Here is a 113,168-nt window from a genome sequence, read left to right as displayed (position 1 = left end):
GCGTGCTGCGGGGGTGCGTCGAAGCGCCCGCCAGCCACGCCGCTCCGGATGCCGTGACCTGGGCGGCCCGGTGATCGGCCCGGTTGTCGGCGCTGTCCCGCAGCAGGGCGAAGATGTCGACACCGTGGTGCGGGGCGGTGCCGATCCGCAGAGTCGTTTCGTCGTTCAGCCATGCGCTCATGGCGTCATGTCTACCGGCCGTGACGCTCCTGTTCCGCAGAGTTGCCGAAAGCCGCACAGCGTGCGGGCCGAGGGAGTATCTTGCCCCGACGGCATATGCCACGGGTGTACCCGCGGTGACGGACGGTCGTGCCGGCACCGCCTCCGTGGGGCGGCCGGACACCTGCCCCCGGCGCGCCCGGATCAGGACGCGGGGTCGTCGAGCAGGGACCGGCCGAACTCGATCATCTTCTTGGCGTAGTCCTCGGTCCACTCCGCACGATCGGCTATCTCCGCGACCGTGAGCCGGTCGAAACGGCGCGGATCCGCGAGCTGAGCGGCGGCCAGGGCCTGGAACTCCACGGCCCGGTCGGTCGCGGCCCTGAAGGCGAGCGTCAGCTCCGTCGCGCGCCTCAGCAGCTCCTCCGGATCCTCCATCGACTCCAGGTCGAAGAAGTGCTCCGGATCGGATGCCGCCGCCGACGGCTCGAAGAGCAGCGGCGCCGGACGCAGCCTCTGCCGCTCGTTCCGCTCGGGTTGTGCCATGTGGGGTTCCCTCCTCGCGCGGCCGGACGGCCACCTTCCATTGTCCAGCCCGGCACAAGAGCGCTGCCCAGGATCAGGGCGCCCAATGCACGCGATGCTCGGCGAGGTGGGCCAGAACCGCGTGGTTCGCCTCCCAGCCGTCGGGGAACTTGACCGTCACGCCCAGCTGGACCGGCTCCGTCGACGGGTGCTCGTCCAGCAGGTCCGCGACCCCCGCACGACACACCACGACGCACGCGTGCCGGTGCCGTGAGGCCAGGACGCACAGGCGACCCGTCTCCAGATGGAACGCCGTGGCGTCCGGGCGGCCCGACAGCGGGTGCAGGACCACCGTCACGTCGAACTCACGGCCCTGGAGCCGGTTCGCCGTATCCACCGCGACACCCGTCACCCCCAGCTCCGCGAGCGCCGCCCGCACCGCGGCGGCCTGGTCGCGGTGGGCCGTGCCGACCGCGACCCGCTCCGCCGTCACCGGGACCGGGTCCGGGCCGCGCTCGCTCGTCGCGGCGCCGCCCCGGTCCAGCAGCCTGCGGACCACCAGGGCCACCGCCCGGACCGCCTCGGGATCGGTGCGCGGGGTGTGCCGGGCCGGGAGCTCCAGCAGCCCCCAGCCGGACTCAGCCGCCTCGTCCAGCACCCGGTCCGGGCCCGAACCGTCCGAGGGCACGCCGAACGACAGCCGCCGGTCACCGTGGTCCGTGCCGCTGCGGAACGGCGTGTACGGGTAGAACGCCCGCGAGACCAGAGGCGCCGCCGAGGCGGGCAGCCGCCACGACACCGGCAGCCGGTGCTGCGGCAGCTCCGGATTGTGCGCGAGGAGGGTCGAGACGGCGCTCGCCGACGGGTCGTAGGAGAGCCCCGCCCACTGGTCGGCGCCCACGATCGAGAACGGGTCCAGCTGGCCCGGATCCCCGACGAACAGCGCCCGCTCGAACAGCCCGGCCACGGCCAGCAGGGCGTCCGACCGCATCTGGTAGGCCTCGTCGACGATCGCGTGGCCCCACGGCTCCACGTTCTTCACGTGGGCCCACTTGGCGGCCGTGGAGATGACGATGTCCAGGCCCGCCAGATCCGCGGCCTTCGCCGACTTCCGTACGTTGTCCAGGCCGTCCAGGGCCTTGTCGTACGGATCCGAGTCGCTGCTGTGCAGCCGGCCCACCGGCAGCCCCGGAGCCTTCTCGGCCAGTCGTACCACCAGGTCGTCCACCTGGGCGTTGGTCTGCGCGACCACCATCAGCGGGCGGCCCGCCGCGGCCAGCTCCAGCGCGGCACGCACCACCAGCGTCGACTTGCCCGCGCCCGGCGGCGAGTCCACGACGATGCCGCGCGCCGTGCCGCGCAGGGTGTCGGCGAGGATCCCGTCGGTGGCCCGCGCCGCGGCGGCACCCGGGTCGAGAACGGCTGTCACAGGATGTCCTCCGAGGTCACGGGATCGGGCCGCTCGGCAGGTCCGCCGACGCCGGCGCCCGGCGGGCCGCCGTGGGTCCACGGGGTGTCCTCCGGATCGGGCAGCTTCGGGCCACCCCGCTGGTCGTGCTCGAACAGCGTCCACGCGATCCGGTCACCGGCCTCGGGCACCGACCCGGGCGCGGGCTCCTTGCTCCGCCCCATCCGGTCCGTGATCCGCAGGACCAGGTGGACGGTCTCGCCGGCCTCCGCGTCCTCGCCCTCCCCGGCCGCGTACCGCACGAACTCGGCGGTCTGCGGCCTGCCGTCCAGGGAGCGGTACACCTTGGTCCGCTCACCGAGATGCGGGCGCTCGTCCGTCCGCACCGTGACCAGCGGGCGTGGTGAAGGCCGCTTCGACTCGCTGTACGCCATCTCCACCTCCGTCACCTCCCCGACGAACGCCTCGCCCGCCAGCCTGCGGCCCGCCAGCACCAGCGGATCGTCGAGCGCCTCCTGTGCCTCCAGCTGCGCCTGGGCGGCCTCCCGCGAGGCCAGCTTCCGCGCGGCCGTCACCGCGTCGTCCCGGCGCGGCTGCGGGGGCTCGCCCGCCCGCACCCGGTCCCTGTGCCCGGTGAACGACCAGCGGTCCCTGGTCCAGCGGTCCTCGGCCCTGGCCCCTTCCGGGAGCTCCCGCAGCAGGTCGAGCGCCCGCCACACGGCGTCCCAGGTGGGCAGCATGACCCCCGCGAGCAGCGACCTGATGTCCCGCTCGGCACCGCTCAGCCTGCCGAGCCGGGTGTCGGCGTCGACGCCGTCCTCCGCCGCGGCCAGCGCCGTGCGCGCCCCGTCGTACCGCTCGATCGCGGGAGCCAGCAGCCTGTTGTCGAACGCCGGATCCGTCGCCGGTCCGGCCGGAGGGCAGATCAGCTGACCCGCACGGTCCCGCTCCAGCTCCGCGCGGAGCGCGGCCACCGCACCGGACTCGCCGTCCGGCGGGTCGATCCAGGCGAGCAGCGCGCCGAGGTGCTGGTCCTCCAGGCTGCTCTGCCCCGTCGCCCAGTGGCGGTTGACCAGGTCCGTCGCGGCGAGCAGCAGCGAGGACCCCGGCACCCTGGCCCGCTCCCCGTAGTGCGTCAGCCAGCGGCCGAGCAGCGGAACACGGGCCGGAGCCGGATAGGGGGTGTCCGGATCGTCCTCGGTGGTACGCCGGAAGCGCATGGACCGCCCGAGCAGCCGTACGAAGTCGATGCCGGCCCTTCCCGGCACGATCAGCTGGGCCGCGTCCGCGCACAGCTCGACCTCGGCCTTGACCTTCTTGCCGGTCTCGGGATCGACCTGGCTGCTCTCGGCGGGCTCGACGACGTCGGCGTACGACTCGATGTGCGGCAGTACGGCCTCGGCCAGCTCGGCGAGGAACGCGAACCGCAGGTCGCGGTCGCGCGGCTGGGCCACCGCCAGCAGCCTGGGCGCCGCGCGGTCCGTGCCCACGAGTGCGCCGAGCGGGGCGCCGGCCTCACCGGCGGTCGTCAGCGGCACCAGCACGAGCGGACTGCCGGTCAGATGGCGGTGGCGCACGGTGGCCAGGGGCTGGGCCCGCCCGCTGTCGACCGCCTCCAACCGGGCCAGGGTGCTGATCAGTGACATGGGACGCCACCGCTCACACCGGCCAGGGCCTCGGCCCGCAGAGCCGCCGCCCTGCGCAGGGCGGCCACCGTCGGGTCGGCGGGGTCGCCCTCCTTGCCGGCCGCCGCGGCCAGCACCCCGGCGACCGTCGTCAGGCCTCCGAGCTCGCCCCGCACGCTGCGGCCCAGCGATTCCACCGCGCCCTCGGCGCGGGACTTCGCCCGGCAGTGGAAGGCCAGCTCGCAGGCGGCCAGACACTCCGGGGCGTACGCCGCGGGGACCGCCTCGACCGCGGTGCCGAGCTCCTCGGGGGAGCAGTCCGGGTCGAAGGTCGTGCCCTCGGGCAGGGCGGCCGCGATGTCCTCGACGCGGGTCAGCCTGGTCAGCTGGCGGGCGGTGACGGCGCGCTGTTTGCGGACGTCCACGGCCGATGCGGTCGGCAGGTTGGAGAAGTCCTTCGGGCAGACGAGCAGGACCCGGTGGCCGACCTCCGCACCCTCGGTCACCGCCGCGATCCGCTCCAGCGCCAGGACGTAGACGGCGGACTGGCGGGCCGCCGCACCGACCTTCGAGGCGTCCGCGGAACCGTCGACCATGGGGAAGGACTTGATCTCGACGACGGTCCAGGTGCCGTCGGGGTGCACCACCACGGCGTCCGGTTCCAGGTAGGCGGGTGAGCCCGCGACCTCCAGGACCAGCATCGGATGGTCGAGCAGCGCCCACTCGCCCGCCGCCGTGGCCTCGCGCAGCGCCAGCGCCGTGCGCGCGGTACGGCCCTCCGGACCTGCCGCCGTCAGATCGGGCACCACGGCCGCGGCCGGTGGCTCGGTGCCGCCGCCGAGCCGCTCGACGAGGAGGCGCAGCAGCTCCGTGCCGCCGTCGGCCTTGACCTTCGCCTCGAAGGCGTTGCCCCGGATGAACGCGAACTGGGACTGGCCGAAAGCCGCGGGGGAGCCGAGCGCGGTGGCCAGCTCCGCCTTGTCCACGCCCGCGCCGTCGAGCAGGGCACGTCTCTTGCATCCAGGGTTGGCGGCGAGCGCGGCCAGCGCGCGTGCGTCGAGCGGATGCGGCGCGACCGACGGGCCGCGCAGCTCAGCGAGCCGGTGCCGGAGCGTCGTCGTCGGCTTCGGCGGCGGAACGGGTGCGCGTGTCGCTGGAATCTGCGGAGGCGGTCCGCTGGCCGGGTATTCGCTCACCCGCGGAAGTCTTGCATCCGTCACTGACAATCGTGGATCCCATGGGGGTGGCGGATGCGGGAACCCGCGTGAACACCGCCCGTGCCCGGTCCTTGACCCGGTCCGCGAACCGCATGAACGGCCTGGTCAGCAGGGCGCCCACGGCCATGACGGCGGCTCCGGCGACGGCGTCGAGGAAATAGTGGTTCGCCGTGCCCATCACGACGAGCACGGTGATCAGCGGGTAGGCGACGCCCGCCGCCCGGACGAGCGGGTGGCGGCCGTGGCGCCACAGCAGGACGCCGCACCACACGGCCCAGCCGACGTGCAGGCTCGGCATCGCCGCGTACTGGTTGGTCATTCCGCTCAGGCCCCGCGGGGCGCTGGCGCCCGCACCCCACCAGCCGTACGCGCTGTACTGCGCCATCGTGTCGACGAAGCCGTGGTGGGCGTCGAGCAGCCGCGGCGGGCAGGTGGGCATCAGCGTGAAGCCGGCCAGCCCGAGGAGCGTGGAGGTCATCAGCCAGGTACGGGCCGCCCTGTAGGCGGCGCTGCGGCGCCGGAAGATCCAGACGAGGACGGCCGGGGTGACCAGGTAGTGCAGGGAGGCGTAGGCGAAGTCGGCGGGTATGCCGAGCGTGGGGTGGGCCGTCAGCAGCCGGTTGAGCGGGTGCTCGGCGTTGAGGTGCAGCGCCTTCTCCAGGCGGAGTATCGCGAGACCGTTGTCGACGGCCGCCGGTATGTTCTCGTGGACCAGCAGCCGGCCCATCGAGTACAGGCCGTACACCACCGCGACCAGCGGGAGCTCCGTCCACCAGCGGGGCCGATGACCGGATGACGGTGTCGCGGCGGTGGCGTGCGGCATCCGGCAGCTCTCCCCAGTGTTCATGCGGTCGACGGCGGGCGTTCAACCGTACGGCGGTCGTATGCCCTGGTTCCCCGTGGGGGCCTTCCCACGCGGACGCCCCCCGGCCATGCGTGGAGAGGGACGCGGGCAACGCCCCGCAGGTTGCCCGTGAAGCAGGTGGGAGATGATGGAACGGGGTGTCCGCCCGCGCCGGCCTCCTGGCCGCTCGCCCGCGTTCGCCGTCCCGTCGCCGTCCCGGACACCGCTGTCCCGGACCCACCAGATCCTAGGGTCCCCGGATCTTCGGATCTCCGTATTTTCAGGGAGAGCCGTCATGGCACCGCGAATCCTGCTCGCCCGGCACGGCCAGACACAGTGGTCGGTCCAGGGCAATCACACCGGCAGGACCGACATCCCCCTTCTCGACGCCGGCCGTGAGGGCGCCAAACTGCTCGGCGAGCGACTGCACCGGGAGCCCTGGGGCGGCCTGCCCGGCGTCGAGGTGCGGACCAGCCCGCTCGTCCGGGCCTCCGAGACCTGCGCACTCGCCGGTTTCGGTGAGCGGGCCCGGCCGTGGGACGCGCTGATGGAGTTCGACTACGGGGACTACGAGGGCCTGACCCCCGCGCAGATCAAGGCGGACCGGCCGGACTGGCTCATCTGGCGTGACGGGGTCCCCGGCGGGGAGACCCTCGCGGAACTCACCGCCCGGGCGGACGAGGTCGTCGCATGGGCGCGCTCCGCCGACCGCGACGTGCTGGTCTTCGCCCACGGGCACATTCTGCGGGCGCTGGGGGCCCGGTGGCTGGGCGAGGACGTGTCGTTCGCCGCGCGGATCCGCCTGGAGCCGACGTCGCTGTCGGTGCTGGGCTGGGCCTACGGCCTTCCCGCCCTGGAACGCTGGAACGACACGGGTCACCTGGACCGGTAGGTCCCGGCTGCCCGGGGAGCGCATCCGGCACGCGCCGGAGGGTGCGAGCGGGACCGTGTCGCAGCGGGCATGACAGGGGCCCGCCCCAGCCGGAGTCCGGACGGGCCCGATCATGCCGCCCGGTGGAAGCGCGGGACCGGGCCCGGTCACGGACAGCGCGAACGGCCGGCCGCTCTCACGCCCCCGGCGGCAGCTCCTCGTAGCGGCTCAGGAGGGCAGCCACCTCCGGACCTCCATGCGGCCGGAGCACCCGCACGGCACTCGCCAGCATCCCGCGGATCCGGGCGGACTGGACCCGGTCCAGCAGGTCCAGCACCTGGTGGCCCACCGAGGCGGCCTCGTCGGCCGCGCCCGCCTGCGCCAGGTCACCGGCGAGCTGCGCGCGGTAGAGCGCGAGGTTCCGGGTGAAGTGCGGATCCTGCAGCCGGGTCGCCCGCCGGGCATGCAGCGCCGCACGCGGCCAGTCACCCAGTGCCGACCAGCACTGCGCCTCCAGTAGTTCCACTTCCGCCTCCCGGAAGAAGGACATCCACTCCGGGTCCGCATCGGCCGGCCCGTGCCCGAACGCCGTGTGCGCCCGCCCGATGGCCTGCTCGCAGCCCGCGCGGTCTCCGAGCCACGCCCTGGCGCCCGCCTCCCGCAGTGCCAGGAGTGCCAGCAGCCGCGGTGAGCCGAGCGGCCGGGCCGCCCGCTGGCCGGCCTCCGCGGCTCGGACCGCCTCACGGGCCCGCCCCGTGTCGCGGGCCAGGAACGACGCGTTGCAGAAGGCGTGCGCCTCCAGCGCCGCGTCCCCGGCCAGCCGCGCCGTCGCGAGCGCCTCCGCGTAATGGGAGCGCGCGTCGTCGAACCGTCCCGAGTCGTGGGCCAGCCATCCCACCGAGATCGCCAGCTCACCGGCGCCCGCGTGCAGCCGGTCCGAGGTGCTGCGCCTCGTCGTGGCGCCGGAATCGAGCAGGGCGTACGCGGCCCGGAGCGGCTGGGAGGCCTGCCGGTAGAGGCCGTCCGCGCCGTGCCGGTCGTCCAGCAGCCGGATCTGGCGCACCGCCTTCTCCACGGCGCTCACCTCGGCCTCGCCGACCCGGCGCTGCGCGGGGACGGCGAGCGGGCCGGCGGCTGCGGAACGGCCGCCCAGGCCCAGGGACGCGGCCGCCACGGTGGCGGTACCGCCGGTCATGAACACGCGACGCAGCACGTCGCTCTCCTCGTGGATGTCGCTGTGGAGCGTGGGGGGTGTGATGGGCGGGGGCAGAGCTGTGCGGGCCCCCCGGCCGCGCACGCTCTCGCGGGCCGAGAAGCCCAGGTCCGCGAGGCTCGCCCCGGGGAACATGAACAGGAACACTCGTTCGTACGCGTAGTTGGGACAGCGGATCTCGCCGGACTCCACGCGGCCGATGTACCGGGCGTCGCACGCGACCTGTTCACCGATCTCGCGCGCGGCCCTGCGGACGGCGGCCGCGAACTCTCCCGCGGAGCGCTGTCCGCGCAGCCGACGGAAGACGAGGTTGGGAACTGCCCGTGTCGACACCATGGCGGGGCCCTCTCTGCTGCAGCCGGGCTCCTGCTTCCGGTGTCCCGGCGGAGCAAGAACGTACCTGCTGTGACGGGGTGCACACACAGCGTTTATCCATAAACCGGACATCTCGGCCGCGATCCGCCATGAACTGCCACCCTTTGCGGCGGCGTGCCGCCGTAGCCCTTGACGCCGTCGGCGCGTTGGTCCATGAGGAGACGGGGCGTGGCCCCGCCCCGTCGAGACGACAGGAGGGGTCCCCTTGCCTCACATGGGCCCGGAAGCCACACCGTGCGACCTGGTGACCGTCCCGGCGCGTCAGGGTCTGGAGGCCGTGGACATCCTGCGCAGGGCGGCGGAGAACGAACCCGTGGGCCCGGTCATGCACGACGGGACCTGCGCCGTCCTCGGCTTCCTGGTGCCGTCCGGCACGGCCGAGGCGTGGGACGTGCCCGGCAGCGCCTGTACACGGACGGACGGCCGCGGGCTGCGCATCCCCGCGGAGCCGCCCGTCACCGGGGGAGGGTGGCTCCTGCCGCCCGTCGCGGAGGCCCCGGTCACCGACCCGGCCGTTCTCCGGGCCGCCCTCGACCAGGCGGCCAGGCTCATCGAAGCGGCCGACAACTGTCGCTGAGGCCATAATGGCCGGGTGGCGGATGTCCCGTCCCAGCCGGTCCTCCCAGGTGGCCGGCCCGAACCGGTGAGCGAGGACGAGCGCACGTGGCACGTCGAGAAGCGGCCCGAGGCGCGAGCGACCGCAGGAGGTCCGAGCGCCGGCAGGATCCCGTCTCCGGGACGGTGGACGGCGGCCTCGCCGAGCTCGTGCCCGACCGCGAACGCCCGCGGGCCTGGACGCTGCTGCTGGACGGAGCCCCGCAGTCGCACGTCGACCTGGACGACCCGTCCTACCTCTCCTTCGCCTACCAGCGCAGGCTCGGCCACGTCATCGATCTCGCCGCGCCGCCCGGACGCCCCCTCCAGGCGGTCCACCTGGGCGGCGGAGCCTTCACGCTCGCCCGGTACATCGCCGCGAGCCGCCCCCGCTCCACCCAGCAGATCGTGGAGATCGACGCGCCCCTCGTCCAGCTGGTGCGGCGCGAGCTGCCCCTCGACCCGCAGGCCCGGATACGGGTCCGCTCGGTGGACGCACGCGCCGGTCTCGCCAGGATCCAGGACGGCTGGGCCGACCTCGTCATCGCGGACGTCTTCGGCGGCGCCCGCACCCCCGCGCACCTCACCTCCGCCGAATTCCTCACCGAGGTGCGCCGGGTGCTGAAGCCCGGCGGCCAGTACGCGGCCAACCTCGCGGACGGCCCGCCGCTCGCGCACCTGCGCGGCCAGGTCGCCACGGCCGCATCCCTCTTCCCCGAGCTGGCCCTGGCAGCGGATCCGGCCGTCTGGCGAGGCCGCCGCTTCGGCAACGCCGTCCTGGTCGCCTCCGACCTGCCGGTCGCGGTCGCCGAACTGACCCGGCGCGTCGCGGGCGACCCGCACCCCGGCCGTGTCGAACACGGCCGCGCACTCGCCGACTTCACGGGTGGCGCCGCCGTCGTCACCGACGCGAGCGCCAAGGCGTCCCCGGCCCCGCCGCCCGGCACCTTCTCGTAGGGCCTCCTGTACGGGTGGTGCCGGGACCCGCACCGTCGCGTGGACGGTTGCCGACGCGCCGTGGCGCGGACGGCCACCGACGTGCCGGCGCGTGGGCGGTCACCGGTCCACCGGCGCGTGGACCGTCACTGATCCACCGTCTCCACCATCGGCGGATGCCCGTTCCAGGTGCAGAAGACCGAGACCGTCGCCCCCGCGCCGTCGCTGAAGTCCACCCGGATCCAACCCGGATTCGTCCACACCCGCATCGACCAGTTCGTCTCCGGCGTCGCCGAGACCAGCTTGGCCGAGTCGTCCGCCAGCTCCAGGACGACCCTGCCGCCACGCGTCGGGTAGCTCTTCACCTCGCCCGTCGCGGCCGGCGTCCTCGAGGGCCCCGCCGGGCTCTTGGCGGGCGGCCGGGAGGACCGCGGGCGCGAGGTCCCGGCGGAGGGCGTGGGGACGGCGCGGGATGCGGTGGACTCCGGTGAGGCCGAGGGCAGGGCCCGGTGCGTCGAGGACGAAACCGGTTCGTCCGTCACCTGCCCGCCCCGCGCCCCCACCGATATCGGCACGGCGCGCGGAGGGTCGTAGGCCGTCCCCGACAGGACCGTGTGCACGCCCCACCACGACAGGGTGACTGCCGCACCCGTGGCGAGCGACCACGCGATCGCGTGTACGAGACCTCGTTGCATCGGGCACATCCTGCACCACCCGCACGGGTGCTGTCCTGGAGGGGACCCGGTTCCTCCGTATGGGCTACGGTGCGGCGCATGCCTAGTGTGCTCGTGGTCGAGGACGACCAGTTCGTGCGTTCCGCCCTCATCCGGCACCTGACCGAGGCCTCGCACACGGTGCGGAGCGTGGGCACCGCGCTCGAAGCGCTGCGCGAGGTCGCGCACTTCCGTTTCGACGTCGTCGTCCTCGATCTCGGGCTGCCCGACCTCGACGGCGCCGAGGCGCTGAAGATGCTGCGCTCCATCACCGACGTACCCGTGATCATCGCCACCGCGCGGGACGACGAGGCCGAGATCGTCAGGCTGCTCAACGACGGTGCCGACGACTACCTGACCAAGCCCTTCTCGGTGGAACACCTCTCGGCCCGCATGGCGGCCGTACTGCGCCGCACCCGTGGAGCCGACGCCCGGGTCCCGCCCCCGCGTGTCCTCCAGGTCGGAGGGCTGGTCATCGACCCGCTGCGTCGGCAGGCCGATCTGGACGGCACGGCACTGGACCTGACCCGCCGTGAATTCGACCTGCTGACCTTCCTCGCGGGCCGCCCCGGCGTCGTCGTCCCCCGCCGTGAGCTGCTGGCGGAGGTCTGGAAGCAGTCCTACGGGGACGACCAGACCATCGACGTCCATCTCTCCTGGCTCCGCCGCAAGCTGGGCGAGACGGCGGCCAGGCCGCGCTATCTGCACACTCTGCGCGGAGTCGGGGTCAAGCTCGAACCACCGGCCGCCGCCCCGGGACAGCCCGCATGAGATGGGCCCTGGTCAAGGTCTGCCTGGCCGTCACCGCCATGGTCGTGATCGCGTTCGCCGTGCCACTCGGGCTCGTCGTCAAGGAGATGGCCCGCGACCGCGCCTTCTCCGACGCCGAGAGGCAGGCGGCCGCCATCGGCCCCACGCTCACCATCACCGTCGACCGCGAGGAACTGACCCGGGCCGTCCTGTCCACCGAACCCGGGGGCCAAGGGCGCCTCGCCGTCCATGTCCCCGCGGCCGGACAGGGCGGCGGCCCCCTGGAGATCGGCACCCGGCGCGCCACCCGCGAGGACGTGGAGACCGTCGGCACGTCGGGGCGCGCCTCCATCACCGAGGTGCCCGGCGGCTCCGCGCTGCTCCAGCCCACCGCGCTCGGCTCCGGAGGCATCGCGGTCGTCGAGGTGTTCGTGCCCGAGGACGAGGTCACCCACGGCGTCGGCACGGCCTGGCTGGTGCTCGCCGGCGTCGGCCTGGCGCTGATCGTCGGCTCGGTGGCCGTGGCGGACCGGCTCGGGGTACGGATGGTGGAGCCCGCCCAGCGGCTGGCGGGCGCGGCCCAGAACCTGGGAGAGGGGCGGCTGGGGACCAGGGTCCCCGAGGAGGGGCCCACCGAACTGCGCTCCGCGGCGGTCGCGTTCAACTCCATGGCCGACCAGGTGGTCCAGCTCCTGGCCAACGAACGCGAGCTGGCCGCCGATCTCTCGCACCGGCTCCGCACCCCGCTGACCGTGCTGCGGCTCAACGCCGCCTCGCTGGGCGAGGGGCCGGCCGCCGAGCAGACCAGGGCCGCCGTCGAACAGCTGGAGCATGAGGTCGACACGATCATCCGTACGGCGCGGGAGCAGCGCCCGCAGACCCAGGGCGGGCAGACGGGCCCGGGTGCCGGATGCGACGTGTCCGAGGTCGTCAAGGAACGCATGGGGTTCTGGTCGGCGCTGGCCGAGGACGAGGGGCGCACGGTGCGGCTGGCGGGCGTGGACCGCACGGTACGGATCCCCGTCGCCAGACCCGAACTCGCGGCCGCCGTGGACGCGTTGCTCGGCAACGTGTTCCGGCACACCCCGGAGGGCACCGCCTTCGCCGTCGACGTGCACCACAGCGGTGACGCGGTGCTCGTGCTGGTCTCGGACGCCGGGCCCGGCATACCCGATCCTGAATCCGCCCTCGCCCGGGGCGCGAGCGGACGGAAAGGAGCGCGGGACGCGGTGGGATCGACCGGACTCGGTCTCGACATCGTGCGCAGGGTCGCGGAGTCCACCGGCGGCGACCTGCGGATCGGGCGTTCCGTGCTCGGCGGCACCGAGGTGCGCATCTGGATCGGGCTCGACGGAGTCCCGGCCGGCCGTGCCCGCCGGGGGCACCGTGTGGGGCGGCGGGGCGGCAGACGGGGGCCACGGGGAGTGAGGGGCCGGAACGCAGAGTTCCGCGGCGCACCGGATCTTTAACCGGCGCCGATGTCCTCCTTAAGTAAACCCTAAGAACGCCAACCCGGTTCTCATGAGCACCATTTGCCCGGTTCGCGGCGGCTAGCGTGCAGACGCAATCACCCCCCGGCTGGACAGAGGCAGGCACGCGATGGGCATCAGTACGCACCGCCGTACGACGAGCACCCGCACGAAGGCGGTCGGCGCCCTCGTCGCCGCGGCGGTCGTGGGCGGCACGGTCGTCGCACTCACCGGCACGGCGCAGGCGGCGGCCGTCGGAGCCACGTACACGAGGGCCGGCGGGTGGACCGGTGGCTACACCGGGCAGTACGTCGTCTCGAACGACACCGGAAAGGTCCAGTCGGGCTGGACGCTCGAATTCGACCTGCCCGCCGGCACGAAGATCGACTCCCTCTGGAACGGCGAGCACACCGTCCGCGGCAACCACGTCACCGTGAGGCCCGCGAGCTGGAACAAGGACATCGCTCCGGGCGCGTCCGTGACGGTCGGCTTCGTCACCGCCTCCGACGGCGCCGCCGCCGATCCGCGGGGCTGCCTCATCAACGACGCCGCGTGCTCCGCGGACGGCGGCGCAACGCCCGAACCGGGTGGACGCCCGACCGGCAGCCCGACGCCCACCTCGCCCCCCGCGCCGACGCCGACCTCCACGAAGACCGCGACGCCCACGGAGACCGCGACGGCCGAGCCGTCCGAGACGCCCGGCGGCACGGCCGGCACGGCCGGCTTCGCCCCGTACGTCGACACGTCCCTCTACCCCGCGTACGACCTGCTGGGCACCGCGTCGAAGACGGGTGTCAAGGAGTTCAACCTGGCGTTCATCACCTCGGGCGGCAGCTGTGCCCCGCTGTGGGGCGGGGTCACCGGGCTCGCCGACGACAAGGTGGCCGCCCAGATCGGCGCGCTGCGGGCCGAGGGCGGCGACGTGCGGGTCTCCTTCGGCGGGGCGGCCGGCGCCGAACTCGCGCTGCACTGCTCGTCGGCGGCAGAGCTCGCCGCGGCGTACGGCAAGGTCATCGACGCGTACGACCTGACCAAGGTCGACTTCGACATCGAGGGAGGCGCGCTGCCCGACGCCGCCGCCAACACCCGGCGCTCGCAGGCCATCGCCCGGCTCCAGGAGGCGCACCCCGGGCTCGACGTCTCCTTCACGCTGCCCGTGATGCCCGAGGGGCTGACCCAGCCGGGCATCGACCTCATCGCGGATGCGAAGGGGAACGGCGTCGCGATCGACGCGGTCAACATCATGGCGATGGACTACGGGCCCTCGTACAGCGAGGACATGGGTGACTACGCCACCCAGGCCGCCACCGCCACGCAGGCGCAGATCAAGGGCGTGCTCGGCCTCTCGGACGAGGCGGCCTGGAAGGCGGTCGCGGTCACCCCGATGATCGGCGTGAACGACGTCGTCACCGAGATCTTCACCGTCGAGGACGCCACGCAGCTGGTCGAGTTCGCCCAGGAGAAGGGCGTCGGCCGGCTGGCGATGTGGTCGGGCACGCGGGACGTGCAGTGCGCGGGCGGTGCGCAGCCGACCGCGGACGCGACCTGCAGCTCGATCCTCCAGGAACCGCTGGCCTTCACCAAGGCGTTCGGCACCTTCGGGTAGCCCGGCGCCCCGTCGACCATCTCCTCCGCGCGTGTGCCCCGGCCGGCCCCCCACACCCCCCACACCCGGCCGGGGCACGCGCCCCCTTCGTTCCCTCTCGGCGCCCTTCAGGGTGCGCGGAGGAGGGGCGACGTGTCCGTGCTTGTCCCACCCGCACGGAGAGAGCGGAATCTCCGCGCCGCGCAGTGGAGTTCGGGGAAAGAACACGGAAACGCCCCATGGCCCCCCTGCGCCCCCCTGTGAAGCCCTGTCCCCTTCATCTTCCGGCGGTCGCCTCCGGGCGGCAGGGGTCGGCGACACCCATTCCGGCGTGGCGCGGGAATCTGCGCCGATGACCGGCGCCAGTCGGTGCGGCGCGAGTGAAAAGCCGACCAACACCGCACTGACCTGCGGGAATTGAAGATTTCGCATCCTGTGCATGCAGGCGGCGAAAGTAAAGGCAAGCCCTCGGTCGGACACGTTCCCGTGACTTGCAGGACACACTCGGGCAACGGAAGCGTCTTCAACTCTTGACACCCACCCCCTTGAGGCAGCAATCTTCCGGCATCAGCGCATGGGAGCGCTCCCATATCGAACGAGGTTTTTCGCTCGTACGGGGACGGCACCGCCCATGTCCTCTCCGTACGACCGGCACCCGTGCCCACCAGCGCGTATGTCGCAGATCGAACGCAAGTCCCACCCTGGAACAAGGAGTAGTGGAATGCGCATCACCCGCACCGTCGCAGGTCGAAGCCGCAGAACAGCCGTCCTGGCTACCACGGGCCTCACGGCCGCCGCCCTGCTGCTGACCGGCTGCGGCGATTCCGGCTCGGATTCCGACGAGGCCGACGCGGACGGGAACATCACCCTGACCATCGCCGACTTCGGACAGTTCGGGTACAAGGAGGCGAAGCTCTTCGAGAAGTACCACGAGCTCCACCCGAACATCACGGTCAAGGCGAACACCGCCGCCGAAGAGCCGGTCTACTACACCAAGTTCCTCCAGCAGCTCAACACGGGCAGCGGCCTGGCCGACGTGCAGGGCATCGAGGTCGGCCGCGCCAAGGAGCTCGTCGACACCAAGGCGGACGCCTTCGCCGACCTCTCCAAGGTCATCGACACCAGCCAGTGGGTGAACTGGAAGGCACTGCAGGCGACCACCGAGGACGGCAAGGTCATCGGCGCCGGTACCGACATCGGCCCGATGTCCATCTGCTACCGCCGCGACCTGTTCGAGCAGGCCGGACTGCCCACCGACCGTGAGGAAGTCGCCGCGAAGCTCGCCGGCGGCTGGGAGGACTACCTCAAGCTCGGTGAGGAGTACAAGAAGAAGGCCCCTGGGGGAACCTTCTTCATGGACTCCGCCAGCGCCATGTACAACGGCGTGGTGAGCTCCGGCTCGGAGCAGTACTACGCGAAGAACGGCGACCCGATCTACAAGGACAGCGCCGGTGTCAAGGAGGGCTGGAGGCTCGCCTCCCAGGCGGTCGACAAGAAGCTGACCCAGGGCCTGGCCCAGTTCCAGGACCCGTGGAAGGCGGCCCTGCGTCAGGGCACCATGGCCACCGTGGCCTGTCCCGCGTGGATGGCCGCGCAGATAGCCACGTACTCCGGCGACAAGTACAAGGGCAAGTGGGACATCGCCCGCACCCCGGGTGAGACCGCGGCCAACTGGGGCGGCTCCTTCCTCTCCGTGCCCGCGAAGGGCAAGCACGTCAAGGAGGCCGGTGAGCTCGTCAAGTGGCTGACCGCGCCCGAGCAGCAGGCCGCCGTGTTCAAGGCCGCGGGTCTCTTCCCGTCGAACAAGGGCGCCTACGAGCTCCCCGACGTGAAGACCGCCAAGCTCGAGTACTTCAACAACGCTCCCATCGGTGAGATCTACGCCGAAGAGGCTCAGATCATCCCGGCCGCGGTGCTCGGCCCGAAGGACGGCGTGATCAAGGACACCTTCTCCAAGCAGATCAACAACATGGAGCAGCGGGGCACCAAGCCGGACGCCGCCTGGGACGCCGCCATCAAGGACATCGACAAGGTGGTCGGCTGACCATCGCCGTCGCGGGCGGCCGGGACGACTTCCACATGTCCCGGCCGCCCGCACCGGTGCCGGCTTCTCCACCGGCACCGCGCACCTTCTCCGACACCTCCGCCGGACCCACCAGAGGCCCGGCCTGCCCCTGCGGTGTCGGCACACCCCAGGGAAGGACTCCCACCTGTGGCAACCACGACCCCCACGCGGGGCACGCAAGGCTCCCCGCCGAGCCGCCGCCGTGCTCCGAAGCCCATGACTCCCGGCCGCCAGGCATGGCGCAGCCGGCTGTGGCGCTTCGACGACAAGGCGTCGCCGTACGCCTACATCGCGCCGTTCTTCCTCGTCTTCGGCGCCTTCGGGCTGTATCCGCTCGTCTACACCGGCTGGATCGCCCTGCACAAGGTGGAGATGACCGGCCTCGACCAGATGGAATGGGTCGGCTGGGAGAACTTCAGCACCATCCTCCAGGACTCCGAGTTCTGGACCGCGGTCACCAACACGTTCGTCATCGGCGTCATCTCGACCGTCCCGCAGTTGATGGTGGCGCTCGGCCTCGCCCACCTGCTGAACTACAAACTGCGGGCCAGCACCTTCTGGCGCACGGTGATCCTCACCCCGTACGCCACCTCGGTGGCCTCGGCGGCCCTCGTCTTCGCCCTGGTGTTCCGTGCCGACGGCGGCCTGTTGAACTGGGTGCTCGGCTTCTTCGGTTTCGGTGAGACGAACTGGGTCAACGGCCACTGGACGTCCAACATAGCCATCGCCGTCATCGTGATCTGGCGCTGGACGGGTTACAACACCCTGATCTACCTCGCCGCGATGCAGGCCGTGCCGTCCGATCTGTACGAGGCCGCCTCGCTCGACGGTGCCTCGCGGTGGCAGCAGTTCCGCAACGTGACGATCCCCGCGCTGCGACCGACGATCCTCTTCACGATCGTCATCTCGACCATCGGCTCCATGCAGCTGTTCGGAGAGCCCCTCCTGCTCGAAGGAGGCACCAACGGTGCGCAGGGCGGCACCGAGCACCAGTACGAGACGCTCAGCATCTACCTCTACAACTACGGCTGGAACCTCGGACACCTCGGTACGGCCGCCGCAGTCGCCTGGGCCATGCTCGTCCTGCTGCTGCTCATTGCCGCGATCAACTGGCTCATCGGGCGCCTCGGGCGCAAGACCGCGGCCTGACGGGAGCGATATCCATGACGACCACAAGCCCCATCACCACGTCGGACCAACGGCGCGTCTCCAAGGCCGCCGTCCGCGACGACCCCCCGCGCCGCCGTTTCAAGCCCGGCGCCGGCCGTCAGCACCACGCGGGCCCCTTCGCCTACTTCGCCCTCGCCGTCGTCGGCGTCGGCTCGCTGTTCCCGCTGTACTGGACGCTCGTGGCCGCGTCCCGTACCCAGGACGAGATCCTGGACACCACGCCGCCGCTCATCCCGGGCGGCAACCTGTTCCACAACCTCGAGGCGGCCTGGGAGCAGGCACACCTCGGCAAGGCCATCGTCAACACGGTGATCGTGTCCGCGAGCATCACGCTGGCGACTCTCTTCTTCTGCACCCTGGCCGGTTATGCCTTCGCCAAGATGCGCTTCAGGGGACGTGGCGCACTGATGACGGCGGTCATCGCCACGCTGACGATCCCCCCACAGCTCAGCGTCGTACCGCTGTTCATGATGATGTCGGACATCGGCTGGGGCGGTCAGCTCGAGTCGGTGATCTTCCCGACCCTGGTGAGCGCGTTCGGAGTGTTCTTCATGCGCCAGTACCTCCTGGAGGCGCTGCCCTACGAGCTCATCGAGGCGGGCCGGGTGGACGGGGCGAACAACCTCCGCATCGTGTGGAGCATCGTGCTCCCGGTGGCCCGACCGGCCATGATGGTGCTCGGCATGCTCACCTTCGTCCAGGCGTGGAACGACTTCTTCTGGCCCTACCTCGCCCTGAACCAGGAAAACCCGACCTTGCAGGTGGCTCTCGGCCAGCTGAGCGCGTCCTACGTGCCCGACCAGAGCATCGTCATGGCCGGCGCGCTGATCAGCACCCTGCCGCTGCTCGTCGTCTTCGTGATCTTCGGTAAGCAGATCGTCGGGGGAATCATGTCCGGCGCCGTCAAGGGCTGATCGCCGCACCCCTGTCCGTCCCGGTCCGATCCCGGCACCGCTGCTCCGTCCCCGGTCCGGCCCCCGGCCGTTCCGTACGGCCTGTACCTGACCACAGGCCGTACGGAGCCGGGGTCCCCGCACTTCCCGTCCTTGCCCCTCCACCCATGGGAGCGCTCCCGTATGACTGCCGTACGACCCGACACCACCCCGAAGCAGGCGCCCGCGACGCAGTTCCCCACGGGCTTCATCTGGGGCGCGGCGACCGCCTCCTACCAGGTCGAGGGCGCCGCCGCCGAGGACGGCCGTACGCCGTCCATCTGGGACACCTTCAGCCGCACCCCCGGCAAGGTCCGCAACGGCGACACCGGCGACATCGCCGCCGACCACTACCACCGCTACCGCGACGACGTCGCGCTCATGAAGAGGCTCGGCCTCAAGGCGTACCGCTTCTCCGTCTCCTGGTCCCGGGTCCAGCCCACCGGCCGGGGCCCCGGCGTCGAGCGTGGCCTGGACTTCTACCGCAAGCTCGTCGACGAACTGCTCGACGCCGGGATCATGCCCGTCGCCACGCTCTACCACTGGGACCTGCCCCAGGAGCTGGAGGACGCCGGCGGCTGGCCCGAGCGCGTCACCGCCGACCGCTTCGCCGACTACGCCGCCATCGTCTCCGGCGCCCTCGGCGACCGCGTCGGCATGTGGACCACCCTCAACGAGCCGTGGTGCTCGGCCTATCTCGGCTACGGCTCGGGCGTGCACGCCCCCGGCCGCACCGAGCCCGCAGCGGCGCTGCAGGCGGCCCATCACCTCAACCTCGCCCATGGCCGGGCGATCGAGGTTCTGCGCGCCCAACTCCCCGCTGCTGCGCAGACCTCGGTCACCCTCAACCTCCACCAGGTCCGCCCGCTCACCGGCAGCGAGGCCGACGCGGACGCCGCCCGCCGCATCGACGCGGTCGGCAACCGCGTCTTCACCGGTCCGATGCTGCGCGGGGAGTACCCCGAGGACCTGATCGCCGACACCTCGCACCTGGTGGACTGGTCGAAGCTGGTCAGGGACGGCGACCTCGCCACCATCTCCCGTCCGGTCGACGCCCTCGGCATCAACTACTACACGCCGACGCTGGTCTCCACCCCGGTGGAAGGGGCCGCCTACGCCCGCAGCGACGCACACGGCGCCAGCAACCACTCCCCGTGGCCGGGATCCGAGCACGTGGCCTTCCACCTCCCCGAGGGGAAGGAGCGCACCGCGATGGACTGGTCGATCGACCCCGACGGGCTCTACAACCTCCTCATGGACACCCACCGGGACCACCCCGGCCTCCCGCTCATGGTCACCGAGAACGGTGCCGCCTTCGACGACTACGTCTCGCCCGAGGGCAAGGTCGAGGACCCCGAACGCGTCGCCTACCTTCACGGGCACCTGGACGCCGTGCAGCGGGCCGTCGCCGACGGTGCGGACGTCCGCGGCTACTTCCTCTGGTCGCTGATGGACAACTTCGAGTGGGCGTACGGCTATTCGAAGCGCTTCGGCGCGGTGTACGTCGACTACGCCTCCCAGCGCCGCATCCCCAAGTCGAGCGCCTACTGGTACTCCGACGTGATCCGCCGCCACGCGCTGCCGCCGGGCGGCACCGTCTGACCCGATCGGTACCGACACAGCGGGGCCCGGCACAGTGCCGGGTCCCGCTGTTCTGTGCCCGCCCCCGACGGCCCGCCCGACGCGTCCGTCTTCCGGACCCCGTACGCTTGGGAGCGCTCCCAAGAGTTGTGGCGCTGCGAGGTCCGGTGGGTCCGGACGAGTGTCAAGGGATCGGACAGCGGGACTTGGTTTGGCCAGGGCGCTGTGAGAAATTGACCGCGAACGGGAGGCAGCCATGGCGGCAGCGCGAGTACGGAGTGGCGGGCGGCCCACGCTCGAAGAGGTAGCGGCCAGGGCCGGAGTGGGGCGGGGCACGGCCTCACGCGTCATCAACGGCTCGCCACGGGTCAGCGCGCAGACCAGGGAGGCCGTCGAGGCTGCCGTCGCCGAACTGGGATACGTACCCAACCGCGCGGCCCGCGCGCTCGCGGGCAACCGCACGGACGCCGTCGCCCTCGTCGTGCCCGAGTCCGAGACCCGTTTCTTCGCCGAGCCGTACTTCTCCGACATCGTGCGGGGTGTCGGGGCCGCCCTCGCCGACACCGAGATGCAGCTGCTGCTGACCCTCGCGGGCAACGACCGCGAGCGGCGCAGGCTCGCCCAGTACCTGACCGCGCACCGGGTCGACGGAGTGCTCCTGGTCTCCGTCCACGCGGACGACCCGCTGCCGGACCTCCTCGAACAGCTCGGCATGCCCTCCGTGATCAGCGGCCGCAGGCACGCGGCGGAGACACTGCCCTCCGTCGACTCCGACAACTTCGAGGGGGCCCGAGCGGCCGTCGGTCACTTCATAGAGCGCGGCCGCCGCTCCATCGCGACGATCACCGGCCGCCTGGACGTCTACGGCGCCCAGCGCCGCCTCGACGGCTACCGCAAGGCCGTCGCCGCGGCCGGCCTCGACCCCGACGAGCGGCTGATCGCGCCCGCCGACTTCAGCGAGGAGGGCGGAGCCCGCGCGATGCGGGAGCTGCTGGCGCGCCGCCCCGACGTGGACGCCGTCTTCGCCGCCTCCGACGTGATGGCGGCGGGCGCCCGGCAGGTGCTGCGCGAGTCCGGCCGCCGCATCCCGGACGACGTGGCCCTGATCGGCTTCGACGACTCCGCGGTGGCCCGCCACATGGACCCGCCCCTCACGAGCGTGCGGCAGCCGATCGAGGAGATGGGCCGCACGATGACCCGCGTCCTGCTGGAGGAGATCGCGAACCGCTCGTCGGGCGACGGCACCCGGGAACGCCCGAGGATCGTGCTGCCGACGGAGCTGGTGGTCCGCGAGTCGTCCTGAGGTCTGCCGTCGTCGGGCCGGGGTCCGCCGTCGTCGTGCGTGGGCGCCCGAACGCACTTGTGAGCGAATGTTTCACAATCCCTCCATGAGGCCCCCACCCGGGCGATAAAGTTCGCGGAGTCCGGCGAATGTGTGACGCACCACACGACGTCACGCAAGGATCTGCCGCGCGTGCGCTCTGGTCCGGCAGCGCCTCTGGGAGCACGCATGCAGAAGATGGTCAAAGGCGCCAACGTCGGGCTGGCCACGCTCAGTGACAACATCGGCTCCGTGACGATGGGCCTGGGGTGGAGCGGCGCGACGAACGAGGGGGACGCGGACGTCTCCCTGTGGCTGCTCGCCGGCAACGGCAAAGTACGCAGTGACGCCGACTTCTGCTTCCACAACAACCCGGTCGCCGGCAACGGCAGTGTCCAGCTGCTCGGGAAGGCTCCCACGGCTGACGGCTACGAGGACCGCATCGGTTTCGACCTCGACGCGGTACCGCCCGAGGTCGAGCAGATCGTGGTGGTCGCGAGCCGTTACGGAGGATCCCATTTCGGGGATCTGAACAACCTCTACGTGACGCTCTCGGACAGCTCCGGCGACCCTCTGGTCCGGTTCTCCACAGAGGACGCGGGCGCCGTGCGCGCCTTCATCTTCGGAGAGCTCTACCGGCGCACCGGCGAGTGGAAGTTCCGTGCGGTCGGGCAGGGATACGCGTCCGGTCTGGACGGGCTGACGACGGACTTCGGTGTCGACACCGACGAGGGCGCCGGGGGAGAGGGCGAGTTCCAGGGCCCGGACGAGGAGGCCGCGACCCGTTCCGGCCCGCCGGCCGCGTCACCGGCGGCGGTCCCCTCCCCCCGGGCACCGGAGCCCGGGTCCGCGGCGGGTGCCGGGGAGCCGAGAGGGCAGGAGGACCCCGCCGGGCCACCCGTGACCGATGCCCCGACCGACGCCGTCGACGCAGGTGACGACGCCGACCGGGAGGCTGTCGAGCGGGAGCGCGCCGAGCTGCGGGAGTTCATCAAGGGGCTCAGCCCTGACGACATCAAGTCGGGCGGCTGGTTCACCAAGCTCAGCGCCCAGGCCATGAGTTCCTACACCGACAAGGTCGACTGGAAGTACTTCCAGGAGCGGTACGAGGGCGTACCCCCGGATGCCGTCGTCGAGCAGCGGATGAAGATGGCGGCCCGGTACGCCGCGCTCGAAGGCGGGCTGTCCGCCGGTGCCTACACGGCGGCCGTCGTCGCCACGCTCGGGAGCCTCGGTGGCGCCTCGGCGGCGACCGTCCCGGCCGCCGTGGCGACCATGATGGTCGATGTCGCGTTCGTGACCCGGCTCCAGCTCCGCCTGGCCTACGACGTCGCAGTCCTCTACCGGATCCCGCTCGACCTGTCCGACCCCGAGGACATGTGGAAGCTCATCCGGGTGGCCTTCACGATCAAGAGCGGGGAAGCGGTCCGGGAAGGCGTGGTCAAGGCGGTCCCGGCTCTGGTGCGGCCGGTGATCAAGCGCTTCTACACAGGAGGGGTACTGACCGCCGCGAAGGGGCTCCCCGTCGTCGGGAAGTACCTCCTGCAGCGCAACGTCATCAAGATCGGTATCCCCCTGGTCGGCGTTCCCCTCGCAGTGGTGCTGAACCGCTACACGACGCTGCTCGCGGGGCGGCACGCGCAAGCCGTCTTCCGGAACGAGGCGCGGGTGATCGAACTCGCCGAGGCTCTGACCAAGCGGAGTCAGCACCCGCAACTGATGCTCTGGGTCGCGTGGCTCGTCGTCATGGCGGACGAGAAGATCGCGGATGACGAGACGCTGTTGATGCGGCACCTGGTGAGACTGGCCCGGGATCGGCATCAGGTGGTCGATGAACAGCTCGCTCACCTTGTCGACCTCGACCCCGCCGAGGTGTGGCGACGCCTGGACGCCGAGCCAGGGGATCTGAGTGAACTCCTCGACGTGGCAGCCCGCGTGGCCGCTGTGGACGGTGACGTCAACGCGCGCGAGAAGGCCGTCATCGCCGAGCTCCAGGATCGCTGCCGCCGGGTGTGACGCCGTCACCCCTGTCTCCGACGACGATCGTCCCTGCCTCCGACGACGACCTGAAGGCGGTCTCGCGGCTTGAGCCGGGGGCCTGCTGCGGGCCCGTGCCCGCGTGAAAGGAGGGCCGGCTGTGGTCAGCCGGCCCTCCAGTGGTGCGGTGCGTTCCGCGGCCCGGTCAGATCCGGCCGCCGGTGAGACGGGTGATCGGCCCGGCATGGGCCTTGGCCGTCTGGCGCCCCAGGGCGAACGCGCCACCCACGAGGCCACCGACGCCCGCCGCGGTGCCCACGGCTATGGCCTTGCGGTGCTTGACGACGGTCCATGCGGTGCCCACGGTCGAGGTGACCTTGCCTGCGGTGTCCACGACGGCCTGCCGGCCCGTGCCCCAGCCGGCGGCCGCGGTTCGCTTCGTCGCCAGACCGGCCGACCGCACACCGGCGCCGGCCGACCCGGCCGCGTTCCGCGCCGACGACTTGGCCTCCTCGGCCGAGGACTTGGCCTCCTTCGCCGAGGACTTGGCCTTCGAGGAGGCGGCCGACGCACCGGACTTGGCGGCGGCCGTCCTCGCGGCCGTACCGGCCTTCGCCGCGGAACCGTTCACGTTCTTGGTCTCTTCGTTCGCAGTCATGGTGTTCGTGTTACCTCTCTGTGCGGCTCGAAACAGGGCGACGGAATTCGGGCTCAGTTGCGCGGAAGCAGTGAACCCAGCGGGCCCAGATCCAAGTTGAGGTCCTCCATGGTGAGGTCGTAGCGCTCGCAGAGCTCGGACATCCGGTCCTGGAGGATCATCAGCGTCATCCCGATGCGTTCCTCCTGGTCCTCACGGAGGTCACCGACGTCGACCCGGTGCAGGGCGGTGCGTTCCATGAGCTGACGCAGGAGTTCGACGATCGTCAGGACCAGCTTGATGAGATCGCGTTCCACCGTGTCCGGGTCGGTCTCCAGCCGCTGGGCGAGTCCGCTGCGTGTGCTCTGTGTGCTCTGTGTGCTCTGCTCCTCGGGCCCGGCGGGCACGAGGTCGAAGGCCCGGGCCGCGGCCCGGGCGACCTCCTCGAGGTTCGCCGCCTGCGCACGCGATTCCGTTCCCCGTACTTCCTCGGCCATGGACTGCTCCTCGTTCATCAGCGGCTGCTGTGCCGGGACATGCGTACGGTCCTCACCACGGCGACGGTTCGTCCGACGTGATCGACCGGATCACCGCCCTCAGATTGATGTGCACCAGGTCGACCTCGGCGATGGAGAGAACCAGATCGCCCGTGAGTACCGCTCCGCCGTTCAGCAGACGGTCCAGCAGGTCGACGAGCGCCACCTGGCGCCCGGCCAGGGACTCGATGGAGTCGTCGGGCGAAGGGCCGTGCCCGGCGCGGGGCTCCGCGAAGCCCGCGCCGGGCATGGCCGTGCTCAGTTCGTCGTTCATCGCGGTACCCCGCCGCCCGCCTCGGGGGGCGTCGCGAAGGAGTACGGGGCCCAGGGGCCGGTGATCTCGACGCGTACGCCCGGCACGTCGTCGCCGAGCCCCGCGAGAGCCCCGCGGAACGCGTCGGCCTGGGTGCCATGGACCAGGTAGGCGTCGTTGACGATGTTCTCGCCCGGCGCCTGGGCGAGTTCCCCCTGCTGCGGGCGGTGAGTGACCTGCGCCTTGGCGATGCCGGCCACTCGGCCGGACACCCCGGCGGCCACCTCACCCGCCGCCCGGTAGGTCGCACGGTGGTTCTGCTGCTGGGCACGGCGCCTCTGCAGATAGGCCCGACCCGGACGGTCCGCCGTGTCCGCCTCCGCGCTGCGGCTGCTCACCGCGACGGCCTCACGCGGGTCCGCGTAGACCTTGACGCCGAGTTCGACATGACCTTCGAGGCGGGCGAGCAGAGCGGAGAACTCAGGTTCGCGTTCCCCGAGCATCTCCCGCACCCGTCCGTCGCCGAGGTAGACCGTCGCCAGGCGCATGGGCAGCACGGTGGCGTGCTCGTAAGCCGCCTCGACGACCGCGTGGTGGGTACGGGCCAGCACTTCGAGCCGGCCCAGATCCTCCATCTGCGCCTGCACGCCCTCGCTCCCGTACGAGGCGGAGGGAACCGACGAGACCAGGGCGACGAGGTCCCCGGCACGGACCGTCCGCAGAGGAGCGCTCTCCAGCCCCTGCCGTCCCGCGAGCGCCGTCTCGAGGGGCGTTCCCGCGCGGCCGACGGCGTAGACGTAGGACATCGCACGGTCCGTCGACGGGTCCATTTCCGCTGTCACTTCGATTCCTCACCTTCCGCGTTCTCCACCTCGGGCCGGCCGGACGGCGATTCCTGGCCGGATCCGGCGGCCGGCAACCCGACGGCGGCCCTCAGCTCGGCTATCTCCGCCCGCAGACGGGCGTTCTCCGCCTCGATCTGACTGCCCGCCGCGTCGTCGCGGGAGGCGCCGCGTACCTCCGGCCGCTCGGTGCGGGCCCGCGAGGAGAGCGAAGGGTCGTGCTCCCACCAGTCGATGCCCATCTCCTTGGCCTTGTCCACGGAAGCGACGAGCAACCGCAGCTTGATCGTCAGGAGTTCGATGTCGAGCAGGTTGATCTGGATGTCACCCGCGATGACGACGCCCTTGTCCAGCACGCGTTCGAGGATGTCGGCCAGATTCGCGGAGGACTGCTGCTGCCCGTAGGGGGACGCCGCCGAAGAGGCACCCATACGGCCGGCCAGTGAATCGGACACTTCGGATCAGTCCCATCCGTGCTGTAGGCGGAGCATCTCAGCGACGTGCGGAGGCGGTACGACGCCGGGCACGCGGAGCAGGCTCCTCCTCCTCTTCCTCGTCCTCAAGGGGCTCCTCCTCCTCTTCCTCGTCGTCGTCCTCGTGGTCGTCCTCGGCGCGGGGCTCGTCGGCGGGAGCCTCGTCCTCCTCGTCCTCGTCGACCTCTTCCTCCGGGTGGAGTTCCTCGTCGTCGTCCTCGTACTCCTCGGCGGGCTCCTCGTCCTCCTCGTCGACGAGTTCGTCCTCCTCGGCGTCCTCGGAGTCCACCTCGGCGTCGCCGGACTCCGGCTCCTCGGCCTCGGAGCCGTTCTCCTCCTCGGCGCGGGCCTCCTCCTTCTCGACGGCCTCGTCGTGCTCCATGACGACCTCGCCGTCGCGGATCTCACCACGCCAGCCGTCGGTCGCCTCACCGCGCATCATGATGAACTTGCGGTAGAGCTTCAGATCGAGCCGTGCCCTGCGGCCCTGGGCACGCCAGATGTTGCCGGTCTTCTCGAAGAGCCCCTTGGGGAAGTACTCGAGAACGAGCAGGACCCTCGTCAGGTCGTCGGTGATGGCATGGAACGTCACCACTCCCTTGACCGTGCCCTTGGCGCCCTCGGTGGTCCAGGTGATGCGCTCGTCCGGGACCTGCTCGGTGACGTTCGCCTTCCAGCTGCGTGTGGACTTGGCGACCTTCACCTTCCAGTTGCTGCTGGTGTCGTCGGACTTCTCGACGCTCACGACACCCTTGGCGAAGGTGCTGAACTCCTGGAACTGCGTCCACTGGTCGTACGCCTCACGCAGCGGCACGCCGACGTCGATGTCCTCGGAGATCGTGACGCTCTTCGACTTGCCGCCGCCGCCCTTGCGCCCCTTGCCGAACAATCCCTTGACCTTGTCCTTGACAGTCTCCTTGAGATGGGAGGCACCGGCGCTGACGGCGGCCTGGGCGGGCGACTTGCCCTCACTGAGTGCCTTGCCGCCCTTGGCGAGACTCTTCAGGGCCCCGCCGGGTGCCTCCTTGCCGTCGGCGAGCCTGCCGACCCCCTCACCGAGCTTGTGGCCGAGGTTGGTGACCGCGTGCTGCGCCCGTGCCGTGAGGTAGTTCTGCAGCTCCTCCTTGAGACGGTCGGTGGCGGGATTCTTCGCCACGTCGTCCTTGAGCCTGCCGAAAGCCGTGTCAGGCATTGCTGCCACCTCCGCTCCTGCGTGCGCCCGACTTCGAAGAAGTCGTCTTGCGGGCTCCGGAGGCTGCCTTACGGGTGGCCGGAGCGGCCTTCTTCCGGGCGCCGCCGGCGGCGCCTCCCGTGGACTTTGCCGTCCTCTTGGCCGCTGTCGTGCGGCGACGGGCCGGCTTCTCCTCCGCCCCCTCGTCGTCCTCGGCGCCCTGCTCGTCCCGGGCGTCGCGGTCCTCGTCCTCCGCGTCCTCGTCGTCGCGCGCGTCCTGCGACTGTGCGCCGGACGGGTCGTCGAGTTCGAGGGTGCGCTTGTGCAGGGAGTCGGCGAGGCCGGTGGCCCGCTGCGTGAGGGCGTTGGTGGCGGCCGTCTTCGTCGCGCCCACCAGCTCCTTGCGGACCTGGTCGTTGAGGGTGCCGAGGACCGGTGAGTCGGCCAGCATCCTGCCCAGCTGCTTCGGGTCCAGGTTCAGCTTCTTGCCCGCCAGGAACATGCCGAAGCCGATCGCCAGCTTGGCCTTCTTCGTGCGTCCCAGCAGGTATCCGCCCACCAGGGCCGCGCCTATCTTGGCATTGCCGGTCATCTGTAAAGCACCTCGATCTCCCGGTATCAGGAATTGTCGTTCAGGCGTTTCTGGTATTCCTCGCACTCGGCGAGCCAATCCAGCAGTTCGTCCTCGCGCCGGTCAAATTCTTCTTCGTCGATCTTCCCGCTCAGCAGTTCACGCTCCAGCTCGGCCAGTCGCGTGCGCGCGGCTCCCGGGTCGTAGTGCTCGCGTTCGGCGGCCAGCACCACCTGGTCGAGAACCCACACCGAGCCGCGAACCGGGGCCAGCGGGAGGGTGAGCAGTTGCGAAATGAGGCCCATGGCCGGGCATCTCCCCTCTGCGAGGGCTGTGCGTCAGACGAAGCTGTAGGGCGGGAGGGGGCCGTTGAGAGCGAACCCGTATTCGTCCCCCCTGCGCTCGGCCTCTTCGTGGACCGCCTGTGAGAAAGCGGACGCCTCGTCCCGCTGCACGAGGTAGGACACGTTCAGGAAATGGGTCTTCGTGGGCTCTCCCTCGGAGACCCGTTCCGCGGCGGACGCCAGTGCGTTCGCCACTTCCCTTCCCAACGCTTCCTGCCTGGCCTGCACTTCGCGCGAAACAAGTTCGCCGAGGGCCATTTTCTGGTCCTGTGCCGAAGGATTCTGGCGGGTGTACTCACTGAGCCGCCGGGCCTCCGGCGATTCCGTGAGAATCTCCCGCAGCAGGCTCTCCTCGTCGCGTGAGACCTTCACGTTGTATTCGAGCCGGCCGTCCAGCTCCGAGAGGCGGGCCGTGTAGCTGTCCTTGCCCTGCTCCAGCGCCGCACGTACCTGGTCGTCGTCCGGCCCCACCAGACCGAAGCGCATGGGGAGGGCCGCGCCGTCGGCCATCAGCCTCTCCAGCACGCTCTGGTGAGCGACGAGATCACGTCGCTTGGCCCGCAGTTCGGGCGGTGTGTCGCTGACCACCGCGGCGAGCCCCGCCGACGTCAGGGTGCGCAGCTCCGACGGCGACTCCCCGACACCGGACAGGCCGTCCAGCCGTAGCGGGTGGTCAGCCGCGGTGATGGCGTAGATGTAGGTCGACATGGTTTATTCCTCCCCCCGCCGGCTCGTCCGGCGGCTGCTGCTCGAAGCGGAGCTCTTGCGCGCCGGCCGCTTCTCCTTCTCCTCGTCGTCGGAGTCGTCACGGCCGCTCTGGAAGGAGTCCGTGAAGGCTTCGACCGCGCCGGTCAGGGCGCCCTTCGACTTGCCCTTGGCGCCGCTCTCCATCGTGTCCCCGACTATGTCGGTGAGCTGCGCGGGAGCCTTGCGGCCGGACTCCAGGTCCAGCCGGTTGCACGCCTCGGCGAAGCGCAGATACGTATCCACGCTGGCCACGACGACACGTACGTCGATCTTGAGGATTTCGATTCCGACGAGTGAGACACGAACGAAGGCATCGATGACGAGCCCCCTGTCGAGAATGAGCTCAAGAACGTCGTAGAGATTTCCGGAGCCGCCTCCGCTGCCGGAGGCGTTGCTCTGCTGTACGAGACTCATGGTCGGTCTTCCTTCCAATGAGTGGTCCGAGATGGGTACGGCTACACGGGGCAGACCGGCTCAGCGGTCGACCTGTCCCCGTGAGTACCGTCGAATTCGTTCGTAACCAACGAGTTGGCCCTGGCCGTCGAGGCTCACGCGATAGGAGGCCATCACGCTCATGGTGTCGGGGATCTTCTCGATCTCGACGACTTCCACATACGCCGTCCAGCCGTCGTCCGTCGCATTCAGCGATGACACCGAATCCGGTGCGCGCTGGAGGAGTTGGGCAAGTTGTTCGGCTGCGTTCCGCATTGCTGTGGAGACATTGACCCGGCCGTTGCTGTCGCTTCCGCCGGAATCGCTCTTGGTGTTTTCGCTCGTCGCCATGTGTTTCACCTGCCGCGCGTCATGGTGGCTTCCTGTCGGCTCGTTCGCTCAGCCATTCGTTCGGGGCTGCACTGCGCGTGCCCATGAGACCCGAACGTATGCATGAACTCTCATCACGCCGTCCACACAGGTGCGGGTTTTCGGTTACACAACCGCCCCGGGCCGCAGGTGCGCGGGCCGACGGCCCGCGCACCGGGAGCGCGCGCTCCGTGTTCCCCGGTGATCGTCGAGCGGGCACGAGAACGGCCACGCCGCGTCGGGGTGCGGCTCGGCAGGGCCCGTCGGGCGATGCCCGGGACGAGGTGCGGGACCCGGTGTGGTGGGCGTCACCGAACCGACCGGCCAGGGTGCGGGCGGGAGCGTGGCCCGCCCACCGGCCCCGCCACGGGTACCCGTACCCGTGGCGCCGGGTACGGAGGGGTGTGCGGTGCCACGGGGGTGACGGGCAGCACATGCGCCGAACGCAAAAGACTCAGCCCCTGACCCGTTGTCCCAGGTCAGGGGCTGATCATTCAGGGTGAGTAACGGGACTTGAACCCGCGACATCCTGGACCACAACCAGGTGCTCTGCCAGCTGAGCTATACCCACCATGTCGTCCGGTCCTTTTCCGACCGGCCGAGAAAAAGTGTACAGGGTCCGAGCGGGTGCTCGCGCCCGAGTTCTTCGGGGCGGGTGCACGGGCCCCGGAGGGCCCGTGACCAGGGGCGTACGCCTACTGTCCGGTGGCCGGCGTGTGCCGTGCCGCGATCTCCTTGGCGCGGGCCGAGTCCGGGCCGGGCTGCGGCACGAAGACCGCTTCCCGGTAGTAGCGCAGCTCGGTGATGGAGTCGCGGATGTCGGCCAGTGCCCGGTGGTTGCCGTTCTTCTCCGGACTGTTGAAGTACGCCCTCGGGTACCAGCGGCGCGCCAGCTCCTTGACCGAGGACACATCGACGATCCGGTAGTGGAGGTAGCCCTCCAGCGACTGCATGTCCCGAGCGAGGAAGCCCCGGTCGGTGCCGACCGTGTTCCCGCACAGCGGGGCCTTGCCCGGCTCCTTCACGTGTTCGCGGACGTACGCCAGGACGCGCTCCTCGGCGTCGGCCAGGGTCGTGCCCCCGGCCAGCTCGTCGAGGAGGCCCGAGGCGGTGTGCATCTGCCGCACCACCTCGGGCATGGTCTCCAGGGCCGCGTCCGGCGGGCGGATCACGATGTCCACCCCTTCGCCGAGCACGTTCAGTTCCGAGTCGGTGACCAGTGCGGCCACCTCGATGAGTGCGTCGTCCGTCAGCGAGAGCCCGGTCATCTCGCAGTCGATCCACACCATACGGTCGTTCATGGAACCCACCCTACGGGGCGCTGCGCTGCCCCGGCAGGGTCGGGCGTCCAGGAACGTACACCTCGGGAACCGGTCCGAAGCGCTCCGCGGGGCCGCCGGGAGCAGCCGTCGCGGTGACGGGGGACGGCCCGGCCGAGGTCGCCGCGACGGCCCGCCGGCTCGACGCCGTGCCCTGGATGGGTACGGACGCCTCCAGCACCGTGGCGACCTCCAGCGCCCCGCCCTGCGGACGGCGGGCCCGGTAGGCGGCCCTGTACGCGGCGGGGGAGGAGCCCAGCTGGCGGCGGAAGTGCCCGCGCAGCGCGACCGGCGAACGGAAGCCGCAGCGGCCCGCCACCTCGTCCACCGAGTAGTCGGAGGTCTCCAGCAGCCGCTGCGCCTGCAGTACGCGCTGGGTGATGAGCCACTGGAGCGGTGCGCTGCCCGTGAGTGAACGGAACCTGCGGTCGAAGGTCCGTCGGCTCATGTAGGCGCGCGCGGCCAGCGTCTCCACGTCGAACTGCTCGTGGAGGTGCTCCAAGGCCCAGGCCACGACCTCGGCGAGCGGGTCGCTGCCGATCTCTTCCGGTAAAGACCTGTCGAGGTAGCGCTCCTGACCGCCACTGCGCCGCGGCGGTACGACGAGCCGGCGAGCCAGCGCCCCGGCCGCCTCGGTGCCGTGGTCGGTACGGACTATGTGGAGGCACAGATCGATTCCGGCCGCCGTCCCGGCCGAAGTGAGCACGTCGCCGTCGTCGACGAAGAGCTCACGCGGGTCGACGTGCACCGACGGATAGCGCTTGGCCAGCGTCGGTGCGTACATCCAGTGCGTGGTGGCCGGGCGGCCGTCCAGCAGGCCGGCCGCAGCGAGGACGAAGGCCCCCGTGCAGAGTCCGACGATGCGGGCACCCTCCTCATGGGCGCGGCGCAGCGCGTCCAGGGCCTCTGCGGGCGGCGGGGAGGTGATGGACCGCCAGGCGGGCACCACGACGGTGCCGGCCCTGCTGATCGCCTCCAGGCCGTACGGCGTGCTGAGTTCGAGCCCGCCGGTGGTGCGCAGCGGTCCTTCCTCGCCCCCGCAGACCAGCAGGCGGTAGCGCGGAACGCCCGCGTCCTGCCGGTCGATTCCGAAAACTGAGAGCGGAATGGAGCTCTCGAAGATAGGGCCGCCGCTGAACAGCAGTACGGCTACGACTTCCCGGCGCCGCCGTCCGGTCAGTTTCCGTGCGGCCTCCGTTGCGGTGGCGGAGTCCTGGCTCATGACGCTAAGCCCCCCTCGGTGTTCGCGTCTTCCTGGTCCCTACGGGCCTGTCGCACCTGCACGTTTCCCCTCGGTCTCGCACGCGTCCCCAGTCCTCGACACTCATGATCGAATCTACTGCGTCCCGTGGTGCCGACGTGACACGTTCCCCCACCGGCACTATGTCGACAAGGCAACTTGGCGCGAAGCGTTCGATCACGAAGCGTTCCACTCGTTGGCCCCACAGGGAAGTGCGCATCGCGATCATGGCGCGTCCCCATAGGTTCAAAGCGTACCGCGCGGTCTATTCCTGCCTGGTGGCACGTGGGTTGGGCGGCTGTGGGACCAATAAAATTAGGTGGAGGCGAAGTTGGCTGAAAACCGATGGTTGCGCGTACGCATTTCAGTCATGCGACCGGCGTGCGCCCCCTGGCCTCATGCGTCGACATGCGCCTCGACGGCCCCTCTGGGCCGTCGGCGCACCGGATGTGGACGATGCGCAGTCGCGTGATGGCGGGGCGTGACGGTCCGGCCCGGACGGGCGGGTGACGCATTCGGCCGTCCTGTCCGGGTCGGCGCGCGGGCCGGCCGGACGCTTGGACCGGAACCCGGCAGAGCCTCCACGAGCTGGATGTACGACGCAACCGGCATTGCCATACAGGGGCAGTGTCCGGCATGCTCCCTCCATCGCCGCCTGCGCTGTGCGAGGGCTGGGCAGTGGAGGAGTGGCGCCGTACCCTTGGGGGTAGGGGGTTGGGAAGATGTTTCCCGGACACTGCTTCATCGCTCGCAGACACACCTCCAAACCGCTCCCTCCTCACGAGGACTCTCTTCGCCGAGACACCGATGGCCGGTCACGAAATCCCCGAACCCGCAGACCGCAAGCAGGTAGCCGACCCCGGGTCGGAACCTCTGACGGTCGAAGAGTCGCGCCCTTCCTGCGATCCAGCCTTCCGTCATGGCGTCGTGGTCGGCTTCGACGGCTCCATGTCCAGTGAGCGGGCCCTCGCGTACGCCATCGGCATGGCGCACCGGCACAGCTCCGGGCTGATCATCGTCCACGTGGCCAACCGGCTTCCGACCACCGTGTGGGCGGGCTGTGAGCCGCCCGTCTTCGTCGATGTGCCCGACCACCGCACCGAGGTCCTCGGTCTGGAGCTGGCGTGCGCGGACTATCTCGCCGAGGTGCCCTGGGTGCTCGTGGAGCGCGGCGGGGACATCTGCCACGAGCTGGAGGAGGTCGGCCGGGAGTACTCGGCCGACGCCATCGTGGTCGGTTCGACCCACGGCATCGTGGGCCGGATCTTCGGATCCGTGGCCGGCCGCCTCGCGCGCCGCGCCCAGCGCCCGGTCATCGTCATCCCCTGAGGTGCGCGCCGCCCTGGACGCACGGACCGGCAACCCCTGCCGCACGAAAGGCCCCTGACGTCACGTCAGGGGCCTTTCGCGCGTCTCGGGTGAGCCCCGGAAGGCGGGCGGCTACTCGACGGTGACCGACTTCGCCAGGTTGCGCGGCTTGTCGATGTCACGGCCCATGGCCAGAGCCGTGTGGTAGGCGAGGAGCTGCAGCGGGATGCCCATCAGGATCGGGTCCAGCTCGTTCTCGTTCTTCGGGACGACGATCGTGTGGTCGGCCTTCTCCTGCTCGCGGTGGGCGACGGCGAGGATGCGTCCGCTGCGGGCCTTGATCTCCTCCAGCGCGGCGCGGTTCTTCTCCAGCAGGTCGTCGTCCGGGACGATCGCGACGGTGGGGAGCGCCGGCTCGATGAGCGCGAGAGGGCCGTGCTTGAGCTCGGAGGCCGGGTAGGCCTCCGCGTGGATGTAGGAGATCTCCTTGAGCTTCAGGGAGGCCTCCAGCGCGACGGGGTAGCCCCGGACGCGGCCGATGAACATCATCGACTGCGCGCCCGCGTACTCCTCGGCCAGCTTCTTGATCTCGTCCTCGGACTCGAGGATCCGGCCGATCTGCTCGGGCAGCTTGCGCAGGCCCTCGATGATCCGCTTGCCGTCGGAGACCGACAGGTCGCGGATGCGGCCCAGGTGCAGGGCGAGCAGTGCGAAGGCGACGACGGTGTTGGTGAAGCACTTCGTGGAGACGACGCAGACCTCGGGGCCCGCGTGGACGTACATGCCGCCGTCCGCCTCGCGGGCGATCGCCGAGCCGACGACGTTGACGACGCCCAGGACGCGTGCGCCCTTGCGCTTGAGCTCCTGCACCGCGGCCAGCACGTCGTAGGTCTCGCCGGACTGCGAGACGGCGACGTACAGCGTGTCGGGGTCGACGACGGGGTTGCGGTAGCGGAACTCGGACGCGGGCTCCGCGTCCGCGGGGATGCGCGCAAGCTCCTCGATGAGCCCGGCGCCGATCATGCCCGCGTGGTACGACGTGCCGCAGCCGAGGATCTTGATCCGGCGGACCCCTCGGGCCTCGCGGGCGTCCAGGTTCAGGCCGCCCAGGTGCACGGTGGAGAAGCGGTCGTCGATGCGGCCGCGCAGCACGCGGTCCACGGCGTCGGCCTGCTCGGAGATCTCCTTGTGCATGTACGTGTCGTGGCCGCCCATGTCGTACGACTCGGCCTCCCACTCCACGGTGGTCGGCGTGGCCGTCGTGCTCGAGCCCTCGGTGGTGTACGTACGGAAGTCGTCGGCCTTCAGGGTGGCCATCTCGCCGTCGTCCAGGGTGACGATCTGGCGGGTGTGCGCGACCAGGGCGGCCACGTCGGAGGCGACGAACATCTCCTTCTCGCCGATGCCGAGCACGACCGGGGAGCCGTTGCGCGCGACGACGATGCGGTCGTTGAAGTCGGCGTGCAGGACGGCGATGCCGTACGTGCCCTCGACGGACTTCAGCGCCTCGCGGACCTTCTCCTCCAGGGTGGAGGCCTGGGCCCGGGCGATCAGGTGGACCAGCACCTCGGTGTCGGTCTCCGAGAGGAACACGGTCCCGTCGGCGACGAGCTTCGCGCGGAGCTCGGAGGCGTTGTCGATGATTCCGTTGTGGACGACGGCGACCTTGTTCTCCGCGTCCAGGTGCGGGTGCGCGTTCTCGTCGCTCGGGGCGCCGTGGGTGGCCCAGCGGGTGTGGGCGATGCCGGTGGTGCCGGCGAACCGCTTGGGTACGCGTGCCTCCAGCTCGCGGACCCGGCCCTTGGCCTTGACCGTCTTCAGCACACCCGGCCTGCCCGCCGCGGCCTTGCCCGTGATGACGATGCCCGCGGAGTCGTAGCCCCGGTACTCGAGCCGCTGCAGGCCCTCGAGCAGCAGCGGAGCCACGTCACGCTTCCCGATGTATCCGACGATTCCGCACATGGGTTTCTGCCCCTCCATCGACGTACAGTTCCGTGCCCGACCCGCGTGTCCCGCTCAGCCGTAGACGATGCGGCGCAGCTGCCGGAGCGAGAGCTCCTGCGGCGCCACCGCGCGGTGCGGCAGCTCGGCCGCGATCCGCTCGAAGATCTCCGCGTTCACCAGGCCGCCCGCCTGCAGCTCGCGGTGGCGGCGCCGGACGAAGTCCTCGGTCGTCTCGTCGAAGTACGCCAGCACGTCGAGGATCACCCTTGCGGCCTCGCCGCGCTGGAGCGCGGTGGAGCGTACGAGGTGGTCGATGAGGTCGTCATGCGTCTGGCGGCGTTCGAGCACTCGTCGATATTGCGTGGATCGGCGGAGCTACGCAAGAAATCTGCCCGATATCGGGCAGGAATCTCATTCGATGAGACCTTTATGCCGTGAATGCCCCTTAGGATCTCATCCGGCCCCGCCCGGGAAGGGGCGGGGCCGGATGGCCGGGCTCAGTACGCCGCGATGGGGTTCCGCAGTGTGCCGGTCAGCTGGAGCGCGCCGGCCGGGTCCTCCAGGTCGACCATCTGCCGGTTGTTCCGCAGCTGCAGCCGGTTCAGGCAGGACAGCGCGAACTCCTCCGTGAACATGTCGTACTGCTTGAACTTGTCCGCGAGGTGCGGCACCGAGTCCTGGTAGCCCCTGACGCAGGCGGCGACCGTCCGCCAGAAGGTCTCTTCGTCGAGGACCCCCTCGGTGGCCAGGTCCGCCCCCAGGAAGCGGAGGAAGCAGTCGAAGACATCGGTGAAGACCGACAGCAGTTTCATGTCCTCGGGGACCTCGGCGCGGATCCGCTCGACCTGGGGCGGCAGCACCGCGTCCGGGTCCAGGACCGCGATCTCCTCGGCGATGTCCTTGAACACCGTCCGGCGCACGACGCCGTCCTCGACGACCAGGATCACGTTCTCGCCGTGCGGCATGAACACCAGGTCGTAGGCGTAGAAGCTGTGCAGCACCGGCACCAGGTAGGCGTCCAGGTAGCGCCGCAGCCAGTCGGCCGGATCCAGCTCCGACTCGGAGATCAGCGCGCCCGCCACCGAGCGGCCCTCCGCGTCGGTGTGGAGCAGCGAGGCCATCGTCGCGAGCCGCTCCCGCCCGGTCAGGGCGGGGACCGGGCTCTCCCGCCACAGTGCGGCGAGCATCTTCAGATACGGGGACCCCTTGGTGGTCGCCGCCTCGTAGGACCGGTGGCGGTAGCCGATCGCGGCCCGCTCCCGGATGATCGAGAACCCGGCGCCGCGCAGCAGCTCGTCGCGCTCGATCAGGCCGGCCAGCCAGTCGTTGATCGCGGGAGTCGCCTCCATGTACGCGGCGGAGAGCCCGCGCATGAAGCCCATGTTCAGCACGGACAGCGCCGTCTTGACGTAGTGCTTCGCGGGGTGGTCGGCGTTGAAGAAGGTCCGGATCGACTGCTGGGCCAGATAGGTGTCCTCGCCCTCGCCCAGGCAGACCAGGTGCTGCTGGGCCACCTCGCCGGCGAAGGTCACGGCGAGCTTGTTCCACCACTGCCAGGGGTGGACCGGGATCAGCAGGTAGTCGTCGAGGTCGAGCCCGAGGTCCGTCATCCGGGCCGCGAATCCGCCGAGGGTCTTCTCGCCGAGCTCGCCGGCGATCAGAGTGGGGTAGTCGAGCCCGGCACCGGCCGTGAAGGTGGCGCGATCGCGTCGGGCCGCCAGCCAGACCAGCCGGATTCCGGTCGCGGCCTCGGGGGCGTAGGCGCGGTATTCGCCGACCCCGAAGCCGAGCCGCCCGTTGTTGGCGACAAAACAGGGGTGCCCCTCGGTCATCCCGGTCTCGACGTCCTGGAAACCGGCCACGGCGAGCTGCGCCGAGGTGGTCGGTTCCTTGGTCAGTTTGTACGCCGTTCCAGCCAGCGTGGAGGAGATCTCCTCCAGGTACACCGGCAGGACCTCCGCCGACAGGCCCAGCGTGGACCGCAGTTCGACGAAGAACTCCAGCGCGTCGAGGGGGAGGTCCGAGCCGTGCCGGTGACGGGTGATCGACGAGGCGTCGACCTGCCAGTGGTCCAGCGCGAAGCGGCGGGCGGCGAAGCGGTACTCGACCGTCCCGTCGTCGCTGCGCACGCTGTGGCGGCCGCCGTCGCCCGGGGCGGGGACCAGCAGCCGTTCGTGCGAGAACTCGGCCAGGGCCTTGCGGATGAGCAGCCGGTTGGCGACGGCCCAGCGCTCCGGGGTCAGGTGGTCGACGGCGGCGGTGGTGGTGGTGGCGGGGGGTGTGGTCATCGGTCTGCTCCCGTGGTCGCGGCCTCGAACTGCTCGCGGGTGCAGGCGCTGAGCAGGGCTCGCTTCTCCGGCTTGGCGATCTCGCGGATCACCTCGAAGCCGACGGCCTTGTTCAGGGCGTGCACCGCGGTGTTGGTGACGTCCGGTTCGACGACGACCCTGCGTGTGGCGGGATCGGCGAAGAGGGTCTCCATGACGGTGGTGATCACGGCGAGGGTGTAGCCGTGCACCGGGGTCTCGGGCGGGGCGACCAGGAAGTGCATCCCGATGTCGCCGGGCTCCGCGTCGTACAGGCCCTTGAGCTCGACCTCGGTGGGGTCGTAGCGCTCCATCAGGAAGGCGGGCTCGCCGTCGTGCAGGCCGATGAAGGCGTCGTGGTGCGGGTGGGCGGCTATCGCCGCGTACTCCCGCTCGACGTCCTCCAGGCGGGCGTCGCCCATCAGCCAGTAGGCCGACCTGGGGTGGGTGACCCAGCTGTGCACCACTTCGGCGTCGGACCGCCCTCCGGCCCGGCCGGGGGTGGTGTCCATGGGGCGGACGGTGAACGTCCCGGGGGTCTGCGTGCTGGTCATACGGCGAACTCCTGGAAGGCGACGGACTTCTCGACCGGGTAGTACTCGCGGCCGAGCAGCTCGCCGATGATGTAGGCGTTGCGGTAGGCACCCATGCCCAGGTCGGGCGAGGTGATCGAGTGGGTGTGCACCCCGGCGTTCTGCAGGAAGATCCCGCGCCCGGTGGTGTCGATGCTGTAGTTGCGGGCCACGTCGAAGCGGCCCCGGGAGTCGTGCCGGATCCGGTCGGCGACGGGCTCCAGGAAGGCCGGGGCGGCGTACCGGTAGCCGGTGGCGAGGATCAGGCCCTCGCTCTCGAGCTCGTAGTCCGTGCCCTGTTCCTCCTGGCGCAGGCCCAGCGTGTAGGTCCCCGTGGACTCCTCGTAACGCGCGCTGCGCAGAGCCGAGTTCGTGAGCAGGCGGGTGGGGACGGGGCCCTGCACGTTCTTCTGGTAGAGCAGGTCGAAGATCGAATCGATCAGCGCGCCGTCGATGCCCTTGAAGAGGCCCTTCTGGTCCGACTCCAGCCGGTAGCGGGTGTCCTCGGGCAGGGCGTGGAAGTAGTCCACGTACTCGGGCGAGGTCATCTCGAGCGTGAGCTTGGTGTACTCCAGCGGGAAGAAACGGGGGGACCGCGTGACCCAGTTCAGCCGGTAGCCGTGCACGTCGATCTCGGAGAGCAGGTCGTGGTAGATCTCGGCCGCGCTCTGCCCGCTGCCCACCAGGGTGATGGACTCCTTTGCCTGCAGTGTGGCCTTCTCCCGCAGATACCGGGAGTTGTGCAGGAAGTCGCCGCCCAGGCCGTGGCAGGCCTCCGGGATGTGCGGCGGGGTGCCGGTACCCAGGACGAGGTGCCGGGCGCGGAAGGCGCTGTCGGCGGTGCGCACGGTGTACAGGCCGTCGTCCTCGCTGTACGTAACCGACTGGACGGTCTGGTTGAAACGGACACTGCTCAGCCGGGCGGCCGCCCACCGGCAGTAGTCGTTGTACTCGGTGCGCAGCGGGTAGAAGTTCTCCCGGATGTAGAACGAATAGAGCCTGCCCCGCTCCTTCAGGTAGTTGAGGAAGGAGTACGGGGAGGTCGGGTCGGCCATCGTGACGAGGTCCGACATGAACGGCGTCTGGAGATGGGCCCCTTCGAGGAACATCCCCGAGTGCCACTCGAAGTCCGGCTTGGACTCCAGGAACACCCCGTTCAGCTCCTCGACCGGCTCGCTCAGGCAGGCGAGCCCCAGGTTGAAGGGACCGAGCCCGATCCCGATGAAGTCGTAGGGGGCGGCGAGGGGTTCAGGAAGCGCGTTCAAGGGACTCTCCCAGGTACTGCTCGGCATGGCCGGCGATCAGATCGAGGACGGCGGCGATGTCGGCCACGGTCGTCTCGGGGTTGAGCAGGGTGAATTTCAGGTACTGGCTGCCGCCGACCTTCGTGCCCGCCACCACGGCCTCACCGGAGGCGAAGAGGGCCTTGCGGGCGTAGAGGTTGGCGCGGTCGATGTCGGCGGGCGTCCCGGCGTGGGCGGGGACGTATCTGAACACCAGGGTGGACAGTCGCGGCTCCACCACGACGTCGTAGCGCGGGTCGGAGGCCAGCAGCCGCCAGCCCTCGGCGGCCAGGTCGCACACCTCGTCGAACAGCTCACCGATGCCGTCCGCGCCCATCGTGCGCAGCGTCATCCACAGCTTGAGCGCGTCGAACCTGCGGGTGGTCTGCAGGGACTTGTCCACCTGGTTGGGGATGCGCTCCTCGACGGTCCGAGCCGGGTTGAGGTACTCCGCGTGATACGTCGCATGACGCAGCGTCGACCGGTCGCGGACCAGAACGGCGGACGAACTCACCGGCTGGAAGAAGGACTTGTGGTAGTCGACGGTCACCGAGTCGGCATGCTCGATCCCGTCGAGGAGCCCGCGCCGGGTGCGTGAGGCGAGCAGCCCGCAGCCGTAGGCGGCGTCGACGTGCATCCAGGTGGCGTACCGCTCGCAGAGCGCGGCGATCTCGGGCAGTGGGTCGATGGAGCCGAAGTCCGTGGTCCCCGCGGTGGCGACGACCGCCATCGGTACGGTGCCCTCGGCCGCGCAGCGTTCGAGGGCGGCGGCCAGCGCGACGGTCTGCATGCGCTTCTCGCGGTCCACGGGGACCGACACGACGGAATCAGGGCCGAGGCCGAGGAGTTTGGCCGACTTCTGGACGCTGAAGTGGCTGCACTCGGAGGTGAGGATCCGCAGCCGGGTGAACTCCCCGGGGCTCAGCTTGGTCTCCTCGCGGGCCAGCAGCAGTGCCTGGAGGTTGGACTGCGTGCCGCCGCTGGTGAAGACGCCGTCCGCCGCGGGGCCGAGGCCGATGCGGGCGGCCGTCCAGTCGATCAGCCGGCGCTCGATCAGGGTGCCGCCCACGCTCTGGTCCCAGGTGTCCAGGGAGGAGTTGACGGCGGAGAGCACGGCCTCACCGACCACCGCGGGGATGACCACCGGGCAGTTGAGGTGGGCGAGGTACCGGGGGTGGTGGAAGTACACGGCGTCGCGGAGGTAGACCTCGCCGAGTTCGTCCAGGACGGCAGCCGTGTCACCGAGCGGCCGGTCGAGGTCGATGGCGTCGACGACGGGGGTGAGCCCGTCCACGCCCATGCCGCTGAACGGCTGCTCGGCGGAGGCGATTCTGGCCGCGACCTGTTCTACGCCCGCGGTGACGGACCGACGGTAGTCCTCCGTCGTCGTGCGGTTGAGCAGGTGGGAACGCATGGAGGGGGCCTCCCGGGTGGGGACGTCGTCGCGGCCCTCCGGGCAGGGGCGAGGGGCGCGGCGCTTAAGTTAGGTAAGCCTAACCTAACAAGACCCGTCGTGTTCGCCTTTTCTGGGGTTCCGTCACCGGAACTCCACACTGCGTGCGGCCGCGTTACGCGGGCACCCGCGTCGCCTCTTCCCTCAGCTGCTCCTCGCTCAGTCCGCGCCGCCAGTACCCGACGAAGGTGACGCGCCTGCGGTCGAACTCCCGCTCCCGGACGAGGTGGCGGCGCAGCCCGCGGACCCCTGAGGACTCGCCCGCGATCCAGGCGTACGGAGTTCCCCCGGGCAGTTCGGCGGCACGCACGGCATCCAGGGCGGAGGGGGCTCCCTCGTCCCGTACGAGCCAGGTGATGTGCGCGTCGGCCTCCGTGCGGAGCTCCAGCCGGTCCTGGGTGTGCGGGACCTCCAGCCAGACCCGGGCCCGCGTGCCGGGCGGCAGCCACTCCAGGGCGGCGGACGCGGCGGGCAGCGCCGTCTCGTCGGCGCAGATCAGCACCCACCCGGTGTCCTGCGGCGGCTGGAAGCGGACGCCGTTGTTGTCCCGGCCGGTGGGGCCCAGCACGGTGAGCCGCTGCCCCGGCACCGCGGCCTCCGCCCAGCGGCAGGCGGGCCCGCCGTGCTCGTGCAGCGCGAAGTCGATGTCGATCTCGGTGGAGCCGTCCGCGGCGTACCGCTGGGCGCGCACGGTGTACGACCGCATCACCGCCCTGACGTCGTGGGGCAGTGCGCGCCAGGCCGGGAACCACTCACCGTTCGCGTCGACCGGGACCACGGCCTCGGTCTGGCCCGGGTGCGGCAGGAAGATCGAGAGGCTCTGGTCCCGGCCCCCGGCGACGAAGCCGTCGCTTCCCGGGCCGCCGAACGTGATTCTCCGCATCGACGGGCTCAGCCGGCAGGTCCGCAGGACCGTCAGTCCGAAGAACCGGAAGGGGGCTATGGCGGGTGCGGTGGCGGTCGTCATGCGAGCGGTCCTCCCAGGAACCGGAACTGCGACGGCGGTCCGGCCCGGAGTCGTCCGGGCCGGACCCGGAGGTCAGCCGACCTTCTTGGCCTTCTCGATGGCCTCGGCGAGGGCGTCGAGGATCGGTGCGCACTTGTCGTAGGAGTAGATGGGCTCCGTCGTGCGCGGGATGATCTGACCCGCCTTCACGGCGGGCAGTCCCGCCCAGGTCGGCTTCGAGGTCAGCGCGTCGGGCTGCAGGGCCGAGGAGCGGTTGTCCATCATGATGATGTCGGCGTCGTACTTGTCGACGTTCTCCCAGCTCAGCTCCTCGAAGAAGCCGGCCTCGTTGACCTTCGGCTCGACGAACTGCACGCCGAGTTCCTGGAAGTACAGGGTGTCGGCGGACGTCTTGGCGAGCGTTACGTAGAACAGGTCCTGGCTGGCCGAGCCGACGAGGACCTTGATGTTCGGCTGGGACTTGGCGGCGGCGCGCAGCCGGGCCGCGGCCTTCTCGAAGGCGGCCTTGGCGTCGGTGATCTTCTTGGCCTTCACGTCCGCGCCGAGGGAGGCGGCGAGGTCCTCGTGCCGCTGGATCGCCTTCGGGATCGTGGTCTGCGCCGCCCACAGGGCGACGCTCGGGGCCAGCTTGAGGATCTTGTCCTTGGACTGGTCCGGCACGTACCAGAGGGCGTCCTTCTCCCACATGGCGGTGACGAGGAGCTCCGGTGCGAGGCCGGCGTACTTCTCGACGTTGAACTCGCCCCAGACGTTGCCGAGGACCTCGACCTTGCTGATGTCGAGGTCTCCGGCCTGCACGTCGGCCTTGCCGTCGGTGGTCTTCGTCGGGCCGAAGACACCCTTGACCTCGACGCCGTAGTCGTGGAGCGCGGCGGCGACCCCGATGAACGCGACGATGTTCTTCGGTGCGGAATCGGCCTCGGCCGTCTGCCCGCGGTCGTCCTTGAAGGACCAGGGGCCGGATTTCTCCGCACTCGAACCCGAGGTGGAGCCCTTCTCGTCCCCGTCGCCGCAGGCCGCGAGGACGGCACCGAGGCCGACGGCGCCGCCGACGGCCAGCAGGCCACGGCGGGAGAGTGAGCTGGTCCGGACGTTGGACATGAGTGGGTCTGCTTTCGTACGCGCCCCAGGGCGCCCGCTGACGATTCGAGGGAAGGCTAGCCTAACCTCACATACGGCGGGCGCGGAGGGCAAGGGGAGCGGCCGTTCCGTTACCCCCGCAGAGGGAAGCCTCCCTCCCCGGGGGCGGGGAGGGAGGCTTCCCTCTGCGGGTCGGCCGCTCTCAGTCGGTGGCCGGCCGCAGCCGGCGGATGTCGCCGTCCGGGGCGAACTCCGGCCTGCGGCAGGCCACATCGACGCGGGTCCTGGTCACGGAGGAGGACCTCCAGGGCGCCGGCCGGTACATGCCCGCGGCGGGCTGCACCGACCGGGCGGCCCGACCGTCAGGCGTCCATGCCCAGTTCACGGGCGATCAGCATCCGCTGGACCTCGCTCGTGCCCTCGCCGATCTCCAGGATCTTGGAGTCGCGCCACATCCGGGCCACCGGATACTCGTTCATGAAGCCGTAGCCGCCGTGGATCTGGGTCGCCTCGCGGGCGTTGTCCACCGCCACCGTCGACGAGTACAGCTTCGCGATCGCCGCCTCCTTCTTGAACGGCTCGCCCGCCACCAGCCGGGAGGCCGCGTCGCGCCAGCCGATCCGGGCCATGTGCGCCCGCATCTCCATGTCCGCGATCTTGAACTGGATGGCCTGGTTGGCGCCGATCGGCTTCCCGAAGGCGTGCCGCTCCTTCGCGTACTTCAGCGACTCGTCCACACACCCCTGCGCAAGGCCCGTGGACAGCGCCGAGATGGCGATCCGGCCCTCGTCCAGGATCCGCAGGAACTGCGCGTACCCGCGGCCCTCCTCGCCCAGCAGGTTCGCCGCCGGGACGCGGACGTCGGAGAAGGACAGCTCACGGGTGTCGGAGGCGTTCCACCCGACCTTGGAGTACGGGGCGGCCACCGTGAAGCCGGGGGTGCCGGACGGGACGATGATCGCGGAGATGCGCGGGGCGCCGTTCTCCTTGCGGCCGGTGACCGCCGTGACCGTGACCAGCTCCGTGATGTCCGTACCGGAGTTGGTGATGAAGCACTTGGATCCGTTGATCACCCACTCGCCGGCGGCCTCGTCCAGGACAGCCGTCGTCCGGGTGCCGCCCGCGTCCGAGCCGCCGTCCGGCTCCGTCAGCCCGAACGCGCCCAGCGCCTCTCCCGCGCACAGCTTCGGCAGCCACCGCTGCTTCTGCTCCTCGGTCCCGAACCGGAAGACGGGCATGGCGCCGAGGGAGACACCGGCCTCCAGGGTGATGGCCACGGACGAGTCGACCCGGGCCAGCTCCTCCAGGGCGATCCCGAGGGCGAGGTAGTCGCCGCCCATGCCGCCGTACTCCTCGGGGAAGGGCAGGCCGAAGAGGCCCATCCGCCCCATCTCCCGGACGATCTCGTACGGGAACTCATGGCGCTCGTAAAGGTCGCCGATCTTCGGGGCGATCACATCGTGTGCGAACTCCTCGACGGTGCGGCGCAGTTCCTCGTGCTCGGCGGTCAGCCGGTGGTCAAGGGACATCGGTGCTTCACTCCTTGTGGGACAGCGCGCGGACGGTACGGGACGGGCTCGGGCGGCCCAGTTGTTCGGCCATCCACACGCTCGTGGCGGTGAGTGCGCCGAGATCGACCCCGGTGTGGACACCGAGGCCGTCGAGCATCCACACGAGATCCTCGGTGGCGAGATTTCCGGTCGCGCTCTTCGCGTACGGGCAGCCGCCGAGACCGCCCGCCGACGCGTCCACCGTCGTCACCCCGTGCTGGAGGGCGACCAGGGTGTTGGACAGCGCCTGGCCGTACGTGTCGTGGAAGTGCACCCCGATCGTGCCGGTGGGGACCCCCGCGTCGTTCAGCGCGGCCAGCAGCCCCGTCACATGGCCCGGGGTGGCCACGCCGATCGTGTCGCCGAGCGAGAGCTCGTCGCAGCCGAGGTCCATCAGCGCCTTCGCGACGCGGACGACCTGGGCGACGGGCACGGCGCCCTCCCACGGGTCGCCGAAACACATCGACAGATAGCCGCGCACATGGACCCCGGCGTCCTTGGCGCGGGCCACCACCGGCTCGAACATGGTGAGTGACTCGTCCACCGTGCGGTTGAGGTTTCTGGCGGCGAACGTCTCGGTGGCCGAGCCGAACACGGCGATCCGGCGGGCTCCGAGCGCAAGCGCGCGGTCCAGGCCCCGCTCGTTCGGCACGAGGACCGGGAGGGTCACGTCCCCGACGTCCGCGATGTCCCCGAGCATCGGGAACAACTGCTCCGCGTCAGCCAGTTGGGGCACCCACTTCGGATGGACGAAGCTGGTCGCCTCGATGGTGGAGAGCCCGGCCTCCGCGAGCCGGCGGACGAACTCCGCCTTGACCTCGGTCGGTACGACGGACTTCTCGTTCTGCAGTCCGTCGCGGGCACCGACCTCATGGATGCGGACCCGGTCCGGCAGCCCCGGCGCGGGAACCGTCATGGGCAGTCCGGTGTCGCTCACGCTTCCTCCTTCGGGGCCACCACGGCCAGGATCTGGTCCATGGCGACCGTGGCACCGGCGGTGACGTCCAGCTCGGTGACGGTTCCGGCGTGCGGGGCGGAGATGACGTGTTCCATCTTCATGGCCTCGACGACCAGCAGACTCTGCCCGGCCACGACCTCGTCACCGACCGCCACCTTCACCACCGTGACGGTCCCGGGCATGGGCGCGGCGAGTGTGTCCGCGCCCGAGCGGCCGGCGCCGCCGAGGGACGCCTCGACCGGGTCGTGGTCCTGGACGTGCCAGGCGTCTCCGTCCCGGCCGAGCCAGGTGCCCTCCGGGGACGCGGCCCGGCTGAACGTGTGGGTCAGGCCGTCGACCTCGACGACGACGCGCCGCCCGGACACCTCGACGAGCCTGGACCGCTCGGCGCCGGGCAGCGACGGCAGCGGGCCGCACGCGTCCGCGGTCTCCTCCCGGTCCCCGGCGTGGCCGAACGTCAGCCCGGCCGTGCCCTCCGCGCCCGCACGCAGCCCCACCCGCACCGGCTCGTGGCCCGGGACCCGGAAGTGGTGGAAGGTCTCGGCGGGGGTGCCGCCCAGCCGCCAGCCGCTGGGCACCGAGAACGGATCGACCCAGCCGCCCACGGGTGCGGGGGAGTGCTGCCGCAGCAGCGCCGCCGCCGCGTACACCTCCTCCGGCACGCCGTCCGGCACCAGGCCGTCCGCCTCCCGCTCCACCAGCCCGGTGTCCAGCTCGCCCGCGGCCACCGCCGGATGGGCCAGCAGCCGCCGCAGGAAACCGGCGTTCGTCGGGACGCCCAGCACCACCGTGTCCGCCAGCGCCGCCCGGAGCCGGCGCAGCGCCGTGGGCCGGTCCGGACCGTACGCGATGACCTTCGAGAGCATCGGGTCGTACGTGCTGCCGACCGGCACGCCCTCGCTGAGCCCCGAGTCCGTCCGCACCCCGCCGCCCTGCGGCTCGTGCAGGGCCAGCACCGTGCCGCCGGACGGCAGGAAGCCGCGGGCCGGGTCCTCGGCGCAGACCCGGGCCTCGACCGCGTGCCCGGTGAGCGTGATGTCCGCCTGCGCGTGGGGGAGCCGGCCGCCGGAGGCGACCCGGAGCTGCCACTCCACCAGGTCGAGGCCGGTGATCAGCTCGGTGACCGGGTGCTCGACCTGGAGCCGGGTGTTCATCTCCATGAAGTAGTACGAGGAGGGGTCGTTGCCCGGGACGATGAACTCGACCGTCCCCGCGCCGACGTATCCGCAGGAGCGGGCCGCCTGCACGGCCGCCTCGCCCATCGCGGCCCGGGTCTCCTCGTCCAGCAGGACCGAGGGAGCCTCCTCGATGATCTTCTGGTGGCGGCGCTGGAGCGAGCACTCGCGCTCGCCGAGGTGCACCACGTTCCCGTGGCCGTCGGCCAGGACCTGGATCTCGATGTGGCGTGGCCGGTCGATCCACCGCTCCACGAGCAGCGTGTCGTCGCCGAACGACGCGCGCGCCTCACGCCGGGCCGCGGCGATCTCGTCGGCCAGCAGCGCCTCGTCACGCACCAGCCGCATGCCCTTGCCGCCACCGCCCGCCGACGGCTTCAGCAGGACCGGCATCCCGATCTCCCGGGCGGCGGAGCCCAGTTGGGCGTCAGTGAGCCCGCTCCCGGACGAGCCCGGCACCACGGGCACACCGGCCGCGGCGACGGTCTCCTTGGCGCGGATCTTGTCGCCCATCAACGAGATCGCCTCGGCGGGCGGGCCGATGAAGACCAGCCCCGCCTCCGCGCAGGCCCGGGCGAAACCCGCGTTCTCGGCGAGGAAGCCGTAACCGGGGTGGACCGCTTCGGCACCCGTGCGGCGGGCGGCGTCCAGCAGCCGCTCCACCGACAGATAGCTCTCGGCTGCCGGGGCGGGCCCGATGCGTACCGCTGTATCCGCCTCCCGGACGTGCCGCGCGTCCGCGTCGGCGTCGCTGAAGACGGCGACCGACCGCACGCCGAGCTCGCGCAGGGTCCGGATGACCCGGACGGCGATCTCGCCACGGTTGGCGACCAGAACAGTGCTGAACATGGAAGTCCTCACGTCACATCCGGAAGACGCCGAAACTGGGCTCACCCAGTGGGGCGTTGGCACACGCGGTCAGGGCGAGTCCCAGCACCTGCCGGGTCTCCGTCGGGTCGATCACACCGTCGTCCCAGAGCCGGGCGGTGGCGTAATAGGCGTTGCCCTGCTGCTCGTACTGCGCGCGGACCGGATCCTTGAAGGCCTCTTCCTCCTCGACGGGCCACTCCTCGCCACGTCCCTCGATCTGGTCCCGCTTGACGGTGGCCAGCACCGAGGCGGCCTGCTCGCCGCCCATGACGGAGATCTTGGCGTTCGGCCACATCCACAGGAAGCGGGGTGAGTAGGCCCGGCCGCACATGGAGTAGTTGCCCGCGCCGTACGACCCGCCGACCACGACCGTCAGCTTCGGCACCCTCGTGCAGGCCACGGCCGTCACCATCTTGGCGCCGTGCTTGGCGATGCCGCCGGCCTCGTAGTCCCGGCCGACCATGAAACCGGAGATGTTCTGCAGGAAGACCAGCGGAATGCCGCGCTGGTCGCACAGCTCGATGAAGTGGGCGCCCTTCTGGGCGGACTCCGCGAACAGGATCCCGTTGTTCGCGACGATTCCGACGGGATGGCCGTGGATCCGGGCGAAGCCGGTGATCAGCGTCTGGCCGTACTCCGACTTGAACTCGGCGAAGCGCGAGCCGTCCACCACCCGGGCGATGACCTCCCGCACGTCGTAGGGCGTACGCGAGTCGACGGGGACCGCCCCGTACAGTCCGGCGGGGTCCGCCTTCGGCTCCTCCGAGGGCTCCACCGACCAGGGGAGCGGGCCACGGTCCGGGAGGGTCGCGACGATGTTCCGCACGATCCGCAGCGCGTGCGCGTCGTCCTCGGCGAGGTGGTCGGTGACCCCGGACGTGCGGGAGTGGACCTCGCCGCCGCCCAGCTCCTCCGCCGTCACGACCTCGCCGGTGGCAGCCTTCACGAGCGGCGGGCCGCCCAGGAAGATCGTGCCCTGGTTCCGGACGATGACGGCCTCGTCGCTCATGGCCGGCACGTACGCCCCGCCCGCCGTGCAGGAGCCGAGCACCGCGGCGATCTGCGGGATGCCCGCGCCCGACATCCGGGCCTGGTTGAAGAAGATGCGCCCGAAGTGGTCCCGGTCGGGGAACACCTCGTCCTGCATCGGGAGGAACGCGCCCCCCGAGTCCACCAGGTACAGGCAGGGCAGCCGGTTCTCCAGGGCCACCTCCTGGGCGCGGAGGTGCTTCTTCACCGTCATCGGGTAATAGGTGCCGCCCTTGACGGTCGCGTCGTTGGCGACGATCACGCACTCCCGGCCGCTGACCCGCCCGATTCCGGCGATCACCCCGGCGGCCGGTGCCGCGCCCCCGTACAGCCCCTCGGCGGCCAGGGGCGCGAGCTCCAGGAAGGGTGAGCCCGCGTCCAGCAGCGTGTCCACCCGCTCCCGGGGCAGCAGCTTGCCGCGCGCCACATGCCGGGCGCGTGCCTTCTCACCCCCGCCGAGCCGTGCTGTGGCGAGCCGCGTGCGCAGCTCCTCGGCGAGCGCGTGATGCGCCGCCTCGTTGGCCTGCCAGGCCTCCGAGGCGGGATCGGCCGCGCTCACCAGGACCGGTGCCTGCTGCATCCTGTCGAGCCCCCTTGCCCGTACCGCGGTAGTTAATGAGCGTTAACGCGTGACGCTCAGGTTAACGAGCGCTAACCCGCCTGTCTAGAATGAATCCTCATGAGCACCCATGCCGCCGCCCGTGTCGCGGCACCCACCCGCCGCGAGCAGATCCTCCGAGAGGCGGCACGCCTCTTCGCCGAGCGCGGCTTCCACGGTGTCGGGGTCGACGAGATAGGAGCCGCGGTCGGTATCAGCGGCCCCGGCCTCTACCGCCACTTCCCCGGCAAGGACGCGATGCTCGCCGAGCTGCTCGTCGGCATCAGTGAGCGGCTCCTCGCAGGCGGACAGCTGCGCGTGTCGCAGGACGGGGCGTCCGCGGACGGCAGCCCTGCAGCGCTCCTGGACGCCCTCATCGAGGGCCACATCGACTTCGCCCTGGACGACCGCCCCCTGATCACCCTCCACGACCGTGAGCTGGACCGGCTGCGCGACACCGACCGCAAGCGGGTGCGCAGGCTCCAGCGGGAGTACGTCGAGGTCTGGGTCGATGTCGTCCGCGCGCTCTACCCCGCCCTCCCGGAGAACGAGGCCCGCGTCACCGTGCACGCGGTGTTCGGCCTGCTCAACTCCACCCCGCACCTGGCCCGCCCCGAAGCGCTCCCCGGCCGTGCGGCCACGGCGGCGCTGCTGCACCGGCTCGCCCGCGGGGCGTTCGCGGCGGCGGGCTCCTGAGCGGTCCGCAGGAGGCGGCGCCCCGGCGCGCGCACGTCGCCGCGCCGAACACCGCAGACTCGCCGTACGCACGTTCCCGGTGCCGGCCCGGCGTGGCCGGACCCGGTTGAGCCCGGCTCCAGGCAGTGGAGCCACGTACCTCGGTCCGTGGGCCTCCGCGCCGCATGCCGCCCTTCGGGTGAAGCCGCGTGGGTGTCGTCCACGATGGAACAGCTGAGTCGGTCATGCTGGCCCGCAGTTGCCGCAACCCCCTGGAACGCCGGTGCGGGCGCACGTCCTCGGGCCGTCGGACAGCAGTCGGGGCACGACGGAAGCGAGGAACCACACGTGCAGGCGTACCGAGGCGTTCTGCGGCATCCGTCCCGGCAGGGCAAGGCGCTGTGGCCCGTCGGTGAGACGGCCGCGGGCACCGTGCCGGCGGATTCGCGGTCCCATCCCGCACCCCACGCCCGGCTCGGCCGGACGGACCTGGCGATATCCCTCTGCGCCTCTGCCTGACACCAGGGGCCCGACGCGCACGGTGGAGAGCGCCGTACCGCCTGCCGCAGTGGGCGCGGGGCCGCCAGATGTTGCAATCCGACCGAGGAAGGCCGATAGCTGTGGCTGTTCGCACGACACGTCGACGGGGATACCGCGAGGGTCTCGGCGGCGAAATGCTCGCCGAATTCCTGGGCACCTTCGTACTCATTGTCCTGGGCGTCGGTTCGGTGGCCCTGACGGTCGCCGGCCTGCCCGGGTCCGGACGCCAGGCAGACCCCTTCGGCGCCGCCGACTGGATCATCATCTGCTGGGGCTGGGGCCTGGGGGTGGTCTTCGGCGTCTACGTCGCCGGCGGCGTGAGCGGCGCGCACCTGAACCCGGCGGTCACGCTGGCCTTCGCCGTCCGGCGCGCGCTGGCCTGGCGGAAGGTGGGTCCGTACTGGCTCGCCCAGGTGATGGGGGCCTTCGTGGCCGCCGCACTGGTGTACGCGTCGTACCGGTGGGCGATCGACTTCTTCAACGAGAAGGAAGGGCTGGCCCGGGACGAGTCGCTTCCCACCTTCTCGATCTTCGCCACCTTCCCTGCCGAGTACTTCGGGGACTCCTGGTGGGGTCCGCTGCTCGACCAGATCGTCGGCACCGGCATTCTGCTCCTCCTGATCTGCGCGGTCACCGACAGCCGGAACCTGGCACCACTGGCCAACCTCGCTCCCTACATCACCGGCCTCATCGTCGTGGCGATCGGAATGACCTTCGGGACGAACGCCGGGTACGCGATCAATCCCGCCCGCGACTTCGGGCCCCGGCTGTTCGCGTACTTCGAGGGCTGGGGCGACATCGCCCTGCCGGGCACGTTCGACTGGTACAGCGGCTACTGGTGGATTCCCATCGTCGGACCGCTCATCGGCGGGGTCATCGGCATGTTGGTCTACGACCTGATGATCAGCCCGTTGGTCAAGGCGCGGAGCGGCCCGGAGCAGGAGGGCCGCGTCCCCGACAAGCCGACGGCGGAAGGCTGACCCCGGCGGCCCGGGAGCGGTCACGCAAGAAAACCGGTCCGATCGCGGACCTCGACACCAGGAGAAGGGACGGCAGCGATGCCGGAGTTCATCGGCGCGGTGGACCAGGGGACCACCAGCACCCGCTTCATGATCTTCGATCACGCCGGTAACGAGGTGGCCCGGCACCAGCTTGAGCACAACCAGATCCTGCCGCGGTCGGGGTGGGTCGAGCACGACCCCGTGGAGATCTGGGAACGCACCAACACGGTGATCCAGAACGCCATCCGGACCGGTGGCCTGAAGGCGTCGGACCTCAGGGCGATCGGAATCACCAACCAGCGGGAGACCACGGTGGTCTGGGACCCCCGCACGGGGCGCCCGTACTACAACGCCATCGTCTGGCAGGACACCCGCACGGACAGCATCGCCGCAGCCCTGGAACGCGACGGCCACGGGGAGGTCATCCGGCACAAGACGGGCCTGCCGCCCGCCACCTACTTCTCCGGCGGCAAGATCAAGTGGCTGCTCGAGAACGTGGACGGACTCCGCGAGGAGGCCGAGGCGGGTCACGCCCTGTTCGGGAACACGGACGCGTGGGTGCTGTGGAACCTCACCGGCGGACCGAACGGCGGTGTGCATGCCACCGACGTCACCAACGCCAGCCGCACGATGCTGATGAACCTGGAGACGCTGGACTGGGACGACGAGCTGCTGGGCATCTTCGGGATCCCACGTGCGATGCTGCCGAGCATCCACCCCTCGTCGGACGCGGAGTCCTACGGCACCGCGCGTACCTCACGGCCGCTGAACGCAGCCGTTCCGATCACCGGTGTCCTCGGCGACCAGCAGGCGGCCACGGTCGGCCAGGTCTGCTTCGCACCGGGCGAGGCCAAGAACACCTACGGCACCGGCAACTTCCTCGTCCTCAACACGGGGACCGAGCTGGTGCGGTCGCGGAGCGGCCTGCTGACCACCGTGGCCTACCAGTTCGGCGACAGCCCGGTCGTCTACGCGCTGGAGGGGTCCATCGCCGTCACCGGCGCGGCCGTGCAATGGCTGCGCGACCAGCTGAAGATCATCAGCACGGCTGCGGAGAGCGAACCGCTGGCCCGGTCGGTGCAGGACAACGGCGGGATGTACTTCGTACCCGCCTTCTCCGGGCTCTTCGCACCCTACTGGCGCTCCGACGCGCGAGGCGCGATGGTGGGCCTGGCCCGCTACAACACCAACGCACACATCGCGCGCGCCACGCTGGAGGCCATCTGCTACCAGAGCCGCGACGTGGTGGACGCGATGGAACAGGACTCGGGCGTGCACCTGGACGTGCTCAGGGTGGACGGCGGCGTGACCGCCAACGACCTGTGCATGCAGATCCAGGCGGACGTGCTGGGCGTGCCGGTGAGCCGCCCGGTGGTCGCCGAGACCACGGCGCTCGGCGCGGCCTACGCGGCGGGGCTCGCCACCGGCTTCTGGAGCGACACCGACGAGCTGCGCTCCCACTGGCAGGAGTCGAGGCGCTGGGAACCGGAATGGAGCGAGGATCAGCGCCAGGAGGGATACGAGGGCTGGAAGCGGGCCGTGGAGCGCACCCTGGACTGGGTGAAGGTGAAAACCGACTGATCGCGCGGTGACGCCTGCTTCGCCCGGCCCGTAGTCCGTCGGCCGACGACGCCGCGGGCGGCACCGGGGACGCCGTCCCCGGGTGCCGCCCGCGGCGTCTCGCCGCACGGGAGGGGCCCCGGTCCGCGTCCGCGTTCCGTCCGTGGTGCGGGACACCGGGCGCACGGGACGTCACCGACGGCACAATGGGGTGCATGCCGATACCCAGCCGCGCTGCCCTCGTCGAGCACCTCGTCCGCACACGTATCGCGGGCGACGTCGCCACCCCCCGCGACAACAACCTCTCCCACTACCGCCAGCTCGCCAACGGCAACCGCCATTTCTGGCTGGGGCTGGAGCTCGGTGACCGCTGGCTCGACGAGCAGGACGTGCTGGCCGTGATGGCCGAGAGATGCGGGGTGATCGACGACCCCGAGCACCGGCAGGGTCAGGACACCATCGACCCGGAGCTGACCGTCGACGCCCTCGACCGGATGGCCGCCCGGCTGCGGAAGGCGGCGGCGGACGGGGAGCGCGTGCTGTTCGCGACCGGGCACCCGGGCGGGCTGCTCGACGTGCACCGGCAGACCGCGGACGCCCTGCGGGCCGCCGGATGCGAGATCGTGCGCATCCCGGGCGGCCTGATGGCGGACGAGGGCATGGTGTTCCAGTTCGCGGACGTCGCCGTACTGGAACGCGGTGCGACTCTCTGGCACACGCACTCGCCCGCTCCGATGGCCGCCGTCCTGGACGGCCTGGAGCGCGAGGGCCGGCCGCAGCCCGACCTGGTCGTGGCCGACCACGGCTGGGCCGGGTGCGCGGGGCAGCGCGGGATCGACTCGATCGGCTACGCCGACTGCAACGACCCCGCGCTGTTCCTGGGCGAGGCGGAGGGCACCCTCCAGGTCACCGTGCCGCTGGACGACCACGTCACCGACCCGCGCTACTACGACCCGATGACCGACTACCTGCTGGACGCGGCCGGGCTGCTCCCTGCCGAGGGCCGGGAGTAACGGCAGTGGGGGCAGAGAGGCGAGCCGGCCGGCCGGTGGACAACCGGACCGGCCGACTCGGACTCCTCGACCCTCCGGGTTCTCAGGCCGAGGCGGGACGGCCCGGCGTGACGTCGATGCGTTGAGCGCCGTTGACGATGAACGACTCGACGGGAGGCACGTCCGCGGCGGGGGACGCCAGGGAGAGGTCCGGGTACCGGGCGAACAAGGTGGTCAGGGCCACATCGCCTTCCAGGCGTGCGAGCGGAGCCCCGAGGCAGAAGTGGACCCCGTGGCCGAACGCCAGGTGCTCCCGGCCGAACCGGTCGATGTCGAACCGGTCGGCGTCCGGGCCGTGCTGGGCCGGCTCCCGGCCCGCCGCGGCGTAGGACGCGAGGATCGCTTCACCCCGGGCGATGCGCTGACCGTCTGGGAGGTCGATGTCCTCGACGGCGTAGCGCAGGGGCAGATGGGCCACGCTCGGCTCCCACCGCAGGGTCTCCTCGACGACGTCGTTCCAGCGCTTCGCACCGGCCCCGGTGACCTGCTGGAGCTGTTCGGGATGTTCCAGCAGGGCGCGGACGGCGTTGCCGATGAGGTTGACGGTGGTCTCGAAGCCTGCGCTGATGATGAGCAGGAGCGTGTCGGTCAGTTCGGCTTCGCTCAGGCGGGCGCCGTCCTCGTCACGGGTGGCGATCAGGACGCTGGTCATGTCGTCCCCGGGGTTCTGCCGCTTGCTCGCGATGAGGTCGGTCAGCATCTGCTGGAGCTCCGCGAAGTTCGACGCGGCGTCCTCGATGGTCGTGTCGAAGACCTTCTCGACCAACTGGGCCATGCGAGGCCGGAGGTCCTCCGGCAGCCCGAACAGATGGCAGATGACCTGCATGGGCAACGGGTGGGCGTACGCGCTGCGCAGGTCCACCGTGCCGTCGGGGTCGAGCGCCATGTCGTCCAGCAGCCGGTCGGCGATCTCCTGGATGACGGGCCTCAGCGCCTCGATGCGGCGCCCGGTGAACGCGGGGGTGACGAGCTTGCGCAGGCGGCGGTGGTCCTGCCCCGCGGCGGTGAACATGTTGGAGACCGCCACCCAGGTGTAGACCCACATGTCCGGGGTGATCTCGCCGCGCTGCCAGACGTCCCAGGCGCGGGGGTCCTTGGTCACGCGGTCGTCGGTCAGGAGCTCCTTGAGGAGCGAGTGGCTGGTGACGGCCCAGGCGTCTATGGCGCCGGGGAGTACGACCCGGGTCGCGGGCCCGCGCTCGCGGAGGAGAGCGGACTCTCCGTGGACGTCGCGACCGGCGGGGTCGAGGACGAGGGGCTGCTCCATGGGGTGACTCCAGTTTTCTGCGGCGTGATGGGTCCGAAGCGGGCCGGGAGGTGTGCCAGTGCGCGGTGGAAGGGGCCGGGGCGCCATTGCAGGCTCTCGCGGGGCACCGCGAGTTCGAGGTCCCCGAGGTGGCTGGTGAGCCTCTCGATCGCGGTGATCGCGATGAGCAGGGCGGGCTGTTTGACGGGGCAGGCGTGCGGACCGGAGGACCAGGCGAGGTGGGCGCCGCCGTCGGTGCGCTCGCCGCCGTCGTGCCCGTCCGGGGTGGTGTTCGCCGCGTGGTACGAGATGAGTACGAGGCTGTCGGCGGGGATCCAGGTGCTGCCGATCTGCATGTTGCGCCGCGGGTAGTGCGCGCTGTAGTTCGCCATCGGCGGCTCGTGGCGCAGCACGTCGTTGATGGCGTCGCGGGCGGTGCGGGCGCCGTTGGAGAGGCTGCTGTAGTAGTCCGGATTGGACAGCATGCGTGACAGGGCGTTCGAGATCAGGTTCGTGGTCGGCTCCTGCCCGGCAGCCATCGTGAGGATCACCTGGTGGGCGAGTTCCTCCGGCCCCAGACCGGCGGGGTGGTCCATGAACCAGCTCGTCAGGTCCTCGCCGCGCTGCTGCACCTTGAGCGCGATGAGTTCCTCCATGTACCGGCCGAAGTCCTCGTTCGCCTTGATCGCGCGCTCGGGTTCGGATTCGAACAGGCCGCCCATGGCAGCCACCAGGCGGGGTCCGTCCTCGGGCGGCATGCCGAACATCGTGTTGAACAGCACCAGCGGCAACGGGCGGGCGTACTGGCCGACCAGGTCGACCTCACCCGTGCCGGCGAAGTCCTGGATCAGACCGTCCGCGATCTCCGCGACCTGGCCTCGCAGTTCGTGCGGCTCGATCCGGCTGAAGCTGTCGGTGATGACCGACCGGTAGCGGCGGTGCTCGGCGCCGTCGTTGAACAGGGCGTTGGGCCGCCACCCCATCATCGGCTTCACCGGCGAGTCGGCCGGGAGCCCGCGCTCCCAGACCCGCGGGTCCTTCGACCAGACGTCGGGGTCGTTGAGTATGGCCAGAGCGGCGCCGCGGTCGGTGACGAGATAGCCGCTGACGCCCGGCGACACCTCGACGGGGGCAACCGGCCCGAACGCGCGCAGGCGGGCGTAGACCCGCCCGGGATCCGCGGCGAAGTCCGGGCTGTACAGGGGGACGGCCAGGGGCAGGTAGGTGCTCATGAGGCTTCCAGGACGGGGTGGGCGGCAAGCAGGTGGGTCACCAACGCGATCAGTACGTCCACGGCCGACGACGTCTCGCGGGCGTCGCAGACGACCAGCGGGGTGTGCGGCTCCAGGTCCAGGTGGTCGCGGAGCACCTCGGGCGGGTAGTCGGGCGAATCGGGGAAGTTGTTGACGGCCACGGCGTAGGACAGGCCCTGCTGCTCGATCATGTCGATGACGTCGAACGAGTCGTCGAGACGGCGCGTGTCGACCAGGACCACCGCACCCAGGGCGCCGCGCGCGATGTCCTCCCAGAGCGGCTTGAACCTCTTCTGGCCCGGAGTGCCGAACAGGTAGAGGACCAGGTCACCGGGGAGCGTCCTGCGGCCGAAGTCGATGGCGACCGTGGTGGTGGCCTTGTCCCGTACCCCGGCGAGATCGTCGGTCGCCGCACCGGCCTGGGTCATGACCTCCTCGGTGTGCAGCGGCGCGGTCTCGGAGAGCGTGTTGATCAGCGTCGTCTTCCCGACGCCGAAGGGTCCGGTCACCACGATCTTCACCAGCGTCTGCTCGTCGCTGTCGAGGAAGGCGTTATCGGATACTGCGGAGTCCATCGAGCACCTTCTCTAGCAGCTGGGGATCGTGTGCCTTCGCTTCGGGGATGGGGGCGCGGGCGTGCAGATGCGAACTGTCGACGAGATCCGCGACGAGGACGCGGACCAGGCTCACCGGCAGTACGAGGCGTGCGGCGACCTCGACCAGCGCCAGCGGGCCGCCCTGGAGGAGTTCGGCCAGACGCCGCTGCGCGTGCGTCAGGTCGTCCACGGCGGTGACGCCGGTGGACGACAGCAGGGTCAGGCGGTCCAGCGTGTTGCGCGTCGGCTGGACGCCGTCGGTGGCCAGGAACGACGGCACGAGCCGCCTGCGGATCGCCGGCGTCATCCCCGGGCCCGAGCAGGCGAGTTCATCACCTTGTCGCCGAGCTTCGAGACCTGCACCTGCATGGCGTGGGCGATGACGCCCATGTCCACGGTCGGCTGCGCGAAGACCGCCATGACCGTGTTGTCGCCCGCGGGGATCAGGAAGGCGAACCCGTAGTTCGTGCTGACCACCACCTGGTGCAGTACGGGGCTCTCCTCCTGCCCCGCCAGTTTCCTGACCAGCTCCTTGCAGGCGCCCTGGACTGCCGACGCCATGGCGGAGGCGCCCTCCCCGGCCTCCCGGGTGAGGGCCTGGGTGGCGCCCTGGATCATCCCGTCCCCGGAGAGAACCAAAGCGTGCACGACCCCCGGCACCTCCAGAAGCGGGGTGAGTACCCAGGACATGTCCCTGAGAAGGGGGCGCTTGGGAACGACGGTCATGGCTGCGTGCCTTCTTCCTGGTCGGTGTGCGCGTCCTCGAATCCGCGCATGGTGCCGGTCTGCCAGGCGCCCCACGTCTGGGCCGCCTGGTCCGGGCTGATCGCAGACGCCGGGTCCGGGCCCTGCTGAGCGGGCCGGTCCGTGTCCTGAGCGGCACGCTGGCGTCGCCGCCGCGGCAGTTCGACCGCCCCGGCGGGCCCGGCGGCCGGAGACGACGCGGGGTTCTGCTGCCTGGACGGCTCCGGCTTGCGCAGGGCGGGGGACATGGCCGACATGGGCTGGGCCACCTCATCCATCAGCATCAGCAGGTGATCGGGAATGAACGCCACGGCTCGTACGCCGCCGTACGACGAGGGCTTGTCCACCGTGACGATGAAACCGAACTGCTGCACGAGACGGCCGATCGTGGCGAACCCCGCGCGCGGCGGATCTCCCAGATGGGTCAGCAGTACACCCTCCTGACCGGACAGCATGCGCGCGGCGAACTCGCGCTCCTCGTCTGTCATGCCCACGCCGGGGTCGTCGATCACGACGCACGCCCCCGCCTGCACCTGATGCAGGCTGACGTCCACGGGCCGCGTGCCCTGAGGCGTGTGGTGCACCGCGTTGGAGAGGAGCTCGGCGACGATCACGGCGAGCGGCTCCACCGCCCGGGCCACCACTCCGACCGGGTCGGAGAGCTGGCTGGTGATCTGGACGCGCTGGTATCCCGCGACGCGTGACTGAGCTCCGGCAACGATGTCACCCAGGTGGGAGTCGTCCCGGGTCAGCCCCGGCCACGCCCCGCAGAGCACTGCGGTCGCCTGGATCTGCCGGAGATTCTCCTCGTTCGTGCGGTCCATCGACACCAGCCGTTTTGCGATCTCCGGATCGTCGAAGGCGAACTGCGCCTCCTCGATCATCTCCTGGAGGCGGTAGGACTTGGCCTGGATTTCGGCGGTGGTGGCCCTCAGCACAGCCTGGGCACCGGCGTCGACCCGCTGCTCGGTGTCGACGATGACCTGGGCGACCTGACTCAGGGCCCGTTCCAGGAGGGTCCCGATCTCGGTGTGGGTGAGCGCCGGGTCCTTCGTTCCGGGGACGGGCACATGGCGGTGTCTCAGGTGTGTGACGAGGGCCGGCAGCCGGGTGTCGACGAAGTGCGCCAGTTCCCCGCCTGTCCGGACGGCCTGCTGCTCGGCGGCGAGTCCGGCGCGCTGGGCGTCCTGCGCCTCGGCGAGGAGGGCGGCTTCCATGGACTGGTAGCGGGACTCCGAGGCCTGCGCCGCCGCCTGTGCGCTGGACCGCGCGTTGGCCTCCAGCGCCTGGTACTTACCGGCTGCGACCCGTGCTTCGGTGCGAACCTCGGCACGCAGTGCCGCGTTCGACCGGCGCGTGCGGAGGTGGAGGAGCGCCAGGGCGAGGGCGACGGCCGTCATGGCCAGCGCCAGTACCCAGGGACCGGCCTCCGATATGTGCGTCATCACAAAGGTCCTCAGTGGATGGGGGATGCGCCTGCCCGCGTGCGGCCAGGGCTAGTTGAGGCAACCCTGAGAAGGACATCGGTTCCCGGGTGCAGATGCAACAAGTCTGCTGATCATGGCTGGAATTCGAACGCTCGGACAATTTCAATCACCATCGAGATATTTCAAAAATTGACATGAAAGGTAAAAAGGTAAATGGGCAGATTGTGGGTGCGCCGGTTGCTCGCACTCAACTGACATATCACCATCTGACGGGGGTGTCCCACAGGGATGGCTGCGGCGCGTGGACGCGAGTGCGGCGGAGCGGTGTGCGGGCCTCGTGCCGGACGCTCTTCGGTGTGACGGTGCGTCAGGTTGATCACCGGTGAGGGGGCGGAAGATGGCCTGGTGCTGTCGATGTCTGACCGATATCGCCGCCTGATGCTCCGCCGGATACGCCTCTGGCTGGATATGACCCGTAGCAGACAGTGGCCCTGGATTCGGCCGACCGCGCCCGGCTCAGCCGCCGGAGCGCGCCGCGAGCCGCTGCGCGCGCCCCGGTGTCGGATCCAGATACACCCGCTGGATCGAGGGATAGCGCTCGCGCAGCTGCTGCTCCGCCTCCTCGCACGCCCACTCGACCTGTGCGGCCGTCGACGCGTCCCTGAAGTCGATCTTCGCGGCGACCAGCAGCTCCGAGGGGCCCTGGATCAGGGTGGTCAGTTCCAGCACCTCGACGATGTGCGGCACGGACAGCAGTTCCTCGCGCACCCCGGCCCGCATCTCCGCCGGGAGGGGCCTGCCGATCAGCAGCTGGGCGTTGGACCGGCAGAGCACCCACGCCACGTACACCAGCAGCACGCCGATGAGGACCGAGGCGATGCCGTCCCAGACCCCCGAACCGGAGAGCTGCCCGCCCAGCAGGCCGCCGGCGGCCAGCAGCAGCCCGGCCAGGGCCGCCGAGTCCTCCATCACCACGGCCTTGACCGCCGTGTCGGGGGTCCGGCGCAGGTAGCGCGGCGCGGGCATCCGGAGGCGTGCCGCGTCGCCGCGCACCTGGCGCACACCCGTACGCAGCGAGAAGCCCTCCAGCAGGAAGGCGACCGCGAGCACGATGTACGAGACGAGCGGATCGCCCAGCTCCTCGCCCTTCAGCAGGGTGTGGATGCCGTCGTACAGGGAGAACACCGCGCCGCCCACGAAGGTCGCGACGGCGGCGAGCATCGCCCAGACGTACCGCTCCGGGCCGTAACCCAGCGGGTGGTCCTCGTCGGGCGGCTTCTCGCTGCGCTTGAGCGCGGTGAGGAGCATGAGCTCGGTGACGGTGTCCGCCACTGAGTGCGCGGCCTCCGAGAGCATCGCGCTCGAACCGCTGATCAGCCCCGCCACCAGCTTCGCCAGGGCGATACCGAGATTGGCGGCCGCCGCGACGACGACGGTGAACGTGGACTCTCCGCCCCCGCTCCGCTCGTCACTCCTGGCGTCACTCATGAGGGGCAGTATGTCCGAATGTGTGGCTTCAGTCCCTCGGGACGCGGACCAGGCCCTCCTGGATGACCGTGATGGCCAGCTTCCCGTCCGCAGTCCAGATCCTGGCCTGGCCGAGACCGCGCCCGCCGGACGCGGACGGCGACTCCTGGTCGTACAGCAGCCACTCGTCGGCCCGGAAGGGGCGGTGGAACCACATCGCGTGGTCCAGGCTGGCGCCCACCACGTCGCCCACCGACCAGCCGCCGCGCCCGTGGGCGAGCAGCACCGAGTCGAGCAGGGTCATGTCGGAGACGTACGTCGCCATGCAGACGTGCAGCAGCGGGTCGTCCGCCAGCTTCCCGCGGGTCCGGAACCAGACCTGGGAGCGCGGCTCGCGCGGTTCACCGGCGGTGGCGAACGGCGGGGCGTCCACGTACCGCAGGTCGACCGCCGCCCGGGCCTCCAGCAGCCGGTCCACCATGCGCGGGTCGGTGAAGCGGTCGGCGTACCGGGGCAGCATCTGCTCCGCCGTCGGCAGGGTCTCCGGGTCCGGGGCGGAGGGCATGACCGCCTGGTGGTCCATGCCCTCCTCGTGCACCTGGAACGACGCCGAGAGGTGGAAGATCGGCTTGCCGTGCTGCACGGCGACGACCCGGCGGGTGGTGAACGACCGCCCGTCCCGGATCCGGTCCACGCTGTAGACGATCGGCGCGCCCGGGTCCCCTGGACGCAGGAAGTACGCGTGCAGGGAGTGGGCGCCCCGGTCGTCGGGGACCGTGCGCCCGGCGGCGACCAGGGCCTGGGCCGCGACCTGGCCGCCGAAGACACGGGGCACGACCGCCGAACGGCTCATGCCCCGGAAGATGTCCTGCTCGATCCGCTCCAGGTCGAGCAGATCGAGCAGGGAGTCGAGTGCTGAGCACATGGAGAGAACGTAGCCGCTCTCAGAGGCCCATGGACTTGGCGATGATCGACTTCATGACCTCGCTGGTGCCGCCGTAGATGCGGTTGACCCGGTTGTCCGTGTAGAGACGGGCGATCGGGTACTCGTTCATGAAGCCGTAGCCGCCGTGCAGCTGGAGGCAGCGGTCGATCACGCGGTGCGCGACCTCGGTGCAGAACAGCTTCGCCGAGGCTGCCTCGGCGGGCGTGAGCTCACCGGCGTCCAGGGCCTCGATCGCGCGGTCGCAGACCGCCTCGGCCGCGTCCACCTCGGCCTTGCAGGCGGCCAGCTCGAACTTGGTGTTCTGGAAGGACGCGACGGTCTTGCCGAAGACGGTGCGGTCCTGCGTGTACTGCTGGGCGAAGCGCACGGCGGCGGCTGCCTGCGCGTACGCGCCGACGGCGATGCCCAGGCGCTCCTGGGGGAGGTTCTGGCCGAGGTAGGAGAAGCCCTTGTTCTCCTCGCCGAGAAGGTCGTCGACGGGCACCTTGACGTCCACGAAGGCCAGCTCGGCGGTGTCGGAGACCTTGAGGCCCAGCTTGTCGAGCTTGCGGCCGACCGAGTAGCCCTCGGACTTGGTGTCGACCACCAGGAGCGAGATGCCGTGGCGGCGGTCGTCGGCCTTGGGGGCGTCCGTGCGGGCGCAGACGATGACCTTGTCGGCGTGCACACCACCGGTGATGAAGGTCTTCGCGCCGTTGAGGACGTAGTGCGTGCCGTCCTCGGAGAGCTTGGCGGTCGTCTTCATGCCGGCCAGGTCGGAGCCGGTGCCCGGCTCGGTCATGGCTATCGCGTACATGGACTTGCCGGAGACGAAGTCCGGCAGCCAGCGCTTCTTCTGCTCCTCGGTGGCGTACGCCTTGAGGTACGGCAGGCAGAGCAGGACGTGCACGCCGGAGCCGCCGAAGGAGATGCCCGCACGCGCGGTCTCCTCGTACAGGATCGCCTCGAACTTGAAGGACTCGATGCCCGCGCCGCCGTACTCCTCGGGCACCTCGATGCCGAAGATGCCCAGCTCGGCGAGCTTGTAGTAGAAGTCGCGCGGCGCCTGGCCCTCCGCGAACCACTCGTCGTAGACGGGGACGACCTCGGCCTCGATGAAGGCGCGGATGGTCTCCCGGAACGCCTCGTGGTCCTCGTTGTAAACCGTACGGCGCACGGGGTGCCTCCTGGTGTCAGCTTCGGCTTCGGTCGCAGTGGCTAAGCGCTTGCTCAGTCCTGGTCAAAAGTTACCCGGCGGTCACGGTGGCTGTCCAGGGTGATGCTGAGCACGCCCGCCGCCCGCCGCCCTTCTCCGGGCCGTACGGGAACGGCTTGCGGGCCCGGCCGTGCCCGACGTGCCGGCGGGGCTGTCCGTGGGAGAACCCGGCTCTCCGGAGGCGGAGTTCGAGGAGGGCGGTGCCGGGGCGGTCGCACGCGAGGGGACCTGCGAGGTGCTGTCCGGGGGCACGGGCCGCCGCGCCCCCGGACAGGGAGGTGAGGGCTGGTTCCTGACCCTCGCCGGTGATTTAGAGCCGGTCCGCCCCCGGATTGGTCGCGTGTCCGGAAGTGGCGGAGAGTGCCGGCGCGGAGCGCTGTGTCACCCCGATGGCGGCAGGCGACGGGCGGGCGCACAGTGAAACGAGGGGCCGGTGAGAAACGGGCCGGCCTGTCGTACCAACCCTCTGCGAGGCAGTCATGGCTGATATGGACGGGAACACGGGACAGACCGGACGCGGCACGACCACCATCTCCGACAACGTCGTCTCCACCATCGCGGGCATCGCCATCCGCGACACGGACGGCGTGCACGCGGTGGGCAAAGGGGCGTCGAAGGCGCTGGGAGCCGTCACCGGCCGGGTGTCCGGGTCCTCCGCGGCAGGACGCTCGGTGAAGGTGGAGGTGGGCGAGAAGCAGACGGCGATCGATGTCGACATCAAGGTGGAGTACGGCGTGCCGATCCACGAACTCGCCGACCGGGTCAGGAACAACGTGACGGACGCGGTCGAGACCATGACCGGTCTGCAGGTCGTCGAGATCAACATCAACGTCTTCGACGTCCACATCCCGGGCGACGACAGCGACGAGGACGACGACGACGGCGGCGGCCGGTCGTCCGCCCGCGTGCAGTGAGCCCGCACGACGCTGGTCCGGGCCCCGGAGCCGGCCGCCTGTCACCGGGATGTGGCCGGGGCCCCGGCTACTGGGGCTTGAACGAGCGGATCTGGTAACTCCCCTGGAGGTTGCCGCCCTGCCCGGCGAGCGTGGAACCCACACGTGAGTTGAAGTTGGTCTGCGTGTAGTACTGCACCCGGTGCTCGGTCTTGTTCCACACCGACAGGACGTTCCGCCCCGCGCGGATGAACGAGCAGTTGTCGGCGGTGTTCCGCATCTCGCGGGCTGTCCACTGACAGCGGGTCCCCTCGCCGTTCCAGCCGTCGAAGGCGCAGAAGTAGCCGTGCGTGCAACGGGTGAACGCGGCGGCCGGAGCGGCCGGCCCGGTCTGCCCGGCGGCCGTGCGCGCGTCGGCGTCCGTGGCCGAGACGGGGCCCGTACCCAGCCCGAAAGCCAGGACGACGGCGGTGGCGGCAAGTGCGGTGATGCGGTTCACGGTGAAGACCTTTCGCTGTTCCTCGGCGGGGCGATGCCCGTGGTCAGAAAGCAGCGTGGCACCCCGATGACCTGCGCAGACAGGTCCGAAAGGGGGGCGCGCGAGGTCTGTGCGACGGGTGGGAAAGCGCCTGTGCGCACCGGCGTGCAGCCGGCGTTCGCCGAGCGGAGGGCCGCGACGCCCCGGGAACGATGCGGCGGGCGCATGCCCGCCGCCGTCACCGGCGGTCTGCGCGCGGTCCGGCCGTCACCGTGAGCCGCACCTCCTGGGTGCGGTGCGACGACGGGCCGGTCCCGATCGCGAACTCGGCGGGCTCCACGGCCCATTGCCCCGCGTAGGTGAACGAGGCCAGGGTCCGGGCGTCCACCGGGAAGGTGACCTCGGTACTCCCGCCGGGAGCCAGCTCCACCTGTGCGAAACCGCGCAGCTCGCGCACCCGTGGCCACGAGGTCCCGCCGAGCACCCGGCGTACGTAGAGCTGGACCGTCTCCCGCACCGCTCGCGTGCCGGTGTTGGCGACGCGGACCACACAGCTCACCGGTGCCGGCCCGTCGAACCGGTCCACGTCCAGGGACGGCAGGGACAGCCGGGGCGCGCCGTACTCGACCGTCGTGCAGGACAGCCCGTGGCCGAAGGGATGACGGGCCGTGGCGGGCTGGTCGACGTAGCCCCGGTAGCCGTGGTCCTTCCCGTTGTAGAAGACGGGCAGTTGGGCCGCAGAGCGTGGCACGGACACGGGCAGCCGCCCCTGCGGCTGGGCCGCGCCGAACAGCACGTCCGCGACCGCCCTCCCGCCCCACGGACCCGGATACCAGGCACTCAGTACCGCTGCCGCCGTGCCGGAGAGGTCCGGCAGGGCGTGGGGGCGGCCCTGGACGATCACCACGACCACCGGGGTCCCGGTCGCGGCGACGGCGTCCAGCAGGGCCGACTGAGCCGGGGGAAGGGCGAGTTCGGCGAGGTCGACGCCCTCGCCGCACGTCATCTCCACCGGATTCCCGGAGGCGACGACGGCTGCCCCGTTGGCGTCGAAACGGGTTCCGGACTCGCGTGCGCTCGATCCGCCGAGGACCAGCACGGCCACATCGGAGGCGGAGGCGAGCGCCACCGCCTCGGGGATGCCCGACAGATCCCCGCCCACCAGGCCGCAGCCCCCGGCGTACGTGACGTCGGTGCCCTCCGGCGCGGCGGCCCGGATGCCGGCGAGCACGCTGCTGCCCGTGCCGGGCCGTTGCGGCGCGGTGTAGTCGCCGATCTGCTGCGGCACGGAATCGGCGTTCGGCCCGATGACCGCCACGGTCCCGATACGCCGGTCCGCGAGCGGCAGCGTCACCCCGTCGTGTTCGAGGAGGGTGACGGACTCGCGGGCGATGCGCTCGCTCAGCCGCTCCGCGCGTGCCGGGTCCGGCCCCTCGGCGGCGGCCCGCCCGGCCGTGTACGGGTGCTCGAAGAGGCCGAGGCGGAACTTCAGGGCGAGGACGCGTCCCACCGCGGTGTCGAGCGTGGACTCCTCGACGAGGCCGCGCCGGACCGCCTCCGCCAGCCGGGGGTAGCAGTCGTCCCACAGGCTCAGGTCGGTCCCCGCCCGCAGCGCCAGCGCACCGGCCGCCGCCGGGTCACCCGCCATCCGCACCAGGCGGTCGACCGCGAGCCCGTCGGCCATCACCAGACCGCCGTATCCCCACTGCTCCCGCAGGATCCCGGTCAGCAGGTGGTGGTTCGCAGCGCACGGCACGCCGTCGAACTCGTTGTACGCGGCCATGAGGCCCGCGGCTCCGGCCCGTACGCCCGCCAGCGCCGCCACCAGGTGGATCTCGTGCAGTTCCCTCGCGCCCAGCTCGGTGGCGGCGCTGTTCCGGCCCCCGACCGTGGCCCCCTGCCCGGCGAAGTGCTTGAGGACGACGGCCGCGCGATCCGGCCCGATGCGCTCCCCGGCCGGCCCCTGCACACCGCGTACGAGTGCCTCGGTGAACCGCGCCGCGAGGTACGGGTCCTCACCGAAGCACTCCTCCGCGCGACCCCAGCGCGGATCCCGCACCAGGTCGAGCGCCGAGACCAGCGCGACATGTCCACCACGGGCCCGGAGCTCGGCGGCCGCGACGGCGGCCGCCTCCTCGTACAGCTCCGGATTCCAGGTGGCGCCGACCGCCAGGTTCACCGGCAGCACGGTCCCGTCCAGGGCCTGCAGGCCGTGCGGCATCTCCTCGACCAGCAGGACGGGGATGCCGAGCCGGGTGTTCTCGACGACGTGCCGCTGCACCGCGTCGGACACCCGCGCCCCGTCCGCCGCGCCGATACCCGTCTCCGCGGTCACGCCGGACCAGGGGTCGGCGCGCTGGAGCCCGTACAGCGCTCCCATCCCGTCACCGGCCGCCACCTCCGCCCGGAACGCGTCCGTCAGCCGGTGGCCGGACGCGGTGCGCTCGTACGCGTCCCAGCCGTACATACGCTGGTTGACCTGGCCCACCTTCTCGGTGAGCGTCATCCGTGACAGCAGATCGCCGACCCGGTCGGCGACGGGCGCCTCGGGGTCGCGGAACAGTGGCTCGGACATGGGGTGGTTCACCTCGGAGGTCAAGAAGGGCGGGGCGGTCAGCGCAGTTCGAGCACGCGCACCCCGTACGGGGGCAGGGTCACGTCCCGCACCGGGTCCCCGCCGGTCAGCTCGCGCAGCCGGCCGTCCGCCGCCGGGCGCACGGTCAGCTCCTCGCCTGACTGGCTCACCAGCCACACGAAACGCGCACCGTCCTCGCGGACCAGCGTGTCCGCGCTGACGTACGGGGTGTCCACCGTCACCGGGCGTGCGGCGCCCGCCAGTTCGGCCAGAGCCGCGTACAGCCGGTGCGTCTGCTCCGGATTGGCGCGCGCGGTGCGCGCCGCCATGTGCTCCAGCGGATACGTCGCCAGGACCGTCCTGCCCGCGCCCGTCTCGTACCGCAGCAGCGCCGGACGGCCGTGCGCGTCCGTCGCGACGACCCGCGCGCCGTCCGGGACGACCGGCAGATAGGCACGGCTGTCCTCGTTGCCCGCGACCGGGAACGTCAGCACCTCGCCCGCCGCTATCGACCCGAAGTCCTCGGTGAACGTCATCTCCAGGACGTCGTCCTCGATCGGCTCCGCGACCCCGTAGGACAGCTGGAGCTCCACACCGAACAGCCCGTCCAGGTCGTGGAACCAGGGGCCACGGGTCGTCGGGTACTCGCCCGAGCAGAACGACAGGTAGACCGTGGCCCCCTCCCTGGCCCGGCGCTCCAGGTCCCGGCGCGTGCGGGTGGTCAGCTGACGGGTCGAGGGCAGCAGGTACAGCGAGGCGTCGTCCGGCAGCCCGTCCGCCTCCCGGGCGAAGGCCACCGGCAGGTCCGCGCCGCGCGCCGCCACATACCCCTGGTGCAGCGAGGTGAAGATCAGCGGGCGGTCGGCGGGCCTGCTGTAGGGGTAGCCCCGCTCCAGGAAGGCCGGCACGACGAGGGCCGCGTCCGCGTCGGTGCGGCGGCAGCGCGGGAAGTCGACCTGTTCCAGGACCTTCGCGAAGGAGGCCAGTTCGCGCAGCGGCTCCTTGGGGCGCCCGGCGCCGTCGGTGATCCCGAAGTGCATCTCGAAGGGATGGTGGTCGTACGGCGACTGCTCCCACAGGTCGTCGTAGTCCGTGTTGTTCCACGCCATCCAGCCGGTCGCCCCGCCGAGCAGCGAGTTGTGCAGCGTCTGCCGGTAGAAGATCCCGGCGTTCGCGGCGGAGACGACGTCGGTGGAGAGCCCGAACTCCTCCAGGACGACCGGCTGCCCCGTCACGGCGGCCAGCTCGCACTCGAACGCGGCCCGGTAGTGCTGGCGCGGCCGGTCCGTGTCCGACCGGTAGACGTGCGGCCCCACGAAGTCGACGTACTCGGCGGTCTCCCGCAGCGAGAAGCCGTTGTCCCGCCCGGTCACCTCGATGCCCCAGGCGCCGTCGCCGAGCGACACCGGCTGGGTGCCGCCCGCCGCGCGCACGGCGTCGCACATGAACTGCGCCCAGGCGGTGACGACGTCGCTGGACGGCGGGTCGACCTGGTAGATCCGGCCGTAACCGGGCATCTCGTTCGTGATCAGCCAGCCCGTGACCGCCGGGTGGTCCTTGAAGCGGCGCGTCATCTGGGAGACGAACCACGCCTGCCGGCCGACCAGCCACACGTCCTCGTACAGATCCCGGTCACCGCGCCAGGCCGGGTCCCAGTTCTCACCCGACATGTGGCCGACGATGAAGGTCGGGACCGTCCCCATGCCCAGCTCGTGGTGGGCGTCCAGGAAGTCGCGGAACCGGTCGCAGAGTTCCTCGTCGATGCGTCCGGGCTCGGGGTGGAAGTCGGGCCAGTAGAAGAACGACCGCGTCATGTTCAGGCCGTGCTCCCGGAGCACGGCCAGCTCCTCGCGCACCGTCTTCGGCTCGTAGTTCCGCCACATCAGCGGACCACCGGTGCGGGACCAGAAGTTGGCCCCGAGCCACGGGAGTACGGCGGAGTCGTGGGTGAGCTGGGCGCTGTGGCGTCGCATGGTTCTACAGGTCCTCTTCGGTGTGCGGGGGGTGCCGTGGTGGTGCGGCGGTTCAGATCGGTGGCGGCAGGGGGCCGGTCGACTCGCGTACGACCAGACGGGGGCGGCCGTCGAGCACCGGCGGGGGCACGTCCTCGCCGCAGCCGGCGAGGAGGGTTCGCGCGGCGGCCGCGCCGACGCGCTGCACCTGCTGGTCGACGGTGGTGAGCCGGGGGTGGACCCAGCGGCCGAGCGAGAGGTTGTCGTACCCGATGACGGAGAGGTCGTCGGGTACCCGGAGTCCGGCGCGCTGGGCGGTGCCGATGCCGCAGACCGCCATGGAGTCGTTGGGGAACACGAGGGCGGTCGGCCGGTCGGGCAGGGCGAGCAGCTCCTCGGTGACGTCGACGGCAGCCTGCTCGGTGAAGTCGCTGTGCCGTACGGCGACGGGGCGCAGACCCGCCTCGGCGAGTGCCTCCTCGAAGGCGTGCAACCGCAGCCGGGTGTGCAGCAGTTCGGCCGGCCCGGCGACGTACGCGACGCGCCGGTGCCCGAGCTCCAGCAGATGCGCGACCGCCTCCCGGACGCCCGCCCCCTGCTGCCCGAGCCCCACCAGGGGCACGGGCGACGCGGCGTCGGGGGCGCCCAGCAGGACGGCGGGCAGCCCCAGGCCGCGCAGCAGCTCCGGGCGCGGGTCGTCGGCGCGGGCGTCGGTCAGCACGGCGCCGTCTATGCGGCCCTCGGCGACCAGGCGTTCGTACAGCGCGCTCTCCTGGGCCATGCCGGCGACCAGGTGGAGCAGCAGACCGTAGCCACGCGGGGCGAGTTCGCCCTCCAGACCGGTGATCAGCTCACTGAAGTGCGGGTCGGAGCCCAGCACGTCGGTGGGCCGCCGGACGACGAGCGCGATCGTGCGCGTACGGGCCCGGCGCAACGCGGTCGCGGAGGCGCTGGGGGACCAGCCGAGCTCCGTTGCCGCGTCGAGGACCCGGCGGCGGGTGGCCTCCGAGATCCGGCCGGTGCCGTTGACGGCCTGGGAGACCGCCGCGGTCGACACCCCCGCGGCGGCGGCCACGGCCTTGATCGTGGGGCGCGCGGGAGCACGCCCTTCGAGACGCTTGTTCACATCTTCACCGCTCCGCTGACGAGGGCCTGCTGCATCCGCTTCTGGAGCACGGTGTAGACCACCCAGACCGGGACCAGGGTCAGCACCGTGCCCGCGGTAAGGATGCCGTAGTCCGTCCCCGTCAGGGACTTGAGCGTCGGCAGGGCGACCTGCACCGTCCGCAGGTCCGGGTCGGGCCCGATGATGACCAGCGAGTAGAGGTACTCGTTCCAGAAGGTCAGGAAGTTCAGCAGCAGGATCGTCGCGATGCCCGGCATGCACATCGGCGTGTAGACGTGCCGCAGGACGGCGAAGGTGGACGCCCCGTCCATGCGCGCCGCCTCCTCCATCTCGCGCGGGATCGTCCGCATGAACTGCACCAGGATGACGACGGACAGCGGCATCGCCGTCGCCGGCAGGAACAGCACCATGAACGCCCGGGTGTGGAACAGCCCGGTGGCGGCGGCCAGCAGGAACGTGGGGAAGAGGGCAGCGAACGTGGGGATCAGGAACCCCAGCGAGAACACCCGCTCCACCAGGGCCCCGAGACGGCCCTCGGCACGCGCGATGGCGAAGGCGGCGGGTATCGCGAGCGCCAGGGTGAGGACCAGCGCCAGCGCGGTCACGAGCATCGAGTTGAGGATCGCCGGCCCGAGGTGCGCCGAGGAGAACGACTCGGTGAAGTTGTGGGTGGAGAAGGAGGTGGGCAGGGAGAACGGGCTCCCGAAGATCTGGTCGTTCGTCTTGAACGCCGAGACCAGCAGGTAGTAGAGGGGCACGACCAGCAGCACCATGTACAGCCAGGCGAAGACGTGCGCAGGCAGCCAGGACCTTCCGAACTTCATGGGACCTGCTCCGATCAGTAGTTCTGGCGGAAGACGCGACGGATGGTGAGCAGCCCGGCCAGGCCGACCAGGAAGAGGACCACGCCGACGGTCTGGCTGTAGCCGAGGTCGGCCGCGATGAACGCCTTCTGGTAGACGAGGAAGGACAACGTCGTCGACGAGCTTCCCGGGCCGCCCTGGGTCAGCAGCAGCACGTTCTGCGCCGAACCGAAGAGCGTCCAGAGGAACTGGAGCATCGTCACGACACCGACGAAGTCACGGATGACGGGGAAGTGGATGCGCCACATGGCGCGCCAGTGACCGGCGCCGTCGAGCTGCGCGGCCTCACCGATCTCGTCCGGCACGCTGCCCAGCCGGGCCGCGAACAGCACGGCGGTGAACCCGATGCCGCTCCACACGTCGAGGAGGATGAGGGAGCCGAGCGCGGTGGAGGGGGAGGCGAGCCAGGCATCGGTCATCGAGCCGAGGCCGGCCTTGTCCAGGGCGCCGTTGAGCAGGCCGTCCGGGGACAGGACCGCGTAGAACACCATCGCCTTGGCGGGGGTGGAGATCAGCCCGGGGATGAAGAGCAGATACCGCAGGACGCGGTGCCCCGGGGGTTTCTGGGCGACGTAGTACCCGAGCATGTACGCGCCGACGATCATCAGTGGCACGGCCACGACGAGTTGCACGGCGGTGTTCTGTACCGCGTCCCAGAAGACCGGGTCGTCCAGGACCGCGCTGATGTTGCCGGTGCCGGCGAACGACACCGGCTGGAGCATGCCCGGCCAGTGCAGGGCGGCGATCACGAAGATGGCGACCAGCGGGCCGACCATGAAGACGAGGTACCAGACCAGCGCGGGCACGGCGAGGATGACCCCGCCCTGCGTACGGCGCTTCGTGAGGGAGGCGGACGGCGGGGGAGTGACCGGTCCGCGGACCGAGGCGCCGCCCGGGGCGGACGAGAGCATCGTCATAGGAGGACTCGCAAAGGCTCGGGCGCGCGGATCAGGCCGTGCGGTAGGCGGATTCCAGGGCGGAGCGCACGGAGGCCGCGCTCGTACCCCGGGTGAAGGCGGTGCTGGTCGCGGTGATCAGCGGCTGGGTCGCGGTCGGCGGGACGTAGAGATCGGGCAGGAGCGCCTGGCCGACCCGGTCGCCGAGCTGCTGGGCCTCGGCCACCAGCGGGAAGTCCTTGCTGACCGTGTCGGTCACCAGCGCCATGTCCCGGCCGCTCTCGGTGATGAAGCGGGACACCACGTCGGGGCGGTACATGAAGCGGAGGAACTTCTCGACCGAGGACAGCTTCTTGACGCCGTTGGGACTGATCCAGAAGCCGATGAGGGTGTACGAGCGAAGGATGGTCGGCTTCTCGTGGGCGGCGCCCGGCGCGAGCGGCCAGCCGCCGATCTCGGTGTGCCCGGCCGCCTTCGCCGGGACCTTGGCCAGGGCGGAGGACATCGCGGACTGGATGGCCGCCGCCTCCGTGTTGTACTGCGTGGTCATCGAGTCGGAGGTCAGCCCCTGCGCCTTGTCGGCGAAGACACCGGCGTCCCGGAGCGTCACGAAGTAGTCGATGCCCGCGCGGGCGCCCCGGCTGCCGCTGAAGTCCCCGGTCGTGTAGACCTGCCGGGCCTCCTCCGGGGTGAGGAAGGTCTGGATGATCTGGGCGAGCAGCTTCTGCCCCGTCCAGTCGTTGCCGCCGACGGTGACCGGCGCGATGCCCTTCGCCCGCAGCTTCCGCGCGGCGCCGATGAGCTGGTCCCCGGTGGTGGGCACGGCGCCGACGCCGGCCCGGTCGAGCAGGTGGGTGTTGAAGGCGACGGGCCAGTTGGTGGCGAAGTACGGGAAGGCGCGGAGCCTGCCCTCGTCGTCGGTCCACTCCGTGAGTGCGGCGGGCAGGACACGCTCGCGGAGGCCCCAGTCGTCGAGGTAGTCCTTCACGTCGACGGTGGCGCCGACGTCGGTCCAGGCGAGCGTCTTGTCGTACAGGTTGACCATGACCACGTCCGGCTCCTTACGGGCCAGACGCGAGGTCTCGTAGACCTGGGGGAGGTCGTCGCCGTTGACGAGGTTCTTGACCCGGAGTCCCGGGTTCTCCTTCTCGAAGTCCTTCACGGCGGCGGTGTACGTGGGCGAGCCCGGCGCGGTGGTGCCGAGCTGGGTGTGGACGACGAGCGTGCCAGGGTCGGAATCGGCCGAGGCGAGCGTGGAACAGCCGGACATTGCGGGCAGCGCGGTAGCGGCGGCGAGGCCGGAACCAGCGGCGATGAAACCGCGCCGACTCAGGGGTGAGCGCACAGCGGGATGTCTCCAACCAGGTCGTCAACCGGAGTGGTTAATCGATGTACCAGCGGGTTGCGAGAAACCTAGGGGCGGGGGGAGGAATGGTCAACCCCCAGTTGCGCATGCTGGAAGAGCCGACATTTCGGGCGGCGCTCGGCGGGGGTGCGGCGACGCGACTGCCGTCGCCGACAGTGCTCGGGTCGTGGTCGCCGGCTCGGACGGCCACGAGGCGCACGTGGGCCCCGTGGAGTTTGGTCATGTCGTCGAGGCCCCAGGTGGGCATCACGACGGGGCGCTGCTGCCGCAGTGCGAGATCGGCGACCACCGCGGCGATGGCGTGCTCGTGTCCGTGCAGTTCGGGGTTCGGCAACGGCGCTGAGGTCGTCCTGGCTGCCTTGTCGCCGATGTGCGCGATGTGCGGCTCAGGCGGAGAAGCGCCCGGCCTTGACGGCGGCGACGAAGGACGACCAGCCTGCGGCCGAAATCAACAGTGCGGGGCCCTGCGGCGACTTGGAATCGCGGACGGGGACGCCGGAGGGGTGGCCGTCCAGGACCTCTACGCAGCTGCCGCCCTGGTTGTCGCTGTGGGTGGACTTGCGCCAGCCGCTCGCAGCGGAAGTGGTCGGGATGGTGCGCTCAGTCATGGTGTCCGTATTCCTTCGCTGTCGCCCGCATCAAGGCGAGTGACTCCTGGAGCGGCAGTGCGTCGCTCAGCGCAAGATCGTAAGCACCCCGCATCCGTTCGACCACTGCCGGGGCGTCGTGCACCTTGCCGGTGTTGACGCCCTCGGTGTAGGCGACCGTGGGCTGGTCCTCGAACCACATCAGCGTCATCATGCCCTGCATGATCGGGTGGGCGCCCAGCGTGAAGGGCAACACGTGCGTTCGTACCCGCTCGGTCTCGCTCACACGCACGATGTGCATGATCTGTTCCGCCATGACTGCGCGTCCCCCGACGGGGCGGCGCAGAACTGCTTCGTCCAGAAGCGCCCACACTACGGGCGTTGTCGGTCGGGAAAGCATTTGGGAGCGCGCCAGCCGTGTGACAACGAGCCTGTCACACTCCTCTTCACTCCATGGAGGGAAGGCGGTGCGCATCAGGGCACGGATGTAGCGCTCGGTCTGAAGGATGCCTGGTACAAGGGTGGACGCGAATTCCCTGATCACGGTGGCCTGTTGTTCGAGTACGCGGGCTGAAGCGAAGTGGTCGGCCACCGCCCCGTCGTCCTCCGGCAGGAAGCTGCTGAGCACATTTCCCGTGTTCAGGGCCTCGTCCAGCCGTCGCGCGTCCTCCTTCGACGGAATCCGGCGTCCTGCCTCGATGTGTGCGATGTGCGAACGGGTCATGACCGCGGCGTCGGCCAGCTCCTGTTGGGTCAGCCCCGCCGCCAGGCGCTGTTCCCTGAACCAGTCCCCATAGCTATTACTCAACGTCAACTCCAGTGTGACGAAGCATTTGTCACCAACGACCCCCTGGCGAGCCTAGCGCCGCCCGTCCCACTCTGTGAGCGGGTCGCTACTCAGCGACAGCTTTCAGGGTGTGTCCACAGGTCGTGATCGTGGGCATCGCCCGTCATGCAACGGAGTTGACGACGTGCTGCACTGCACCATCCGCATCCTCGAGACGCTGCTGCGTCTCCTTCAACCGATTCCGCCGGTCACTGCGGAGTTCCGGGTGCCCCCGCCTCCCGAGCGCGAGCCGTCCGAGTCGTTGCGGGAGCGCCCGCTGTGGCTCGCGATGTACGGGATCGACGTCAGGCCCTGCCCGGGGTGCGGCCTGGGGCGGATCGTATGACCCGCCGCATCCCCGACTCGGCACGACTGCTTCCGTGGTCCGGCCCGGAGGGGAAGCCCTGCTACGTCCTCGGTGACGGGGCGGGATACGTCTCCCGGTTCGCGGACAACGTCGAGAGCGTCCAGCTAGGAATGGCTGTCGAACTGCTCGACCACGTGGCCGACATGCTCGACGATCGTCAGGTCACCTCGGCCCAACTGCGTTTCGTCGTGGCCCGCCTGGCCGAATCGCTGCGCGACGTCCATCGGATCGCGGAGAGCCGGGGCGAACGCCATGCGGCTCCGAGTGCCGGCCCGGAGGGCTGAGCGGGCGACGGCTCTCAGGCGTCGATCTTCTCCGTGCGGCCGGTGCACCTCGCAGGGCGATCCGTTGCATCGCCTAGCGTGGTCGCATGAGTTCCTCCTTGAGCGTCTACCTGCTCGACGTGGCCGCTACGCACGCCCTGATCGGCTGTCGCGACGACGACTTCCTGACGGCGGTACGCGGTGGATTCGCGGACGACCTGGTGCGCGACGACGCGTACCACCGCCACGAGATCGAGAAGGGCGCTCCCAGCGCGGCCGAGGCGCTGCGCGCGGTCGTTCACGGCGGACCCTTCAGCGAGGACCGCGACCACGCCTTTCAGTACGGCTACGCCTATAGGCGGCTGTGCGAGCTCAGCGGTTCGTTCCTGCCCAACGACTGCTTCACTCCGCACAGGGGCGACTGGCTGTCGATCGTCGATCAGGGCCTGCGGGCCATGGGAATCACCGCGGTGTCCTTGGACGCGTTCGACCACGGTGCTCCGCCTGCTCCCCTGCCCTACGCCCACACGCCGGGCTGCGGGCAGTGGGGGCCCGAGGCGATCACCGAGGCGCTCGAGCAGTTCGAGGCCACCAGGCGCGCGGCTCACGAGTCGGGACACGCCCCGTCCCTGGAGCCCGAGGTCGTGGAGGCCGTCACGCAGTGCCTCGACTGGATGCGACGTGCGGAAGCGCGACCGGGATACGGCGTCATCGGCTTCCGCTCCTGAAGGTCGCTGCCGGCGGAGTCGAGCCTCCCGTCTGGATCATGCTGGGCTCGCGTGCCCTGGTGCCGACACGGTCAGGCAGGGAACTCGCCCACCCGGCGATGGTCCAGCAGTGCTCGGACACCGAGTCCCGCTCGAGCGCGCCACGGCTCTGGCGGAAGCCGTCAGTCGGATTCCGTATCGAGGAGATTCGAACATCGTTACCCTGCAACGCAGTTGCCGAGAACTCGGAGGTCTGCGGTGGGGGAGCCGGCATTCGGGGTCCTGGGGCCGCTCCAGGTGAGGGCGCAGGGCGTCCCGGTACGGATCGGCGGGGCCAAGCCGCGGGCCGTACTGGCGACCCTGCTGCTCCAGCCGAACGGCTTCGTCTCGCTGGATCTGCTGACGGAGGTCCTGTGGCCCGGTGGCGCCCCTCGGTCCGCGGTCGCCAACGTACGTACGTATGTGCGGACACTGCGGCAGCGGCTGCCCGCAGAGGCGGTCGACGGGCTGCGTACCGAGCCCTCCGGCTACTCGCTGGACGTCGTACCCGGTGAGGTGGACATGCTGCTCTTCGAGCAGCAGCTCGCGGCGGCCCGTGCCGCCCGCGACCGCGGTGAGGACGCCGCCGCACTGCGTGCCTACGAATCGGCCCTGGGGCTCTGGCGCGGCGGGGTCCTCCAGGACGTGCCCTCGAGCGTGGTGTGGGACCCGGCCGTCACACGTCTGGAGGGGCTGCGTTCGGTCGCGGTCGACGAGTGCCTGGAGGTACGGCTCCGGCTCGGGGATTACGCCCACCTGGTCTCCGGCCTGCGGTCCCGGCTGGCCGAGAGTCCTCTGCGGGAGGACCTGTGGCAGATGCTCGTACATGCGCTGAACGACGCGGGGCGCAGCGCCGAGGCGCGGTCCGCGTACGCCGAGGCCGAGCAGGTGATCGCCGCCGAGCTCGGGATCGAGCCGAGCGAACCGTTGCGGGCCGTCGGTGCCGAGGTCAACGGCTACGCAGGCCGACGCCGCGCGGCAATGACCGGACCCGTCTGCCAATTACCCATGGACATACCCGACTTCACCGGCCGCGCGGTCGAGGTCGCCGATCTGGAGGGGCTGCTGTCCACCGCCGGCCGACAGCCCGTGGTCGCGGCGGTGTCGGGGCCGCCGGGCGCCGGGAAGTCCACGCTGGCCGTGCACGTCGCCCACCGGGTGCGTGGCGCGTTCCCCGACGGGCAGCTCTTCGTCGACCTGGCCGGAGGGAGCGAGTGCCCACGTGAGCCGGCGGACGTCCTGGCCGAGATGCTGCGTGGCCTGGGCGTCATCGACAGTGCGATACCCGGTGAACCGGGCGAACGCGCCGCGATGTTCCGCGCCCGCCTCGCCCAGCGGCGCTTCCTCATCGTGCTGGACGACGCACGGGGCGGCGCACAGGTGAGCCCGCTGCTCCCTGGCACAGGCGGCTCGGCGGTGCTGGTCAGCTCGCGGCGCCGGATGCCCGGCCTGCCGGCGTACGCCTGCCCGCTCGGGCTGATGCGGCACGACGACGCCCGCGCCCTGTTCGGGGCCATCGTCGGTGCGGACCGGCTGCGCCGGGAGGGGGCCGACGCCGACCGTGTCCTCGCCGAGTGCGGTTCACTGCCGCTGGCGGTGCGGATCGCCGCTGCCCGGCTCGTGAACAGGCCCGGCTGGAGCGTCGGCACGCTGGCCGACTCGCTGCGCGACGAACGCGGTCGCCTCGGGGCGGTACGCCCCGGTGAGCTGGAGGTGCGGGCCGGCGCCGAGCTCAGCTACCGCCACCTGCCGGAGCCCGCAGCCCACGCCTTCCGTACGTTCGGCGACCTGCCCGACGACGCGGTCCCGGGCTGGCTCGTCGACGTGGCGACCGGGTGGGGGAGTGAGACGGTGGGAGGCCTGGAGACCCTGCTGGACGAACACCTCGTCGAGGTCGTGGGAAGGGACCGACTCGGCCTGAACCGTTACCGCATGCACGATCTGCTGCGGTCCTACGCCCGGGAACTGGCCCTGACGGACGATCAGGACGTACGCCTGCGCAGGCGTCTCCACGTCATAGACGCCCTCACCGCCCTCGCCCGCACCGCCAACGCCGCCATGCCCACCCGCTTCCTCGGTGTGCTGGGCGGGCCCGACGGACGTGGCCTGCCGGACGGGCCGGCACAGGCCGTCGCCGGCACGGTGCGCGCCCGGCCCGTGGACTGGTTCGAGAGTGAGCACCGCAACCTCGTCGCCGCCGTCGACGCGGCCGTCCGGCTCGGGCGGACCGACCGGGCCGCCGACCTCGCGATCGAACTGGCGGGATTCTTCGACATGCGCGGCTACTACGGGGACTGGCTGCGGACCCACCGGCTCGTGCTCGACGCCATGCCGCATCACGACGACGTCAGGGCGGCGGCCCTGCTGCGCAACCTCGGCCAGCTCCATCTCTACCAGGACCGGTACGCGGACGCGCTCGCCTCCTTCGACCGGGCCAGGGCGCTCTTCGCCGAGCTCGGTCACCCGACGGGGGAGGCGGTCGCCGCGGTGGGGTCCGGCTCGGTCCACCGCGTCATGGGCGATCTCGACATCGCGCTCGGGACGTTCACCGCCGCGCTGCAGGACTTCACCGAGGCCGGCGACCGGCACGGCGAAGCGGTGGCACGCAACGCGATCGCGTCCGTCTGGCTGGAACGCGGGGACCCGGAGGAGGCGGCCGGCTGGTTGAGCGGGGCCCTGGAGCTGTCCCGGGCCGATGGGGACCGGCACCGCGAGGCACAGGTGCGCCGCCGGCTCGCCGTACTGCACGAACTGCGCGGCGAACCGCAGTCGGCGCGTGGCGAACTGGAGCGCGCCCTCGGCATCTTCGACGAGCTGGCCGACCTGCACTGCGCCGCATACGTGCAGCAGAGCGTCGCCGAACTCTGCTTGCGGCAGGGCGACTCCGGTGAGGCGTCGGCCCTGTTGATCGGAGCACTCGCTGTGCAGCAGCAGCTCGGGGACCGCCGCGCCGAGGCCCGGGTCGCTGGCCTGCTGGGCGAGTTGCACGACGCGACCGGCCGCAAGCAGACCGCGCGGCACTACTTCCACCGCTCCCTCGCGACCTGGCGCCGCCTGGGCCTGCCCGACGAGGCGGGACTGGTGGACGGCAAACTCCGCTCGATGCGCTGAGCGGTGCCGACGGGGACGGGTGCGGGTGCGACCGCCGTCGCACCCGCACCCGGCACGGGGGTCACCGGGTGCCGGTCCGTCCTCCCGCCGGCACCCGGTGGTGGGTCAGCATCTGTTCTTGCTGACCTGGTTGCGCTTGAGGTAGTCGCTCCACGTGACCCCCTGGACGACCGCGACGACGACCGCCCCGTTGAGCTTCTGCTCGTAATGCAGGTGCGGGGTGATGTCGTAGAGGGCGGACGTCTCGCCGACCTCGCCGATCTTCTGGCCCACGTTCACCGAGTCGCCCGCCTGCACCGAACGCGTCTTCAGATGGGCGTACCGCGTCTGCCAGCCACCCCCGTGACCGATGACTATCGTGTTCCCGTATCCGGCGCCCGTCGAGTAGTACGACTCGAGGACCGTGCCACCTGCACTCGCGAACACCCGGCGACCCAGGTCGTCCGGGGTGCCGTTCGCGTCGTAGTGGTTCCAGTCGATCGAGTGCCCGGGGCTGTGCCCGGACCAGTTGCTGCCGAGCCACGTCTGGTTGCACTCGAAGGGCATCTTGAAGGCCGGCCGTGCGGCGACGGCGGCTTCCGACGAGTCCACGACCGGCGCCGCGGCGGCGACCGGAGCGGTGAGCACGGCGGCCGCGAACGCGCTCGTGGCGATCAGCGACCGGCGGAAATTCCTCTGCATGGTTCTCCCCTTGTCCTCGGGTGACACGGGGATTCAAGGAGGCGGGCATACACGGCGGATACATTCCGCCCGCCGACCCCGCGCACCTGCGCCTCGGCCGGCGCGCCCTCGCCGTCGAGAAGGTGCTGGGAGAAGGGGAGTTCAGGAGTCGAGCACGGCGGCGACACCTTCGATCTCCACCAGTTGGCCGTCGTATCCGAGGACGGTGACGCCGAGCAACGTACTCGGGACGTCGTGGTCGCCGAACGCGTCCCGGACCACCTGCCACGCGGTCACCAGGTCCTCCTGCCGCGTGGAAGCCACCAGCACGCGCGTGCTCACGACGTCCTGCAGGCCGGCCCCCGCCGCGGCGAGCGCGATCCGCATGTTCTCGAGGGCCTTCGCCGCCTGGCCGGCGTAGTCGCCGACGGCTGCTGTGGACCCGTCCTCGTTCAGCGGGCACGCCCCGGCGAGGAAGATCAACCGGGCCTCGGCGGGGGCGGTGGCGGCGTAGGCGTACTCGGCCACGTCGGACAGGGCGGTGGATCGGATGAGTGTGACGGCACGGGGCATGGCATCCAAGTCCTCACGGCTGGGTGGGAACTCGATTCCTAGCAGAACGCCGCAGTGGCTTCCTCTCATTTCCCCGACGACCGCGAATGACTAGGCTGCCGGGATGGGGGACTTGTACGCGGTTGACCTCGCTCTGAACCTTCGTGCCACGACACCGGGCGCGGTCGTGGACGAGCTGCGACGGCATCTCGGCGTCGCTACCGGCACGGGCACCGGGCTGCCGGAGGGAACGGCGGACGTCCCGACGGTAGGTCCGGACGGACCGGGCGAGCCGGAGGGACCGGGCGACGCGTTCCCTCTCCTCTCCGAGCGCGGACCGGCGGCGCGCATCGGAGGGCTGCTGGTGGGCGAGCTGCACCGAACAGGCGACGGATGGGCTCTCACGGCACGCCAGGAAGTGCACGCAGAATCCCTCCCCGACCTGGACCGGCTCCTGGCGTGGCTGGCCCAGCACTCCTGCACCGAGGGCGTCATCGGGCAGATCCGCTTCTACGAGGACCATGTGCCGGACCTGCTGATCAGTGAGGCGGGGAATCTCGTTCGGATGTCCCTCAAGCCGGACGGGAGCGGCGCCGCACCGGCGCACCTGCCCCTGTAGGCAGGAGGGTTGCCCCGGGCCCGGTCGAGCGCAGCGTCCGGCCGCCCCGGCACAGGATTGTGGCCGTGACTCCCGTGCCCCGTGCTGACCCGGATGGCCGGGAACAGACATCGATGTGGGCGACGCCTCGGGGCGAGCGCGCTGTTGTGGTCGGACGTGTCAGCGCCCACGGCGCACCGTCCCCAGGGGCGGAGAGAAACGGGACGCTCGATGTCGTGGTTCACGCTGAACGCCCGGTGAGGGGCCGTCATGGCGGCCGATGTGGCAGGGCACCGAACATCCAGTGGACGCGAACTCTGTTGATCGGATTAGATGAGCGGCCGGTCTTGTCAACGCGACGCGCGCAGCAGGGCCGCGGCTGCACGGGGGCAACAGTCAGTGGCGTGAAAGAGCCCTCTGCTCAGGCCGCACCGTCCCCACCTTGAACTGGAGAAACCTCCCCATGAGCTTCGGCGATCCCAACAACCCGTACAGCCAGCAGCCTCCGCAAGGCCAGCCCGGGTATCCGCAGCAGGCGCCGCAGGGCGTGCCCCCTCAGTACGGCTATCCGCAGCAGCCGTACGGGGCCTACCCGCCGGCCGGGATACCCGGCATGCCGGGGGCAGGGCTGCCGCCGCTGGCCCACTGGGGGCAGCGCGTCGGCGCGTACCTGCTCGACATGCTGATCATCGCCGGCCCGATGTACGCGCTCGGCTTCATCGACCTCGCCGCCAGCGACGACCCGGCGAACGCCCAGCCCGGGCCCTTCTTCATGATCGGCCTGATCTACGCCCTCGGCATGGCCATCTACCAGCTCTACCTGGAGGGCAAGACCGGTCAGTCGATCGGCAAGAAGGTCCTCGGCATCAGCGTGCACAGGGAGGCCGACGGCTGGACGCTGGGCTTCGGCATGGCGCTCGTGCGCAAGCTCGCCCACTTCCTGGACAGCGTCGCCTGCTACATCGGATGGCTGTGGCCGCTGTGGGACGAGAAGAAGCAGACCTTCGCCGACAAGGTGTGCAGCACCGTCGTCATCAAGGTCAACAAGGGGTCAACTACCCGGGACTGAGGTCCCGGGCTTGCTGCTCGGGTCATCACTGGCTGTGATGGGTCCCGGCTGCGTCCGGCTCTCACGCGATGAGCGTGAGGGCTGGGGCCGTTGACCGGGCCCCGCAGACCCATGCCATCCACCCTCTTCGGGTGATGTTGTGGGACGAGTTGTGGTCCGCGTGCTCGACGAAGCCGCAGGACGTGCACGCGAAGCGGGCCTGGGTAGGCCGGTTGGTGCGTGCGGTGTGGTGGCACCGGGAGCATTCCTGGCTGGTGTACGCCGGGTCAATGTAGATCACCGGCACTCCGGCCTTCTTCGCCTTGTAGGCGATGAAGGAGCCGAGCTGGGCGAAGGGCCAGGAGTGGAGCGTGGTGCGTTGGGGCTTTCTCAGCCGTGCCCGCTCGCGGATACCCGTCAGTTCTTCCAGGGCGATCCCACGACCGGTGCGTTCAGCCTCCGCCACGATCCGCTTCGAAATCTTGTGGTTGATGTCCTTGTTGCGGCGGGCTTCCTTGCCCGCGTACTTCTTCGCCCGCCGCTTCGCGGACTTCGTGCCCTTCTTCTGGAGCTTGGAGCGCAGCGCCCGGTCGTTCGTGCGCTTGCGGTTGATCCAGCGCCCGGAGTGGCGCTCGCCGTCGGAGGTGGCGGCGATGTTCACGATCCCCAGGTCGACCCCGACGAAGCCCACCGGGTGAGCGTTGAGGGTCTTCTCGGGGATCTCGCAGGTCGCGATCAGGAACCACTTCCCGCCCTGGCGGACCAGGTCGGACTCGCCGTGGCGGTGTCCGGCCAGCACAGCCAGCTGCTCCGCCTGCCCGGTGAACGCCATGCCCTTCAACCGGCCCGCCGTGGTCCAGATGGAGACCGTGCGGGCCTGGTGCTGCCAGGACAGCATGCGGTCGTCGTAGGGCTGGGCCGCGTTCTTGCGGAAAGTGACCGGCTTGCCCGAGGCGCGGGTGTGGCGCTGGGTGCCGGGCCGGCCGTACCGGCCGCCCCGGAGGTTGGCCTTCAAGGCGGTGTAGGCGTCACAGGTCTTCTTGATCGCGTGCTGGGCGGCCTGCGCCCCCAGTCCCCAGCGTTGTCTGATCTCGGTGTAGGTGTGCTTGCGCAGGCCCAGGGGGCGGTGCACGCCCTCCTCGAAGGCGACCTGCGCGGCCCAGGAAGCAGCCTCGTTGCAGACGTGCAGGGTTGCCTCAAGTGCCGCCGCCTGTAAGGGCGTCGGTAGGAGTTTGACCCGCACCACCAGCTTCATGGCGGCGAGGCTAACACTCCTACAATCAGTCCATGTCACCTCGATGGGAACCAAACCCCGATCTGAGGAGGGGTAGAACAGTTGTCCACAGCCTCCACGTGCACTTGGTCTTCACCCCGAAGTACCGACGCGGCCCCTTCACCGACGAGATCCTCGTCCGATGCGAGGAGATCATGCGGGACGTCTGCACCGACTTCCGCGCTGAGCTGACCGAGTTCAACGGCGAAACCGACCACGTCCATCTCCTGGTCCACTATCCCCCCAAGATCGCACTGTCCCGGCTGGTCGGCTCCCTCAAGGGCGTCTCCGCCCGCCGACTGCGCCAGGAGTTCCCCGCCCACATCCGCCGCTACCTGTGGGGCGACCACTTCTGGTCCCCGTCCTACTTCGCCGCTTCCGCCGGTGGGGCTCCACTCGAAGTGATCAAGGAGTACATCGAGAACCAGAAGCGCCCCGGCTGAGCTTCCACGTCCGGCTCCGCCGGGCCGGCCGTCCCGACGCTCCTCGCCGACTCGATTTCACCGACTCCGCCGGTCACGACACCACGACGCTCCGAGTTGCAACCACGGGAGGCGATTCCTCCCGGGCGTGAACGGCCGGGGTTCCTCGCAAGAATCCGCTGAACCGTCGCCCGGTGCGGGTCGGCGGGCCAGGTGTCCGCGGGGGGCGCGGCCACGGCCTGGCTGACGCAGCCTCACGGCGGGGCTGCGGCACGCGGTCCCCGGTGTGGGACGGCACGGCGTGTGGTGGGCGGAGTCAGTGCGAAGGCCCTGCCCAGGAGCCCGGGGACACGTATCACCGAGGGCCTGTGGCCCGGAGGCGGGCGGGTGCCGGCCGACAGCCGGCCCCGGCCCGCCGCCCGGCCCGAGGATCATGCCGGCTGAGTACCTTCCGCCCGCTGCTCTGAGTACGCCGACCGTTGTCGCCCTCCGGGATCGGGAGTTTGATCGACGCATGAAGGAAATAGCGCCACCGCCCGAGCCCGTGACCGGAGAGGCCACGGATCGCACCCGCTTCCGGTCCATCCTGTCCGCCGTCCTCTTCCTCCCCGCAGCACTGGTGGCCGGGTTCCTCACCCTTTCCTCCGAAACGGCCGGCCGCTGTCTGACCTACGGCGAGGAGTGCGGCACACCCCTTCCCGGATGGCTGTTCACGTGCGGCCTCGGCGTGGGTGCTGTGGCCTGTGTCGTCGTACTGGTGGCGATCGAGGTGCGGACGCGCCGGGTCGCGTTCGCCGCGCAGCTCCTCGCTGAAGTGACAGCGCTGGTGGTGATCCTCAGCCATTCGTGAGTCGCCGACCGCCCTCGCGGTGTGCGACGCCGGGACGGGCTGGGTGCCGTTCATCGCGGGAGGCCGCGGGCACCGTCGGGGGCGGGCCTGACGGGCCGTGGTGCACGGGGCCGGGGTCACGCCTTCGTGCGTGTGCGTCCCAGACGGAGGGCGGAGACGAGGAAGAAGACCCCGCCGAGGAAGGCATAGCCCGCCAAGCTGCTCAGGGAGGCGCCGTCCTTGCCCGCCTGGGCGACGAACGAAGCGCCGGCGAGGGTGGAGATGAAGCCGCTGGCGATCATCGCCCACTGGCCGCCGAGCCGGCGCCGGGCGGCGCCGACGACGAGCTGGACGATGCCGGCGGTGACGGCCCACGCGCCCCAGACCCGCAGGACGGCGGGGATGCCGGATGTGGCGGCGAAGGCCAGCCCGGCAACGGTGAGGGCGCTGAGCGCGACGTTCACGTACAGGCCGCGCACCGCTTGGCCGTTCACCCGGGCCGACCTGATGTCGACGATCGCGCACGCCACGTCGAACAAGGGGTAGATCACCAGCAACGTGGCGGTGGGCGCGCCCAAAGTGTCGGCGGTCGTGAACAGGAGAGCGGCCCACACCGCGGCGAACGCGAAGCGCAGGAAGTACAGCTTGCGCAGGGCGGCGGGAACGCTGACAGGGGCGGTTCCGACGAGAGTTTCCACGGAAGTTCCTTTCGGGCAGGGCGTGTTGAAGTCGGTCTCGGCTGGGTCGTGCGGGGCTCGCATCGCTTGCTCGGTCGGACGCGTAGCCGTGCCGGAGCGGCCGGCCGCCACGGCGTGGGGCATCGGCCTGTCCGGTGTGTGCGCTGATCCCGACGCTCCTGCGGCGCTCGCGGCCGAGTCGGACGCGGGGGTTGCAGGGGTGCAGTCAGGCCGAAACCTGAGGGAGAACGTTCGGTCTCGTTCCGTATTCAAGAGGGTGCGCCGGGATGCTGTCAAGACCGAACGTTCTCCCTCGTCGGTGCGGTAGTCTGACGTCATGAGTGAGGGCACAGGAGGCAGCAGGTCGGCTGCGCGAGCGCGGCTGCTCGGCACGGCGACCGGACTCTTCTACGCGGAGGGGATCCACTCCGTCGGCGTCGACCGGATCATCGCGGAGGCGCAGGTCACCCGTGCCACGCTGTACCGGCATTTCGCGGGCAAGGAAGAGCTCGTCCTCGCCTACCTCGACCAGGCCGACCGGGGAATCCGGGCGGGGGTCGATGCCGCTCGGGCGGGTGAGCGGTCCTCGGCCGAAGGGGTCCGGGCAGTCGGCCGGTTCATCACCGGGGGCATCCAGAGCCCAGGGTTCCGCGGCTGCGCCTTCCTCAACGCGGCAGCCGAATACCCCGACCCCACCCACGCCATTCACCGAGCGGTCCTGGCCCACCGCCAGTGGTTCCTGGACACCGTCACCGAGCTGCTGGGGCAGGTCGGAGACGCTCCCGCCGCCGAAGCCGGCCGGCACTTCGTCATGCTCCGGGACGGCGCCATGGCCGCGGGCTGCCTCTTCGACCCGAAACTGATCTCCGAGACCTTTCTGCTGGGCGTCGAAGGAATTCTGCGAAGCCGCGGCGCCTGAGCGGGGCCGGGTGGGCGCCGTCGAGGTGCCTCAGGGGCGCGGCGCGCGGTCGCGCAGCGCGAACCACAGCTCCGTCCGTACGTCCATGTCGTCCAGGTCCGCGTCCAGCAGCGCCGCGCACCGGGCGATGCGCTGGCGGACCGTGTTGCGGTGGATCCGCAGGGCCACCGCTGTCCGGTCCCAGTTGCCGTGGAGGCTCAGCCAGCAGCGCAGGGTACCGGCCAGGGGTTCGGTGAGGGGGGCCAGCAGGGCGCGGGCGTGGGCCTCGGCGCGGTCGGCCGGGACGAGGCCGGACAGGCCTCCGGCGACGGGGTGGTGCGTGGTCAGCGGAACGCGGGTCGCCTCGGCGTGGCCCAGGGCGCGGGACGCCTGGCCTTCGGCGTCGGGCAGGGCGGTCACCGGGACGGATCCGGAGACGCCGAGGGTCCAGCCGGGCTGCGGGGCCACCGCCTCGTGAGGGCCGGGGAGCAGGATCCGTACGGTCTCGCGGTCCACGTCCGCCAGGGCCGAGCCCAGCGCCGCGCCGAGTGCGGCGGCGTTCAGCGGGCCGGCCGGGGCGCCGTCGGTGCGGCGGGCGTGCACCACCGTCCAGGAGCCGCCGTCGCCCAGCAGTGGGGCCACGTCCTCGGGTGCCGCGCCCAGCAGGAGCCGCACGAGTGCCGCCGAGCGGCCCGCCGCGTCGGCGCCCTGGTGCGGGGCGGTGAGCAGGGAGAGCAGCACGACGGCGATTCCCGCGACGGTGTGGTCGCCGGTGTCGCGGCGGGGCGTCGCCAGGGCGAGGGCCAGTCCCTGCCCGCCGCCGAGCGCGTACGCGAACAGGTGGGTGCCGCCCCTGGTGTCGGTGGCCGACGAAGGGCTCGGTGTCCGGCCGGGCGCCGGGCCCGTGCCGGCCGTGGGCGGGGCGGGGGCCACCACCCTGGCCAGCCGTGCCAGTGCCGTCCGCACGTCCGGTGCCGGATGCCCGCCCGCCGCGTGCAGCACACCGCCGTCCGCCGTGAGGAGCGCGACCCGGCCGTCCAGCTGTACGGCGAGCTGGTGCAGCACCGCGGGCACCGGGTCGGGGCGGGCCGCCGCCGTCGCCAGTGCCTGCTGGGCGCGGGTCACCCTGCGCAGCTCACGGTGCCGCGCCTCCGCCATCAGCCGCCACACGGCCCGGGCGATCGCGGTGAAGCGGGTCCCGGGAGGCACCTCCAGCAGGGGCAGTCCGTGCCGGTCGCACGCCTCCACCAGGTCGGACGGCACCGTGTCGTGCACCGGTGCCAACCCGAAGCCGAGCGCCGCCGCCCCCGCCTGCACGAGCCGGGCCACATAGGTGTCCGCGTCCGACAGCTGGACCCCGGCGGTCAGCAGCAGCTCACCGCCGAGCAGATACGGGTACGGGTCGGCCATCTCCGAGGTGTGCACCCACAGCAGGTCCGCCCGCTCCGGCCCCGCGATACGGCGCAGCCCGAGCTCCTCCCTGCCGAGCAGTTCGGGCAGCGGGACGGCAGGGGTGGGAGGTCCGGCGGGGGAGTCCGGCATGGATGGTCCATCCACTCGGTGGGGCGAGGATGGAGGAAACGTACACTTCAGCGTCGGCTTTCGGCCACCTACCGTCTTCCCCACCACACCCCACCCTGAGTGCGAACGAGACGGAGGAAACCCATGGCTGTCGACTACGCGGTGATCGTGGTCTATCTGGTCGGCATGCTCGCCATGGGCTGGTGGGGCATGCGCCGCGCCAAGTCCAAGAGCGAGTTCCTGGTGGCCGGACGGCGGCTCGGCCCCTGGATGTACTCCGGCACCATGGCCGCGATCGTCCTCGGCGGTGCCTCGACGATCGGCGGAGTGGGCCTCGGCTACCAGTACGGGCTCTCCGGTGCCTGGATGGTCTTCACGATCGGCCTCGGGCTGCTCGCCCTGTCCGTCTTCTTCTCCGCCCGCATCGCCCGGCTGAAGGTCTACACCGTCTCCGAGATGCTCGACCTGCGTTACGGCGGCCGGGCCGGGGTCATTTCCGGTGTCGTCATGTGGGCGTACACGCTGATGCTCGCGGTCACCTCGACCATCGCCTACGCCACCATCTTCGACGTCCTGTTCGACGTGAACCGGACCGTCGCGATCATCCTCGGCGGCACGATCGTCGTCGCGTACTCGACGCTCGGGGGCATGTGGTCGATCACGGTCACCGACATGGTGCAGTTCGTGGTCAAGACGATCGGCGTCCTGCTCCTGCTCCTGCCGATCGCCGTCGTCAAGGCGGGCGGCTTCGGCGAGATGAAGGCGAAGCTGCCCACGGAGTACTTCGACCCGCTGGGCATAGGCGGCGAGACGATCTTCACGTATGTCCTGATCTACACGTTCGGCATGCTGATCGGCCAGGACATCTGGCAGCGCGTGTTCACGGCCCGCAGTGACAGCACGGCCCGCTGGGGCGGGACCGTCGCCGGTACCTACTGTCTGGTGTACGCGCTCGCCGGCGCCGTCATCGGTACGGCGGCCAAGGTGATGTACCCGAAGCTGCCCAGCGCGGACGCGGCGTTCGCGACGATCGTGAAGGACGAACTGCCCGTCGGTGTACGCGGACTGGTGCTGGCCGCCGCGCTCGCCGCGGTGATGTCCACCTCCTCCGGCGCGCTGATCGCCTGCGCGACCGTGGCCAACAACGACATCTGGTCGCGGCTCCGGGGCGTGGTCGCCAAGGACGGCGAGGAACGGGACGAGGTCAGGGGCAACCGTGCCTTCATCCTCATCATGGGCGTCGCTGTCATCGTGATCGCCATCGCGCTCAACAACGTCGTCGAGGCGCTGACCGTCGCCTACAACCTGCTGGTCGGCGGGCTGCTGGTGCCGATCCTCGGCGGTCTGCTCTGGCGCCGGGGCACGGCGGCGGGCGCGCTCGCCGCCGTGGCGGTCGGCGGTGCGTCGGTGACCGGGCTGATGGCGGGATACGGAATCCTCGCCAACGAGCCGGTCTACTACGGGCTGATCGCCTCGCTCGCCGTGTACGTCGTCGTCTCGCTGGCGACGAAGGCGACCGACCCCGCCGTGCTGACCGCGTGGCGCGAGCGCCTGGCCGGACGGGGGGCCGAGGACCCGGCCGCCCCCGAGCCGGTCACCGTCTGACCGGCGGCCACCGAAACCGGGCCCCGACCGGGCCCTGGCAGACTGAATACCGTATGAACGCCCACAAGGCGTGCATCACCGAACGAAAGGCACCCGCACCCATGAGCAGCAACGAGACGCCGCGCGGCCCGATCGACTCCTCGCGCGTGCCCCGGTACGCCGGGCCCGCGACCTTCGCCCGGCTGCCGCGGCTCGACGAGGTCGGCACCGCCGACGTCGCCGTCGTCGGCGTGCCTTTCGACTCCGGTGTCTCCTACCGTCCGGGTGCCCGCTTCGGCGGCAACGCCATCCGCGAGGCCTCGCGGCTCCTGCGCCCCTACAACCCGGCGCAGGACGCCTCCCCGTTCGCCCTCGCCCAGGTCGCCGACGCCGGCGACATCGCCGCGAACCCCTTCAACATCAACGAGGCCGTCGAGACCGTCGAGGCCGCCGCCGACGACCTGCTCTCCACCGGCGCCCGGCTGATGACACTCGGCGGGGACCACACCATCGCGCTGCCCCTGCTGCGTTCCGTCGCCAAGAGGCACGGACCCGTCGCCCTGCTCCACTTCGACGCCCACCTGGACACCTGGGACACCTACTTCGGCGCCGAGTACACCCACGGCACCCCGTTCCGCCGCGCCGTCGAGGAGGGCATCCTCGACACCGAGGCGCTGTCCCACGTCGGCACCCGAGGCCCGCTGTACGGCAAGCAGGACCTCACCGACGACGCCAAGATGGGCTTCGGCATCGTCACCTCCGCCGACGTCATGCGGCGCGGCGTCGACGAGATCACGGACCAGCTGCGGCAGCGCATCGGCGACCGGCCGCTCTACATCTCCATCGACATCGACGTGCTCGACCCGGCGCACGCCCCCGGCACCGGCACCCCCGAGGCGGGCGGCCTCACCTCGCGCGAGCTCCTGGAGATCCTGCGCGGGCTGTCGTCGTGCCACCTGGTCTCGGCCGACCTCGTCGAGGTCGCCCCGGCCTACGATCACGCGGAGATCACCTCCGTCGCCGCCTCGCACACGGCGTACGAGCTGACGACGATCATGTCCCGCCAGATCGCGGAAGGCCGTACCAAGTGAGCCACGACCACGACGACCGGCCTCGGCTCACCGCCGCGCAGGCCGAGGCGGCCCTGCGGCCCCCGGCCGGCCGCAACGGCGGCGATCTGGTCGTCGAGACCCTCCAGGGCCTCGGTGCCACCACCGTGTTCGGGCTGCCCGGCCAGCACGCGCTCGGCATGTTCGACGCGCTGCGCCGCTCCTCGCTGTCGTACCTCGGGCTGCGCGTCGAGAACAACGCGGGCTTCGCCGCCGACGCCTACGGCCGGATCACCGGCGAGGTCGCACCCCTGCTGCTCTCCACCGGCCCCGGCGCACTGACCTCCCTGGCCGCGCTCCAGGAGGCGGCAGCGGCGTCCGCGCCCGTGCTGGCGATCTCCAGCCAGATCCCCACCGCCGGGCTGGGCGGCGGACGCCACGGCTATCTGCACGAGCTCCGTGACCAGAAGGCGTCCTTCCGCGACATCGTGAAGTCCGTGCACACCGTGCGCACGGCCTCGCAGATCCCGTCCGCGGTCGCCGCCGCGTGGGAGTCGGCGCTGACCGCTCCGCACGGCCCGGTCTGGGTGGAGATCCCGCAGGACGTGCTGCTCGCCGAGACGGTCCTGCCCGTCGTCAGCGCCCTCGACGCCACCCCGCGCGAGCTGTACCCGCGGCCGGAGCTGACCCTCGTGGCCGCGCACCTCCTGTCGAACGCCGAACGTCCGGCGATCATCGCGGGCGGCGGAGTCGTCCGGTCCGACGCTGCCGGCAAGCTGCGCGCGCTCGCGGAGAAGATCGACGCCCCGGTCGTCACCACCTTCGGCGGCAAGGGCGCCTTCCCCTGGGAGCACCCGCTGTCCCTCCGGTCCTGGCTGGAGGACCGGTACACCACGGACTTCCTGGAGTCGGCGGACGTGCTGCTGGTCGTCGGCTCCGGGCTCGGGGAGCTCTCCTCGAACTACCACACGTTCGCCCCGCGCGGCCGGGTCGTCCAGATCGAGGCCGACGCCGGGAAGCTGGAGTCCAACCACCCCGCGCTCGGCATCCACTCCGACGCCCGCGAGGCTCTCGCCGACCTCCTGGACGCGGTGGAGCCCCGCGAGGACGAGGGTGCGGCGGACCGCGTACGGGCGCTGCTGGAGAAGGTCCACGACCGTATCGAGGCTCAGGACCTCACCCTGGAGCAGCAGGTGCTGGCCTCGGTCCGCGAAGCACTGCCCGACACCTCGCCCAGCTTCTGGGACATGACGATCCTGGCCTACTGGGCCTGGTCCGCCTTCGACGCCCGCCATCCGAACACGATGCACTCGGCACAGGGCGCGGGCGGTCTCGGATACGGCTTCCCCGCCGCGATCGGCGCCGCGGCGGCCGACCGGACCAGGCCGGTGCTCGCCGTATCGGGGGACGGCGGCGCGATGTACTCGATCGCCGAGCTCGCCACCGCCCGGCAGTACGACCTGCCCGTCACCTGGCTGATCGTCGACGACGGCGGCTACGGCATCCTCCGCGAGTACATGACGGGAGCCTTCGGAGAGGCCACCGCGACCGAGCTCTCCCGCCCGGACTTCGTCGCCCTCGCCGAGTCCTTCGGCGTTCCCGCGGTCCGGACGTCGCCGGAGTCCCTGGCCGCGGACCTCGGCAGGGCCCTCGCGGCCCCCGGGCCGTCGGTCGTGGTGCTTCCCGCGCTGCTGAGGATGTTCGAGCCGACGCACCTCTGAGCGCGACCCACTCCGGGGCCGGACCGGCTTCCGGCTCTGACCCGGCGGGGGAACGGGGCGGTGTCGGCGGGGGAAGCGGCGTGGTGTCGGTCACGGCACCCGGCCCGGAGGCCAGGCGCCGCGGGGCCCGGCACCGGGGGCGCATCCGGCTGTGTCCCAGGCCATAGGTCGTTTTGTCCTTGTTCATGCACCATGTCCGGGTGCTCCGTCGGAGCGACCAGCGAGACGGTGCGGAGGACGGCATGACTCACCAGCGAGTGCCCCGGTGCTCCCGTGCCCTCCGGTCCGCCCTGACCGTCGGCGTTCTCGTCCCGGCGGCCCTGGCGGCGTCGCCCGCCACCGCGGCCCCGGCCCCGGCCCCGGCCCCCGCCGTCTCCTGCGCCTCGGACCGTGCGGGGCTCGCCGCGAAGCTGTCCGGAGACATCACCGCAGCCCTCGAGGGGCACAGGTCCACCACCGCCCTCGCGGTGCAGGACCACCGGACGCACACGAGCTGCACGCTGCGGCCCACCCAGCAGGTGGACTCGGCGAGCGTCGTCAAGGTCACGGTCCTCGCCGCACTGCTCTGGGACGCGCAGAAAGCGAAGCGGCCGCTCACCCCGCACGAGGGCGAGCTCTCCACGGCCATGATCACCAAGTCGGACAACGACGCGACCAGTGAGCTCTGGGACCAGCTGGGCCCCGCGAAGGTCAAGGGCTTCCTCAAGGCGGCGGGCATGACCCGCACGGCACTGGACGCCGAGGGCGCATGGGGGCTCACGCAGATCACCGCCCACGACGAACAGCGCCTGCTGACGCTGGTGACCGCCAGGAACAAGGTCCTCGACGACAGCTCGCGGACCTTCCTCCTGGAGCGGATGCGCAAGGTCGTGCCGGAACAGCGCTGGGGCGTTCCGGCCGGCGCCCCGGGCGACGCGACCGTACAGCTCAAGAACGGCTGGCTGGAGCGGTCCACCCACGGCTGGCGGGTGCACAGCGTCGGAGCGTTCAGCGGCAAGGGCCACGACTACGTGATCACCGTGCTGACGCAGGACAACAAGACGATGGAGGACGGCATCGACACCATTCAGGCCGTCTCCAGGGCCGTCCACCGGGACATCGGGCCCGATCGCCTCGCGCACGGCTGATCCCGGCCACCGCCGCCGGCCGGCCGTGGTCCTAGGACCACCCGCCCCCCGCCTCCGCCCATGGGCCGAGAATTGTTGCGGAAGGATGAAATCCGCTGCTGACGGCGTTGGGGAGATGCGGTAGGTCAGGCGGGGCAACGGGGCGAATCAGGAGGCACGGGTGGCGGGCGCGGAGAAACAGGGCGTGGAGGAACAAGGGCGCTCGCGTCAGGGCACGGCCGGACCGGGTGCCGCCGGCCAGGGTGCCGGGCGGCAGGACGACACCCCGGAACCGGGCTGGGGCCGGAGGCTGACCGGGTACGCGTGGCGCTACCGGCGCAACGTCGTGCTGGCACTCGGATCGTCGCTCGCAGGCATGGGCGTGATGGCCCTGGTCCCGCTGATCACCAAGGTGATCATCGACGACGTCGTCGGCAGCCACACCCGCTCCCTCGGTGTGTGGACCGGCCTGCTCATCGGTGCGGCCGTCCTCGTCTACGTCGCCACCTTCATCCGCCGCTACTACGGCGGGCGGCTCGCCCTGGACGTGCAGCACGACCTGCGGACCGAGATGTACAGCACGCTCACCCGGCTCGACGGGAAGCGGCAGGACGAGCTCTCCACCGGTCAGGTCGTCGGACGGGCCACCAGCGACCTGCAGCTGATCCAGGGACTCCTCTTCATGCTCCCGATGACCATCGGGAACATCCTCCTCTTCCTCATCTCCCTGGTGATCATGGCGTGGCTCTCGCTGCCCCTGACCCTCGTCGCGCTCGCCGTCGCCCCCGCCCTGTGGTTCATCGCCCGCCGTTCCAGGACCCGCCTCTTCCCCGCCACCTGGTACGCCCAGAGCCAGGCCGCCGCAGTCGCCGGAGTGGTCGACGGCGCCGTCTCCGGGGTCCGGGTCGTCAAGGGGTTCGGCCAGGAGGAGCAGGAGACCGGCAAGCTCCGCGAGGTCAGCCGCAGGCTGTTCGCGGGCCGGCTGCGCACCATCCGGCTGAACTCCCGCTACACCCCGGCGCTCCAGGCCGTTCCCGCGCTCGGCCAGGTCGCGATGCTGGCGCTCGGTGGCTGGCTCGCCACCCGGGGCGAGATCACGCTCGGCACGTTCGTCGCCTTCTCCACCTACCTCGCCCAGCTCGTCGGACCGGTCCGGATGCTCGCCATGGTCCTCACCGTCGGCCAGCAGGCCAGGGCCGGTGTGGAACGTGTCCTGGAGCTGATCGACACCGAGCCGTCCATGCAGGACGGCACCAGGACGCTCCCGGCCGACGCGCCCGCACGCGTGGAGTTCGACGACGTCCGTTTCGGGTACGACGACGAGCGGCCGGTCCTGGACGGCTTCTCCCTCACCATCGAGCCGGGCGAGACGGTCGCCGTCGTCGGTGCCTCCGGCAGCGGCAAGTCCACCGTCTCCCTCCTGCTGCCCCGCTTCTACGACGTCTCGCACGGCGCCGTCCTGGTCGGTGGCCACGACGTCCGTGAGCTGACGCAGGACTCGCTGCGGGCCGCCATCGGGCTCGTACCGGAAGACAGCTTCCTCTTCTCCGAGTCCGTGGGCGCCAACATCGCGTACGGATACCCGGGCGCCACCCAGGAACAGATCGAGCGGGCCGCGCGGGCCGCCCAGGCGCACGGCTTCATCTCGGAACTGCCCGAGGGCTACGGGACCAAGGTCGGCGAGCACGGGCTCACCCTCTCCGGCGGCCAGCGCCAGCGCGTCGCGCTCGCCCGCGCCCTCCTCACCGACCCCCGCCTGCTGCTCCTCGACGACGCCACCTCCGCCGTCGACGCCCGCGTCGAGCACGAGATCCACGAGGTCCTGGCGCAGGTCATGGAGGGCCGCACGACCCTGCTGATAGCTCACCGCCGGTCCACGCTCGGCCTCGCCGACCGCATCGCCGTCCTCGACCGGGGCCGGCTCGCCGACATCGGCACGCACGCGGAGCTGGAGCGCCGCTCGGCGCTCTACCGGCGGCTGCTCACCGACCCGGACGAGCTGGGCGGCACCTCTCCCGGACACCGGCCCTCGGCGATCGCGGAGCCCGAGGACGACTTCGCCCTCCAGGAGGAGCTGGACGCGGAGTTCGACGCCGAGCGCGGTGTGACCCCCGGGCTGTGGATCCGCAAGGAGGAGCAGCGCGACGCGGCGGCGGCGGGGATGCCCGCCACCCCCGAGCTCCTGGCGCAGGTCGACGCACTCCCGCCGGCCACCGACGTCCCCGCCATCGACGAGGCGAGCGCCGTGCGCCCGGAGAAGTCGTACGGCCTGCGCCGACTGCTGCACGGCTTCGGGGCCGCGCTGCTGGCGAGCCTGGCGCTGGTCGCCGTCGACGCGGGCATGGGCCTGCTCCTGCCCGTACTGATCCGGCACGGCATCGACGACGGCGTCACGAAGATGGCGCTCGGCGCGGTCTGGGCGGCGGCCGGATTCGGGCTTCTCGCGGTGCTCGTGCAGTGGGTGGCCCAGATCGGTGAGACCCGGATGACGGGCCGCACCGGCGAGCGCGTGCTGTACTCCCTGCGCCTCAAGATCTTCGCGCAGCTCCAGCGGCTCGGCCTCGACTACTACGAGCGCGAGCTGACCGGCCGGATCATGACCCGGATGACGACGGACGTGGACGCGCTGTCCACGTTCCTGCAGACCGGTCTGGTCACCGCCTTCGTCTCCCTCGTCACGTTCTTCGGCATCACCGTCGTCCTGCTCGTCCTCGACGTCCAGCTGGCCCTGGTCGTCTTCGCGACACTGCCGGTGCTGATCGTCGGCACGTTCTTCTTCCGCCGCAAGAGCGTGAAGGCGTACGAGCTCGCCCGGACACGCATCAGCGTCGTCAACGCCGATCTCCAGGAGTCCGTCTCCGGGATGCGGATCGTCCAGGCGTTCCGGCGCGAGCGCGACGGCGCCGAGCGGTTCGCGGCGCGCAGCGACCACTACCGCCAGGCCAGGGTGCGCGGGCAGTGGCTGATCTCCGTCTACTTCCCCTTCGTCCAGCTGCTGGCCTCGGTCGCGGCGGCTGCCGTGCTGATCGTCGGCGCCGGCCGGGTCGACAACGGCACGCTGACCACGGGCGCACTGGTCGCCTACCTGCTCTACATCGACCTGTTCTTCGCGCCCGTGCAGCAGCTCTCCCAGGTCTTCGACGGCTACCAGCAGGCCAGCGTCTCCCTCGGCCGGATCCAGGAACTCCTGCGGGAGCCGACCTCCACGGCCGACCACGAGAAGCCGCAGGACGTGACCTCGCTCCGCGGGGAGATCGCGTTCGAGGACGTGTCGTTCGCGTACGCCGGTGAGGAGGAGGCCCTCACCGGGATCGATCTGCGGATCCCGGCCGGCCAGACGGTCGCCTTCGTCGGAGAGACGGGCGCGGGCAAGTCCACGCTGGTCAAGCTCGTCGCCCGCTTCTACGACCCGACGAGCGGACGGGTCACCGCGGACGGTACGGATCTGCGCCGTCTCGACAGGACGGCGTACCGGCACCGGCTCGGAGTCGTACCGCAGGAGGCATACCTCTTCGAGGGGACGGTCCGTGACGCCATCGCGTACGGACTTCCGGAGGCCACCGACGCCCAGGTGGAGGCAGCGGCCCGGGCGGTCGGCGCGCACGACATGATCGCCACTCTGCAGGACGGCTACCTGCACGAGGTCGCCGAACGGGGACGCAACCTCTCGGCCGGCCAGCGGCAGCTGATCGCTCTGGCCCGCGCCGAACTCGTCGACCCCGACGTCCTGCTGCTCGACGAGGCCACCGCCTCGCTCGACCTGGCCAGCGAGGCCCAGGTCAACCAGGCCACCGACCGCCTTGCGGGCAGGCGGACCACGCTGGTGGTCGCCCACCGGCTGACGACGGCGGCCCGTGCCGACCGGGTCGTGGTGATGGACCGGGGCAGGGTCGCCGAGGACGGCACGCATGACGAGCTGCTGGCCAGGGAAGGCGCCTACGCGCGGCTGTGGCGCACCTTCATAGGCGAGGACATGGGCGAGGACACCCCGGCCGGCGTATGACCCCGTCCCGCAACTGAAAGCACCGTCCCCGCGTCGTACATCAATGCGTACGTGTGTTCAGCGGGGGACGATGTGTTCGATGAAGCGGGCCGGGCGGATGGGGTGGACGGTGTGGCGGGATCACTGAGGTCATCAGGACCGAAAGCATGGGGAAGGCCGGGGGCGGGCCGGCGCATGGCGGCGGCCTTCCTCGTCCTGCCGCTGCTCGGGGCCCTCGGTCTGGTGCTGGGACCCACCGGGTCGGCCTCGGCGCAGGCCACGTCGGCCTGCTCCGGGCGGCTGGTCAAAACGGTGTCGTTCTCCACCGGTTCGCTGCGTGTCTACAAGAGCCGCGCCTACGCGTGCGCCGTCACCGTCGCCAAGAAGCCGGGCGCACGCCGGGCGATGCGGGTGTCGCTGCAGCCGCGCGGCGGCCGGGCGGTCGTCGACAGCGGCAGATTCACCAAGCTGGCCGGCCCGGTCACGGTGCACGCGCTGAACCGGTGTGTGCGCGCGTCGGGTTCGGTGGGCAGTTCCTCCGGCTCCACGGGATGGATCCTGTGCTGACACGCCGACGGGTCTGGCGTGACAGGTGTTACCCCCGCTAGGTTCACGGCCACTGTCGTGAACCAAGGGGAGATTGCATGCGCAAGTCGCTCAGAGGCGTTCTGTCGCTCGCGGTGCTCATAGGCACAGTGAGTGCGACCGGCGCCTCGGCCGGTGCGGCCACCGCCGCGGTACCGGCCGAGAAGCAGAGCAGCGGCTCCGTCGGCAGCGGCGAGAGCAGCAGCGAGGACATCAAGGACCGCATCCTGGCCATCCCGGGAATGAGCCTGGTGGAGGAGAAGCCCTACCCCGGCTACCGCTTTTTCGTCCTCAACTACACCCAGCCCGTCGACCACAAGCGCCCGTCCAAGGGCACCTTCCAGCAGCGCATCACGCTGCTGCACAAGGACACGAACCGGCCGACGGTCTTCTACACCGGGGGCTACAACGTCTCCACGAACCCCAGCCGCAGCGAGCCGACGCAGATCATCGACGGCAACCAGGTGTCCCTGGAGTACCGGTTCTTCACCCCGTCCCGCCCCGCGCCCGCCGACTGGTCGAAGCTCGACATCTGGCAGGCCGCCAGCGACCAGCACCGGGTCTTCAAGGCGCTGAAGAAGATCTACTCGAAGAACTGGATCACCACCGGCGGCTCCAAGGGCGGCATGACCGCCACCTACTTCGAGCGCTTCTACCCCAAGGACATGGACGGCGTCGTCGCCTACGTCGCCCCCAACGACGTGGTGAACAAGGAGGATTCGGCGTACGACCGGTTCTTCGCACGCGTCGGCACCAAGGAGTGCCGGGACCGGCTGGCCGGCGTCCAGCGTGAGGCCCTCGTCCGCAGGGAGCCGCTGGAGAAGAAGTTCGAGGCGTACGCCGCCGAGAACGGACTGACCTTCGACACCGTCGGCACGCTCGACAAGGCGTACGAGGCCGTCGTCATGGACTACGTCTGGGCGTACTGGCAGTACAGCCTGCTCGCCGACTGCGACTCCGTCCCGGCCGACGCCCCGAACGCCACCGACCAGGAGATCTGGGACTCCGTCGACGGCATCTCGGGCTTCTCCGCCTACGCCGACCAGGGCCTCGCGACCTACACGCCGTACTACTACCAGGCGGGTACCCAGCTCGGTTCGCCCGACATCGAGCAGCCCTGGCTCGGGAACCTGAGCCGCTACGGCTACCAGCCGCCGCGCAGCTTCGTGCCACGTTCGATCCCGATGAAGTTCCAGCCCTCGGTCATGCGGGACGTGGACAACTGGGTGAAGAACAACGCCCGGCACATGCTGTACGTCTACGGGGAGAACGACCCCTGGGGTGCCGAGCCATTCCGCCTCGGCAAGGGCGCCAGGGACAGCCACGTCTACACCGTGCCGGGCGGCAACCACGGCTCCAAGATCGCCGGCCTCGTGGCCGACGAGAAGGCGAACGCCACCGCGGCCGTCCTGCGCTGGGCCGGGGTCGCGCCCGCGGCCGTCGAGGCCGATCCGGCGAAGGCCAAGCCCCTCGCGAAGTTCGACGCGCGCCTGGACGTACGGGACGACGAACTGAAGCGGAACCGGGGCACGCTGCGGCCGTAGCCCGCACCGCACCGGAACGGGCCGTGTCCACCGGGTGTTGTCCACACCCGGTGGACACGGCCCACCTGTCCTTCCCGACCGGCCGCACCGTCCTAGCGCCGGTACGACAGCCCGTAACCGACGGGGTAAAGCGCCTGGGCGGGGGCGTCCGCCCGCTGCACCGGGACCGGCAGCCTGCCCTCCGGCCGGGCCCGTCCCGCGATCACACGGGCGGCTGCCCGCAGCTCGACGTCCGTCCAGGAGTACGCGGCGAGGCTCGCTGCGTAACCAGTGCCGGCCAGTTGGGCGATGTCGTACGGATTGCGGATCGCGACCGTGATCACCGGTACGCCGGTCGCCGCGAGTGCGCTGACCAGCGTGCGCTGCGAGCTGGACGCCGAGACGTTGTACGTACCGACGATCACCGCGTCCTTCCCCTCCGCCGCGGCCACGGCCTCGGCGATCTTCGCCGGGGAGGGTGCCGTGCCGGTGGACAGCGCGGTCGCCGTGAACCCCAGCTCCCCGAACGCCCCGGCGAGCGTGGTGGTCGGGGGGCCGGTCGTGCCGGAGGGCGAAGCCGGGTCGGCCCCGACCACCAGGAGATTCCTGTGGGACCGGCGGGAGAGCGGCAGCAGCGAACCCGTGTTGGCCAGCAGCGTGGTCGTCCGCTCGGCGATCCGGTCGGCGGTGGCGAGGTGCGACCTGACGCCCACGGTGCGGTCGACGCCCCGGTGGGTGACGTACGGGTCGCGGAACAGCCCGAGCTTCGTCTTGAGCCGCAGGATGCGCAGGATCGATTCCTCTACGCGGGCCTCGCTGATCTCGCCGCTCCTCACGGCGTTCAGGACGGCGTTCCAGGCGACCTTCAGGTCCGGCGGGTTGAGCAGCTGGTCGACGCCCGCCAGCAGCGCGAGGACGGGAACGCGCTCGTCGCCGTACTTCGTGCGGACGCCCTCCATGCCCAGGGCGTCGGTGACCACGACACCGTCGTAACCGAGCTCCTCGCGCAGGATGCCGGTGAGGATCGGGCGCGACAGGGTGGCCGGGTCCTCCGACGGGTCCAGGGCGGGCACCACGATGTGCGCCGTCATGATCGAGTCGATGCCCGCGGCGACGGCCGCCCGGAACGGCGGGGCGTCGAGCTCCGCCCACTGCTCGCGGGTGTGGTGGATGACGGGCAGGCCGGTGTGGCTGTCGGTGCTGGTGTCCCCGTGGCCGGGGAAGTGCTTGGCCGTGGAGGCGATCCCGGCGCTCTGGTACCCCTTCACCTGCGCGGTGACCATCCCGGCGACCGAGTCCGGATCGGAGCCGAAGGAGCGTACGCCGATGACAGGATTGGCCGGGTTGACGTTGACGTCCGCGTCCGGGGCGTAGTTCTGGTTGATGCCCAGCGCCGCCAGCTCGGCCCCGGCGATCCGGCCCGCGGTGCGCGCGTCGGAGCGTGAACCGCCCGCGCCCAGGGCCATCGCGCCCGGCAGCAGCGTCGCCGGCTCGCCGACGCGGCACACGATGCCGTGCTCCTGGTCGGTGGAGACGAGGAGCGGCAACGGGGTGCGCCCGGCGAGCCCGGCCCGCTGGATGCCGTTGGAGAGGCCGGCGATCTGGTGCGGGTCGCGGGTGTTGTGGGCCCAGGCGAAGTAGATGATCCCGCCGACGTGGTACGTCGAGATCAGCTCCGCGGCGTCACGTACCCCGATCTCGGCGAGGTTGGCGTCGACGTCCGCCTGGTCGGGCTCGGTGGCGGTGTGCCCGTACACCCGCATCACGAAGAGCTGGCCGACCTTCTCCTCCAGGCTCATCCGGGCGATGAGCCGCTTGAGACGGCTGTCCGTGGAGGTGCTGGTCACGGCTGCCTGCGCGGCGCCGGGCAGAGCGCCGACGCCGGTCGCCGCAGCCGCGGCGGTCGCCGCGGTGGCGGTGAGGAGAGTGCGTCTGGAGGTGCGGTGGTGCACGTGAGCCCCTTCCGGTACTGAAAGAAACTTCCAAGAAGGTACGGATATATGGAAAGTAACTACCAGTCAAGGGTGCCGTCGAAAACGGTGTCCCACGCGGAAGAGCGGGCGGGGCCCCGACGGGTCACCACCCGCCGTGCGCCGGAGTGGTGAGGGCTACTGCTTCGGCGCGCCGAGCCGCAGCAGGTACTCCCGCCCGGCTGCCAGCAGCTCCGGCAGCTCGGCGGCCCCCGCGTACCACCGCTTCTCGTACTCCCAGCAGACCCAGCCGTCGGCGGCCGGTGTGTCCAGGCACTCCTGCAGCGGCAGCACCCCGGCGCCGAGGGCCAGCGGCGTGGTGTCCTCGGCGGAGGCGATGTCCTTCACCTGCACGTATCCGAGGTGCGGGGCCAGAACCGCGTGGCTCGCCGCGGGGTCCTCACCGGCCAGCCAGGTGTGCATGACGTCCCAGATCGCGCCGATCCGCCCGTGCCCGACGGTCCCCGCCACGCGGGCCACATCCGCTCCGGCGCGGTGCGAGTCGTGCGTCTCCAGCAGGATCCGCACGTCCATGTCGGCGGCGTACGGGGCGGCGGCCCCCAGCCGTCGCGCGGCGATCGCGTCGGCCTCCGCCGGGTCCAGGTCCCCGCCGCCCGGGAAGACGCGGACGTTGGCCGCGCCCAGGTCGTGCGCCAGCTCCACCAGCTCGGCGAGCGCCGCGAGCACCGGCTCGTCCTCGCCCTCGGCGGCGACCCTCACATACCCGGCGACGGTCAGGATCTCGACCCCGCCGCGCTTGAACTCATCCGCCACCAAGGCCCGTTCGGCCCGGGTGAGGCCGGGGTGGACCGGCTCCTCAGGGTGGGCGCGCAGTTCCACCCCCTCGTAGCCGTTCGCGGAGGCGAGCCGCACCACGTCGGCGACCGGCATCCCCGGCACTCCAAGGGTCGAGAAAGCGAGCTTCACGCTGTGTCCTTCCGCTGGGGTTCGGCGCGGGAACGGCCCGGTGCCACCCCGGCTCCTGCCCGTCGCTCCGGCCGTCACTCCTGCGTGACGGCCGGCGTACGGACCCTCAGCCCGTGCCCCGCAGCAGTCGCTCCAGGCTACCCAGGAGCTGCAGGGCGTCCTCGCGCCGTTCGCCGTCCAGAGCCCTCGTGCCGCCCCCCGCCGGATGCGCGGCGAGGACGCGCAGGGCGGCCGCCGCCTGCCGGGCGAACATCGCCAGCAGGTCCAGCTCACGGACACCCGACCGGGCCTGCGGGGAGGGGTCCAGCACCTCCAGCACCCCGAGGACGCGCGCGTCGCTGATCAGGGGGGCTGCCATCAGGGCGTCGGGTACGTAGGCGGTGGACTCCGCCAGCGAACGGTCGAAGGAGGAGTCCTGACTCAGATCGTCCACCACCATCGGCTCGCCCGAGGTCGCCACCCAGCCGGCGATGCCGCGTCCCGCCGGGAACCTGCGGCCCACCAGGAACTCCTCGCCCTCCCCGGAGACCGCCTGGAAGACCAGTTCGTCCGCCTCCTCGTCCAGCAGGAAGACGGAGCTGGCGGCGGCCCCGAAGATCGCGCGCGCCACGTCGACGACCGACTGCAGCAGCTCGTGGCGGGCGTCGTCACCCGGGGCGGGGACGGCGAAGGGCGCCGGGGAAAGCGTGGCATCAGTTCTCGGAGTCGTCACTGGTATCTCCTGCCGCTGTGGAAGGACGCGGGCCGGCGTGCACGTTGGCCGCGGACAGATAGAGGGCGTTCTTGAGCTGGAAGGCCGTCATGCTGGGGTGCCCGGAGAGAACACGGGCGCAGAGCCCGGCGACGTACGGGGTGGCGAAGCTGTTGCCGGTGGTCCGGATCGTCCTGCCGCCCAGCCAGGGCACGGACACGTTCTGCCCCGGCCCGAAGAACTCCACCGGCGGGTCGGGGTTGTACAGGTGGAGCTCGGCGTCCTCCTGGTGGCTGCCCACGGAGATCACCGACGCGAACCGCCAGGGGAAGCTCTCCACCGGGGTGTTGTGGGCCGACGCGACGATGACCGTACGGCCGAAGTAGGCGCGGTCCGCGAGGCCGTGCAGCTCGGGGGCGAAGCGGGTCCGGGTGGTCGACAGGCTCAGGTTCACCACGTCGAAACGCTGCTCCACCGCCCAGCGGAGCCCGGCCATCAGGACGTCACCGGTACCGGAGAAGCGCTCACCCAGGACCCGGACGCTGTGGATCTCGCAGTCGGGGGCGGTGCGGCGGATGATCCCCGCGCACGCGGTCCCGTGCCCGCAGGTGTCGCCCGTCCCCGTCGGCTCGACCGTGATCGTCCCGCTCTCCGGGTCCTTGACCACCACCCAGGAGCTCTCCACCGGCCCGACCAGCGGATGGTCCCGCTCCACGCCGGAGTCCACCACGCACACCCGCACACCGCGCCCGGTCGCCTGCCGCGCGGGCAGACCGCCCGGAGGCCCCTCGTCCGCGGGGACCGGTACGTCGTCGGGACCGCGCCCCCGCAGACTCCAGGTGAGTCCCTGCCCCGGTACCGTGCCTGTTCCGACGGTTCCCATCGGTCAGCTCCTCTCCGTCGTGGTGACCATGGCCTCGTCCGGCACGCAGCCCGCGGCCCGGCGGGCCCCCGGCAGATGCCCCTTGCTCACGAAGTGCTCCCGTGCCGCGCGCGCCGAGGCCAGCGCGGCGGTCCGCCGCCCCAGCGCGGACAGCGTGTGGGCCCGGTCCAGCTCGGCGGTCGCCCGGACCAGCGGGGAGTCCGTGAGCAGCGACGCCCGCACGGCCCGGTCCGCGTGGCCGGCAGCCTCCGCCGGACGCCCGTCGGCGGCTGCCATCCGGCCCCGCAGCCCGTTCAGGTCGACGGCGTCCGCCGGGCTCAGCTCCGACGCCTCCCCGAGGCCCGCGATCCAGGACGCCGCCCGCCGGGTCCTGCCCTCGTCGAGTTCGATCCGGGCCGCGTCCAGGGCCACCGCCGTCCGCAGCCCGGCCGTGTCGGCGCGCCGGGCGGCCGCGTCGGCCCCGGCGAGCAGGTCCAGCGCCGCTCCGCCGCGTCCGAGCAGCGCCTCCACCGCGGCCCGGAACACGGGCAGGAACACCTCGGCCTCGGCGAACCGCAGCTTCCCGGCCAGCTCCTGGGCCTCGGCGAGGCAGGCGTACGCCTCGCGGGGCCGGTCCTGGAGCGCGTACAGCACCGCCAGGGGACAGTTCAGGGTGAGCCGGACCGTCGGGCGGCCCTCCCCGTGCGCGGCCAGCAGGCCCCGGCAGCGGGCCACCGCCTCGGGGGCGGGCACCGGGCCGCGCCACAGGGAGATGCCGATGGCTCCGAGGGCGGCGGCCCGTTCCGGTTCGGCTCCGGCCAGGACCGCCTGTTCCAGGGCGCGCGCCTGGTCGCGTTCCGCCTCCTCGTGCCGGCCGGCCTGCTGGAGGTGCTGGGCGAGCCTCAGGTGGGACCTGGCCCGGCCGACCGCGTCGCCCGCCGCTTCGAAGACCGGCAGCACCGCCCGTGCCGTGGCCGGGAGCCCCGCGCCCGGACCCGCGGGGTCCAGGACGGCGAGCGCCAGTCCGGCGTGCGCGGACTCGACCGGCGCGGCGTCCATGTCGCGCACCCGGCGCAGCAGCCGGGCCCCGCTCGCGGTATGCCCGAGTGCCACCCGGACCTCACCGAGCCTGCGCACCGAACCGGCGTCATCCGGGTCGAGACCGACCGCCCGCTCCAGCAGGTCGTCCGCCCAGGCGAGGTCGGACCGGGACGCGGCCTGCGCCCCGGCGCGGCCCAGCGCGGCGGCGGCACGGCGGCGCAGCCGCACGGTCCGGTCGTCGAGCAGCCCGAGCTCCGTCCGGTAGCGGCAGGCGCGTTCGAGATGGCCGCCGACGGCACCGTCCCCGGCCCGCAGCACCCCGGGCAGCTCGGCGGCCCAGGCGTGACGGTCCGCCTTGGCCCGCTTGGACAACGACGCGTACGTCACCTCGTGCACCAGCCCGCTGCTGAACCGGTACGCCGTCGGTTCCCGGCCCGCCCCCGGCTCCACCAGCCGCCGCCCGGTCAGTGCCACGAGCACCTCCTCGATGCGCCCGAGACGGTGCGCCCGGTCGGTGGAGGAGACGTCCACCGACGCGGGGCCCCGCAGTTCCGCCAGCCGCGCGGAGGTCTCCAGCACCAGGAGTTCGGCCGAGGTGAACTCCCGGCCTATCACGGCGGCCAGGCCCACCATGGTCCGCTCGGCCCGCGCCAGCGCCCCTATCCGGGCCCCGAGCAGGGCCTGCAGCGTGGGCGGCAGCCCGGATCCGGGGCCGTCCATCCGACCGCCCACCAGCAGCTGTTCCAGATAGAGCGGGTTGCCCTCGGCACGGGACAGGAGGCGTTCGTCCACCGGCCCCGCGACACCGTCGAGCCGGGCCAGCAGGGCCGCGAGCCGCACGCTCTCCTCGCGGGGCAGTCCCGTGAGCTGGAGGCAGTCCGCGGCGTCGGCCGTACCGTCCGGGCGGCCCGCGCAGACGATCAGCACTCCGGCGGGCCCCGAGCCGTCCGACAGCCGGTCCAGGGTGCGCGTCAGCAGGGGCGCCGCCTCGTGGACGTCGTCGAGCACCAGCACGAAGGGCCGCTCCCCGGCCGCCCGTCCCAGCGCCGTCGCCAGTGCGGCGCACATGTCCTCGAACGGCGCGTTGGGCGTACCGTCGCGCAGCAGCCCCGCGGACAGCAGGGCCGTCGCGTCGTCGCCGGGGGCCGGAGCCTCCTGGGGAGCGGCGAGGGCGGGCAGGGCGCGCAGGGCGTCGGCGAGGGGAGTGAGCGTTCCCTGGGCCCCCTCTCCGCGGCACCGTCCGGCGCCGTAGGAGAGGACTCCCGAGGCGGACCGCCGGGCCAGCCACTCCCGTATCAGCCGGGTCTTGCCGATGCCGGGTTCGCCGACGACACGCAGCAGCCCGGCCCGGCCCCCGCGCACGGTGTCCGACAGGGCCGCGTCCAGGGCGTCCTGCTCGGCACGGCGCCCGACGAAGGGCACGTCGAAGCGGCGCAGCAGCTCCGGATCGTCCGCCCCCAGGGCCAGCAGCCGGTAGGCCTCCACGCTGTCCCGCTTGCCCTTCAGCCGGAGCGGGCCGGTCGGCTCGGCGGAGACCGTGGGTCCGGCGGCGAGCAGGGTGTCCGGCCCGAGGAGGATCTCGCCGGCGCCGGCGTGCTGTTCCAGGCGTGCGGCGATGTTCACGGTCTCTCCCGACACCAGCGCCTGACGGGCCGTCGCGTCATGGCCTGCCACCACCTGGCCGGTGTTGACCCCGATCCGGGTGGCGAGCGTGATGCCGAGCGTGGCGTGCAGTTCGTCGTTGAGCTCGGCCAGCGCCTCCCGCATACCGAGTGCCGCGGCCAGTGCCCGCCGGGCGTCGTCCTCCCGCACCACCGGCACACCGAACACCGCCATCACGGCGTCGCCGATGAACTTCTCAGGAGTGCCGCCCCGGGCCACGATCTGCGCACTCATCGCCTCGAAGTAACGCAGCGTCACCGTGCGCAGGGTCTCCGGGTCCAGTACGCCCGACAGGGCGGTGGAGCCGACGAGATCGCAGAACAGCACCGTCACCGGCTTGCGTTCGTCCTCCCCGGGGGCGACCGCGACGGCGCACGGCGTCCCGCAGGACGAGCAGAACCTGGCCTCCTCCGGCAGGTCCTGTCGGCACGTGGGGCAGTTCATGACGATCCCTCTCTCCTCGGGTGGGGCCGCGCCGCCGGGCGGGCGGGGCCGGTGCGTCGTCCCTGCCGGCCGCACCGGCCCGTACCGCCCGGCGGCGCTTCCGCGCGGAGCCCTGGGGCGGGCGGACGCGGGGAAGCGGCTCAGAACAGGGCGCCGCCGGCGATCTCGCCGTGCGCCTGGACCTCGGGTTCCACCGCGTCCAGCCGGCTCTTGATGTCGAGCAGCACGGTGAGCTCCTCCTGCGTGAGCTCGCTGAGCACGAGGCGCTGTTCGTCGGTGAGCATGTCCACCGGCAGGCCGGCCTCGTACAACGCGGCGGGCAGCTCCGGCTGTTCAGCGCCTCCCGGTGCGCGGGGGGTGCCGTTGCCTTCGGATGGTCGGGTCATGGGGTGACTCCCGTCGGTGAGGAAGGTCCGGCTCCCCGCGGCAGCGGTGCCGCAGCGGGGCGCCCGAGCCGGACGAACAGCCGGGTGAGCGCGTCGAGGGAGTGCATGGCGCTGACCGTCACGTCGGACTGCCGGCCACGGGTCAGCGGCAGCCGGTCCAGCAGCGCGTACAGCTCGTCCAGGTGCCCCGTGTCCAGCGCCGCGTGCTCCTGCACCGTCCGCAGGGCGGCGTTCGGCAGACCTGTCGTGTCCGCGATGCGTGAGGTCAGGTCCGGGGCGGGCGCGTAACCCTCCAGCACCGCGATGTAGCCGAGCAGGGCCACCGGGTGGTGGTGCTCGATCCAGTAGTACTGGGCGCCGGCGAGGGCGGCGACGAGCGGCGAGGGCATCGGGCCGAGCGCGTCGCCGGGCAGCGAGCCCGCCGCCCGGATGTCCTCCAGCAGCCAGGTGTCGTGGTTCCGCTCCTCCTGGATGTGCTCGCGCAGGTACGCCGCCAGCGGGCCGGCCAGCGGGTCGCCGCCGGCGTCCAGCAGCGTGGCCCGTTCGACGGCGCGTTCCATCAGCGGGACGGAGGCCCGCACCACGGCGTGCATGGTGCACAGATAGCGCAGGTAGCGCGGCAGCAGTTCCTCGGCGCGCCACATGTACTCCATGGCGCCCAGCAGTTCCGCGTCCAGCAGCCGCAGGGTGACTCTCAGCCGTGCCGAGGGACTGGGCCCGGCGGCGCTCACCGGGAACCGTCCCCGGCGGGAACGCGGGCCACGACGAGGGGCGCGTACGCGGCGCAGCCGTGGTGCCGTACGACGCCCACCGGGCCCTCCGCCGCCCCGCGGTGTGCCGCGGTCAGGTCCAGCAGGGCCCCGACGGCCCCCGCCGCCACCGAACGGGCCTCGTCGGCGACGCCGCTGTCGGACCCCAGGGCCCGGCACCCGTCGCAGTAGGAGGCGCCGCGCGGGGGGACGCCGGAGCGCGCGGCCAGGTGCGCGGGTCCGACCGTACGGACCATGCGCAGGACCGGCGACTCCAGGGCCCGTCGGCGGACGGTGGCCCAGTCGTCGGTGGCGATGTGCCCGAGGTACAGATGGGAGGGAGCCGGCCTCAGGTCCACGGTGTCCTGGTTGCAGCAGGCGAGCACCGCCCCGTCGAAGGCGACCACCGGCCAGGCGGCCATGGCGCACGGGGACACCTCGCCCGCTCCGGGGCCGCTCCGGGCGGGCGCGGCCCAGGAGGCCGCCCGGCCGAACGGGCGGACCTCGTTGACGAGCGAGGGCACCTGGCCGCCGAACTCCTCGTCGACGGCACGGGTGATGTCCGCGAGATAGGGGTCGTCCGCGCCCGTGCCGGTGAGATGGAAACTCACCGCGACGCCCGCCTCCCGGACCCGGTGCACCGCACGGAACACGTCGGCCCGGGGGATCTCCCGTTCGTGCGGGGCGTCGAGACTGGCGGAGAAGTGGTCCACGCCCTCGATCGCCCGCAGGACGGGCGGCGGAATGCGCCCGGAACGGGCGAAGAACATGCCGCTGAGCAGCGCCGTACGCGATCCGGCGGCGCGGGCGCGGGCGCTCAGCTCCCCGACGAGCCCGGGCATCAGCAGCGGTTCACCGCCGGTCAGCATCACCACGTCGGGGCGGTTCTCCTCGGTGAACGACCCGACGAAGCGGACGAGTTGGTTCGCGTCGGGCTCCTCCCGCGTCGTCAGGGACGAACCGGTCGAGCAGTGGGAACAGCTCAGGGGGCAGCGCCGGGTGAGGCCGAGCAGCAGGCCGGCGGCGGGGAACGGCCGCCGTCCGACGAGTTCGCCGAGTTCCATGCGGGGCCGCCTCCTTCTGGGGGCCGGGAGCGCGCCCGCCGAAGGGCTGTTTCCTGTGGACCCACCGGCGTGCGCGGAAGACCCCCAGGTTGTGACGTGGCGGTTCGACGACGGTCCACGGATGCTTCGGAAGCGGTATGTGCCCAGCCCAGAAGGGTTCCCGCCACGTGACGGAGCCTGGGCCGCGGCGGGTGGAGCCGCGGTGAACTGGCCCGATACCGGCGCCATACCGCCGTCGAAGCGTTCGCCAGGCGGCGCCTCCTAACTTTCTCGGCAACGGCAGGCAACAGCCGGCCCCACCGGAGACCCGGCACCTCAGGGTTCCGGAACCAGTGCAGTCACGAGTGGACGGAGACCACCATGTCCGAGAACACCAAGCCCGCCGCCGACGACACCAACGAGACCCCCGAGGTCGAGGCGCACTCCGTGCTGGACCTCCAGGAGACGGCCATCGACAAGGTCGTGGCGCCGGGCAACTGCGTCAGCCTGGTCAGCGTGGTCGAGAACGCCAACTGACCGGATGAACCAGGCCGGCGCCACGGAGGACCGAGGCTGACACCTCCCTGCGTGGCGCCCGGCCGGCCGGAGGAACCGGGGCGGCTCCGTTGCGACGGAGACCGCCCCTCGGCTGTGTGCGGCCCGCCCCACGCGACGGGCTCCGGCCCTCGCGGCGCAGGACGTGTCCGGCCCCGGTCCGCGCCATCCCTTACGACCCGACGACCACCGGGAGCTATCGATGACCACACCGCTGCGCGGGAACCGGGATTTCCGGCTGCTCTGGATGAGCGGCCTCTTCGCCGTTCTGGGCGGGCAGATGAGCGCACTCGCCCTCCCCCTGCTGGTGCTCAAGGAGACCGGCTCCGCGGTGCAGGCCGGAGCGGTCGGGACGGTGTCCGTGGGAGCCGTGCTGATCACGATGCTGCCCGGCGGCGTCGTGGCGGACCGCGTCGAACGCCGTCGCCTGATGAGGCTCTGCGACGTCGGGAGTCTGATCGTCGTCACCTCCCTCACCGTGGCCGTCTGGTTCGGGCACGCCCCGATGCCACTCGTCCTGCTGGTCGCCGCCGCGGGCGCCGTGCTCAGCAGCGTCTACGGGCCGGCCGTCTTCGGCCTGATGCGTGCCGTCGTCCCTCCCGGCCAGATGGGCACCGCCACCGCCCGGCTCCAGGCGCGCACCCAGACGGCGCGTCTGGTCGGACCGCTCGTCGGGGGCGCGCTGTTCGGCATCCACCCGGCTCTCCCCTTCGCCGCCGAGGCCCTTGGCCTGCTCCTGTCGACCCTCTGCGTGGCTCTCGTGCGGACCCGCTCCCGGGCCGCGGCCACCGCGGGCCCGGTGCTCAGCAGACGCGAACTCACCGCGGGACTGACGTTCCTGTGGCGGATCCCCTATCTGCGTACGGTCCTTCTCGTCTTCGGCCTGGGCATGAACTTCGCGTTCGGGGCGATGACCTTCACCGCCCTCTCGGTGTTCTCCGAAGGGGGCCGCTCCGGCATCGGCGGCGGATTCGTCATCACCTGCGTCTCCGCGGGGGCGCTGGCCGGAGCACTGATCGCACCCCGGATCAGCCCCGACCGGTACGCCCGGCCGCTGATCCTCGCCACCTGCTGGAGCTGCGTGGCGGCCGCCGCGACGATGGCCTGGCTCACCGACCCGCTGGTGGCCGGAGCCATGTGCGCGCTCTGCATGTGCCTGTCGACGATCGCCAGCATCGGCTTCCTCTCGACGCTCCTCATCGTCACCCCCGAGGACCGGGTGGGCCGGGTGCAGAGCGGAGCGAGCTTCCTCTCCTCCATCGTCCAGCCGTTCGGACCGCTGGCCGGCGGCGCGCTGCTGACCGCCTTCGGCGCCCGCTGGGCCTTCTCCCTGACCGGCTGCGTGCTCGCCGTGTCCGCCCTCGTCGTCACCCTCGCGCCCTCGGCACGGAAGGTGGCGGGCCCGCAGCCGGCGGCGGAACCCGTGACACCACCAGCACCCGGCCCGACACCTGCCAAGGCGCACCACGCCGCCCCGGGTGACTGATCCGCGGACCGGACACCCGCAACACACCGCCACCGCCCGCACTCCCGGCGGGCCGCGACAGGAGAGAGCCGAGCGTGCCAGCCATCCAGGAAACCCAGCTCTACTGCCTCGCCGACCGTAGGTACTTCGACGTCCCGGACCGGCTGCCGGACCAGGAGACCCGGTACCGGCTCGACAGCGCCGAGCCTCCCGCGGGCTGGCGGCGGCAGGCCGTGGGGCTGTGGACCTCGCTGGTGCCCGAGCACCGCGAACCGGCCGAACAGGGCTGGAAGATCCACGTGTCCACGGTCCCCGACGAGGCCGAGGCCACCCTGCGGGACACCGCCCGCATCTGCCTCCGCCACGGCGTGCCGTTCAAGTTCCTGCGCAGCGAGAAGGCACTGCTGCTGATGGCGGACAAGCACATGAACCGCAGCGGCGCGGGCAAGTTCATCGCGGTCTACCCGCCCGACGAGACCGTGTTCCTGACGCTGGCCGACGAACTGTCCCACGCACTGGCGGGGCGCAACGGCCCCTACGTCCTCAGCGACCTGCGGATCGGCGACGCCCCGGTCTACACCCGCTACGGCGCCTACGTCCCCCGGTGGTGCCAGGACGCCGAGGGCCGGCGGGTGCTCGCCCTGCGCGACCCGTCCGGCAGGCTGGTGCCGGACGAGCGCGGTGTGGTCTTCCGGCTGCCCGAGTGGGTCGAGGTCCCCGCAGCGCTGCGGCCCCACCTCGCGGCACGTGCCGCGGCCCGTGACGACGGCTTCCCCTACGCCGTCACCGAGGCCCTCCAGTTCTCGAACGCCGGCGGGATCTACCTGGCCAGGCACCGGGAGACGGGACGGCGGGTGGTGCTGCGCGAGGCGCGTCCGCACTGCGGGCTCGACGGCGCGGGCGATGACGCCGTCACCCGTCTGCACCGCGAACACCGGGCACTGACCGCGCTGGCCGGACTCGACTGCGTACCGGAGGTGTACGGGGTACGAACCGTCTGGGAGCACCACTTCCTGATCGAGGAGCACATCGAGGGCAACACGCTGCTGGAGGAGATCGTCGCCCGCTTCGCGCTCGTCCGGGGGACGGGCTCGGCGTCCGAACTCGCCGCCTACACCGCGTGGACCGACCTGGTGGTGGCGGAACTCTCCCGGGCACTCGACGCGATCCACGGGCGCGGTCTGCGCTTCGGCGACCTGCACCCCTCCAACGTCATCGTCCGTCCCGACGGGCGGGTCGCCCTCGTCGACTTCGAGTACGCCACCGCGCTGGACGACCAGGACGTCCCCCTGGCCGGAGCACCGGGTCTCCAGGCGCCCCCCGGCACCCGCGGTGAGGAGGCCGACGCCTACGCGCTCTGGGCGACCTGGCTCAACATGCTGATGCCGCTCATGGAGATGGCCGGGCACGAGCGCGCGAAGGCCCTCACCCTGGAACGCTGGGCCCGCCGGCGGTACGGCCTTCCCGCCCACGCGGGGCCGCGACGGCCCGTGCTCCTCCGGGACGCCGCCGCCTCGGAGCGGCGCGAGGCGGAGGTCTCCGCACTGTTCGAGGGAGCCGCACCCGACTGGGCGGAGCTCCGCACCCGGCTGCTGGCCGGCATCCACGCCGGGGCCACTCCCGGACGGACCGACCGGCTCTTCCCGGGCGACCCCCGGCTCTTCGCCACCGGCGGGACCGGCCTCGCGCACGGCGCGGCCGGCGTCCTGTACGCCCTGCACCGGGTGGGCGCCCCCGTCCCGGAGGAGTGGACCGACTGGCTCGCCGAGGCCGCGCTCCGCGGTGACCCCGCCCGGGCGGGCGGCCTGTTCGACGGACTTCCGGGCACGGCTCTGGTCCTCTCGCTCCTGGGCCGCACCGACCAGGGACGGGAGCTGTGGGAGCGGGCCGGGTCCCAGGCACCACCGGCCCGTTCGGCGGATGTGCTCACCGGCCTCGCCGGAACCGGGCTGGCGGCCCTGCGCATGGCACGTACGAGCGGCCCGTCCCCGGACGACCGGCTCGTCGGCACCGCCGTCGGCGCGGCACGCGACCTGGACCGTCTGGTGCGGGGCGAACCGGTGGACGGTGTGAGCCTCCCGGAATCGGCGGGGCTGCTGTGCGGACTCAGCGGCGCCGCCCTCCTGCACATGGAACTGCACGCGCTGACCGGCGAGGCGTGGCTGCGCGAGGCCGCCCGCACCGCCCTGGCCCGCGACGCCGCCCACCTCGTCACCCTGCCCGGAGGCACGCTCCAG

101 protein-coding genes and 1 tRNA gene (2 of these 102 cut by a window edge) are annotated in these 113,168 nt (G+C 71.3%); 37 read left to right on the top strand and 65 right to left on the bottom strand.

Translation table 11 applies throughout. The features are described 5' to 3' along the window. The 6 genes from ABZ441_RS07930 to ABZ441_RS07905 form a co-directional block, all read right to left on the bottom strand. Positions 1-181, bottom strand: the start of a protein-coding gene (locus ABZ441_RS07930) for a bifunctional DNA primase/polymerase (RefSeq protein ID WP_358969577.1). The gene continues 518 nt to the left of window position 1, outside the view; only the first 181 of its 699 coding nucleotides appear in the window; its start codon is at positions 179-181; its stop codon lies off the left edge, out of view. A gap of 182 nt (positions 182-363) precedes the next feature. Then, positions 364-705 carry a hypothetical protein gene (locus ABZ441_RS07925; RefSeq protein WP_358969575.1) on the bottom strand — a complete coding sequence of 114 codons (342 nt, stop codon included), beginning with the start codon at positions 703-705 and terminating at the stop codon, positions 364-366. A 73-nt stretch (positions 706-778) separates the two neighbouring features. Beyond that, the gene (locus ABZ441_RS07920) at positions 779-2,113 is read right to left on the bottom strand and encodes an AAA domain-containing protein (protein WP_358969573.1); all 1,335 of its coding nucleotides are present in this window, start codon (positions 2,111-2,113) and stop codon (positions 779-781) included. Beyond that, the gene (locus ABZ441_RS07915; RefSeq protein WP_358969572.1) at positions 2,110-3,738 is read right to left on the bottom strand and encodes a hypothetical protein; all 1,629 of its coding nucleotides are present in this window, start codon (positions 3,736-3,738) and stop codon (positions 2,110-2,112) included. The genes ABZ441_RS07920 and ABZ441_RS07915 overlap by 4 nt, the downstream gene beginning before the upstream one ends. Next, entirely contained in the window at positions 3,729-4,913 is a 1,185-nt protein-coding gene (locus ABZ441_RS07910; protein ID WP_358969570.1) for a hypothetical protein, read from the bottom strand. Before ABZ441_RS07910 ends, ABZ441_RS07915 begins: the two co-directional genes overlap by 10 nt. Continuing rightward, positions 4,810-5,757, bottom strand: coding sequence for a phosphatase PAP2 family protein (locus tag ABZ441_RS07905; protein ID WP_358969568.1), 948 nt, complete (start codon positions 5,755-5,757; stop codon positions 4,810-4,812). Before ABZ441_RS07905 ends, ABZ441_RS07910 begins: the two co-directional genes overlap by 104 nt. Before the next feature lie 316 nt (positions 5,758-6,073). On the opposite strand from ABZ441_RS07905, the gene ABZ441_RS07900 reads away from it, so the two are divergent. After that, positions 6,074-6,670: a histidine phosphatase family protein gene (locus ABZ441_RS07900; RefSeq protein WP_358969566.1), complete on the top strand. Its 597-nt coding sequence runs from the start codon at positions 6,074-6,076 to the stop codon at positions 6,668-6,670. 175 nt (positions 6,671-6,845) lie between these two features. Here ABZ441_RS07900 and ABZ441_RS07895 read toward each other — a convergent pair whose 3' ends face one another. Next, positions 6,846-8,198 carry a tetratricopeptide repeat protein gene (locus ABZ441_RS07895; protein WP_358969564.1) on the bottom strand — a complete coding sequence of 451 codons (1,353 nt, stop codon included), beginning with the start codon at positions 8,196-8,198 and terminating at the stop codon, positions 6,846-6,848. A gap of 253 nt (positions 8,199-8,451) precedes the next feature. On the opposite strand from ABZ441_RS07895, the gene ABZ441_RS07890 reads away from it, so the two are divergent. Next, the gene (locus ABZ441_RS07890) at positions 8,452-8,814 is read left to right on the top strand and encodes a hypothetical protein (protein ID WP_358969620.1); all 363 of its coding nucleotides are present in this window, start codon (positions 8,452-8,454) and stop codon (positions 8,812-8,814) included. A gap of 86 nt (positions 8,815-8,900) precedes the next feature. Beyond that, a complete protein-coding gene (locus ABZ441_RS07885; RefSeq protein ID WP_358969563.1) occupies positions 8,901-9,788 on the top strand; it encodes a fused MFS/spermidine synthase in 888 nt (295 codons plus the stop codon). Between the two features lie 125 nt (positions 9,789-9,913). Here the strand turns inward: ABZ441_RS07885 and ABZ441_RS07880 are convergent, their stop codons facing one another. Continuing rightward, positions 9,914-10,462, bottom strand: a complete 549-nt coding sequence (locus ABZ441_RS07880; RefSeq protein WP_358969561.1) for a hypothetical protein — start codon at positions 10,460-10,462, stop codon at positions 9,914-9,916. Between the two features lie 78 nt (positions 10,463-10,540). Here ABZ441_RS07880 and ABZ441_RS07875 point away from each other — a divergent pair, with 78 nt between their 5' ends. From ABZ441_RS07875 to ABZ441_RS07835, 9 genes are all read left to right on the top strand, one after another. Next, positions 10,541-11,251: a response regulator transcription factor gene (locus tag ABZ441_RS07875; protein WP_358969559.1), complete on the top strand. Its 711-nt coding sequence runs from the start codon at positions 10,541-10,543 to the stop codon at positions 11,249-11,251. Further along, positions 11,248-12,699: a HAMP domain-containing sensor histidine kinase gene (locus ABZ441_RS07870; RefSeq protein WP_358969557.1), complete on the top strand. Its 1,452-nt coding sequence runs from the start codon at positions 11,248-11,250 to the stop codon at positions 12,697-12,699. The genes ABZ441_RS07875 and ABZ441_RS07870 overlap by 4 nt, the downstream gene beginning before the upstream one ends. A 130-nt stretch (positions 12,700-12,829) precedes the next feature. Next, a complete protein-coding gene (locus ABZ441_RS07865; RefSeq protein WP_358969555.1) occupies positions 12,830-14,305 on the top strand; it encodes a cellulose binding domain-containing protein in 1,476 nt (491 codons plus the stop codon). A 700-nt stretch (positions 14,306-15,005) separates the two neighbouring features. Beyond that, complete coding sequence (locus ABZ441_RS07860; protein ID WP_358969553.1) at positions 15,006-16,328, top strand: ABC transporter substrate-binding protein; 1,323 nt, start codon at positions 15,006-15,008, stop codon at positions 16,326-16,328. A 168-nt stretch (positions 16,329-16,496) separates the two neighbouring features. Then, entirely contained in the window at positions 16,497-17,498 is a 1,002-nt protein-coding gene (locus tag ABZ441_RS07855) for a sugar ABC transporter permease (RefSeq protein ID WP_358969551.1), read from the top strand. A 14-nt stretch (positions 17,499-17,512) separates the two neighbouring features. Beyond that, positions 17,513-18,433 (top strand): carbohydrate ABC transporter permease, encoded by a 921-nt coding sequence (locus ABZ441_RS07850; protein WP_358969549.1) that lies wholly within the window; start codon positions 17,513-17,515, stop codon positions 18,431-18,433. 162 nt (positions 18,434-18,595) lie between these two features. After that, complete coding sequence (locus ABZ441_RS07845; protein WP_358969547.1) at positions 18,596-20,053, top strand: GH1 family beta-glucosidase; 1,458 nt, start codon at positions 18,596-18,598, stop codon at positions 20,051-20,053. Positions 20,054-20,288: 235 nt separating this feature from the next. Further along, positions 20,289-21,335, top strand: a complete 1,047-nt coding sequence (locus tag ABZ441_RS07840) for a LacI family DNA-binding transcriptional regulator (RefSeq protein ID WP_358969545.1) — start codon at positions 20,289-20,291, stop codon at positions 21,333-21,335. Between the two features lie 207 nt (positions 21,336-21,542). Continuing rightward, on the top strand, positions 21,543-23,369 hold the full coding sequence (locus tag ABZ441_RS07835; RefSeq protein WP_358969544.1) for a TerD family protein: 1,827 nt from the start codon (positions 21,543-21,545) through the stop codon (positions 23,367-23,369). A gap of 166 nt (positions 23,370-23,535) precedes the next feature. On the opposite strand, the gene ABZ441_RS07830 is transcribed toward ABZ441_RS07835, so the two are convergent. From ABZ441_RS07830 to ABZ441_RS07765, 14 genes are all read right to left on the bottom strand, one after another. Further along, positions 23,536-23,988, bottom strand: a complete 453-nt coding sequence (locus tag ABZ441_RS07830) for a hypothetical protein (protein WP_358969542.1) — start codon at positions 23,986-23,988, stop codon at positions 23,536-23,538. A 53-nt stretch (positions 23,989-24,041) separates the two neighbouring features. Beyond that, a complete protein-coding gene (locus ABZ441_RS07825; protein WP_358969540.1) occupies positions 24,042-24,464 on the bottom strand; it encodes a gas vesicle protein K in 423 nt (140 codons plus the stop codon). A 52-nt stretch (positions 24,465-24,516) separates the two neighbouring features. Continuing rightward, positions 24,517-24,753 carry a gas vesicle protein gene (locus ABZ441_RS07820; RefSeq protein ID WP_358969618.1) on the bottom strand — a complete coding sequence of 79 codons (237 nt, stop codon included), beginning with the start codon at positions 24,751-24,753 and terminating at the stop codon, positions 24,517-24,519. A 20-nt stretch (positions 24,754-24,773) separates the two neighbouring features. Beyond that, entirely contained in the window at positions 24,774-25,598 is an 825-nt protein-coding gene (locus ABZ441_RS07815; RefSeq protein ID WP_358969539.1) for a GvpL/GvpF family gas vesicle protein, read from the bottom strand. Beyond that, positions 25,595-26,053 carry a gas vesicle protein gene (locus ABZ441_RS07810; protein WP_358969537.1) on the bottom strand — a complete coding sequence of 153 codons (459 nt, stop codon included), beginning with the start codon at positions 26,051-26,053 and terminating at the stop codon, positions 25,595-25,597. Before ABZ441_RS07810 ends, ABZ441_RS07815 begins: the two co-directional genes overlap by 4 nt. Before the next feature lie 37 nt (positions 26,054-26,090). After that, positions 26,091-27,263 (bottom strand): SRPBCC family protein, encoded by a 1,173-nt coding sequence (locus ABZ441_RS07805; protein WP_358969536.1) that lies wholly within the window; start codon positions 27,261-27,263, stop codon positions 26,091-26,093. Continuing rightward, positions 27,256-27,834, bottom strand: coding sequence for a hypothetical protein (locus tag ABZ441_RS07800; RefSeq protein ID WP_358969535.1), 579 nt, complete (start codon positions 27,832-27,834; stop codon positions 27,256-27,258). Before ABZ441_RS07800 ends, ABZ441_RS07805 begins: the two co-directional genes overlap by 8 nt. Before the next feature lie 26 nt (positions 27,835-27,860). Further along, positions 27,861-28,118 carry a gas vesicle protein GvpG gene (locus ABZ441_RS07795; RefSeq protein WP_358969533.1) on the bottom strand — a complete coding sequence of 86 codons (258 nt, stop codon included), beginning with the start codon at positions 28,116-28,118 and terminating at the stop codon, positions 27,861-27,863. A gap of 33 nt (positions 28,119-28,151) precedes the next feature. Beyond that, on the bottom strand, positions 28,152-28,865 hold the full coding sequence (locus tag ABZ441_RS07790) for a GvpL/GvpF family gas vesicle protein (RefSeq protein WP_358969532.1): 714 nt from the start codon (positions 28,863-28,865) through the stop codon (positions 28,152-28,154). A 3-nt stretch (positions 28,866-28,868) separates the two neighbouring features. Then, complete coding sequence (locus ABZ441_RS07785; RefSeq protein WP_358969530.1) at positions 28,869-29,318, bottom strand: gas vesicle structural protein GvpA; 450 nt, start codon at positions 29,316-29,318, stop codon at positions 28,869-28,871. Positions 29,319-29,378: 60 nt separating this feature from the next. Continuing rightward, positions 29,379-29,687, bottom strand: a complete 309-nt coding sequence (locus ABZ441_RS07780) for a gas vesicle protein (protein WP_358969528.1) — start codon at positions 29,685-29,687, stop codon at positions 29,379-29,381. Positions 29,688-30,203: 516 nt separating this feature from the next. Beyond that, positions 30,204-30,276: transfer RNA gene (locus ABZ441_RS07775), tRNA-His, on the bottom strand. 124 nt (positions 30,277-30,400) lie between these two features. Beyond that, complete coding sequence (gene orn, locus ABZ441_RS07770) at positions 30,401-31,006, bottom strand: oligoribonuclease (protein WP_358969526.1); 606 nt, start codon at positions 31,004-31,006, stop codon at positions 30,401-30,403. A 10-nt stretch (positions 31,007-31,016) separates the two neighbouring features. Continuing rightward, the gene (locus ABZ441_RS07765) at positions 31,017-32,246 is read right to left on the bottom strand and encodes a helix-turn-helix domain-containing protein (RefSeq protein WP_358969525.1); all 1,230 of its coding nucleotides are present in this window, start codon (positions 32,244-32,246) and stop codon (positions 31,017-31,019) included. A gap of 825 nt (positions 32,247-33,071) precedes the next feature. Between ABZ441_RS07765 and ABZ441_RS07760 the strand changes: the two genes are divergently transcribed. Next, entirely contained in the window at positions 33,072-33,593 is a 522-nt protein-coding gene (locus tag ABZ441_RS07760; RefSeq protein WP_205020185.1) for a universal stress protein, read from the top strand. Between the two features lie 111 nt (positions 33,594-33,704). On the opposite strand, the gene glmS is transcribed toward ABZ441_RS07760, so the two are convergent. The 12 genes from glmS to ABZ441_RS07700 form a co-directional block, all read right to left on the bottom strand. After that, positions 33,705-35,534 (bottom strand): glutamine--fructose-6-phosphate transaminase (isomerizing), encoded by a 1,830-nt coding sequence (glmS, locus tag ABZ441_RS07755; RefSeq protein WP_358969616.1) that lies wholly within the window; start codon positions 35,532-35,534, stop codon positions 33,705-33,707. A 54-nt stretch (positions 35,535-35,588) separates the two neighbouring features. Then, positions 35,589-35,864 carry a hypothetical protein gene (locus ABZ441_RS07750; protein ID WP_205020187.1) on the bottom strand — a complete coding sequence of 92 codons (276 nt, stop codon included), beginning with the start codon at positions 35,862-35,864 and terminating at the stop codon, positions 35,589-35,591. A gap of 149 nt (positions 35,865-36,013) precedes the next feature. Further along, positions 36,014-37,804 (bottom strand): IucA/IucC family siderophore biosynthesis protein, encoded by a 1,791-nt coding sequence (locus tag ABZ441_RS07745; RefSeq protein WP_358969522.1) that lies wholly within the window; start codon positions 37,802-37,804, stop codon positions 36,014-36,016. After that, on the bottom strand, positions 37,801-38,334 hold the full coding sequence (locus ABZ441_RS07740; RefSeq protein WP_358969614.1) for a GNAT family N-acetyltransferase: 534 nt from the start codon (positions 38,332-38,334) through the stop codon (positions 37,801-37,803). The genes ABZ441_RS07745 and ABZ441_RS07740 overlap by 4 nt, the downstream gene beginning before the upstream one ends. 38 nt (positions 38,335-38,372) lie before the next feature. Continuing rightward, positions 38,373-39,659: a SidA/IucD/PvdA family monooxygenase gene (locus ABZ441_RS07735; protein ID WP_358969520.1), complete on the bottom strand. Its 1,287-nt coding sequence runs from the start codon at positions 39,657-39,659 to the stop codon at positions 38,373-38,375. After that, entirely contained in the window at positions 39,643-41,091 is a 1,449-nt protein-coding gene (locus ABZ441_RS07730) for an aspartate aminotransferase family protein (protein WP_358969518.1), read from the bottom strand. Before ABZ441_RS07730 ends, ABZ441_RS07735 begins: the two co-directional genes overlap by 17 nt. Before the next feature lie 154 nt (positions 41,092-41,245). Continuing rightward, on the bottom strand, positions 41,246-42,097 hold the full coding sequence (locus ABZ441_RS07725) for a siderophore-interacting protein (protein ID WP_358969516.1): 852 nt from the start codon (positions 42,095-42,097) through the stop codon (positions 41,246-41,248). A gap of 72 nt (positions 42,098-42,169) precedes the next feature. Beyond that, positions 42,170-43,198 carry an ABC transporter substrate-binding protein gene (locus ABZ441_RS07720; protein ID WP_358969514.1) on the bottom strand — a complete coding sequence of 343 codons (1,029 nt, stop codon included), beginning with the start codon at positions 43,196-43,198 and terminating at the stop codon, positions 42,170-42,172. Between the two features lie 341 nt (positions 43,199-43,539). Further along, the gene (locus tag ABZ441_RS07715; RefSeq protein ID WP_358969512.1) at positions 43,540-44,706 is read right to left on the bottom strand and encodes an acyl-CoA dehydrogenase family protein; all 1,167 of its coding nucleotides are present in this window, start codon (positions 44,704-44,706) and stop codon (positions 43,540-43,542) included. A 7-nt stretch (positions 44,707-44,713) separates the two neighbouring features. Then, positions 44,714-45,643 carry a hydroxymethylglutaryl-CoA lyase gene (locus ABZ441_RS07710; protein WP_358969612.1) on the bottom strand — a complete coding sequence of 310 codons (930 nt, stop codon included), beginning with the start codon at positions 45,641-45,643 and terminating at the stop codon, positions 44,714-44,716. 17 nt (positions 45,644-45,660) lie between these two features. Beyond that, positions 45,661-47,709 (bottom strand): biotin carboxylase N-terminal domain-containing protein, encoded by a 2,049-nt coding sequence (locus tag ABZ441_RS07705; RefSeq protein ID WP_358969510.1) that lies wholly within the window; start codon positions 47,707-47,709, stop codon positions 45,661-45,663. Positions 47,710-47,722: 13 nt separating this feature from the next. After that, complete coding sequence (locus ABZ441_RS07700) at positions 47,723-49,339, bottom strand: carboxyl transferase domain-containing protein (RefSeq protein ID WP_358969508.1); 1,617 nt, start codon at positions 49,337-49,339, stop codon at positions 47,723-47,725. A gap of 99 nt (positions 49,340-49,438) precedes the next feature. On the opposite strand from ABZ441_RS07700, the gene ABZ441_RS07695 reads away from it, so the two are divergent. The 4 genes from ABZ441_RS07695 to ABZ441_RS07680 all read left to right on the top strand — a co-directional run bounded on the left by ABZ441_RS07695 (position 49,439) and on the right by ABZ441_RS07680 (position 54,146). Further along, complete coding sequence (locus tag ABZ441_RS07695) at positions 49,439-50,053, top strand: TetR/AcrR family transcriptional regulator (RefSeq protein WP_358969506.1); 615 nt, start codon at positions 49,439-49,441, stop codon at positions 50,051-50,053. 653 nt (positions 50,054-50,706) lie between these two features. Further along, positions 50,707-51,552: an MIP/aquaporin family protein gene (locus ABZ441_RS07690; RefSeq protein WP_358969611.1), complete on the top strand. Its 846-nt coding sequence runs from the start codon at positions 50,707-50,709 to the stop codon at positions 51,550-51,552. A 78-nt stretch (positions 51,553-51,630) separates the two neighbouring features. Continuing rightward, positions 51,631-53,154 (top strand): glycerol kinase GlpK, encoded by a 1,524-nt coding sequence (gene glpK, locus ABZ441_RS07685; protein ID WP_358969504.1) that lies wholly within the window; start codon positions 51,631-51,633, stop codon positions 53,152-53,154. Positions 53,155-53,348: 194 nt separating this feature from the next. Further along, positions 53,349-54,146 (top strand): phosphatase, encoded by a 798-nt coding sequence (locus ABZ441_RS07680; RefSeq protein WP_358969502.1) that lies wholly within the window; start codon positions 53,349-53,351, stop codon positions 54,144-54,146. 82 nt (positions 54,147-54,228) lie between these two features. Here the strand turns inward: ABZ441_RS07680 and ABZ441_RS07675 are convergent, their stop codons facing one another. The 9 genes from ABZ441_RS07675 to ABZ441_RS07635 form a co-directional block, all read right to left on the bottom strand. After that, on the bottom strand, positions 54,229-55,452 hold the full coding sequence (locus ABZ441_RS07675; protein ID WP_358969500.1) for a cytochrome P450: 1,224 nt from the start codon (positions 55,450-55,452) through the stop codon (positions 54,229-54,231). Further along, positions 55,344-56,663 (bottom strand): cytochrome P450, encoded by a 1,320-nt coding sequence (locus tag ABZ441_RS07670; protein WP_358969498.1) that lies wholly within the window; start codon positions 56,661-56,663, stop codon positions 55,344-55,346. Before ABZ441_RS07670 ends, ABZ441_RS07675 begins: the two co-directional genes overlap by 109 nt. Next, entirely contained in the window at positions 56,660-57,259 is a 600-nt protein-coding gene (locus tag ABZ441_RS07665) for an ATP/GTP-binding protein (RefSeq protein WP_358969495.1), read from the bottom strand. The genes ABZ441_RS07670 and ABZ441_RS07665 overlap by 4 nt, the downstream gene beginning before the upstream one ends. Further along, entirely contained in the window at positions 57,237-57,587 is a 351-nt protein-coding gene (locus ABZ441_RS07660; RefSeq protein WP_358969493.1) for a DUF742 domain-containing protein, read from the bottom strand. Before ABZ441_RS07660 ends, ABZ441_RS07665 begins: the two co-directional genes overlap by 23 nt. Further along, a complete protein-coding gene (locus ABZ441_RS07655; protein ID WP_103514904.1) occupies positions 57,584-58,006 on the bottom strand; it encodes a roadblock/LC7 domain-containing protein in 423 nt (140 codons plus the stop codon). The genes ABZ441_RS07660 and ABZ441_RS07655 overlap by 4 nt, the downstream gene beginning before the upstream one ends. Next, a complete protein-coding gene (locus ABZ441_RS07650; protein ID WP_358969490.1) occupies positions 58,003-59,469 on the bottom strand; it encodes an ATP-binding protein in 1,467 nt (488 codons plus the stop codon). Before ABZ441_RS07650 ends, ABZ441_RS07655 begins: the two co-directional genes overlap by 4 nt. A gap of 498 nt (positions 59,470-59,967) precedes the next feature. After that, positions 59,968-60,939: a cation diffusion facilitator family transporter gene (locus ABZ441_RS07645; protein ID WP_358969488.1), complete on the bottom strand. Its 972-nt coding sequence runs from the start codon at positions 60,937-60,939 to the stop codon at positions 59,968-59,970. A gap of 28 nt (positions 60,940-60,967) precedes the next feature. Further along, positions 60,968-61,843, bottom strand: a complete 876-nt coding sequence (tesB, locus tag ABZ441_RS07640; RefSeq protein WP_358969486.1) for an acyl-CoA thioesterase II — start codon at positions 61,841-61,843, stop codon at positions 60,968-60,970. 19 nt (positions 61,844-61,862) lie between these two features. After that, complete coding sequence (locus ABZ441_RS07635) at positions 61,863-63,020, bottom strand: acyl-CoA dehydrogenase family protein (RefSeq protein ID WP_358969484.1); 1,158 nt, start codon at positions 63,018-63,020, stop codon at positions 61,863-61,865. 518 nt (positions 63,021-63,538) lie between these two features. On the opposite strand from ABZ441_RS07635, the gene ABZ441_RS07630 reads away from it, so the two are divergent. After that, positions 63,539-63,973 (top strand): Asp23/Gls24 family envelope stress response protein, encoded by a 435-nt coding sequence (locus tag ABZ441_RS07630; protein WP_358969482.1) that lies wholly within the window; start codon positions 63,539-63,541, stop codon positions 63,971-63,973. Positions 63,974-64,040: 67 nt separating this feature from the next. Here the strand turns inward: ABZ441_RS07630 and ABZ441_RS07625 are convergent, their stop codons facing one another. The 9 genes from ABZ441_RS07625 to ABZ441_RS07585 all read right to left on the bottom strand — a co-directional run bounded on the left by ABZ441_RS07625 (position 64,041) and on the right by ABZ441_RS07585 (position 74,603). After that, positions 64,041-64,451, bottom strand: coding sequence for a peptidase inhibitor family I36 protein (locus ABZ441_RS07625; protein WP_358969480.1), 411 nt, complete (start codon positions 64,449-64,451; stop codon positions 64,041-64,043). A gap of 217 nt (positions 64,452-64,668) precedes the next feature. Next, positions 64,669-67,005, bottom strand: a complete 2,337-nt coding sequence (locus tag ABZ441_RS07620) for a glycoside hydrolase family 3 N-terminal domain-containing protein (protein WP_358969478.1) — start codon at positions 67,003-67,005, stop codon at positions 64,669-64,671. Positions 67,006-67,043: 38 nt separating this feature from the next. After that, complete coding sequence (locus ABZ441_RS07615) at positions 67,044-68,978, bottom strand: cellulase family glycosylhydrolase (RefSeq protein WP_358969476.1); 1,935 nt, start codon at positions 68,976-68,978, stop codon at positions 67,044-67,046. Positions 68,979-69,030: 52 nt separating this feature from the next. After that, complete coding sequence (locus tag ABZ441_RS07610) at positions 69,031-70,083, bottom strand: LacI family DNA-binding transcriptional regulator (RefSeq protein ID WP_358969473.1); 1,053 nt, start codon at positions 70,081-70,083, stop codon at positions 69,031-69,033. Then, positions 70,080-70,907 (bottom strand): carbohydrate ABC transporter permease, encoded by an 828-nt coding sequence (locus tag ABZ441_RS07605; protein ID WP_358969472.1) that lies wholly within the window; start codon positions 70,905-70,907, stop codon positions 70,080-70,082. Before ABZ441_RS07605 ends, ABZ441_RS07610 begins: the two co-directional genes overlap by 4 nt. Positions 70,908-70,921: 14 nt before the next feature. Further along, the gene (locus ABZ441_RS07600; protein ID WP_358969470.1) at positions 70,922-71,863 is read right to left on the bottom strand and encodes a sugar ABC transporter permease; all 942 of its coding nucleotides are present in this window, start codon (positions 71,861-71,863) and stop codon (positions 70,922-70,924) included. 31 nt (positions 71,864-71,894) lie between these two features. Then, complete coding sequence (locus ABZ441_RS07595; RefSeq protein ID WP_358969468.1) at positions 71,895-73,187, bottom strand: ABC transporter substrate-binding protein; 1,293 nt, start codon at positions 73,185-73,187, stop codon at positions 71,895-71,897. Positions 73,188-73,594: 407 nt separating this feature from the next. Next, the gene (locus ABZ441_RS07590; RefSeq protein ID WP_358969466.1) at positions 73,595-73,816 is read right to left on the bottom strand and encodes a DUF397 domain-containing protein; all 222 of its coding nucleotides are present in this window, start codon (positions 73,814-73,816) and stop codon (positions 73,595-73,597) included. Next, on the bottom strand, positions 73,809-74,603 hold the full coding sequence (locus tag ABZ441_RS07585) for a helix-turn-helix transcriptional regulator (protein ID WP_358969464.1): 795 nt from the start codon (positions 74,601-74,603) through the stop codon (positions 73,809-73,811). Before ABZ441_RS07585 ends, ABZ441_RS07590 begins: the two co-directional genes overlap by 8 nt. 163 nt (positions 74,604-74,766) lie before the next feature. Here ABZ441_RS07585 and ABZ441_RS07580 point away from each other — a divergent pair, with 163 nt between their 5' ends. From ABZ441_RS07580 to ABZ441_RS07565, 4 genes are all read left to right on the top strand, one after another. Beyond that, on the top strand, positions 74,767-74,967 hold the full coding sequence (locus ABZ441_RS07580) for a hypothetical protein (RefSeq protein ID WP_358969462.1): 201 nt from the start codon (positions 74,767-74,769) through the stop codon (positions 74,965-74,967). Beyond that, positions 74,964-75,272, top strand: coding sequence for a hypothetical protein (locus tag ABZ441_RS07575; RefSeq protein ID WP_358969460.1), 309 nt, complete (start codon positions 74,964-74,966; stop codon positions 75,270-75,272). The genes ABZ441_RS07580 and ABZ441_RS07575 overlap by 4 nt, the downstream gene beginning before the upstream one ends. An 86-nt stretch (positions 75,273-75,358) precedes the next feature. After that, positions 75,359-75,979: a hypothetical protein gene (locus tag ABZ441_RS07570; protein ID WP_358969458.1), complete on the top strand. Its 621-nt coding sequence runs from the start codon at positions 75,359-75,361 to the stop codon at positions 75,977-75,979. A gap of 237 nt (positions 75,980-76,216) precedes the next feature. Further along, positions 76,217-79,108, top strand: coding sequence for a BTAD domain-containing putative transcriptional regulator (locus ABZ441_RS07565; RefSeq protein ID WP_358969456.1), 2,892 nt, complete (start codon positions 76,217-76,219; stop codon positions 79,106-79,108). 105 nt (positions 79,109-79,213) lie between these two features. Here the strand turns inward: ABZ441_RS07565 and ABZ441_RS07560 are convergent, their stop codons facing one another. Further along, the gene (locus tag ABZ441_RS07560) at positions 79,214-79,789 is read right to left on the bottom strand and encodes a M23 family metallopeptidase (protein WP_358969453.1); all 576 of its coding nucleotides are present in this window, start codon (positions 79,787-79,789) and stop codon (positions 79,214-79,216) included. A gap of 141 nt (positions 79,790-79,930) precedes the next feature. Continuing rightward, on the bottom strand, positions 79,931-80,341 hold the full coding sequence (locus ABZ441_RS07555) for a RidA family protein (protein WP_358969451.1): 411 nt from the start codon (positions 80,339-80,341) through the stop codon (positions 79,931-79,933). A 103-nt stretch (positions 80,342-80,444) separates the two neighbouring features. Between ABZ441_RS07555 and ABZ441_RS07550 the strand changes: the two genes are divergently transcribed. Together ABZ441_RS07550 and ABZ441_RS07545 are read left to right on the top strand one after the other, a co-directional pair. Beyond that, positions 80,445-80,939, top strand: a complete 495-nt coding sequence (locus ABZ441_RS07550) for a hypothetical protein (protein ID WP_358969449.1) — start codon at positions 80,445-80,447, stop codon at positions 80,937-80,939. A 442-nt stretch (positions 80,940-81,381) separates the two neighbouring features. Continuing rightward, entirely contained in the window at positions 81,382-81,987 is a 606-nt protein-coding gene (locus ABZ441_RS07545; protein ID WP_358969608.1) for an RDD family protein, read from the top strand. 61 nt (positions 81,988-82,048) lie between these two features. Here the strand turns inward: ABZ441_RS07545 and ABZ441_RS07540 are convergent, their stop codons facing one another. Further along, positions 82,049-83,221, bottom strand: coding sequence for a transposase (locus ABZ441_RS07540; RefSeq protein ID WP_358969447.1), 1,173 nt, complete (start codon positions 83,219-83,221; stop codon positions 82,049-82,051). Between the two features lie 32 nt (positions 83,222-83,253). Here ABZ441_RS07540 and tnpA point away from each other — a divergent pair, with 32 nt between their 5' ends. Both tnpA and ABZ441_RS07530 read left to right on the top strand, forming a co-directional pair. Next, positions 83,254-83,682 carry an IS200/IS605 family transposase gene (gene tnpA / locus ABZ441_RS07535; protein ID WP_358969445.1) on the top strand — a complete coding sequence of 143 codons (429 nt, stop codon included), beginning with the start codon at positions 83,254-83,256 and terminating at the stop codon, positions 83,680-83,682. A 493-nt stretch (positions 83,683-84,175) separates the two neighbouring features. After that, the gene (locus ABZ441_RS07530) at positions 84,176-84,511 is read left to right on the top strand and encodes a hypothetical protein (RefSeq protein ID WP_358969443.1); all 336 of its coding nucleotides are present in this window, start codon (positions 84,176-84,178) and stop codon (positions 84,509-84,511) included. A 116-nt stretch (positions 84,512-84,627) separates the two neighbouring features. On the opposite strand, the gene ABZ441_RS07525 is transcribed toward ABZ441_RS07530, so the two are convergent. After that, positions 84,628-85,188 (bottom strand): hypothetical protein, encoded by a 561-nt coding sequence (locus ABZ441_RS07525; RefSeq protein WP_358969441.1) that lies wholly within the window; start codon positions 85,186-85,188, stop codon positions 84,628-84,630. 316 nt (positions 85,189-85,504) lie between these two features. Between ABZ441_RS07525 and ABZ441_RS07520 the strand changes: the two genes are divergently transcribed. Then, positions 85,505-86,086, top strand: a complete 582-nt coding sequence (locus ABZ441_RS07520) for a TetR/AcrR family transcriptional regulator (RefSeq protein ID WP_358969439.1) — start codon at positions 85,505-85,507, stop codon at positions 86,084-86,086. 30 nt (positions 86,087-86,116) lie between these two features. On the opposite strand, the gene ABZ441_RS07515 is transcribed toward ABZ441_RS07520, so the two are convergent. Next, complete coding sequence (locus tag ABZ441_RS07515) at positions 86,117-87,607, bottom strand: PucR family transcriptional regulator (protein WP_358969437.1); 1,491 nt, start codon at positions 87,605-87,607, stop codon at positions 86,117-86,119. A 123-nt stretch (positions 87,608-87,730) separates the two neighbouring features. On the opposite strand from ABZ441_RS07515, the gene ABZ441_RS07510 reads away from it, so the two are divergent. The 7 genes from ABZ441_RS07510 (at position 87,731) to ABZ441_RS07480 (ending at position 99,157) form a co-directional block, all read left to right on the top strand. Further along, positions 87,731-89,191: a sodium:solute symporter gene (locus ABZ441_RS07510; protein WP_358969435.1), complete on the top strand. Its 1,461-nt coding sequence runs from the start codon at positions 87,731-87,733 to the stop codon at positions 89,189-89,191. A gap of 101 nt (positions 89,192-89,292) precedes the next feature. After that, the gene (gene speB, locus ABZ441_RS07505; RefSeq protein ID WP_358969433.1) at positions 89,293-90,261 is read left to right on the top strand and encodes an agmatinase; all 969 of its coding nucleotides are present in this window, start codon (positions 89,293-89,295) and stop codon (positions 90,259-90,261) included. Next, positions 90,258-91,940, top strand: coding sequence for a thiamine pyrophosphate-binding protein (locus tag ABZ441_RS07500; protein ID WP_358969431.1), 1,683 nt, complete (start codon positions 90,258-90,260; stop codon positions 91,938-91,940). The genes speB and ABZ441_RS07500 overlap by 4 nt, the downstream gene beginning before the upstream one ends. 242 nt (positions 91,941-92,182) lie before the next feature. Beyond that, positions 92,183-93,067, top strand: coding sequence for a serine hydrolase (locus ABZ441_RS07495; protein WP_358969429.1), 885 nt, complete (start codon positions 92,183-92,185; stop codon positions 93,065-93,067). Between the two features lie 289 nt (positions 93,068-93,356). Next, positions 93,357-97,049, top strand: coding sequence for an ABC transporter ATP-binding protein (locus ABZ441_RS07490; protein WP_358969606.1), 3,693 nt, complete (start codon positions 93,357-93,359; stop codon positions 97,047-97,049). 174 nt (positions 97,050-97,223) lie between these two features. Next, positions 97,224-97,595 (top strand): hypothetical protein, encoded by a 372-nt coding sequence (locus ABZ441_RS07485; protein ID WP_358969427.1) that lies wholly within the window; start codon positions 97,224-97,226, stop codon positions 97,593-97,595. A gap of 77 nt (positions 97,596-97,672) precedes the next feature. Then, entirely contained in the window at positions 97,673-99,157 is a 1,485-nt protein-coding gene (locus ABZ441_RS07480) for a S28 family serine protease (RefSeq protein WP_358969425.1), read from the top strand. A 92-nt stretch (positions 99,158-99,249) separates the two neighbouring features. Here ABZ441_RS07480 and ABZ441_RS07475 read toward each other — a convergent pair whose 3' ends face one another. The 8 genes from ABZ441_RS07475 to ABZ441_RS07440 form a co-directional block, all read right to left on the bottom strand. After that, positions 99,250-101,088, bottom strand: coding sequence for a glycoside hydrolase family 3 protein (locus tag ABZ441_RS07475; protein WP_358969423.1), 1,839 nt, complete (start codon positions 101,086-101,088; stop codon positions 99,250-99,252). A gap of 156 nt (positions 101,089-101,244) precedes the next feature. Then, positions 101,245-102,033, bottom strand: a complete 789-nt coding sequence (locus tag ABZ441_RS07470) for a sugar phosphate isomerase/epimerase family protein (RefSeq protein ID WP_358969422.1) — start codon at positions 102,031-102,033, stop codon at positions 101,245-101,247. A gap of 106 nt (positions 102,034-102,139) precedes the next feature. Further along, on the bottom strand, positions 102,140-102,745 hold the full coding sequence (locus ABZ441_RS07465; RefSeq protein WP_358969420.1) for a GAF domain-containing protein: 606 nt from the start codon (positions 102,743-102,745) through the stop codon (positions 102,140-102,142). Next, a complete protein-coding gene (locus tag ABZ441_RS07460; protein ID WP_358969418.1) occupies positions 102,726-103,607 on the bottom strand; it encodes a S8 family serine peptidase in 882 nt (293 codons plus the stop codon). The genes ABZ441_RS07465 and ABZ441_RS07460 overlap by 20 nt, the downstream gene beginning before the upstream one ends. Positions 103,608-103,610: 3 nt before the next feature. Continuing rightward, positions 103,611-106,733 (bottom strand): adenylate/guanylate cyclase domain-containing protein, encoded by a 3,123-nt coding sequence (locus ABZ441_RS07455; RefSeq protein ID WP_358969416.1) that lies wholly within the window; start codon positions 106,731-106,733, stop codon positions 103,611-103,613. 140 nt (positions 106,734-106,873) lie between these two features. Continuing rightward, entirely contained in the window at positions 106,874-107,119 is a 246-nt protein-coding gene (locus ABZ441_RS07450; protein WP_358969414.1) for an aroma-sacti cluster domain-containing protein, read from the bottom strand. Continuing rightward, positions 107,116-107,850, bottom strand: a complete 735-nt coding sequence (locus tag ABZ441_RS07445) for an iron-containing redox enzyme family protein (RefSeq protein WP_358969412.1) — start codon at positions 107,848-107,850, stop codon at positions 107,116-107,118. The genes ABZ441_RS07450 and ABZ441_RS07445 overlap by 4 nt, the downstream gene beginning before the upstream one ends. Beyond that, positions 107,847-108,932, bottom strand: a complete 1,086-nt coding sequence (locus tag ABZ441_RS07440) for a radical SAM protein (RefSeq protein ID WP_358969410.1) — start codon at positions 108,930-108,932, stop codon at positions 107,847-107,849. The genes ABZ441_RS07445 and ABZ441_RS07440 overlap by 4 nt, the downstream gene beginning before the upstream one ends. Before the next feature lie 360 nt (positions 108,933-109,292). Between ABZ441_RS07440 and ABZ441_RS07435 the strand changes: the two genes are divergently transcribed. From ABZ441_RS07435 to lanKC, 3 genes are all read left to right on the top strand, one after another. After that, the gene (locus tag ABZ441_RS07435; protein ID WP_205020238.1) at positions 109,293-109,448 is read left to right on the top strand and encodes a hypothetical protein; all 156 of its coding nucleotides are present in this window, start codon (positions 109,293-109,295) and stop codon (positions 109,446-109,448) included. A 220-nt stretch (positions 109,449-109,668) separates the two neighbouring features. Then, the gene (locus ABZ441_RS07430; protein WP_358969407.1) at positions 109,669-110,952 is read left to right on the top strand and encodes an MFS transporter; all 1,284 of its coding nucleotides are present in this window, start codon (positions 109,669-109,671) and stop codon (positions 110,950-110,952) included. Positions 110,953-111,026: 74 nt separating this feature from the next. Beyond that, a protein-coding gene (gene lanKC / locus ABZ441_RS07425) for a class III lanthionine synthetase LanKC (protein ID WP_358969405.1) crosses the window boundary here: on the top strand, positions 111,027-113,168 show its 5' portion. It continues 456 nt past the right edge of the window; the window shows 2,142 of its 2,598 coding nt (coding positions 1-2,142); its start codon is at positions 111,027-111,029; the stop codon falls past the right edge of the window.

Source organism: Streptomyces sp. NPDC005752 (assembly GCF_040630715.1).
Lineage (GTDB): Bacteria > Actinomycetota > Actinomycetes > Streptomycetales > Streptomycetaceae > Streptomyces.
This window is presented reverse-complemented; position numbering and strand designations above follow the sequence as displayed.

Bases quoted from the DNA above. Each gene is read 5' to 3' on its own strand.
- ABZ441_RS07790 (WP_358969532.1), bottom strand. From the start codon at position 28,865: ATGTCGACCTACATCTACGCCATCACCGCGGCTGACCACCCGCTACGG.
- ABZ441_RS07665 (WP_358969495.1), bottom strand. From the start codon at position 57,259: ATGGACTCCGCAGTATCCGATAACGCCTTCCTCGACAGCGACGAGCAG.
- ABZ441_RS07660 (WP_358969493.1), bottom strand. From the start codon at position 57,587: ATGACGCCGGCGATCCGCAGGCGGCTCGTGCCGTCGTTCCTGGCCACC.
- ABZ441_RS07645 (WP_358969488.1), bottom strand. From the start codon at position 60,939: ATGAGTGACGCCAGGAGTGACGAGCGGAGCGGGGGCGGAGAGTCCACG.
- ABZ441_RS07795 (WP_358969533.1), bottom strand. From the start codon at position 28,118: ATGGGCCTCATTTCGCAACTGCTCACCCTCCCGCTGGCCCCGGTTCGC.
- ABZ441_RS07510 (WP_358969435.1), top strand. From the start codon at position 87,731: ATGGCTGTCGACTACGCGGTGATCGTGGTCTATCTGGTCGGCATGCTC.
- ABZ441_RS07700 (WP_358969508.1), bottom strand. From the start codon at position 49,339: ATGCAGCAGGCACCGGTCCTGGTGAGCGCGGCCGATCCCGCCTCGGAG.
- ABZ441_RS07495 (WP_358969429.1), top strand. From the start codon at position 92,183: ATGACTCACCAGCGAGTGCCCCGGTGCTCCCGTGCCCTCCGGTCCGCC.
- ABZ441_RS07890 (WP_358969620.1), top strand. From the start codon at position 8,452: ATGGGCCCGGAAGCCACACCGTGCGACCTGGTGACCGTCCCGGCGCGT.
- ABZ441_RS07545 (WP_358969608.1), top strand. From the start codon at position 81,382: ATGAGCTTCGGCGATCCCAACAACCCGTACAGCCAGCAGCCTCCGCAA.
- ABZ441_RS07530 (WP_358969443.1), top strand. From the start codon at position 84,176: ATGAAGGAAATAGCGCCACCGCCCGAGCCCGTGACCGGAGAGGCCACG.
- tnpA (WP_358969445.1), top strand. From the start codon at position 83,254: ATGTCACCTCGATGGGAACCAAACCCCGATCTGAGGAGGGGTAGAACA.
- ABZ441_RS07895 (WP_358969564.1), bottom strand. From the start codon at position 8,198: ATGGTGTCGACACGGGCAGTTCCCAACCTCGTCTTCCGTCGGCTGCGC.
- ABZ441_RS07715 (WP_358969512.1), bottom strand. From the start codon at position 44,706: ATGTCCCTTGACCACCGGCTGACCGCCGAGCACGAGGAACTGCGCCGC.
- ABZ441_RS07605 (WP_358969472.1), bottom strand. From the start codon at position 70,907: ATGAAGTTCGGAAGGTCCTGGCTGCCTGCGCACGTCTTCGCCTGGCTG.
- ABZ441_RS07860 (WP_358969553.1), top strand. From the start codon at position 15,006: ATGCGCATCACCCGCACCGTCGCAGGTCGAAGCCGCAGAACAGCCGTC.
- ABZ441_RS07670 (WP_358969498.1), bottom strand. From the start codon at position 56,663: ATGAGCACCTACCTGCCCCTGGCCGTCCCCCTGTACAGCCCGGACTTC.
- ABZ441_RS07765 (WP_358969525.1), bottom strand. From the start codon at position 32,246: ATGAGCCAGGACTCCGCCACCGCAACGGAGGCCGCACGGAAACTGACC.
- ABZ441_RS07905 (WP_358969568.1), bottom strand. From the start codon at position 5,757: ATGCCGCACGCCACCGCCGCGACACCGTCATCCGGTCATCGGCCCCGC.
- ABZ441_RS07850 (WP_358969549.1), top strand. From the start codon at position 17,513: ATGACGACCACAAGCCCCATCACCACGTCGGACCAACGGCGCGTCTCC.
- ABZ441_RS07925 (WP_358969575.1), bottom strand. From the start codon at position 705: ATGGCACAACCCGAGCGGAACGAGCGGCAGAGGCTGCGTCCGGCGCCG.
- ABZ441_RS07880 (WP_358969561.1), bottom strand. From the start codon at position 10,462: ATGCAACGAGGTCTCGTACACGCGATCGCGTGGTCGCTCGCCACGGGT.
- ABZ441_RS07760 (WP_205020185.1), top strand. From the start codon at position 33,072: ATGGCCGGTCACGAAATCCCCGAACCCGCAGACCGCAAGCAGGTAGCC.
- ABZ441_RS07455 (WP_358969416.1), bottom strand. From the start codon at position 106,733: ATGAACTGCCCCACGTGCCGACAGGACCTGCCGGAGGAGGCCAGGTTC.
- ABZ441_RS07805 (WP_358969536.1), bottom strand. From the start codon at position 27,263: ATGCCTGACACGGCTTTCGGCAGGCTCAAGGACGACGTGGCGAAGAAT.
- ABZ441_RS07485 (WP_358969427.1), top strand. From the start codon at position 97,224: ATGGCGGCGGCCTTCCTCGTCCTGCCGCTGCTCGGGGCCCTCGGTCTG.
- ABZ441_RS07630 (WP_358969482.1), top strand. From the start codon at position 63,539: ATGGCTGATATGGACGGGAACACGGGACAGACCGGACGCGGCACGACC.
- ABZ441_RS07460 (WP_358969418.1), bottom strand. From the start codon at position 103,607: ATGGGAACCGTCGGAACAGGCACGGTACCGGGGCAGGGACTCACCTGG.
- ABZ441_RS07870 (WP_358969557.1), top strand. From the start codon at position 11,248: ATGAGATGGGCCCTGGTCAAGGTCTGCCTGGCCGTCACCGCCATGGTC.
- tesB (WP_358969486.1), bottom strand. From the start codon at position 61,843: ATGTGCTCAGCACTCGACTCCCTGCTCGATCTGCTCGACCTGGAGCGG.
- ABZ441_RS07900 (WP_358969566.1), top strand. From the start codon at position 6,074: ATGGCACCGCGAATCCTGCTCGCCCGGCACGGCCAGACACAGTGGTCG.
- ABZ441_RS07440 (WP_358969410.1), bottom strand. From the start codon at position 108,932: ATGGAACTCGGCGAACTCGTCGGACGGCGGCCGTTCCCCGCCGCCGGC.
- ABZ441_RS07705 (WP_358969510.1), bottom strand. From the start codon at position 47,709: ATGTTCAGCACTGTTCTGGTCGCCAACCGTGGCGAGATCGCCGTCCGG.
- speB (WP_358969433.1), top strand. From the start codon at position 89,293: ATGAGCAGCAACGAGACGCCGCGCGGCCCGATCGACTCCTCGCGCGTG.
- ABZ441_RS07600 (WP_358969470.1), bottom strand. From the start codon at position 71,863: ATGACGATGCTCTCGTCCGCCCCGGGCGGCGCCTCGGTCCGCGGACCG.
- ABZ441_RS07820 (WP_358969618.1), bottom strand. From the start codon at position 24,753: ATGCCCGGCGCGGGCTTCGCGGAGCCCCGCGCCGGGCACGGCCCTTCG.
- ABZ441_RS07560 (WP_358969453.1), bottom strand. From the start codon at position 79,789: ATGCAGAGGAATTTCCGCCGGTCGCTGATCGCCACGAGCGCGTTCGCG.
- ABZ441_RS07785 (WP_358969530.1), bottom strand. From the start codon at position 29,318: ATGAGTCTCGTACAGCAGAGCAACGCCTCCGGCAGCGGAGGCGGCTCC.
- ABZ441_RS07430 (WP_358969407.1), top strand. From the start codon at position 109,669: ATGACCACACCGCTGCGCGGGAACCGGGATTTCCGGCTGCTCTGGATG.
- ABZ441_RS07800 (WP_358969535.1), bottom strand. From the start codon at position 27,834: ATGACCGGCAATGCCAAGATAGGCGCGGCCCTGGTGGGCGGATACCTG.
- ABZ441_RS07520 (WP_358969439.1), top strand. From the start codon at position 85,505: ATGAGTGAGGGCACAGGAGGCAGCAGGTCGGCTGCGCGAGCGCGGCTG.
- ABZ441_RS07450 (WP_358969414.1), bottom strand. From the start codon at position 107,119: ATGACCCGACCATCCGAAGGCAACGGCACCCCCCGCGCACCGGGAGGC.
- ABZ441_RS07840 (WP_358969545.1), top strand. From the start codon at position 20,289: ATGGCGGCAGCGCGAGTACGGAGTGGCGGGCGGCCCACGCTCGAAGAG.
- ABZ441_RS07570 (WP_358969458.1), top strand. From the start codon at position 75,359: ATGAGTTCCTCCTTGAGCGTCTACCTGCTCGACGTGGCCGCTACGCAC.
- ABZ441_RS07435 (WP_205020238.1), top strand. From the start codon at position 109,293: ATGTCCGAGAACACCAAGCCCGCCGCCGACGACACCAACGAGACCCCC.
- ABZ441_RS07780 (WP_358969528.1), bottom strand. From the start codon at position 29,687: ATGGCGACGAGCGAAAACACCAAGAGCGATTCCGGCGGAAGCGACAGC.
- ABZ441_RS07555 (WP_358969451.1), bottom strand. From the start codon at position 80,341: ATGCCCCGTGCCGTCACACTCATCCGATCCACCGCCCTGTCCGACGTG.
- ABZ441_RS07745 (WP_358969522.1), bottom strand. From the start codon at position 37,804: ATGACCACACCCCCCGCCACCACCACCACCGCCGCCGTCGACCACCTG.
- ABZ441_RS07730 (WP_358969518.1), bottom strand. From the start codon at position 41,091: ATGCGTTCCCACCTGCTCAACCGCACGACGACGGAGGACTACCGTCGG.
- ABZ441_RS07575 (WP_358969460.1), top strand. From the start codon at position 74,964: ATGACCCGCCGCATCCCCGACTCGGCACGACTGCTTCCGTGGTCCGGC.
- ABZ441_RS07550 (WP_358969449.1), top strand. From the start codon at position 80,445: ATGGGGGACTTGTACGCGGTTGACCTCGCTCTGAACCTTCGTGCCACG.
- ABZ441_RS07830 (WP_358969542.1), bottom strand. From the start codon at position 23,988: ATGACTGCGAACGAAGAGACCAAGAACGTGAACGGTTCCGCGGCGAAG.
- ABZ441_RS07675 (WP_358969500.1), bottom strand. From the start codon at position 55,452: ATGGAGCAGCCCCTCGTCCTCGACCCCGCCGGTCGCGACGTCCACGGA.
- ABZ441_RS07875 (WP_358969559.1), top strand. From the start codon at position 10,541: ATGCCTAGTGTGCTCGTGGTCGAGGACGACCAGTTCGTGCGTTCCGCC.
- glmS (WP_358969616.1), bottom strand. From the start codon at position 35,534: ATGTGCGGAATCGTCGGATACATCGGGAAGCGTGACGTGGCTCCGCTG.
- ABZ441_RS07615 (WP_358969476.1), bottom strand. From the start codon at position 68,978: ATGCGACGCCACAGCGCCCAGCTCACCCACGACTCCGCCGTACTCCCG.
- ABZ441_RS07835 (WP_358969544.1), top strand. From the start codon at position 21,543: ATGCAGAAGATGGTCAAAGGCGCCAACGTCGGGCTGGCCACGCTCAGT.
- ABZ441_RS07720 (WP_358969514.1), bottom strand. From the start codon at position 43,198: ATGTCCAACGTCCGGACCAGCTCACTCTCCCGCCGTGGCCTGCTGGCC.
- ABZ441_RS07915 (WP_358969572.1), bottom strand. From the start codon at position 3,738: ATGTCACTGATCAGCACCCTGGCCCGGTTGGAGGCGGTCGACAGCGGG.
- ABZ441_RS07740 (WP_358969614.1), bottom strand. From the start codon at position 38,334: ATGGACACCACCCCCGGCCGGGCCGGAGGGCGGTCCGACGCCGAAGTG.
- ABZ441_RS07710 (WP_358969612.1), bottom strand. From the start codon at position 45,643: ATGACGGTTCCCGCGCCGGGGCTGCCGGACCGGGTCCGCATCCATGAG.
- ABZ441_RS07480 (WP_358969425.1), top strand. From the start codon at position 97,673: ATGCGCAAGTCGCTCAGAGGCGTTCTGTCGCTCGCGGTGCTCATAGGC.
- ABZ441_RS07845 (WP_358969547.1), top strand. From the start codon at position 18,596: ATGACTGCCGTACGACCCGACACCACCCCGAAGCAGGCGCCCGCGACG.
- ABZ441_RS07540 (WP_358969447.1), bottom strand. From the start codon at position 83,221: ATGAAGCTGGTGGTGCGGGTCAAACTCCTACCGACGCCCTTACAGGCG.
- ABZ441_RS07865 (WP_358969555.1), top strand. From the start codon at position 12,830: ATGGGCATCAGTACGCACCGCCGTACGACGAGCACCCGCACGAAGGCG.
- ABZ441_RS07825 (WP_358969540.1), bottom strand. From the start codon at position 24,464: ATGGCCGAGGAAGTACGGGGAACGGAATCGCGTGCGCAGGCGGCGAAC.
- ABZ441_RS07650 (WP_358969490.1), bottom strand. From the start codon at position 59,469: ATGACGCACATATCGGAGGCCGGTCCCTGGGTACTGGCGCTGGCCATG.
- ABZ441_RS07620 (WP_358969478.1), bottom strand. From the start codon at position 67,005: ATGTCCGAGCCACTGTTCCGCGACCCCGAGGCGCCCGTCGCCGACCGG.
- ABZ441_RS07655 (WP_103514904.1), bottom strand. From the start codon at position 58,006: ATGACCGTCGTTCCCAAGCGCCCCCTTCTCAGGGACATGTCCTGGGTA.
- ABZ441_RS07695 (WP_358969506.1), top strand. From the start codon at position 49,439: ATGAGCACCCATGCCGCCGCCCGTGTCGCGGCACCCACCCGCCGCGAG.
- glpK (WP_358969504.1), top strand. From the start codon at position 51,631: ATGCCGGAGTTCATCGGCGCGGTGGACCAGGGGACCACCAGCACCCGC.
- ABZ441_RS07680 (WP_358969502.1), top strand. From the start codon at position 53,349: ATGCCGATACCCAGCCGCGCTGCCCTCGTCGAGCACCTCGTCCGCACA.
- orn (WP_358969526.1), bottom strand. From the start codon at position 31,006: ATGAACGACCGTATGGTGTGGATCGACTGCGAGATGACCGGGCTCTCG.
- ABZ441_RS07690 (WP_358969611.1), top strand. From the start codon at position 50,707: ATGCTCGCCGAATTCCTGGGCACCTTCGTACTCATTGTCCTGGGCGTC.
- ABZ441_RS07515 (WP_358969437.1), bottom strand. From the start codon at position 87,607: ATGCCGGACTCCCCCGCCGGACCTCCCACCCCTGCCGTCCCGCTGCCC.
- ABZ441_RS07590 (WP_358969466.1), bottom strand. From the start codon at position 73,816: ATGACTGAGCGCACCATCCCGACCACTTCCGCTGCGAGCGGCTGGCGC.
- ABZ441_RS07725 (WP_358969516.1), bottom strand. From the start codon at position 42,097: ATGACGACCGCCACCGCACCCGCCATAGCCCCCTTCCGGTTCTTCGGA.